The sequence below is a fragment of the uncultured Parvibaculum sp. genome (assembly GCF_963975745.1).
Lineage (GTDB): Bacteria > Pseudomonadota > Alphaproteobacteria > Parvibaculales > Parvibaculaceae > Parvibaculum.
Genome location: NZ_CAXBIB010000001.1, coordinates 230687 through 346029, shown reverse-complemented (window position 1 = coordinate 346029; position 115343 = coordinate 230687). Strand labels below are relative to the sequence as shown.

Sequence of the window (115343 nt, the reverse complement as noted above, 5' to 3'; positions counted from 1 at the left end):
ATGCCGAGTTGGACACAAATACTGCTGGTCGTGGTGCTGATCGTGCTGCTTTTCGGCAGGGGCAAGATTTCCGACATGATGGGTGACTTTGCGAAAGGCATCAAAAGCTTCAAGAAGGGGCTTTCCGACGAGGATGAGGCCGAAGCTGCGCGGCCAGAGCCAAAGACCATCGATTCAACAGTCAGCCGGGAAGATAGCGCCGAGGCCAAGAACAAGGCCACCAACGGCTAACAGGGGCTCAATCGCGTACCCGGTTCGAGGCATTTCAGAACAACATGTTCGATATCGGATGGTCAGAGCTGCTTGTCATCGCGGCGGTCGCCATCATCTTCGTGGGCCCGAAGGACCTGCCGCGGATGATGCGGACGGTCGGTCAGTACGTGGCCAAGGTCCGAGGGATGGCCAGGGAATTTCAGAGTTCCTTCGAGGATCTGGCGCGCGAGACCGAGCTTGAGGAGTTGCGCAAGGAAGTCTCCGGTCTTCGTGATGTCGCCTCGGCGCCGCTGAAAAAACTCCAGCAGGAAATCGACAAACCCATGAAGATCGGTGGGGGCGGCGCAGGCGCGGCTGCCGCTGCGTCGGCATCGGCAGCGCGCGCGGCCGAGATCGCTGCTGGCGAACCGCCGGAAACGGACGATCTGTCGCCAGAGATGCAAGAAGCGCTGAGGGAGGCGGAAGAGGTTCAGCAATTCGCCGTCAGCGACCCGGCGACCAATGGGGAGCGCGACGACAAATGAGCGTCGACGCGGCCACCCCAGAACCCGAAGACGAGGTCGAGGCGTCTCGTGCACCGCTGATCGATCATCTGATCGAGCTGCGCTCGCGGCTGATCCGTTCGGTGATCGCCATCGCAATCGCCTTCGGTGTCTGCTTTGCCTTTGCCGACGATATTTTCAATATCCTGATCCAACCATACGAAGCGGCGGTCGGATCGGGGCCCGAGGCCCGTTTCATTTTCACGGCGCCGCAGGAATTCCTGATCACTCAGCTCAAGCTTGCCTTCTTCGGCGCGATGTTCCTCGCGTTTCCGATCATCGCCTCGCAGATTTACATGTTTGTCGCGCCCGGCCTTTACAAGGACGAGCGCCACGCCTTCTTGCCGTATCTGGTCGCGACGCCGGTTCTCTTCCTGATCGGCGCCGCGCTGGTCTATTTCGGCGTGATGCCACTGGCCCTGCAATTCTTCATGAACATGCAGCAGGAAGGGGGCGAGGGCCGGGCAGCCATCGAATTGATGCCGCGGGTCAGCGAGTATCTGAGCCTGATCATGACGTTGCTCTTTGCCTTCGGCATGTGCTTTCAGTTGCCCGTCATCCTGATGCTGCTGGCGCGGATAGGCGTGGTCAATGCGGCGCAGCTCCGCAAAGGACGACGCTATGCAATCGTCATCGTGTTTGCAGTGGCGGCCTTTCTCACGCCGCCGGACTTTTTCAGTCAGATTGCACTCGGCGTGCCGACGCTGCTGCTTTACGAGTTCTCGATATTCGGTGTGTCATGGACCGAAAGGCGACAGGCAGCGGCCGCCGCAAACGCCGAGGACGCGTCCGAGACCTGATCCTCCGTCATCTGGACGGTCGCCGCCTTTCCGCCTATACAGGGCGCGAAAATGGTTGGGTCGGCGGGATTGATTCGGTCTCGCTGTCGGCCTGCCGAAGCTTTGTTTCCCGCCAGTTTTGAGGTGTCATGTTCGACATCAAAGCCATTCGCGATGATGCCAGCGCCTTCGATGCCGGGCTCGCCAAGCGCGGGCTTGAACCGCAGGCCGCGCGCCTGATCGAGATCGACGAGCGCCGCCGGCGGATCATTACCCGGCTGCAGGAGATGCAGCAACGGCGCAACGACGCCTCGAAACTGATCGGTCAGGCCAAGGCCGGCAAGGACGAGGCGACCGCGCAGAAGCTGATGGACGAGGTCGCAGCGCTGAAGAGCGACATCCAGAAGGGTGAGGACGAAGAACGGCAAGTCAATGCCGAGCTCGAAAGAGCGCTGGCTTCTATCCCGAACATTCCGCTCGACGAGGTGCCGGTCGGCCCGGACGAGAGCGCCAATGTCGAACATCACCGGAACGGCTTCCCACGCGCGATGAACTTCGCGGCGCGCGAGCATTTCGATCTCGGTGAGGCGCTTGGACTGATGGATTTCGAGGCGGCGGCGAAGCTTTCCGGCGCGCGGTTCACGATCCTGAAAGGTCCGCTGGCGCGGCTCGAGCGCGCCATCGGAAATTTCATGGTCGATCTTCATACGAGCGAGTTCGGTTACGAGGAAGTCGCGCCGCCGTTGATGGTGCGGGACGAGGCCATGTTCGGTACAGCTCAGCTGCCGAAGTTTGCCGACGATCAGTTTGCGACCTTCAAGGGTCAGAGCCGCGACGATCAGGAGAAATACTGGCTGATACCGACGGCCGAGGTGCCGCTGACCAACCTGGTGCGCGAGAGCATCCTGTCGGAGGAAGAACTGCCGAAGCGCTTTACGGCCTATACGGCCTGTTTCAGGGCCGAAGCCGGTGCTGCCGGGCGCGATACGCGCGGCATGATCCGGCAGCATCAGTTTTCCAAGGTTGAGCTTGTTTCGATCACCGCACCCGAGAAGTCAATCGAGGAGCACGACCGGATGCTTGCCTGCGCCGAGGAAGTGTTGAAGCGGCTCGGCCTTCACTACCGTGTCATGGTGCTTTCGACCGGCGATATGGGATTTGCCGCGCGCAAGACCTACGATATCGAAGTCTGGCTACCGGGACAGGACGCCTATCGCGAGATTTCGTCCTGTTCCGTATGTGGCGACTTCCAGGCACGACGGATGAATGCACGCTATCGCCCGAAGGGCGAGAAGACTACGCGCTTTGTCCACACGCTCAATGGCTCGGGCCTTGCCGTTGGCCGGACGCTGATTGCCGTGATGGAGAACTACCAGCTGGCAGATGGCTCGATAGAGGTTCCGGACGTGTTACGTCCCTATATGGGCGGGCTGGAGGTCATTGCACCTCATGGCTAAGCGTGCGGAAAAACCCTTTCGTGTTCTGGTGACCAACGATGATGGCATTCATGCGCCGGGTCTCAAGATTCTCGAGAAAATCGCGCACAAGCTGACGCGCGATGTCTGGACCGTGGCACCGGAGGAAGAGCAGAGTGGATCGGCTCACTCGCTGTCGCTGGCCAATCCGCTCCGTATCCGCAAGCTCGGCGCGCGCAAATACGCCGTCAAGGGAACGCCGTCCGATTGTGTACTGATGGCCGTTCGACACGTCATGAAGGACGAAATGCCCGATCTGGTTCTTTCGGGAATCAACCGGGGACAGAATATCGCCGACGATGTGACCTATTCGGGAACGATCGCGGCGGCGATGGAAGGAACGCAGCTCGGTATTCCGTCGATTGCACTCAGTCAGGCCTTCGGGTTCGGCGGCGGATCGAAACTGAAATGGTCGACCGCCGAACAGTTTGCGCCCGACATCGTGAGGAAGCTCGTTGCGGCCGGTTGGCCTGAGGACGTTCTGATCAACATCAACTTTCCGGATGTGCTGCCTCAGTCCGTGACCGGGATAGAAGTGACTCGACAAGGCAAGCGCGATCAGTCGCTTGTGCGCGTGGAGGAGCGGATCGACGCGCGCAACAACCCCTATTACTGGCTGGGATTCGAGCGCATTCTCAGCAATCCGCCGCAGGGGACCGATCTTCGTGCGATCTATGAAGGACGTATCTCGATCACACCTTTGCATATGGACCTGACCCATGCCGGCACGGCAAAAGCCCTCAATGCGGCGCTCGGCACGATGCCGGTGAAGCGGCCGCGCCGGAAATCGTGAGGCTCAGGTGAGCGACGAAACGCCCATGGACGAGATCGAGCAGGGCAAGATCGAGCTGATCATGGGCCTGCGGCGTCAAGGGGTGCGCGACAAGCGGGTTCTGTCGGCGATCGAGCGGGTGCCACGCGAAAAGTTCATCAGCGGCACATTCCGCAAGCAGGCCTATGAGGATCACGCGCTGCCCATCGAATGCGGGCAGACGATCAGCCAGCCCTATATCGTCGCCTACATGACCGAGCAGTTGCAGGTCGGCGAGAGAATGAAGGTGCTGGAGGTCGGCACAGGTTCGGGCTATCAGGCCGCGGTGCTCGCACGGCTCTGCCGCCGCGTCTACACGATCGAACGCTATCGGACGCTTCTCAAGGATGCCTTGAAGCGGTTCGATGAACTCAATATCCACAACATCACGGCCAAGGTCGGTGACGGGGCCCAGGGCTGGCCCGAGCAGGCGCCCTTCGACCGAATCATTGTGACTGCTGCGGCCCCGGCGGTGCCGCAGAAACTGGTCGAGCAGCTCAAGGAAGGCGGGTTGATGATTGTGCCGGTCGCCGTATCCGGCGGTCGGGGCGAGCAGAAACTTGTACGGATCGAGCGGACAGGCGAAGGTGTGAAACGCGAAGAACTTTTGCCGGTGCGGTTTGTGCCGCTGGTCGAGGGTGTCGCGAAAGAGTCCTGAACGCCTGAAAGGAAACGCCCGGAAAGATGCGACGCGGTCACGGGACACGAAATTCGAGACTTGCAGGCGTGCTGGCGTCGCTGCTGCTCCTGACCGCCTGCAGCGGAGGTGGCGAGCGTCCATGGTGGGACGGTCAATCCGTTGGCGGCCAACGATTGCCGATGACCCGTCCGGCCGATCGGCTGGTTTCCGGCGAGGACTATGTGGTCCGGCGCGGCGACACGGTCCACAGTATTGCCCGGGCACATGATGTGCCGTTGCGCTCGATCATCGACACCAACCGGCTGACGCCCCCTTATGCCATTCATGTCGGGCAGCGACTGGCAATTCCGGCCGGACGATTTCATGTCGTTCGCAGCGGCGACACGGTCTACAGTATTTCGCGACATTACAATGTCGACATGGCGTCTCTGACGAGCCTCAATCGCCTGCGGGAGCCCTTTACGATCAGGGTTGGCGAGCGTCTTCAATTGCCGTCGCGCGGCACGGCGCAGTCGATCGTCGACCGCGACGTGGCGGGTGGACCGGTTCCCGTGGCGCGACCGGTCGCCGGCGCCGCTATTTCTGCGGCGCAGCCGTCGACCACCACGACCGTTCGGCCAAAGGATCCGCTGCCAGCAGTGCCGGCTGCGTCCGGCGGGTTCGTGTGGCCGATTGAAGGCAAGATTCTTTCGACATTCGGTCCAAAGGCAAACGGACTGCATAATGACGGGATCAACATTGCCGCGGAGATGGGGGCACCGGTCCGGGCCGCGCAAAGCGGCGTCGTTGCCTATGCGGGCAACGAGTTGAAGGGCTATGGCAACCTGCTGCTCGTCCGGCACGAGGGCGATCTGATCACGGCCTATGCGCACAACAGCAAATTGCTGGTCAAACGCGGAGATACGATCATGCGTGGCCAGACTATCGCCGAAGCCGGAAACTCGGGCAGTGTTGTCACGCCGCAGGTGCATTTCGAAGTGCGGCGCGGCGCCAAGGCGCTCGATCCGCAGACGATTGTCGGCCGCTAGCTGAGTTGCTGGCCGAGGCGTCCGGCCAGATCCTGAATGAATTGCCATGCCACCCGGCCCGAACGAGCGCCGCGCGTGGCGGCCCATTCGACGGCTTCCGCATGCAACTGTTCCGGCGCAATCTTCAGGCGGTAGTGGACGGCATAGGCCTCGACCATGCCGAGAAATTCAGCCTGGCTGCAATTGTGAAATCCGAGCCACAAGCCGAAGCGATCGGACAAGGAGACCTTTTCTTCCACGGCTTCGGACGGGTTGATGGCCGTCGAGCGTTCATTCTCGACCATCTCGCGGGGCATCAGATGACGCCGGTTCGATGTTGCGTAAAATATCACGTTGCGCGGCCGTCCTTCGATACCGCCTTCCAGCACGGCCTTCAGCGACTTGTAGCTTGTGTCGTCGTGATCGAAGGAGAGATCGTCGCAGAATATGATCACGGGGCGGGCGGCACCGCGCAGCAACGTCATCAGTCGCGGCAGGCTTTCGATGTCCTCCCGGTGAATTTCGATCAGAACGAGGCTGCGGGGCGTCTCGGCATTGACGGCTGCGTGGGCCGCTTTGACCAGCGAGCTCTTGCCCATTCCGCGGGCACCCCAAAGCAGGGCATTGTTGGCGGGCAGGCCAAGTGCAAAGCGCCGTGTGTTTTCGAGCAGGATATCGCGGACGCGATCGATCCCTTTCAGGAGCGGCAGATCGACCCGCGAGACGTCGGAGACCGGCTCAAGCGAGGCGCTTTCGGCATTCCAGACGAAGGCATCGGCAGCCCCAAGGTCAGCTTTTGCGACACGCGCGGGCGCGAGGCGCTCGAGCGCGTCGGCGATGCGTTGCAAAAGGGCTTCGGAGGCGGACTTTTCGGTCATTTCGGAGCTTGCCGGAACTGGGGTTAGGAGAGGTTGGGGTGCGGACCCTAGCACCTTGATCGAGGTCCGAAAATCCCTGTCGACGTCGGACCTTAGAGGAGAATTGAAGGGGCTCGGCCACCGGTTTGCAAATGCGCAAGCGGCGGCTATAGTCCGCCGCAATGCAGCGCAGTCCGAGAGGCCTGCGACAGGGCAGGCAGTCGAAACAGGAGAAATCGATGGGTGGCGGCGGCACTTCGGAATTCTTGATCTCGTTATTTCCGTTTATCGCGCTGTTCGCGATCATGTATTTTCTCATTCTGCGGCCGCAGCAGAAGCGAATGAGGCTGCATCGCGAGATGGTCGCCAATGTCCGCCGTGGTGACGTTGTGGTTACGGCTGGCGGGCTGGTCGGCAAGATCGTCAAGGTTGAAGATGCCGAGGTGCAGGTCGAGATTGCCGATGGCGTCCGGGTGCGGGTGGTCAAGACGACCCTGACGGATGTGCGCTCGAAGTCGGAGCCGGTTCCGGCAAACGCCAATACCCCTTCATAACGCCGCTCGCGGGAGCCGCCCGAAGAGGGGGGACATGACGACATGCTTCATTTCGAACGCTGGAAGATTACCCTGATCGTCGCCCTCTGCCTGGCGGGCATTGCCTATTCGGCGCCGAATTTCGTTCCGCGCGCTTCGCTTGAGGGTATGCCGGGTTGGCTGCCCAACCAGCAGATCAATCTCGGTCTCGACCTTCGGGGCGGGTCCTACATGCTGCTCGAGGTCGACACGAGTTCGCTGATCCAGGACCGCCTGCAATCCCTGCTGAACGACGTGCGTGCAGCGCTTCGCAGCGAACGGATTCTGTATACCGGTCTCGGGATAAGAAATTCTGAGGTCACGGTTCGTATCAGCCGGCCGGAAGACGTGGAGAAGGCGCGCACGGCGGTCGACGGGGTGGCGACGACTGTTGCCGGCAATGCATTTTCCGCGATTCCCGAACGGGATATTGCGGTCCGGGTGAGCGACCAGGACATCGCCGTCAACCTGACTGAACCAGCGATCGTTGCACGGACACAATCAGCGGTTCAGCAATCGATCGAGATCGTGCGCCGTCGTATTGACGAGTTGGGCACCACTGAGCCCGTCATCCAGCAACAGGGCAGCAGCCGCATTCTGGTTCAGGTGCCGGGTCTTGACGATCCGCAGCGTCTGAAGGAGTTGCTTGGTCAGACGGCCAAGATGAATTTCCGACTGGTCAGCAATGCCATGTCGGGCGAGCAGGCCGTGGCCACGCGCACGATACCCACGGGCACCGAGGTTATCTACACGGCGGACGAACCCAGTGCTCCCGTACTGGTCGAGCGTCGCATTATGGTCGGTGGCGATCGACTTGTTGACGCGCAACCGGCCTTTGATCAGCAGACGGGCGCGCCGGTCGTCAATTTCCGCTTCGACTCCACCGGGGCACGCCAGTTCGGCGAAGTGACCCGCAACAATGTCGGCCGGCCGTTTGCGATTGTGCTCGACAACAAGGTGATCAGCGCGCCTGTGATACGCGAACCGATCATGGGCGGGTCCGGTCAGATCAGTGGCAATTTCACCGTTCAGGCTGCCAACGACCTGGCTATTCTGCTGCGGGCCGGCGCGTTGCCAGCACCGTTGAACGTCCTTGAAGAACGTACCGTAGGCCCGGGGCTGGGTGCGGACTCGATCCGTGCCGGCGAGGTTGCGGCGCTGATCGGCAGTCTGGCCGTCGTAGTTTTCATGATCGCAAGCTACGGGTTCTTCGGCGTGTTTGCCGTTGTGGCGCTGACACTCAATATGGCGATGATCTTTGCCGTGCTGTCGGTGTTGCAGGCAACCCTGACATTGCCGGGCATTGCCGGAATCGTGCTTACCGTCGGCATGGCCGTTGACGCCAATGTGCTGATCTACGAACGGATACGCGAGGAAATCGCTGCCGGCAAAGGCCCGGTTCAAGCGATCGAAACGGGTTACAACCGCGCATTGTCGTCGATTCTCGATGCCAACATCACGACGCTAATATCGGCTGCCATCCTGTTCCAGATGGGATCGGGGCCGGTACGCGGATTTGCCGTGACGCTCGGCATCGGCATCATTACGTCCGTGTTCACGGCCTATACCGTCAACCGCCTCATGCTTTCGGTCTGGATACGCCGCCGGCGTCCGAAGACCATTTATCTCTAAACGTCGGGACGGAACCAGTCACATGCGACATCTCAAGCTGATCCCGGACGATACTCATATCCCGTTCGTCAGATTCCGTCATATCGCGACGGGTATTTCATTGATCATCATTGCGGCTTCGATCGCCCTGTTTTTCTCGCGCGGCCTGAATTTCGGCATCGATTTCAAGGGCGGGATCATGATCGAGATCGCGACGGACGGCCCGGCGGACATCAACCAGTTACGAACAACAATGAGCGGTCTCGGCCTCGGCGAGGTTCAGATACAGGAATTCGGCCAGGCCGACGATGTGCTTATCCGCATTCCGTCGCCGGCGGAAGGCGGTGAGGCTGCGTCCCAGGAGGCGGTCAACAAGGTACGCGCGGCTCTCGGCGATCAGGTTGTCGAGTACCGTCGTGTCGAGGTTGTGGGGCCGCAGGTCAGCAGTGAGCTGGTCAGAAGCGGGACGATTGCGGTCGTTCTCGCGATGGTGCTGATGCTGGTCTATATCTGGTTTCGTTTCGAGTGGCAGTTCAGTCTTGGTGCCATCACGTCGCTGGTCCATGACGTATTGGCGACCATTGGTATCCTTTGCATCCTGCAGATCGAGTTCAATCTGCAGATGATCGCCGCCATTCTGACCATCGTCGGCTATTCGATGAACGATACCGTGATCGTTTTCGACCGGGTGCGTGAAAATCTCCGAAAATACAAAAAGATGGATCTTGGCGAGTTGATCGACCTGTCGATCAACCAGACGTTGTCGCGTACGGTGATAACATCCGGTACGACGCTTCTGGCGCTTCTGGCACTCTTTGTCTTTGGCGGCGAGGTTCTGCGGGGCTTCACCTTTGCCATGATCTTCGGCATTCTGATCGGCACCTATTCATCGGTGTTTATTGCTGCGCCCATCATTCTGGCGGTTGGCGTTTCGCGTGATTGGTCGGGCAACAGTTCCGGAAAGGTGCCGGAAGGCAAGGCCGGGGCCAAGGCGTGAGCGGTAGCCCATCGGGCATGAAGCCGCGCTTTTCGAGGCAGCCGCCCATCGATGCCTATGGCGACGGCGGTTTTCGCCTCGAGGGACAGCGTTTCGATGGTTCGATTATCGTTACCCCGCGAGGTCTTCACCCTTGGCCCGTCGCTTCGATAGACGGTGTCACAGCGGCGTCGCTTGCCGTGCTGGCCGGCGAAGCGGGCACATTCGACTTCCTGCTGGTCGGTTCCGGTGATGTCTTTGCGCGGTTGCCGGAACAGGCTCAAAGGCATCTCGAATCGCGCGGGCTCTTCCCGGACACGATGGCGACCCCGGCCGCGTGCCGGACCTACAACATGATGCTCGCTGAAAACCGTCGCGTTGCCGCGGCATTGATCGCCGTGCCTTGATTGCCCGGCCTCGCGGGCTTGGCTTTTGCGGCGGAAACTCCTAGTTTTCATGCCAGTATCGCGACATTGAGTCGCGCCGGCATCGGCATTTGATCCGGACGCCTTCCACGAGGCAGAGGCCGGAGGCGGTGCCGGACAATCAGACGGGGAGGACCATCATGGCTGCCATTCTCACATCGCTCCGCAACACGGTAATCGCCGGCTTCGTGCTGGCGGTGATTTTGGTGCTGCTCTATCTCAACTGGGGCGGGTCGCTGGGCGACTATGCCTTCTGGGCGTTCTTCTTCCGCTGGCTGCATGTCATCAGCGGCGTGATGTGGATTGGCCTGCTCTGGTATTTCAACTTCGTGCAGATCCCGTCCATGCCGAAGATCCCGGACGACCAGAAACCGGCAATTGGCAAGGTGATCGCGCCCGAAGCACTATTCTGGTTCCGCTGGGGTGCAATGGCGACCATTGTCACCGGCATTATCGTCGCACACATGAATGGCTACCTGCTCGATGCCTATACGCTTGGTGCGATGACCGGTTTTGCTGTGCCCAAGAATATCGCCATCGGTATCGGCATGTGGCTTGGCACGATCATGTGGTTCAATGTGTGGTTCGTGATCTGGCCCAACCAGAAGATCGCACTGGGGATTGTGGAGGGACCGGCCGAGGCGAAGCCTGCGGCGGCGCGCACCGCGATGCTTTTTTCACGCACAAACACCTTGCTTTCGATCCCGATGCTGTTTGCGATGGTCTCGGCGCAGAACATCTACTGATCGCGTCAGTACATGAAATGGAGCGGGGCTGCCTGATTGGCGGCCCCGTTTGCATTGAGGAGGTCATATGACGCAAACCAAGCCGCGCGAGGCGTTGGGTGCGTGTCTCGATGAAGTGTGGAAGTACGACCATGACCGGTTTCTGACGGTTCTGCTGGCGCCCGCCGGAAAACGTGATGCGTTGCTGGCACTTTACGCGTTCAACGTCGAGATCGCGCGGATTGCCGAACTCGTCAGTGAGCCGATGATGGGGCATATCCGACTGCAATGGTGGCGGGAAACGGTCGAGGGAATTGACCGTGGAGAAACACGCGGTCATCCGGTCGCCGAGGCTATGGCGGCGTCCGGCTTGCCGCGGGACAGGCTTGTCGCGCTCATCGATGCGCGCGAGCAAGACCTGTCGGAGGAACTCTTTGACGATCTGCATGCGCTTGAGGCTTACGCCCAGGCGACGTCAACTACCATCATGGAGATCGCGGCCACGATTATTGACGTTGAGGTGCCGGCGGAAGTCATTCGGCCAGCCAGCATCGCCTATTCTCTGACGGGGCTCCTTCGCGCCTTGCCGATCCACGCTTCGCAGGGGCGGATCATGATGCCGGCCGATCTGTTGCGTGCATATGACGTCGATCCACATTCGGTTCTGACGGGACAAATGACCGGCGGTTTGCGTGCCGTGATTCTGGATGTGGCGACACGGGCGAGGACGCTTCTGGCAGAGGCAAGACAGGAACGAGTGTCGGGCGCGGCATTGCCGGTGCTTCTCCCTGCAACGCTTTGCGATCGTTATCTCGCCATGATGACGGAGCCGGGCTTCGATCCCTTCCGTCAATCAACCGAAGTGCCGGCCTTTCGACGCCAGTTGCGGCTGCTGCGCGCGCGCCTTACCGGACGGATATGACTACTCGGCCGCCTGCGCCGCTGGATGGAGCCAGTGATCGAGATCGGTCAGCGCGCGCGAGGTGTAGGCGCGTTTGCGTGCCGGCGCCTTGGCCTTGCCGCGGGGGCGCTTGCCGCTTTCGTCGAGTGGCACTTCCGGCGGTGGAAAGAGACCGAAATTGACGTTCATCGGCTGGAACGTCGTCGCGTCGGCATCGCCCGTGATATGCGCCAGCAGCGCGCCGAGCGCCGTCGTGCGGGGTGGCGAGTGCGGCGTCCGGCCGAGCCTTTCGGCGGCAGCGAAGCGGCCGGCAAGCAGTCCCATTGCGCCGCTTTCGACATAACCCTCGACTCCGGTGATCTGTCCGGCGAAACGCAGACGTGGTTGCTTTGCGAGGCGCATCGACGGGTCGAGAAGTTTCGGGCTGTTGAGGAAGGTGTTGCGGTGCAGGCCGCCCAGCCGCGCGAACTCGGCACTTTCGAGGCCGGGTATCGTGCGGAAGATGCGTGTCTGCTCGCCATGTTTCAGCTTGGTCTGGAAACCGACCATGTTGTAGAGCGTACCGAGCTTGTTGTCCTGACGCAGCTGGATCACCGCATAGGGTTTTTCATCCGGCTTGTGCGGATTGGTGAGGCCGACCGGCTTCATCGGCCCGAAGCGCAGCGTTTCCGCTCCGCGTTCCGCCATCACCTCGATCGGCAGGCAGCCGTCGAAATAGGGTGTCGTCTTCTCCCATTCCTTGAATTCGGTCTTGCCTCCCGTCAGCAACGCCTCGACGAAGGCGGCATATTGCTCGCGCGTCAGCGGGCAGTTGATGTAGTCCTTCCCCGCGCCGCCTTCACCTTCGCCGCCGGCGCTCACCTTGTCGTAGCGCGACTGGTACCAGCAGACCGACATGTCGATACTGTCGCGATGAACGATCGGCGCGATGGCGTCGAAGAACGCGAGTTCTTCCGCGCCGGTCAGCTCGCCGATAGCCTTGCCGAGCGCGTCCGATGTCAGCGGTCCCGTCGCGACGATCACATTGTCCCACTCCGCGGGCGGGAGACCGGCGATCTCGCCCCGCTCGACCGTCACCAGCGGATGCGCCGTCAGCTTCTCCGTCACACAGGCTGAAAACACCTCACGGTCGACGGCGAGCGCCCCACCTGCGGGCACGCGTGCCACGACGGCTGCCTCCATCAGCAGCGATCCGGCGCGGCGCATCTCCTCATGCAGCAGGCCGACGGCATTCAATTCATGGTCGTCGGAGCGGAACGAATTGGAGCAGACGAGTTCCGCGAAGCCATCGGTGTGATGGGCGTCGGTCTTCACGACCGGCCGCATTTCGTGCAACACGACGGGTACGCCCGCCGACACAAGCTGCCAGGCGGCCTCGGAACCGGCCATGCCGGCGCCGATCACATGGACGGGTTTGATGCTGTCGCTCATGGAGCAGGAGATAGCACCCCGGCGCCCTCAGTTCCACACCTTCGGTTTGCGGGCGGCCCAGGGCAGCTCCTTCTCCAGTTGTCCGGCGAGGCGGAAAAGCGTCGCCTCGTCGGCATAACGGCCGGTGAACATCATGCCGATGGGCAAGCCGTTTTCGGATTCCCAGAGCGGCAGCGACAGCGAGGGCTGGCCGGTGAAGTTGAAGGGCGGGGTGAAGGGGAAGACCTGGCCCTGCCGCCTGTTCAACTCGCGCGCCTCCTGGTCGGGCCCCAGATGGCCGATTTCGGGCTGCAACTGACCCAGCACCGGGCAGAGATAGACGTCGACTTCCTCGAAGACGCCCAGGATCTGGCGGTTCATCAGCCGAAGCTGCTGCCAACCCCACATGGCTTGTGCGCCGGAGAGCTTCTGGCCGTTGCGGAAGCCGGCCCAGGTCAGCGGCTCAAGCTCGTGTTCCTCGGGCTCGCGGCCCATCTTCTCGATCCGGCGCAGCATGCCGGCGGCGAAGTTCGATCCCGACACCGCGCCCTGCGCCCTATAAAGCTGGCGGTAGTCGATGCCGAGACCGCGCGGGCGGACATCATGGCCCAGCTTTGCGAGAGCATCGGCAGTGCGCTCCAGCGCCGCCTGGATTTCCGGGTGGATCGGTTTGCCGTTCGGCGTCTCGCCCGACCAGGCGATCTTCAGCTTGCCGGGGCTCTTGGTGATTTCCTCCATATAGGGCCGGGCCTTCGGCGGCGGGGCATAGGGCGAAGCGGCTTCGGGATAGCCGGTCGCGTCGAGCATCGCGGCGCTGTCCCGCACGGTGCGACTCACCACATGGTCGACGCTGAAGCCGATGGCACGGTCGTAGTCGTCCGGTCCTTGCGGGTTGCGATCGCGCGTTATCTTCATGCCGACAAGGCCGCAACAGGCAGCCGGTATGCGAATCGACCCAAGGCCATCAGAGGCATGTGCGAGCGGTAGGATGCCGGCGCCGACGGCCGACGCTGCGCCACCCGAAGAACCACCGGAAATGCGGGTCGAATCCCAAGGGTTACGGCAGGGACCGAGCAGCCGCGATTCCGTGGTGCCGGTGATGCCATATTCGGGTGTGTTGGTCTTGCCGAAAAGAACCGTTCCCGCCGCGCGGAAACGCCTCACCAGCTCGCTGTCGTGATCGTCGACGACATCGGCGACGAAGCGGCTGCCGCTTGAGCGCCGCCAGCCCTTCACCGGTGAACCGAGGTCCTTGATCAGGAACGGTACGCCCTTGAACGGACCGTCCGGCAGTTTACGCTTGGCGACATCGCGCGCTTCGTCATAGGCCTCGAAGACGATGGCGTTAAGCGTCGGGTTGTGGCGTTCGGCGCGCTCGATCGCAGCGTCGATCAGCTCAAGCGGCGTCACCTTGCCCTTGTCGACCAGCTCCGCAAGCCCCAGCCCGTCATAATTCGCATATTCCGCAAAGCCCATCGTCGATCTCCCTCGGCCTGTGTCAGTTCCAGATTCTCGGATGCTTGTCCTTCCAGGGGCGTGCTTCTTCCAGTTGCGCGGCGAGGCGGATCAGGCCGGCCTCGTCGCCGAAACGTCCGGCGAACATGATGCCAACCGGCAGGCCGTCTGCCGTCCAGTGGAGCGGCAACGAGATTGCCGGCTGGCCCGTCGCATTCTCGATGGCAGTGAAAGGCACGTAGTCGATGATCGGCTCGAAGGCTTTCACCGGGTCGCGCTCATGGATGTCGATGCTGCCGAGCTTCAGCGGCGGGGCGCCGAGCGTCGGCGTCATCCATGCATCGTAACGTTCCATGAAATGCGCGACGGCTCGCGACATGCCCTGCATCTGTGCCATCGCCATCTGGTATTGAACTGCGGTCACCTGCTTGCCGGCCTGATAGAGGCCCCAGGTCAGTCCCTCGATCTCGTTGTCGTTGGGTTGCTTGCCGGTGATCATCGCAAAAGCGTCGATCTGCAGGGCGAGGCCGGATGCCCAGAGCGCCATGAAGGACTGCGAGAGGATTTCGTTGGTCAGCGGCGGTGCCGCCTCCTCGACCTCATGGCCGAGATCGCTCAACAGTTTCGCCGTTTCCTCGATCCCCTTGACACATTCGGGATGCACCGTCTTTCCGGCCGTGTCGGTCACCGAATAGGCGATGCGCAGCTTGCCGGTCTTGCGGCCGACTTCCTCGCCAAAGGGACGCTCGTTGGGCGGCGCAAAATAAGGGTCGCCAAGTTCGGGGCCCGATGTGCAGTCGAGCATGGCCGCCGTGTCGCGCACGCTGCGCGAAACAATGTGTTCGTGGATCAGCCCGCCCATGATGTCGCCCATGTCGGGGCCCAGCGGATTACGCGCCCGCGTCGGCTTCAACCCGACAAGGCCGCAACAGGCCGCCGGAATGCGGATCGAGCCGCCGCCATCATTGGCATGGGCAATCGGGACGATCCCGGCCGCGACTGCCGCAGCCGATCCGCCGGAGGAGCCGCCGGTCGAATGCTCGGTGTTCCAGGGATTGCGCGCAGGGCCGTAAAGCGCCGACTCCGTCGTCGGTAGCAGCCCGCATTCAGGCACATTGGTCTTGCCGAGAATGACAACGCCGGCCTGCTTGAAGCGCGCGGTCAACGTTGCATCATGCGGGGCCGGAATGCCGCTGAGGAACCGCGAGCCATTCTGCGTCGGTACGCCTTCGAGATCGCCGAGAATGTCCTTCAACAGGAAGGGCACGCCCTCGAAGGGCCCACTGGCCGGCTTTTTCGCCGCTTCGCGTCCGCGATCGTAGATTTTGGTAACGACCGCGTTCAGTGTCGGGTTGTGCTTCTCGATGCGGGAAATGGCTTCTTCGGCCAGATCGGCGGCGCTGACCTCTTTCCGGCGCACCAGCTCGGCCAGCCCCAAACCGTCATAGGACGCATATTCGGAAAAACTCATGCCCATTCCCTCCCGACCGCTTCTTGGGAGGGAAGCTTAGCGGCTGGAAGCTGCCCGTCAAACCGTGAGACGGATCAGACGAAGGTCCAGGGGTAGGGCGGCTTGCCTTCGAATTCCGGACCCTCGATGGCCGGGGCCTCGCCGGGACCCCACGGCTTCACGGTGAAGCGCGCACGGCGCAGAACCTCTGCGCCTTCGGGACCGGCGTCCCGGGTTACATCGCCGACATTGACCTGCTCGACCTTCATCGCCTCGTCTGTCAGGGTTACGAGCGTATAGCCGTGCCCGTCCGAGTCCATGTAATCGAGGCCGGGGCTCGCACGTTCGTTCTGCACCATGTCGCGGAGATAGTCCGAGTTCGAGTAGTTGGCGAGGATGCCGGCGCGCAGACCGTTGACCAGCGTGTTGTTCCAGTTCTCGAATTTCTCGCCGTCCCGGTCGAGCACCACCGCGCGATGGAAGAAACCGCTGTCGCGGGTTCGCAGTTCGACCATTTCGTACATCGCGCCGGAGCTGACGGCAGCAGTCATGAATTCGACGGCCACATGCGAAAGCTCGTCCGCGTCCGGATCGACCGGCAGGCGGCCGGCGGCGAAGGCGTGATAATCGCCAGCGACCGAAACGAGATTGCCGATACCCTCATCGCGAACGAAGCTCATCAGTTCCTGCAGTTCACCGGGAAATCCGTTCCAGGCGTCGGTGCCGACATAGCCATCCTGCAATCCGGCAAACGGAATGCGCGAGAAATCGAGGCGCATCTGCAATGCCGGGCCGCCATTCGCCCAGACGCGCCACTTCGCGGCCGAGGCTGTCAGCACCGACTTGAACCACGCTTTTTGCTCAGCGCCCATATGCGTGCCGGGCGGCGCATCGCGCCGCGGGTTGGGCATTTCTTTGTCGCCGTAGCGGATCGTCTTCGGCGGTTCTCCGCCATTGGCCGACGCCCCTGCGTCGAGCAGTTTGACCAGGCCGACGGGCGGCGCCGGCGCTCCCTTGATGAGTTCCTTGATCTCTTCCGTCAGCACCGGCGGGCTCCGATAGCTTCTGAGATCGGTGACGACCAGGTCGAGCATCACACCCCATGTCAGCGCGCGATAGATCGTCAGGCTCGACAGCGCTTTCAGGTTGTCGTCGCCCTGATAAAGAAAATTCTCATCCGGCTCGCCCATCGGCGCGTCGTCGACACGGACGGGCTTGTAATCATGCGCCTTGTTGGCGATGCCGTTGAACGAAGGCATGCGCGTCAGCACGGCGGGAATGTATTCGAACCATGCCCGATTGGCAGCGACCTTGCGGCGCTGTGCAGGTTCGCCATCGCCGAAATAGGTGTCGTGGCTCTGCCACGCGTCGTTGGTGAATTCGTGATCGTCCCAGGTGTGAACGAAAGGAAAGCGCGCGCGGGCCGCTTGCAGATCGGGGTCGGTCAGGTATTTGCGGTAGATCGTACGATAGTCGGCTATCGTTACTGCGGCCTGTCCGCCTTTCCGCCACCAGGGTCGCGTGCCGTCTGGCTCCCACGGCTCGGAGCCGTCGGGCAGCGGGCCTATCAGCCGCGCGGGTCTCAGAGTTTCCGGCACGTCGCCGGTGCGTTCGTAGATGAAGTCGCCGAGGTGCAGAACAAAATCGATCTTGTCTTCTGGCGCCGCGGCGATGTCGTCGTTCACCAGACGGCGCAGCGCCCCGTAGTATCCCTGTTCGTAACTCTGACACGAGATGGCGGCGAAGCGAACGTTGCGGGCGGCGTCCGGACGCGGCGCGGTGCGCGTGCGGCCCGGATAGGGCGAGCGATCGCCGCCGGCATAAAAGCGATAATAGTAAGCGGTGTCTGGCCTCAACCCGTGAATGAAGAGGCGCACCGTATGGTCGGCGGCGGGGTCGGCGCGCACTGCCTGTTCGGCAACCAGATTCTCGAAGGCCTCGTCCTCTGCGACCTGTACATAAAGATCGATCCAGGTCCGCATTTCCGGTGCGGACGGGTCGGTCGTCTCGACGCGGGTCCACAGCATCACGGCGTCGGGTTGCGGGTCGCCGGAGGCAAGTCCTTGCGGGAAATGATAGTGGCCGCCATTGGCCTGGGCCCAGGCGCGCCGCGACGTGAAGGGCAGGGCGCTTGCGGCGAACGCAAAGCATCCGGCTCCGGCCGTGAACAGCTTGAGAAACTCTCGGCGATCTAAGTGAGACATGATCCGCTGACGCCCATCTTCCAGCCCTTAATATACAGATTGGTGCAAGTGGGAAACCGCCGATCCGCCCTCTGGAGGAAAAAATCCGATCTACACATTTTCAGCCGTCAACCTGTCGAGGAAGGACTGCGTCTCGCGGTCGGCCGGAAAGAAGCACTCGATGCGGATCGACTGCATTGTCGCGTCATAGGGCACGCCAAATGTGCTGTAGCTGGAGACGAAGGAAAGGTGCTGGTCGCCGTTCCGGATTTCGAACCGGAAGATCGGCAGATCGGTGCTGGTCGGCTCGACTTCAGGTCCGGCCAGGCGCCTGATCCGGGCAAGGAGGCGGCCGGCGTCGGCGCGGTTCGGGGCAATCAGCGCTTCCTGCTCCAGATGATGAAGCAGCGCCGGTGCCACCTCGCGCCAATTGACGATCGCCGCTCGCGCCGCCGGATCCGAAAAGAACAGCTCGAACAGATTGTCTCCGGTCGCAACCGGTTTGTCGCGGGAGATGCTGAAAAACCGTGATGCGGCGTCGTTCATTTCGAGAATGTTGCCGAGCGAGTCCGATGCCACGGCCGGGATGGCGCCCTGTGCATCGAGCAGCTTCGACACCGCATCGCGCGCGAGCAACCGTTCAGGCTGCGCGAGGTCGGCAGGCGCGAAAGCAGGCGCGAAGCCCGCAAGCCTCAGCATTGCGTTCCGCTCGTTCGCCGACAATTCCAGCGCGTCGCCGAGACGCAACACGACATCGCGGCTCGGACGCGATCGGCCCGTTTCAATGAAGCTCATGTGACGCGCTGAAATGCCCGCACCCTCGGCCAGTTCTTCCTGACTCCGCTTTTGTGCGAGCCGGGCGCGGCGCAGATGAACGCCGAATATGCCTTCGTCCTGGAGGATCGTGTTCATGGCGATTTTCTTACCTTCCGGGTAGTGGTGCTGCTGCGTCGCTCGGCTGACCCTGCGGACCGGCACAAACCGAAAGAACACAAGATGACGAAAACCCTGACCTTCCCCTACGAAGACATCGAACTTGCCTACACCGTTTCCGGCAACGGCCCGGCGCTCATTCTGCTGCATGGCTGGCCCTTTCACAAGGCGAGCTTCCGCAAGCTGCTGCCGCTGCTCGAGCCGCACTACACCTGCTATGCGCTCGATGCCGCTGGCATGGGCGAGAGCGGCTGGAGCCGGCACACCAATTTCTCCTTCCACGGACATGTCGAGCGTGTTCGCGCCTTTGCGGACCGAATGAAGCTTGCGGGCTACTCCGTCGTCGGTCATGACACGGGCGGCACATTTGCGCGGATGCTGGCTGTGGCGGATGCGGCACGCGTTGACAGGATTGTCGCCATCGACACCGAGGTGCCGGGTCATCTGCCTGGCGTCGTGCCGAAGCTGCAATGGGCCTTCCGGCGGCGCGGCGGACGCGCGCTCTTCAAGGCGGCGCTCGGCTCGAAATCGGTCATGCGCCGCTGGCTCGGCCGTGTCGGCTTCTTCGTCGACAAGCGGCTGATCGACGACGAATACATGGAACTGTTCGTGACGAGTTGGTTGCGCTCGGAGCACGCCTATCGCGGGCTGCTCGAATATCTTCTTGGCGTCGATCACAGCCTTGTCGCGCGGCTGGACGATCTGCATGCGAAGATCGACGCGCCGATGCTTTTCATCTGGGGCGAGAAGGACGGTGTGTTCCCGGTGCGGCGGGCCAGGGAAATGGTGGCGCGGATGCCGGATAAGGCCGGCCTTGCGGTGATCGGCGGCGCCGCCTTCCTGCCGCATGAAGAAAAACCGGACGAGGTCGCCAAACACATTCTGGCATTTCTCGACGCGAATGTGCCGGTGCGCCTCACGGCCGAAAAGCGCTAGCGCCGCGTCTTCTTCTTCGTGGCGGCGGGTTTTGCTTTCGGTGCCGCCTTGCGGACGCTGGTCTTGCTCTTTGCGGCGGCACTCGCCTTGCGGGGCTTTGGCGTCGCGGCGCCTTTGCCCGGCCGGCGCCTGAAGAGTTCCTTCAGATATTGCCCGGTGTAGGAGCGGGACTCGGCCGCGACCTCTTCCGGCGTTCCCGCCGCCACGATTTCGCCGCCGCCGTCCCCGCCTTCAGGTCCGAGGTCGAGCAGCCAGTCGGCCGTCTTGATGACTTCGAGATTGTGTTCGATGACGACAACGGTATTGCCACTGTCGACCAGTTCGTGCAGCACTTCGAGCAGCTTGGCGACATCGTGGAAATGCAGGCCTGTCGTCGGTTCGTCGAGAATGTAGATCGTGCGGCCTGTGGCGCGCTTCGACAGTTCCTTGGCGAGCTTGATGCGCTGCGCCTCGCCGCCCGACAGCGTCGTCGCCTGCTGACCGACCTTGATATAGCCGAGACCGACACGTTGCAGCACTTCCATCTTGTCGCGCACCGCCGGCACGGCCTTGAAGAAATTCGCGGCTTCGTCGACCGTCATTTCCAGCACGTCGGCGATCGACTTGTCCTTGAACTTCACCTCCAGTGTTTCGCGATTGTAGCGATGGCCGTGGCAGGCGTCGCATTCGACATAGACATCGGGGAGGAAGTGCATCTCGATCTTGATCACGCCGTCGCCCTGACAGGCCTCGCAACGTCCGCCCTTGACGTTGAAGGAGAAGCGGCCGGGCTTGTAGCCGCGGGCGCGGCTTTCGGGTAACTCGGCGAACCAGTCGCGAATGAAGGTGAAGGCGCCGGTATAGGTCGCCGGATTGGAGCGCGGCGTCCGCCCGATCGGCGACTGGTCGATATCGATGATCTTGTCGAGATGCTCGAGGCCGAAGATCTCGTCGAAAACACCGGGATGCTCGCGCGTGTTGTTGAGGCGCCGCGCCACGGCCTTGTAGATTGTCTCGATCAGCAGGGTCGACTTGCCGCCGCCGGATACGCCGGTGACACAGGTAAAGACACCAAGCGGGATTTCGGCGGTCACGTTCTTGAGATTGTTTTCCTTTGCACCGGTCACCTTCAGCCATTTGCCACTGCCCTTGCGGCGCACGGCAGGGACGTCGATCTGGCGAAACCCGGTGAGATACTGCCCGGTCAGGCTCTCCGATGCGGCCATGATGTCTTCGACCGTTCCCTCGGCCACGACCTTGCCGCCGTGAATGCCCGCCCCGGGTCCCATGTCGACGACATGATCGGCAACGCGGATTGCATCCTCGTCATGCTCGACCACGATTACCGTGTTTCCGAGATCGCGCAGCCGCTTCAGTGTTTCGAGCAAGCGGTCATTGTCGCGCTGATGCAGGCCGATCGAAGGCTCGTCCAGCACGTAGAGAACGCCGGTCAGGCCAGAGCCGATCTGCGAGGCAAGGCGGATGCGCTGACTTTCGCCGCCTGACAACGTGCCGGAGTTGCGCGCCAGGGTCAGATATTCGAGGCCGACATTGTTGAGAAAGTGCAGGCGCTCGCGGATTTCCTTCAGCACGCGGCCGGCAATCTCGTTCTGCTTTGCGGTCAGATGTTGGTCGAGGTCGGCGAACCAGCGGTCGGCCTCGCGGATCGACATTTGCGACACTTCACCTACATGCCGCTTCGCGATCTTGACCGACAGCGCTTCCGGCTTGAGGCGGAAGCCGCCGCAGGCGTCGCAATTCGTAATGCCCTGGAATCGTTCAATCTCCTCACGCGCCCAGGCACTATCCGTCTCGCGCCAGCGCCGTTCCAGATTGGGGATCACACCCTCGAAGGGCTTCCTGGTCTTGTAGGAACGCATACCGTCGTCATAGGCGAACGTCACCACCTCGTCGCCGGACCCATAGAGTATGACGTTCTGCGCTTCTTCCGGGAGCTGTGACCACGGCACCGTCATAGAGAACTTGTATTGCTTGGCAAGCGCCATCAGCGTCTGGGTGTAATAGGGTGAGGTCGAGCGCGACCAGGGTGCGATGGCTCCCTTCTTCAGCGACAACCCGTGATCCGGAACCACGAGATCCGGATCCATGTAGAATTGCGTGCCGAGCCCGTCGCATGCCGGGCAGGCACCGAAGGGGTTGTTGAATGAAAACAACCGGGGTTCGATCTCGTCGATGGTGAAACCGGAAACGGGGCAGGCAAAACGCGAGGAAAAGATGATGCGCTCAGCCGTCTCTCCCTTTTTGACATCGGCCATTTCAACCACGGCAATACCGTCGGCGAGTGCCAGCGCAATCTCGAAACTGTCGGCCAGCCGGTTTCCGAGGTCACCGCGCACCACGATACGGTCGACCACGACATCGATGTCATGCTTGACCTTCTTGTTGAGTTCGGGCACCTCGGCAATCTCGTGGAATGCGCCGTCGACCTTGACGCGCTGGAAGCCCTTCTTCTGGAGTTCGGCGAATTCCTTCCGGTATTCGCCCTTGCGGCCGCGAATGATCGGCGCCAGCAGGAAGAGGCGTGTGCCTTCCGGTAGCGCCATCACGCGATCGACCATCTGACTGACCGTCTGGCTTTCGATGGGAAGACCCGTCGCCGGCGAATAGGGAATGCCGATGCGTGCCCAGAGAAGGCGCATATAGTCGTAGATCTCGGTCACGGTACCGACGGTCGAGCGTGGATTGCGTGAGGTCGTCTTCTGCTCGATGGAGATGGCCGGGGACAGACCGTCGATCTGGTCGACATCCGGCTTCTGCATCATTTCGAGGAACTGGCGTGCGTAGGCCGACAGGCTCTCGACATAGCGTCGCTGTCCCTCGGCATAGATCGTGTCGAAGGCAAGCGATGACTTGCCGGAGCCCGACAGCCCGGTGATGACGATCAGCTTGTCGCGCGGCAGCTCGACGCTGACGTTGCGCAGGTTGTGTTCGCGGGCGCCGATCACCCGGATCATGCGGTTCTGTGTATCGGGTACGGCGCTGGATCTGGAAGCACGAGGCATGGCGCTGAAACTCTGGGGAACGTCGGCCGGGCAACCGGCCCGAAGATTACGGGGTCGGGATCATCTATGTAGGGCGGCCGCCGTCGCTTCAAGGGCCATGTGGGCATGTCGGAAAAGAATCATTTGTGACCGGATTTCAGCTTGCCATGATTGACATCTCGTGGGAACATAAGAAGAACATATTTCCGGGCGGGACTATCGGATGTCCCGGAGCGGTCATTTCAGACTTCCCACTCAAGACGGTTTCTTTCGTTGTTTGATCCACAGATTTTTTGAGGCGGGCGCTGGCCCATAGCGGTCTCTGCCGCTAGGGTCCGGCGCAACGGGACAGTTTCAGCGCGAGGGCAAAAACATGGCAGGCAGCGTCAACAAGGTGATCCTCGTCGGCAATCTGGGGGCGGATCCTGAAATTCGTCGCACACAGGACGGGCGGCCGATTGCCAATCTGCGTATCGCGACGTCCGAAAGCTGGCGCGACAAGAATACCGGCGAACGCAAGGAACGCACCGAATGGCACCGCGTCGTGGTTTTCAATGAAGGTCTCTGCAAGGTCATCGAGCAATATGTCAAGAAGGGCTCGAAGGTCTATCTTGAAGGCGCGTTGCAGACCCGCAAATGGACCGACCAGTCGGGCCAGGAGCGCTACTCGACTGAAGTCGTGCTGCAGGGCTTCAATTCGGTTCTGACCATGCTCGACAGCAAGGGAGGCGGTTCGTCGGGCGGCGGGGACTATGGCGGAAGCTCGGATGATTTCGGCGGCAGTTCCTCGTCGGGCGGTGGCGGACGCGGCAACTTCAATCAGGACCTCGACGACGAAATTCCATTCTAGCCCTTGAGGCGACGCGATGGATCTGTTCCATGTCCTCGAATATCTGCACATTCTCGGCGCAATGGTTCTTTTCGGAACCGGGCTCGGGATTGCCTTCTTCATGTATATGGCCGACCGCAGCGGCGATGTCGCGCTGATCGCCGGCACAGCACGCATCGTCGTCATCGCCGATTTCGTCTTCACGGCAACCGCCGTCGTGGTTCAACCGGTCACCGGTCTTGCGATGGTCATGTTGTCCGGCCATACGCTCGATGAAAGCTGGATCGTGGTCAGCCTCGCGCTCTTTGTGATGATCGGCCTGTTGTGGCTGCCGGTCGTCTGGATGCAGAACGAAATGCGCAAGATGGCCGTCGCCGCGCGCGATTCCGGTACGGTGCTTCCCCCGCGTTACCGGCAGTATATGCGTCTGTGGTTCTGGATGGGCTGGCCGGCATTTTTCGGCGTCCTGGTCATTCTCTATCTGATGATTGAGAAGCCGCTTCTCTGGTAACGGTCCGGCCACAGCATCTCAAGTGGCGTGCGCGCGCCGGCGATGCCGCCAGCCCAATCGGATCATCTTCTCGATTTCGAGGATTGCAAAAAGTACGACGCCGACGGCGACAATCGCAAGACCGTCGGTGAAAGCGACCGGCGCCGTGTCGAATGGCAGCACCATGAATGGCGCATAGGTGAAGGTGAGCTGCAGCACGATGACAGCGGCGATGCCGGCGAGAACAGCTGGCGTTCCGAAAATGCCTTGCAGCGTCAGCGAACCGCCATGCACATAGCGCACACTGAACAGGTAGAAGATTTCCATCACGACAATCGTGTTGACGACCATGGTCCGGGCGACTTCGTTGGACAGACCGCGGTCGATCGCCCAGGCGAACATGCCAAAGGCACCGAACAGGAAAAGGGTCGAGATGAAAACGATCCGCCAGATGACGTCGCCACGCAGGATCGGCTCGTCGGCGGGCCGCGGTTTCTGCCGCATCGTGCCCGGCTCGGTCGGCTCGAAGGCCAGCACCATGGCAAGTGCCACCGAACTCACCATGTTGACCCAGAGAATCTGTACCGGTGTGATAGGCATTTCCAGGCCGGCCAGGATCGCAAAGACGATTGTCATCGATTCGCCCCCATTGATCGGCAGCAGGAAGAGGATGGTCTTCTTGAGATTGTCATAGACCGTCCGGCCTTCGCGCACGGCCGCGACGATCGAGGCAAAATTGTCGTCGGCGAGCACCATTTCGCTCGCTTCCTTTGCGGCCTCGGTGCCTTTCTGGCCCATCGCGACGCCGACATCTGCGCGCTTGAGAGCCGGCGCGTCGTTGACGCCATCGCCGGTCATGGCGACCGTCAGCCCATCGGCTTGCAGGGCTTCCACCAGCCGCAGCTTGTGCTCGGGGGTGGTGCGCGCAAAGACCTGCGTCTCTAGTGCCGCCTTTTTCAGGGCCAGGTCGTCCATTTCCTCGAGGTCGCGGCCGGTCAGCACGTGTGGATCGTCCGCCAGTCCAAGCGCGCGGGCGATAGCCTTGGCCGTCAAGGCATGATCGCCGGTAATCATCACGACGCGGATGCCGGCCTGCTTGCAGGCCTTGACCGCTTCGATCGCTTCCTCGCGTGGCGGATCGATGAAACCTACCAGGCCGATCAGTATAAGACCCTCGTTGACATGACCGGTCTCGACAGTGCCATGCTCGGCGGCGACGGGTTTCAATGCGAAGCCGAGAACGCGTTCGCCACGCGCCGCCAGTTCGTCGACACGCTGATGCCACTGGTCACGGTCGATCGGCGCTTTGCCGTCTGCCGTCAGGACCGCATCTGCCATTTCGATCAGGCGCTCTGGTGCACCCTTGACCAGGATTGCCCGTTCGCTTTCCACACCGTCTTCGGCTTCGTGCAGGGTCGCCATGAACTTGTGGGCGGAATCGAAGGGAATTTCGTCGAGACGGGTGCGCAGGCGGCGCCGTTCGGCAGGATCGATCCCGGCTTTCATCGCCAGTACCAGCAATGCTGCTTCCATGGGATCGCCAGCGGCCTTCCAATTACCATTCTCTTTGTGCACCTCGGCATCGTTGCAGAGCGCTGCCGTTTCGAGAATGGCCGCAAGCGCAGGAAGAGTCGCCGTTTCGGCGTCGTTCCCGTCACGGGTCAATGCGCCTTCCGGTACATAGCCGGTGCCCGAGACCTCGATCAGACCGTCGGCGATGATGACGGAACGCGCCGTCATTTCGTTGCGCGTCAGCGTGCCGGTCTTGTCGGAACAGATAACGGAGACAGCGCCGAGGGTTTCGACGGCCGGCAAACGGCGGATGATCGCCTTGCGCCCGGCCATACGCTGCACGCCGATTGCCAGCGTTATTGTCATGATCGCCGGCAATCCTTCGGGGATTCCGGCAACGAAAAGGCCGACAACGGCCATGAAAGCGTCGGCGAGCGCGAAGTCCGGACGCTGCAGCGCAATCGCGAAAACGATGACGGCCACGCCCATCAGCGCAAAGGTAATGTGACGCGCAAAGCGGTCCATCTGCCGGACGAGTGGCGTCTTCAATTCGACGACATCGGCCAGCATACCGCTGATGCGGCCAAGTTCGGTCTGGGTCGCGGTTGCAACCGCAAGGCCTGTGCCCTGACCCGAAGCGACGAACGTGCCCGAAAAGACCATTGACGTGCGGTCACCGAGCTCGACATCGGCCGGTGCCGGATCGGACGATTTCTCAACCGGTACGGATTCGCCGGTCAGTGCCGCCTCGTCGAGTTTCAGATTCTTGGCCCGCAACAATCGCAAATCTGCCGGCACGCGGTCGCCAGCCTCGATCAGCACCAGATCGCCAGGCACGACCTCGCCGGCCTTGACGATTGTGCGCTGGCCGTCTCGCCGCACTGTTGCCTCGGGGTCGATCAGCCCGCGAATGGCTTCGAGTGCATCTTCGGCCTTGCCCTCCTGAAAGAAACCGATGCCGGCGTTGACGATCACAACGACAAAGATCACCAGCGCATCGATGCTGTGGCCGATCAGCAGGGCAAGGCCTGCCGCGGCGAGCAGCACATAGATCAGCAGATTATTGAACTGACCCGCTAGTCGCTTCAGTGCGCTGCGTCGGGCAGCGGTAGCGAGACGGTTGGGACCGAAGCGTTCGAGACGCTCGGCGGCCTCGGCGGCGCTCAGCCCGTCCGCAGAGCTCGCCAGTTCCGCCGCAACCTCGTCGATCGTCAGGGCGGCCCAGTCCGGGCGACTGGCCGCCTCGGATGATGTGCCGGTGAAGGTGGCATTTGATGCTGATGAGCGTGGACCGGACATGGGAGCGGGGCGCCTCGTGATCGGTTGCGGGTCGTCTTCGGGCATTCCTGAATGCTTCGCTCGACACTACACGATGACGCAAAAGGGGGGCATTTCGTCAGCAGGACATGTTGCCGCGCAAGCGTGTCGACAGGCTTTTGCCGGGTGGCAGGCGAGCACCCTGGACCGCATTTGAGAAACGGCTTTTTTCTCTTTTATTTCAGCGTGTTACAGGATGTCGTTTCGCGTCTTTGAAGTTGCCGTGACAGGGCGCGTCTGGTACTCTGCAAACCAGTAAGTCAGAGGGATTCGGCGCGTGTCGTCGGCCCTCGTTTTTGTTCCTTTCGAGCGTGTCCGCGGCCGGCGAATTCGGCCCCGGCGGCTACGCTCCCAACGTCAGAAAAACACTTGTCCGATACCCAAGACAGCGACATTCCGGGTAACGAGCCGGGCCCGGGCGGCGATACCGATGTGGATAACGGTCTGAACGGCGGCGGTTCGCGGCCGCCGGCCGGCGGCGCCGCGGGCGGTCCGCCGCCGGAGCGCGATGTCTCCCCGATCGCCATCGAAGACGAGATGCGCAGTTCCTATCTCGATTACGCGATGAGCGTGATCGTGAGCCGCGCGCTGCCAGATGCGCGGGACGGGTTGAAGCCGGTCCATCGCCGCATCCTCTTTTCGATGAACGAGAACGGCTACGACTGGAACAAGCCCTATCGCAAGTCGGCCCGCGTCGTCGGCGATGTCATCGGCAAGTATCATCCGCATGGCGACCAGTCGATCTATGACGCGCTGGTGCGCATGGCGCAGGAATTCTCGATGCGCCTGCCGCTGCTCGACGGGCAGGGCAATTTCGGTTCGGTCGATGGCGATCCGCCGGCCGCCATGCGTTACACCGAAGTGCGCATGGCCAAGACCGCGCATGCATTGCTGCGGGACATCGACAAGAACACGATCGACTTCAAGGACAATTACGACGGCTCCGAAAGGGAACCGGTCGTTCTGCCGGCCGAGTTTCCCAATCTGCTGGTCAATGGCGCCGGCGGCATTGCCGTCGGCATGGCGACCAACATCCCGCCGCACAATCTCGGCGAGGTGATCGATGCCTGCATTGCGCAGATCGACAATCCCGAGATCAGCGTCGACGAGCTGATCGAATATGTGCCGGCGCCCGACTTCCCGACGGGCGGCATCATGCTGGGGCGCCAGGGCGCGCGTTCAGCCTATCATCTGGGGCGCGGTTCGGTCGTCGTGCGGGGCCGGGTCGAGGTCGAGGAGGTCCGCAAGGACCGTCACGCCCTGGTCATCACCGAGATCCCCTATCAGGTCAACAAGGCCTCGATGGTCGAGAAGATCGCGGAACTGGTGCGCGAGAAACGAATCGAGGGCATTTCCGATCTGCGCGACGAATCCGATCGCAACGGCATGCGGGTCGTCGTCGAGCTGCGCCGCGACGCGGTCGCGGAAGTGGTGCTGAACCAGCTCTACCGTTTCTCGCCGCTCCAGCAGAGCTTCGGCTGCAACATGCTGGCACTCGATCACGGCCGGCCGGAGCTGATGAACCTCAAGCAGTTCCTCGGCATCTTCATCGCCTTCCGCGAGGAAGTGATCTCGCGCCGGACCAAGTTCGAACTCAACAAGGCGCGCGACCGCGCCCATGTGCTGGTGGGTCTCGCCATCGCGGTTGCCAATATCGACGAGGTGATCCAGTTGATCCGGACCGCGCCCGATCCGGCGACGGCGCGCGAACGCCTGATGGCACGGGACTGGCCGGCGACCGACATCGCGCCGCTGATCGCCCTGATCGACGATCCGCGCCACCGACTGGGCGAGGACGGCACGACGCGGATGTCGGAGGAGCAGGCAAAAGCCATCCTCGATCTGCGCCTGCAGCGCCTCACCGCGCTCGGCCGCGACGAGATCGGCGACGAGCTGATGGGGCTCGGCGAGCGGATTTCCGACTATCTCGACATTCTGCGCTCACGCGAGCGCGTGCTGACCATCATGCGCGACGAGCTGACGGCCATCAAATCGGAGTTCGCAACGCCGCGCCGCACCGAGATCGCCGAATCCGAATCCGATTTCGAGGATGAGGACCTGATCCAGCGCGAGGACATGGTCATCACGGTCAGCCATCACGGCTATATCAAGCGCGTGCCGCTCTCGACCTATCGGGCGCAGCGCCGCGGCGGCCGGGGCCGCGCCGGCATGTCGACGCGCGACGAGGATTTCGTCACCCGCCTTTTCGTCGCCAACACGCATACGCCGGTGCTGTTCTTCTCCTCCACCGGCATGGTCTACAAGCTCAAGGTCTGGCGTCTGCCGCAGTCGACGCCGCAGGCACGTGGCAAGGCGATGATCAACATCCTGCCGCTGAAACAGGGCGAGACCATCACCACCATCATGCCGCTGCCCGAGAACGAGGAGAGTTGGGACAGCCTGCATGTGATGTTCGCCACGAAGAGCGGCGGCGTCCGGCGCAACAAGCTGTCCGACTTCATCCAGATCAACCGCAGCGGCAAGATCGCGATGAAGCTCGAGGACGAGGGCGACAGCATCATCGGCGTGCAGATCTGCAGCGAGGACGACGATGTGCTGCTGACGGCGGCGGGCGGGCGCTCGGCGCGCTTCCCGGTGCCGGAGGTGCGCGTCTTTGCCGGCCGCACCTCGACCGGCGTGCGCGGCATCCGTCTCGACGACGGCGACGACGTGATCGGCATGACGATCCTGCGTCATGTCGACGTGACCTCGGCCGAGCGCGAGGCCTATCTCAAACAAGCCGCCGCCATGCGCCGCGCAACGCTGGGCGACACCGAGGCCGAGGACGGTCCGGCGACCGCCGATGACGAGGAGGCCGAAGAGGTGCCGGCCGAGGAGTTGACGCTTAGCCCCGAACGCTATGCCGAGCTCGGCGCCAAGGAACAGTTCGTGCTGGCCGTCACCGAAAAGGGCTTCGGCCGGCGCTCCTCCTCCTACCGCTATCCGGCCAAGGGCCGCGGCGGTAAGGGCGTCATCGCGATGGATATCGGCACACGCAACGGCCGGCTGGTCGCCTCCTTCCCGGTCGAGGATGATGACCAGATCATGCTGGTCACCGATGCCGGCCAGTTGATCCGTTGCCCGGTGCATGACATTTCGATCCAGGCCCGCGGCACGCAGGGCGTGACCGTCTTCCGCACCGCGGCCGACGAACGCGTGGTTTCGGTCGAACGCGTCGAGGAAAGCGCCGACAGCGAAGCCGGCGAGGAGCAGGAGTAGGGCATGGCGCGGATCGGACTCTATCCCGGCACTTTCGACCCGATGACCAACGGCCATCTCGACGTGATCCGCCGCGCGCTGACGCTGGTCGATCACCTGGTGGTGGCGATCGGCGTCAATGCAACCAAGACGCCGCTGCTGACGCTCGAGGAACGCTTCGCGCTAATCGAGACCGAGGCCGCGCCGCTGGCAAAGGCGGCGGGCGGCAAGGTCAGCACGGCCTCCTTTTCGGGCCTGGTCGTCAATGCCGCCGACGAGGCGGGCGCCGGCGTCATCATCCGCGGCTTGCGGGGCGCCGTCGATTTCGAATACGAGACCCAGATGGTCGGCATGAACCGGGTGATGAACCCGCGCGTCGAAACGGTGTTTCTGGCCGCCTCGCCCGAGACCCAGTTCATCTCCTCGACGCTGGTGCGCCAGATTGCCGGCATGGGCGGCGACATTCTGCCCTTCGTGCCGAAGCGCGTCGCCGAGAAGGTGCTGGCGCGGATTGCCGAAAGGAAATAACCGCCAAATGAAACGGGAGTTCCCACATGCGTAGACTGACGACGGCGCTGATCGCGCTTTTCGCCCTGGCCGGGCTTTCGGGACGGGCGCTGGCGCTCGACCCCGAGAACACGATCTGGCTCGACCTCAAGGACGGCCGTGTCGTCATCGAACTGCTGCCCGAAATCGCGCCGCGTCATGTCGAGCGCATCAAGACGCTGACGCGCGAAGGCTTCTACGACGGCATCGTCTTTCACCGCGTCATCGAGGGCTTCATGGCCCAGACCGGCGATCCGACCGGCACCGGCATGGGCGGCTCCTTTCTCGACGATCTGCGCGCCGAATTCACGCGCAACGAGAGCTTCACCCGCGGCGCACTGGGCATGGCTCGCTCGCAGAGCCCCAACAGCGCCAACAGCCAGTTCTTCATCGTCTTCGACGACGCCTCGTTTCTCGACGGCCAGTACACGCTGTTCGGCCGCGTCGTCGAGGGCATGGAGTATGTCGACAACATCAAGCGCGGCGAGCCGCCTTCCGATCCCGACCGGATCGTGAAGATGCAGGTCGCCGCCGACGCAAAGGAAGATTGAGACCCTCATGACCGACATCAAGGATCCCGAAAACACGCTGATCATGGAAATCCCGCACGGGAAAGTCGTGATCGAACTCCGGCCCGATCTGGCGCCGAAACATGTCGCCCGTATCAAGGAACTGGCGCGCGAAGGCTTCTATGACGGCATCGCCTTTCACCGCGTCATCGACGGTTTCATGGCGCAGGGCGGCGACCCGACCGGCACCGGTTCGGGCGGTTCGGGCAAGAAGCTGCCGGCCGAATTCTCGAAGGAACCTCATGTCCGCGGCACCTGTTCGATGGCCCGCACGCAGGACCCCAACAGTGCCGATTGCCAGTTCTTCATCTGCTTCGGCGACACTTCGTTCCTCGACGGGCAATACACGGTCTGGGGCCAGGTGATTTCGGGCATGGATGCCGTCGACAAGATCAAGCGCGGCGAGCCGGTGCGCGATCCCGACCGCATCGTCTCGATGCGCGTCGCGGCGGATGCGGCGTAATCGGCGCCGGCGCAACGCACTTTCTTCCACCCTCCCCTTGGGGGAGGGTCAAACGGAGCGGCTTTGGCGATTTATTGCCAAAGCCGTTCGGTTTGGGGCGGGGTCGCTGACTTCGTCGCCTGTTTAAACGATAGCGAGTTCACCGTGGCGAGACCGAGCCCCCGCCCCGAAAAATTCGTCGCTACGCTCTCGAATTTTTCGACCCGCCCCCCAGGGGCGGGTGGGATACATCGGATTGATCGAACCCCATGCGCGTTTCCGATTTCGATTTCGAGCTGCCGGAAGCGCTGATCGCGCTCCGGCCGGCCCGTCCGCGCGATGCGGCGCGGATGCTGGTGATTGGCCCCGGGGAAAACGCGCTGGCCGACGAGACGGTCCGCGATCTGCCCGCGCATCTGCGTGCGGGCGACATTCTCGTCTTCAACGACACGAAGGTCATTCCGGCCCGCCTTTTCGGCACGCGGCGGCGCGGCGCGGCCGCGGCCCGCATCGAGGTGATGCTGCATCTGCGCGCCGGGCCTGCGGCATGGCGCGCCTTTCTGCGCCCGGCCAAGAAGCTCAACCTTGGCGAGACGATCGAATTTGCCGGCGGGCTTTCCGCCACCGTCGAGGAAAAAGGCGAGGGCGGCGAGGCGCGCCTGCGCTTTTCTCATGCCGGCCCGGCGCTCGATGCGGCCATCGCGCAAGCCGGCGAAATGCCGCTGCCGCCTTACATCGCCCGCAAGCGCGCGACGGACGCCGAAGACCTCGCCGACTACCAGACGCTCCATGCCGCCGAGCCCGGCGCCGTTGCCGCACCGACGGCCGGTCTCCATTTCACGCCAGACCTGATGGCCGCCATCGCGGCGCGCGGCGTCCATTGCGTCCGCCTGACACTGCATGTCGGCGCCGGCACCTTCCTGCCGGTCACGGCCGAGGACACCGAAGCCCACAGGATGCATGCCGAATGGGGCGAGATATCGCCGGACGAGGCCGAAGCGATCAACGACGCCCGCGCCGAAGGCGGCCGCATCGTCGCGGTCGGCACCACCTCGCTGCGTCTCCTCGAAAGCGCCGCCGATGCCGAGGGCCGCATCCAGCCCTTTCGCGGCGAGACCGACATCTTTATAACGCCGGGCTACCGCTTCCGCGCCGTGGACCTGCTGATGACCAATTTCCATCTCCCACGCTCGACGCTTTTCATGCTGGTCTCGGCGCTGCGCTCGACCGGGGAGATGAAGCGCGCCTATGCCCATGCGGTTGCCGCGCGATATCGATTCTACTCCTATGGCGACGCCTGCCTGATCCACAAGGCATCGCCATGAGCGCCTTCGCCTTCACGCTGGCGGCCACCGACGGCCAGGCCCGCACCGGCGTCATGTCGACGCCGCGCGGGGAAATCCGCACCCCGGCCTTCATGCCGGTCGGCACGGCCGCCACCGTCAAGGCGATGTATCCCGAGCAGGTGCGCCAGACCGGCGCCGACATCGTGCTCGGCAACACCTACCACCTGATGCTGCGCCCCGGCGCCGAGCAGGTCGCGGCGCTGGGCGGCCTGCACAAATTCATGAACTGGCCGCATCCGATCCTGACGGACTCGGGCGGCTTCCAGGTCATGTCGCTCTCGAAGCTCAGGAAGATGAGCGAGGAGGGCGTCGCCTTCCAGTCGCACCTGGACGGTTCGCGCCATATGCTCTCGCCCGAGCGCTCGATCGAAATCCAGTGCCTGCTCGGTTCCGATATCCAGATGCAGCTCGACGAATGCACGCCCTTTCCGGCGACGGAAGCCGAAGCCGGAAAGTCGATGGAACTGTCGCTGCGCTGGGCCGCGCGTTCGAAAGCGGCCTTCGACGCGCAACCCCATCGCAGCGAAGGCATGGCGCTGTTCGGCATCGTCCAGGGCAGCACCTACGAGCCCTTGCGCAAGGCCTCCGCGGCCGGGCTTCAGGAAATCGGCTTCGACGGCTATGCGGTCGGCGGGCTTGCGGTCGGCGAGGGCCAGGCCGAAATGCTGCGCGTCCTCGATTTCACCGCGCCGGAACTGCCCGCCGACAAGCCCCGTTATCTGATGGGCGTCGGCACGCCCGACGATCTGGTGGAGGCGGTCGCGCGCGGCATCGACATGTTCGACTGCGTCATGCCGACCCGCAACGGCCGCCATGGCCTCGCCTTCACAGGCCGCGGCAAGGTCAACCTCAAGAACGCCCGCCATGCCGCCGATCCGCGGCCGCTCGACGCCGGCAGCACATGCCCCGCCGCGCGCGACTATTCCCGCGCCTATCTCCACCATCTGATCAAGTCGGGCGAGATGCTGGGTTCCATGCTGGTCAGCTGGATCAACCTCCACTACTACCAGACGCTGATGGCCGGCATGCGCGCCGCCATCGCCGAAGCCCACTTCGAGGCCTTCCGCGCCGACTTCAAGGCGCGGCAGGCAGCCGGCGACATCGAGGCGGTGTGAGGCGGGTGCGACAGAGGGCGCGCAGCGCCAAAACCCCACACCTCGCAATGCCTTACGCCATCCCCAACCCCAAGGTTGACCCCCCGCGCCGCGCCCCTTAAGTTCCGCCCACCTTTTCGAGAGGCGGCGCAGATTCCGCCCTCCGGCGGGCCCTTAGCTCAGCGGTAGAGCGGCTGACTTTTAATCAGTAGGTCGATGGTTCGATCCCATCAGGGCTCACCACCTTTTGCATTTTCCCGGCGCCAATCCTTGCGCGGTACTTGCGATTCCCGGCCTGCCGGGGGAGCATCCCGCCACCGCGAAATCACGCACTCGAAGGAACCGCCATGGCGCTCTCGCTCTACGACCTCACCGTCCCGAACTACCTGCAGACGCTCGCTGCCGTTTCGGGCTTCCTGAAGAAGGGCGCCGCCTTCTGCGCCGAACAGGGAACCGATCCGAACGAGATCGTTGCCGCCCGCGTCATCGACGACATGCTGCCCTTCAGCTTCCAGATCGCCTCGGTTGCGCATCATTCGCTGGGCGCGGTCGAGGGTGCGCAAGGCGGCGCCTTCTATCCGCCGAAGGACCCGGGCACCTATAGCTATGCCGACCTCCAGAAGCTCGTCGACGATGCCAGGGCCGGGCTCGAAAGGATCGCCCCCGAGGGGCTCAATGCTTGCGAAGGCAAGGACGTGGTCTTCCATCTCGGCAAGATTCAGCTTCCCTTCACGGCGGAGAATTTCCTGCTCTCCTTCTCCATCCCGAATTTCTATTTCCACGCAACAACCGCCTACGACATCCTGCGCGCGCGCGGTGTGAAGCTGGGCAAGGTGGATTATCTCGGCCAGATGCGCATGAAGATGTGACGCGGCGAGGCGCGCGCGGCCGCCGATCTGGCCATCTCGCCGCCGCTACGCGGATTCACGCCTGTTCCAGCGTCTCCTCCATGATCCGCTGATGCGCCAGACGGCGCTGCACGACCTCGTCGCTGGCGCCGAGCCCCGACAGCACGCGGCCGGCCAGTTGCAGGCTGGCCTCGATGGTTTCGGGCACGGCCATGGTCGCGCCGGCCGCATTGAGCCGCGCCGCATGGGCGCCGTCGCGCGCCCGCACATAGACCGGGATGTCGGGCCAGGCCTGACGGATTTCGCGCACGATCTTTTCGGCCGCCGCCGGCGCGTCCATGGTGACGACCACGGCCTGGGCCCGGTCGATATGGGCGCGATTGAGCATTTCGAGCCGCGCGGCGTCGCCGTAGAAGACCGGCAACCCCGCCGCGCGCGCCGCGGCCACATTGGCCGCGTCGGCATCGAGCGCCAGATAAGGCACGGCTTCGGCCTCCAATGTCGTCGCCAGCGTCTGCCCGACCCGGCCGAAGCCGGCCAGGATCACATGGCCGGTCATGTCGCCTTCGCTTTCGAGCTGGCCTTCATGGCGGCGGCTGGTGCTATCGCGCTCCATCCGCATGGCGAGTTTGCCGGCTGCCGAGGCGACCAGCGGCGTTACCAGCATGGTGAGGCCGGCCACGATCAGCATGAACTGGCCGACATCGGGCGGCAGCAGCGCGAGGCTCATCGCCAGGCCGACCACGATGAAGGCGAATTCGCCGCCCTGGCCGAGCAGCAGCCCGGCCTCGAGTGCGGTATGGCGGGGCAGGCCGAAGGCGAGGCAGAGCCCGGCCGTCACCACGGTCTTCAGCACGAAGAGGCCGGCGACCGAAGCGATAATCCAGAACGGCTCGTCGCCCACCACGCGCCAGTCGATGCCCATGCCGACCGACATGAAGAAGAGCCCCAGCATCAGCCCCTTGAAGGGTTCGATATCGACCTCGACCTCGTGGCGGAACTCGGTTTCGGCGAGCAGCAGCCCGGCCAGGAAGGCGCCCAGCGCCATCGACAGGCCGGTCGCGCCGGTGATCGCCGAAATGCCGATGACCGCCAGCAGGATCGCCGCCATGAACATTTCGGGGCTGCGGCTCTGTGCCACCAGGCGCAGCGCCGGGCGCAGGATCAACCGGCCGCCGGCATAGATTGCGACGATCACCACCACGGCCTTGCCCAGCGCGAACAGCAGGTCGAGCCCGACATTGCCGCCGGTCTTGGCCCCCAGCACACCGACCACGAACAGGATCGGCACCACGGCAAGGTCCTGCATCAGCAGGATCGAGAAGCTCGAACGTCCGAGCGGCGTCGCCAGCCGCCGGCTCTGCATCAGCAATTGCATGACGATGGCCGTCGACGACAGCGCCAGGCAGGCGCCGAGCACGATCGAGGCCGGCACCGAATTGCCGAACTCCCAGGCAACCAGCCCGATGATCGTGCCGGTGATGACGATCTGCAGGCTGCCCAGGCCGAAGACGAGGCGGCGCATCGCCCAGAGCCGGTCGAGCGACAATTCGAGACCGATGGTGAACAACAGGAAGATGATGCCGAGTTCGGCCAGCGCCTGCACGCCTTCGAGATCCGATATCACCGCATAGGAAAGCACCGGCAGCCTGTCGGCCCAGAGCGCCAGCCCGAAGGGGCCGATCAGCCCGCCGACAATCAGATAACCCAGCACCGGGCTGATGCGCAGGCGGTGGAACAGCGGCACCACCACCCCGGCGGCGATCAGGAAGATGACGACCTCGCGCAGATAGGGGATCGTGGAATGGTCTTCCATGCATGGCCTTTCGGAACGTCGGGCAGGGCGGCAGAGTGATCAGAGTGCCACGGCGGGCGCCCGTTGCCTATCGCCGGTAGACGGCGGAGAGCGGCCCATAACCGTAGGATCTGAAATCTGCGATGCGCTGACTTCCCACCCTCCCCTCGGGAAGCGTCCAAATTCGCAAGCGAAGCCGAACGAATTTAGGGGCGGGTGGGAATGTCGCCGCCACCCGACCCCTCACTCCCGCCCAATCACCTTCACCACCTTGAGCCAGCGCATGTCGCCATGGCGCGAGCTCCAGGAGATGGTCTGTCCCTCGCGCATCCCGAGCAGCGCCACGCCGACCGGCGAGGCGATCGAGACCACGCCGTCATCCGACGAGCGTGCCGTCGGATAGACGAGCTTCAATCGCTCGACGCGGCCCTTCATGCCGAAGATGAAGTCGACCGTCGCGTTGACGGTCACGACATCAGCCGGCAATTGTGCCAGCGGCATCACTTCGGCGCGGGCCAGTTCCTGATCGAGAAAATGCGCGACTTCCGGCAGCACATTTTCAAGACCGCCGGCCACCGCCGACAGCTGGTCATATTGCTCGGCCGCCACCATGATCGGTGGCAGCGCGGTATGGATCGCTTCTGCATGTACATTCATCTCAGACCGCCTCCGGTCCGTTGTTGTCCGGCCCATCTCCGTCGGGTGCCGTCCGCGCCATGCGGCGGCGGATATCGGCTTCCGGCTGGAAGTCGATACCGGTCAGCTCGAGCTTCAGCCGCGCGCCGTCGAACAACTCGGCCTCGACGATGTCTCCGGCCGACTGGCCGAACAGCGCCAGGCCGATCGGCGTCAGCACGCTCAGATACTGGCCGTTGGGTGCGGGGCCGCGCTGCAACTGCATCATCCGCCGTTCGGCCATGCGGCCTTCGATGCGATAGCGGACGATGCTGCCCAGCGTCGCCACGGTGTCGGCAACGGCCGCGCCCGGCACCACCTTTGCTTCCACGAGTTTCGCGCGGACGCGCGTGCGCATCGGGTTCGTGAGATCGAGGTCCTCGAAGCTCGCGGCCTCGAGCCGCGCATAATCCGAAGAGGTCAGCACGGGCCGCGATGCCGTTTGCGGATTGGGAACGATATTCAATTGTGGGCGGCTGCTGCCGCCATGGGTGGTGGACATGACGAAACCTCATCGCACGGCCGGGCTCATGGCCCGCCGTGCCGATTGAATTGAAACGATGTGGTGAGGTCGGTCCCCGGGTCTGGCCTTGCGCAAAGGCGCAACGGCGCCGGCCCGGGGCTAATGTCCCGCGAGCAGCGTACCCGGCGTCAGGAAAAGACGTGCGTTGAGCTTGCGCATAATGGCGTCAGGCTAGCCCTTGTGTGGAAAAAGTCAAAGCAGGGCGGGGCGGCCGAACGCCGCAGCGGCGGTCAATCCGTTGCGGCCTGCTGCTCCACAGGCGCGCGCCACCATCGCGCCGCCGGCGGCACGGTCTCGGCCAGCGAAAAACCCGGCGCGCCGATGTCGATGGCGTTTGCCGCATAGCTGTCGATTTCCTGCTGCAGCTGCTCCGGCGTCCAGCTGTAGTGAAAGCCCCATTTGTTGGCCAGGTCGAGCGCGCGCAGTCCGGTCTGCTGTGCGCGATGACGCGCGATGGTGCGCTCGAAACCGACATACTTGTAGTGCAGCAGCATCAGCCGGTCCTGTTCGGGATAGCGGACGGTCCCGTCGGGGAAGGCCTGGTGGCGCCCGACCGTGTAATTCGGTTCGACCGCGCGCGGATTGAAGATGCTGAGCTTGTTCATCATGTCATAGGGCGCGCCGATCGTCCGGCTGTCGCAAAGCCGGTTTTCCGGGGACGGCAGATCGTCGGCCAGCATCTGGAAGCCGATTGCCGGAATCAGCGTCGTGCCGTCGGCCATGCGCGCCTCCAGATAGTCGCGCATGCTGGCCTGCGGCAGGTGGAGATGTTCGTCGAGTGCGGTGATGATCATCCAGTCGGCATCGTGCCGGCTTTCCTTCCAGGTCTCGTTCTGGAAGGCCTGGTGCGAGAGCACGAAGGATTCAGGATAGCACCGCTCGAAGCGCCGCACCTCGACCTTGGGATGCGCATGCAGGATGTCCAGCGAGCCGTCGGTCGAACCGTCGTCGTGAATATAGTAGCGGTCGACCCAGGTATCGTAATGATTGAAGAAGAACGGCAGCATGTCCGCTTCGTTCCAGCACGGCGTGTAGAGTACCGTTCGCATGGCGTCCCTCAGTTCACCGCTTTTCCGCCATGACCGCGAATGGCCGGATCCTTCACCCGGGCCGGATTGCCGGCCACCATGCAGTTGCTCTCGACATCCCGGGTCACGACGGCGCCGGCGCCGATCACGGCATTGTCGCCGATCCGGATGGTCGGCAGCACGACCGCACCTGCGCCGATGAAGCTGCCGCGTCCGATGCTGACCTGGCCGCAGATCACGGCGCCCGGACCGACCGAAACGAAGTCGTCGAATGCCGCGTGATGGCCCACGGTCGCGCCGCGATTGATGGCGACGAATTTTCCGAAGCGGCTGGCCGCGCCCAGCGTGCATCCCGCATTGACGTAGAAACCACCCTCGAAGGAAATCGCCTGCGGCAGCGGCACGGTCGGGTCGATCAGCGAGAAGGGCCTGGAGAATCCGCGGGCCATGGCTTCGTTGGCCGCTTCCTGCCGGTGCGCAGGCGTGAACATCGGCACCAGAAAGGGCAGGCCACAGATTTCCGCGGTCAGTTCCTCCGGCGACACTGCGCGGTCGCCAGGATCGAGATGGCAGGCGCCGGGTCGGTTGCGCACGCCGCAGGCAACCACCAGGCCCGCGCGCCGGATGCTTTCCAGCATGTCGACCAGCAAGGGCGAGCCGGTGCCGTAGATGACGAGTTGGTTCAAGGCGAGAGCCCCCTCACAACAAGGCCGGCGATATGGTCGGTCTGCCCGGCCGCGATCTCGGGCTGAACCGGCAGGCTGACCAGAGTTTTCGACAGCCCTTCGGTAACGGGAAGCGCCCCCGCCCTGGTCCCCGTGAAAGCCGGCTGGAGATGAAGCGGCGGATCGTAATGGATCGCCGTGCCGATGCCGTTCGCGGCGAGAAAGGCCCGCAGATCGTCCCGGCGATCATAGGTGATCGCGAACTGGTGGTATATGGCGCCGGCGGCATCGGCCGGAAGGCCGAGGCCCGGCTGCTGGAGGCGGTTCCGGTACTGCGCGGCGATGGCGCGGCGCTCCGCATTGCCTTCGTCCAGATGCGGCAGAAGCGCCAGCAGGATCGCGGCCTGTATCTCGTCGAGCCGGGCGTTGCCGGCGGCAAAATGGCTGACCCGGTTTTCGTCCCAGCCGAGATTGCGCAGCCGCCGCAGCTTTTCGGCCAGTGCGGGATCGTTGCAGACCGCCGCGCCGGCATCACCTGCCGCGCCCAGATTCTTGGTCGGATAGAAGGAGAAGGCGGCCGCCTGGCCGAAACTGCCGGCGCGCCGTCCCGCGATCTCGGTTCCATGCGCCTGGGCGCAATCCTCGACAAGCGCGAGGCCGTTCTTCGACGCGATCTCGGAAAGCCGCATCATGTCGGCCGGGAATCCGTAAAGGTGAACCGGCAGGATGGCGGCCGTGCGCGGATTGACGGCGGCCTCGACCGCCCCGGGATCGAGGCATCGCGAAACCGGATCGACATCGGCGAAGCGCGGCGTGGCGCCGCAGAGCAGGATCGCCTGTGCCGTCCCCGCGGCGGTCAGGGCGGTGGTGATGACCTCGTCGCCCGGTCCGATATCGAGTGCCCTGAGGATCAGCAGCAGCGCTTCGGTGCCCGAACTGACACCGACACCGTGGCGGACACCGATGTAGCGGGCAAAGCTGCTTTCGAACGCCTCGACGGCCGGCCCCAGAATGTAGCTCGGGCCTTCCAGCATGGCCGCGATGGCGGCGTCCACCTCGGCGCGGTAGCGCGCAATGCGCAATGCGGGCGCGGCCTGGGGAATGAAGGGACGCTCTACCATCAGCAATCGGCGGGAAACGTGAAAAACGGCGACGGTTCGCTCCGCGTTTCGCGGAAGCTGCGGCTGGAGGCCACCAGCAGAATTGTCGGCGGCGCGAAATCTCGCAACCGGCGCCAGACGCCGCCTTCGATCACCAGGCCTGTGCCGTGGCCCGGGAGCGTCAGGGTCTGGGTTTCCCGCCCGTTGTCGAGGTCGACGGTCACCGAACCTGACAGCAGCAGCAGGGCCTGCGCTGCCGACACTGCATGTTCGGCCCGGACCACGTCCGCGTCCTCGACCCTGATGTAGAAGATTCGCTGGGCAACGAAACCGAAATCCCGCTGGAGTTCCACGACACCCAGTGTTCCGCGCGCATCCGGAAACTCATCCCAGGAGCAGAAGGCCACGCCACTGATGCAGGATGTTCCCTGGCGGTCCTGGATATTCTTGTTGGCCAAGGAAATTCTCGTTGTGAGATGTCGCTGAATACGAAAACCGGCATACCGGAAAAGCAGCGTATACTGCCGCCCGGCGGCCAACTATACTTGTTTCTAGATGGAGTTCGGGTGGTAATCAAGCGACGTATACTGATCTTGGGGAGCGGATACGGCCTGCTTCTGGCGGCAAAGCTGGTCCTTGCCGGTCATGCGGTCGTGCTGGTCGGGCATCCGGCCGAGGTGGCGCGGCTGAACGCGGAAGGGGCCCGTATCCGGCTGCGGCGCAAGGGTGGCGCAGGCTTGATCGAGGTCTCGACCCGGACGGCCGTCGGCACCTTGAGCGCGGTCGGGGCCGCCGATGTCGATCTCGACGGTTTCGACCTCGTGGTCTTCGCGATGCAGGAGCCGGCCTTTGCCGCGCCCGATATCGGCCGGCTGGTGCGCGCCATATCGGGCGCTGGATTGCCCTGTCTCTCGGTCATGAACATGCCGTTGCCGCCCTATCTGGCGCGCGTGCTGGGCCGTGTCCCGCCGGAACTCGCCGCCTGCTACAGCGCCGCCGCGCTCTGGGACGGCTTCCCGCCGGAACTGATGAGCGCATGCAGCCCGGACCCTCAGGCCTATCGTCCGGAAGATGGACCGTCAAACCTGTTGCATGTCGCGCTGCCCACCAATTTCAAGGCTGCGGCCTTTCCGTCGCCCGCACACACCCGGCTGCTGCGGCAGTTCGAAGACGATATCGAGGCGATCCGGCTGGAACATGAAGGCGCGCGCATCGAACTGCCGGTGAAGCTGAAACTTTTCGACGATCCGCTGATCCCGCTGGCCAAATGGCCGATGCTGATTGCGGGCAATTACCGGTGCATGACGGACGATGGCATCCGCAGCATCCGGGATGCCGTTCACCGCGATCCGGACGCTGCCCGTTCGATCTACGAATGGGTCGCCGGTCTGTGCCGGCACATCGGAATTGCCGGCGAGAATCTGGTGCCGTTCGGGAAATACGCTACCGCTGCCCTGGACCTCGAACGTCCGTCATCGGCCGCGCGCGCCCTGGTGGCCGGCGCCACGGCCATCGAGCGCGTCGACATGCTGGTAAGGGCGATTGCGGCGCAGCACGGCATAGCAAATCCGGCGCTGGACGGCCAGATCGCGCTGGTCGACCGCCTGCTGGCGCGGAACGCCGAAGCCGGCTGAAGGCGGCGCGGAAGCGCCCCATTTTCCCCACTTGCCTGCGATCCGTCTGCTGATCATCATTACCGGGATCGAATCGCGCGGCGGGCATGGGGTGGCAGCCGGCTTCCGCTTTGGTGGTTCGACCGTCCGCATAAAAGGGGGGAACCATGAAGATCGACCGTCTTTTTCTGGTCATTGCCGCCATCTACATCCTTGTGGGCATGGGCCTCGGCATGAAGATGGGCATGACCCAGGACTTTTCACACCGCACCACGCACACCCATATCAATCTGCTGGGCTTTGTCAGCATGACGCTGTTCGCCCTGGTCTATCGCGTCTGGCCGGCGATGCAGCAAAGCGTGCTGGCCAAGATCCATTTCTTCGCCTACCAGCTCGGCGCCCTCGTCATGGTGTCGGCGATCTTCCTCAAATATGGCGGCCATGCGGAGGAGGCCGTTTACGGGCCGATGTTCGGCGCCTCCGAGGCCGTGCTGGTTCTCGCCATGATCTGCTTCCTGATCGGCGTCCTGCGATCCGCCCGGGATTGAGCGGACTTCATTGAGAGATCTGTCCGGCGGTCCCGTGCGCGGCCGATTCAAAAATTGTCGTTTCATGTAGAAATTTGGTAACCCTGTCTCGCTAATCTCCCTGCGGAACGGCGAACACGGGGTCCGGATGACCGGCTACAGGGACGAGATCGGGCAGACATTGTGCGCGGCGCGGCAAGCGGCCGGCCTGACGCTGGGCGATGTCGCGGCAAAAATCCGCATCAAGCCGATCTATCTCGAGGCGATCGAGGCGGGCCATTTCGAGCGCCTGCCAGCGCTGCCTCAGACGCTCGGCTTCACCCGCGCCTATGCCCGCCATCTCAAGGTCGATGTCGAGGCGCCGCTGGCGCGGCTCGGCGAAGACGTCCATCGTCATATCGACAGCGCCGATTTCTCGGCGCCGGAACTGGCCTGGTCCGAGGTGCCGTTGCGGCGCGTCGGCTGGGTTGCGGCCGGCGCGGTTCTCGGTGTCGGGCTGCTGGCCGTGATGCTGTTCGATTTCGGTCCGGCGCCGGTTGCCGACACGCCGCCGCCCGTAGCGGCGCGTCCGGCCGTTGCCCAGGCACCGGCGCGTATCGTCCTCACCGCCCCGCAAATCCCCTCGGCGCCCGCCGCCATGCCCGTTCGATCCGTCGACGGATCGTCGCCGGTCTCGGCCGCGCTTGCCGCCACGCTGTTCGATATCGAGACCGCCGCCGCACCGCAGATGCCCGCCGCCGTCGAAACGCCGGTCGAGGCTCAATCTCCGGCTCAGGCGCAGGCACCGGTCGCCGATCTCTTCGTCCGCAACAATGTCTATCTGCGCGCGACGCCGGCCAATGCGGGCAGGGTGCTGGGTGTGCTCGCGGCCTGCGAGCCGCTGACGGCGCTGGGCAGCGGCCCTTACGGGCAATGGCGCGAAGTCGCGCGCGCCGACGGCGTCACGGGCTTCGTCTATCACCGTTTCGTCGGCGCCGAGCCGGCGGCTGCCTGCCGCTGACGGGGCCGCGCCGGTTTCCGTTCAGGATGCGGGCAGGGCGGCCGGCACGAAGATGAAGTTCTTCACATAGTCCGGACCGCGATGCTTCTGGTGACGTTCGACATCGAACAGCGAAATGTCGGTCAGGCCATGGCGCCCGAGGAAGAAGCCGCGATAGCCGAGATCGGCGCAGAAGCGGAAGACGTCGAACACCTTTTCGCCGACATGCAGATATTCGGTCTCCAGGAAGATCGCCGGGCGGTCGCGCCGGATCGTCTCGCGCGCGCCTTCCAGCACCGCCAGTTCATGTCCCTCGACATCGATCTTGATGAAACCGACCGGGTCGAGCTTCAGTGCGTCGATGCGATGGCACATCACCTCGACCGGATGGCTGGTTGCGCCGGCGGCCTTGTCGATACCGGCGCCGTTGCTCATCCAGCCCTTGCGGCTGCGCGGGATCGACAGCGTCACCGGTCCGTCGCTGTTGCCGATCGCCATCGGAAACACCTCGACATTGCGGTCGGCGACCTGCAGCAGCGTGCGCAGCGGATAGGGATTGGGTTCGAAGGCCAATACCTTCGGCGACAGGCGCGACAGGAAGTAACTGAACAGGCCGAGATTGGCGCCGACATCGAGACTGATGCGCGCCGGGTCGACCAGGAATTTCAGCAGGCCCATCTCGGGGTCGCGGTACAGCATGTATTTGTACGCACGCAGACGATAATAGGCACGGAAGGGCGGCCAGCGGAATTTCAGGTCCTGGCGGAAGTCGTTGATCCAGTCGCGCAGTTCCATGCGCGGCAGTCGCGGCGCGACCAGGCGCTCGGATAACGGGTCGTCCATTCTGCTTGTTCCCCTTGCCGGTGCGGCGTCCGGCACCCTCGATTTTGCGGGTGCGAACGGCGCTGTGCGGGCCGGAGATTAGCTCCCGGCACGGACATGGCCAATAGTTCGTTTGCACCGGATGGGAGGGTCCCTCAGAAAGCGGGGACAAGTTTTATTTATCCCCGGGGGCTCGCGCGCCTTGTCCCCGTTGCGGGACGCGCGCGGCGATGATTTGTGACAGTTACGTGACAGAGGGGGGGTCAGCCTGATCCGCAACGTCTGTGAAGCTGTCGGTTTCGACATCGTAGATCGAGAGTTTGCCGCTGCCGATGCCGTAGAACCAGCCATGCAGGCGCAATCTGCCGGCCTGTTCGCGCTCGGCAATGAACGGAAAAGTCCGAAGCATTTCAAGCGATTGCACGACGGCCTTCTGTTCCATCAGGCGCAGCAGGGCCGGCTTGTCGAGATCGCCATGAGCCTCGCGCACTGCGATCTCGACACCGGTCGCCAGCGACATCCAGTTGGAGATGAACTCGCCGTCCGGCGGATGGCCGCAGCCGGCATCGTAAAGCGCCTCGATGCCGCCGCAGCTGGCATGGCCCATCACGATTATGTCAGCAATTTCAAGGCCTTTGACGCCGAATTCCAGGGCGGCGCTGGTGCCGTGATAATTGCCGTCGGGCTGGTAGGGCGGGACCAGATTGGCAACGTTGCGGACCACGAAGAGCTCGCCGGGGTCGGAGGAAAAGATCATTGCCGGGTCGGCGCGGCTGTCGCAGCAGGCGACGATCATCGCCTTCGGCCGCTGGCGGCGGGCTGCAAGTGCTTGATATTTCGCCTCATTCTGCTTGTAGGCACCGGCGCGGAAGGCGCGGTATCCGGCGATCAGGCTGTCGATCGTGTCCATGCGGTCGGCACTCCTCGCGGCTCTCGGGCCGGTCTTCATACACAAGCCGCGGCGTTGATGAAAGATGCCGTAACGGCAGGGCCTTGCGGTTCCGGTGATGGCAAATCCGGCAGAATGCCTGCGGATTGAGCAAATATCGACCCTACCGTGTCCGGCGCGGCGCCGGAACGCCCGAAGGCCGGCAAAGGCCCGGATTCTGCATGGGCCTGCGCCAAAAACAGGGCGTGCCCCGGGCCGCCGCTCCAGGTGATGAGGAAAGACATGTCGTTTGTCGAAATGCTGGATAATCTGTCGCTTGAAAGTCAGGTTTCCATAGGCGGTCTGCTGCTTTTGCTGGTAATCCTGACAACGCTGCATGTGCGCAGCCTGCTGGCGCTCAAGGCCGAAAGGGCGGAGCGCAGCGCCCGTGAGATGAGCGCCCGCATCGACGCGCTGATGCGCAAGCTCGAGGGCAGGGGCGGCCGTAGCGGCCGTCAGGAGCCCGCTGTCGTCCGTCTGCGGCCGTTGCGGCGCCGGGCGGACAAATCGGTCCCGGCGGCCCGCTGTCCATCCAATGCGCTGCTGCCGCAGCGCCGGATCCGCTCTCGATCTGCCTGATCGGCGCGTTCTGCGGCGTTTTGATGCTTGCAAAGACGGAGGCGGCGCATTAAATCACAGAGACAAACGGGGTTTGATCGATAAACCCCGTTTTCTTGTGTATTATAGCCGTATCGCAGGAATTGCCTGCCCAGGAAGGCCGCCATGGATCGTCTTGATCAGCTCGAAAGCCAGAGCATCTTCATCTTCCGCGAAGCGTTCAACAGGATCGAGAATATCGCGATGCTGTGGTCGCTGGGCAAGGACTCCAACGTGATGATCTGGCTGGCGCGCAAGGCCTTTTTCGGTCACGTGCCGTTTCCGGTGGTGCATGTCGACACGGGGAAGAAATTCCCCGAAATGTACGATTTCCGCGATCGCTACGCGGCCGAATGGGGCCTCAATTTCATTCGCGAAGAATGCCCGCCGCTTGAAATGACCGATGAAACGCTGCCGCCCGCTGCACGTTCGGCGGCGCGCAAGACCGAGGGTCTGAAGCTTGCGATCAAGAAGCACGGATTCAATGCGCTCTTTGCCGGCATCCGCCGCGACGAGGAAGCGACGCGCGCCAAGGAACGCGTTTTCAGCCCGCGCGGCCTGACCGGTCAGTGGGACTTCAAGGATCAGCCGCCGGAATTCTGGGACCAGTTCAAGACCGATTTCCCGCCGGGGACGCATATCCGCATTCATCCGCTGCTGCACTGGACCGAAATCGACATCTGGCTCTACACGCTGCGCGAGCAGATTCCGACGATCCCTCTCTACTTTGCCAAGGACGGCAAACGCTACCGGTCGCTCGGCGACAAGGACATCACCTTTCCCGTCGCAAGCACGGCAACGACAATCGAGGAAATCATCGAGGAATTGCGCACCACGAAGATTTCCGAACGTTCGGGACGCGCGATGGATCACGAGTCGGAAGATGCGTTCGAGCGTCTTCGCGCCGACGGCTATCTCTAAGGAAATTCGACCATGTCCGAAGCATCTGAAGCCAAGGTGAGACTGGCCGCCGTGAACCCCAATCCCGCCTCCACGCGCGACCTTCTCCGCATCGTCATTGTCGGCCATGTCGATCATGGCAAGTCGACGCTTGTCGGCCGCATGTTCCACGACACCGGCTCGCTGCCTGACGGCAAATACGAGTCGATCAAGGCCATGTGCGAGCGCCGCGGCGTTCCCTTCGAATGGGCCTTCCTGATGGACGCGCTGCAGGCCGAGCGCGACCAGGGAATCACCATCGACACCAGCCAGATCTGGTTCAAGACGGACTATCGCGACTACACGATCATCGACGCGCCTGGGCACAAGGAATTTCTCAAGAACATGATCACAGGCGCTGCGCAGTCCGATGCGGCGCTGCTGATCATCGACGCGGCCGAGGGCGTGCGCGAACAGTCGCGCCGGCACGGTTACCTGCTGCATCTTCTCGGCATCCGTCAAGTGGCGGTCGCGGTCAACAAGATGGACCTCATTGCCTATGAAAAGGACCAGTTCGATCTCATCGAACACGAATATCGCGACTATCTGACCTCGATCGGCGTGACGCCGACATTCGTGATTCCCGTTTCGGCCCGGCAGGGCGACAACATCGTCGAGCAGTCTGCGCAGATGCCCTGGTACAAGGGCCCGACCATCGTCAAGGCGCTCGACAGTTTCATGCCAACGGCCGCGCCCGTCGAACGGCCGCTGCGCTTTCCGGTGCAGGACGTTTACAAGTTCGACCATCGCCGGATCATCGCCGGCCGCATCGAGGAAGGCCGTCTGCGCGTTGGCGATACGCTGGTCTTCTCGCCGTCGAACAAGTCGGCGCGGGTGCAAAGCATCGAGTCCTGGTCGACCGTTCCAGGCAAGAAGCAGCCGACCGAGGCGTCTGCCGGCGAATCCGTCGGCATCACGCTCGACGAGCAGATATTTGTCGAGCGCGGCGAACTCGTCAGTCATGCCGAACATCCTCCGATCGAAACAGATGTGTTTCGTGCCCGCATTTTCTGGCTCGGGCACGAACCGATGGTCAAAGGCAAGAGCTATCGCATCAAGCTCGGCACGCTTGAGGCGCCGGTTACCGTCCAGTCGATCGAGAGCATCATCGATACCAGCGACCTTTCGAACACCTCGTCGCATCAGGTCGAGCGCAACCAGGTTGCGGAAATCGTGCTGCGCGCCCGTCGGATGCTGGCGCTGGACGAATTCAGCAAAGCCCCCAAAAGCGGCCGATTTGTACTCATCGACAAATACGACATTGCCGGTGGCGGCATCATCTCGATGGAAGGCTATGCCGACCAGCGCGACCTCATCACGGCGCGTTCGACCAACATCACGCGCGTCGAACACGGAATCGATATTGCCGCCCGGGCCTTCCGGAACGGCCACAAGGGCGGCGTCCTCTGGTTCACCGGTCTTTCCGGCGCCGGCAAATCGACGCTCGCCGTTGCCCTCGAGAAAAAGCTCTTCGAGAAGGGTTATAACGTCTACGTGCTGGACGGGGATAACGTTCGCCACGGCCTCAATGCAAACCTCAGTTTTTCGCCGGAAGACCGGGCCGAAAACATCCGGCGGGTCGGCGAGGTCGCGGCCTTGTTCGGCCGCGCCGGCATGATCGCCATCACCTCGTTCATCTCGCCCTATCGCTCGGATCGCGACCGGGCGCGCGAGGCCGCCGAGAATTTCCACGAAATTCACGTCAAGGCCGATGTGGCGACCTGCGAGGCGCGCGACCCCAAGGGTCTCTACAAGAAGGCGCGCGCCGGCGAAATTAAGGATTTCACAGGAATTTCCGCGCCCTATGAGGCGCCCGACAATCCTGAACTCGTCGTCGACACGGCCGAGGCCCAGATCGACGAGTGCGTCGAGCGGCTCGTCAACTATGTGGAGACGAAGTTCAAGGTATAAGGGCTCAACAGGTCTCCAGAGGCGGACAGGACCCTGAATGAGCATTCTCGTGACCGGCGGTGCCGGCTATATCGGCAGCCACGCCGTTATCGACCTCATGAACGCCGGCGAGGATGTCGTCGTCATCGACAATCTGTCGACCGGTTTTGACTGGGCCGTGCAGGCGCCCGAGGCGCTTGTTGTCGGTGACATAGCCGACGAAGCGCTGGTCGATCGGGTCATCGCGGAACGCAATGTCGAGGCCGTCATCCACTTTGCGGGTTCGATCGTCGTGCCTGAGTCCGTGGTCGACCCACTGAAGTATTACCTCAACAATACGGCCAGGTCCCGGACGCTGATCGAGCGGTGCGTCAAGGGGGGCGTCAAGCATTTCATCTTCTCGTCGACCGCCGCGGTCTACGGCATGCCGGAGCGCTCGCCGGTAGGCGAGAACGAACCGCTGGCGCCGATGTCGCCCTATGGCCGCTCCAAGCTGATGACCGAATGGATGCTGCGCGATGTCGCGGACGCCCATGAGATGACCTATGCAGCGTTGCGCTACTTCAACGTGGCAGGGGCGGATCCCGAAGGCCGTGTCGGTCAGTCGACCGCCAATGCGACGCATCTCATCAAGGTCGCCTGCCAGACCGCGCTCGGCCAGCGGCCCTATATCGAGGTTTTCGGCGAAGATTACCCGACGCCGGACGGCACCTGCATTCGAGACTACATCCATGTCAGCGATCTCGCGGCCGCCCATACGGCGGCGCTGAACCATCTCAGGCGGGGCGGCGAGAATCTGGTTGCCAATTGTGGCTATGGACACGGGTTCTCGGTCCACGATGTTCTGCGTGCGGTCGAACGAGGGGCCGGACACACGTTCGAGATACGACAGGCGTCCCGGCGTGCCGGCGACCCAGCATCCATTGTCGCCGATCCGACAAGGATCAAGCAGGCGCTAGGCTGGGAGCCGGCCTATGATGATCTTGATACGATCGTTGCACATGCGCTGGCATGGGAGCAGCGTCTTGCAGCACGAAATCGGGAGTGACGGATGAACTTGTCCCCGGCCGGTCGGTGACAGGGCAACATAGTGAAATATAAATTTATTTCCGGAAGATTCGGGCGATGTGCGAATTTCGACCGCACCCCAAAAGGAGCTAGTCGGAGACCATGACGAGAAGCGACGTCAGCACCGTCATTCTTGCCGCCGGCAAGGGCACGCGCATGAAATCCCGGCTGCCGAAAGTGCTGCACGCGATTGCCGGCCGGCCGATGCTTGGCCATGTGCTTGCAGCCGTCGAAGAGGCCGGTGTCACGCAATCGGTCCTGGTTCTGGCCCCGGATATGGACGTTGTGGCGTCCTTTGCGCGATCCATCATGCCCAAGGTTTCGACCGTCATTCAAGCGGCGCCCAAGGGAACCGGCGATGCGGTACGCGCCGCGGAAGCGACGGTCGGGCAGGAGGCCGGCGTTGTGCTTGTCGTGTTCGGTGACACGCCGCTGGTGCGCAGCGAGACGCTTTCACAGATGATCGAAAACTGCACCCCGGAGATACCGGTCGTCGTGCTCGGTTTTGAGGCGGCGAATCCTGCGCCCTATGGACGGCTCATTCTCGACGAGAAAGGCATGCTGACCCGCATAGTCGAAGCAAAGGATGCGACACCGGTCGAACGCGAAATCCGTCTCTGCAATGGCGGCGCCATGGCGGTCCGGCGCGAACACCTGTTTCGTCTCTTGTCCCTGATCGGCAATGACAATGCCAGCGGCGAATACTACCTGCCGGATGTCGTCGGCCATGCTCGTGCCGACGGACTTCAATGCGCAGTCGTTCATGCTACCGAAGAAGAAATTCAAGGTGTCAATAGCCGCGCCGAACTTGCGGCAGCGGAAGCCGCCATGCAGCGCCGGCTTCGTCAATCCGCTCTCGATGCCGGCGTCACGATGCTCGATCCGGATACGGTCTATCTGAGTTTCGATACCAGGCTGGACCCCGACGTCACCATTGGTCAGAACGTCGTCTTCGGTCCGGGCGTAAAGGTGGCCGAAGGCGCCTCCATCAAGGCCTTCTCGCATATCGAGGGCGCCACGATTTCGGAGGGTGCCGAGATCGGTCCGTTCGCGCGCATCCGGCCGGGCAGCGAAATCGGCCGCAAGGCGAAAGTCGGCAACTTTGTCGAGACGAAAAAGGCAAAGGTCGAGGAAGGTGCCAAGATCAGCCACCTCTCCTATATCGGCGATGCCCGCGTCGGGGCCTATGCCAATATCGGCGCCGGCACGATCACCTGCAACTATGACGGGTACAACAAGTTCTTTACCGATATCGGTGCGGGTGCCTTTGTCGGTTCGAATTCGGCTCTGGTGGCGCCGCTCAGGATAGGTGAAGGTGCCTATATCGGCTCCGGGAGCGTGATCACCAAGGACGTTCCGGCCGATGCTCTGGCTGTTGGCCGCGGCAGGCAGTTCGAAAAGAGTGGCTGGGCGGTAAAGTTCCGCGCCGCACATGGGAATACCAACGAAGTTTCATCGGGCGAATAATCATGTGCGGAATCGTCGGTATTGTCGGAACGGAGCCCGTCGCCCCAGTCATTCTGGAAGCGCTGAAGCGGCTTGAATATCGCGGCTACGACAGCGCCGGCATCGCGACGCTCAATCGCGGCGCGATCGAGAGACGGCGGGCAGAAGGAAAACTGGTCAATCTCGACCGCCTTCTTTCCGACAACCCGCTTGATGGTGTCATCGGTATCGGCCACACCCGATGGGCAACACATGGTGCACCAACGGAGAGAAATGCCCATCCGCATGCAACCGACCGGGTTGCCATCGTTCACAACGGCATCATCGAGAATTTCCGGGAGCTGCGCGAAAGGCTGACGGCCGAGGGTGCCGTTTTCGTCACCGAAACGGATTCGGAGGTCGTCGCCCATCTAGTGACGCATTATCTGGATCAGGGGCTTGCGCCGCGTGAGGCCGCCGCAGCCGCTCTTGGCGAGCTCGAAGGTGCCTTTGCGCTCGGCATCGTCTTCCGCGGCGAGGAAAACCTGATCGTAGGCGCACGGCACGGACCGCCCCTTGCCGTCGGTTACGGCAAGGGCGCGATGTATCTCGGATCGGATGCGTTTGCACTGGCGCCGATGACCAGCCGGGTCAGCTTTCTGGAAGATGGCGACCGCGTCGAACTCACACGCGACGGCGCGGCGATTTTCGATGCGGCCGGCGCACCCGTTCAACGCCAGGTCAAGATTACCGATGTGTCCGCGGCGCTGGTCGACAAGGGCAATCACCGGCATTTCATGGCCAAGGAGATATTCGAGCAGCCGGAGGTTGTCGGCCATACCCTGTCGGAATATGTCAACCCGCTCGACGATACGCTTCGTCTTCCCGATCTGCCGGTCGATCTGGCCGCGGTTCCACGCATTACGATGGTCGCTTGTGGAACGGCCTACTATGCGGCCATGGTCGCGAAATACTGGTTCGAACGCTATGCGCGGATTTCGGTCGAGGTCGATATCGCCTCGGAATTCCGCTACCGCGAAGCGGCAATGCCGGAAGGCGGTCTCGCCATATTCATTTCACAGTCGGGCGAAACGGCCGACACGCTGGCGGCTCTGAACTATTGCCGTGCGCAAGGACAGAAGATCCTGTCGGTCGTCAATGTGACCGAGTCCTCGATTGCGCGAGCGTCGGATGTGATCCTGCCGACCTTCGCGGGTCCGGAGATCGGGATTGCGTCGACAAAGGCCTTTACCTGCCAGTTGACAACGCTGGCCGCACTGGCGATCCGCTGCGGTCTGGCGCGCGGCACGCTTGGCAGGGCCGACGAAGAACGCCTCGTGCGGACCCTCATGGAGGTGCCCCGTCACATCTCGGAAGCACTTGCCAGGGACAGTGAAATTCAGGCCCTCAGTGCCGAAATCGCGAAGGCGCGCGACGTTCTCTATCTCGGGCGCGGGCACAATTACCCGATTGCGCTTGAGGGTGCGTTGAAGCTCAAGGAAATCTCCTACATCCATGCGGAAGGTTATGCGGCAGGCGAACTGAAACACGGGCCGATCGCGCTTATCGACGAGGATGTCCCCGTCATCGTGATCGCACCCTTGGATGCGCTGTTCGACAAGACCATTTCAAACATGCAGGAGGTGATTGCTCGCGGTGCCCGCGTCGTCCTGGTTTCAGACCGTGCGGGGATCAAGCGGGCAGGGCCGGGTGTCTGGGCGACAATCGAGGTTCCGAGCGTCGATGCGCTGATTGCCCCCATCGTCCATGCCATCCCGGTGCAACTCCTCGCCTATCATACGGCCGTCTCAAAGGGCACCGATGTCGACCAGCCGCGCAATCTGGCAAAGTCGGTGACGGTCGAATAGGCGACGATTCGCGACCGGCGCCTCAACGCGACACAGAACGCCTCATTGCAACCAACTGATTTCACTGGAGGTTTTCTCCGGCCGCTGGGGCTTGCTGCCGTCGTGGTAGATTTACGCGGCGATATATATCCTTGGGGAGGGCCGGTGGATGCGGCGTTTGCTATGCCCAGCCTGACACAGACATTGCGGCTGAACGTGCAGGCGGTGCTGCTTGCGGCGGGGTTGGCGATTGTTCCGGCCGCAGCTCAGGCGGAGATGGGGACAACCGAAGCCGCCGCACTCATGAGCGCCGGAGCCGATGCGATCGAGCGCGGCCAGTTCGACAAGGCGGCCACCGATTTCTCGAATGCACTGGACAGCGGCGGTCTCAATGTCGATGGGCGGGCGCTGGCCTACTACCATCGCGCCATCGCGTTCCAGAAGACCGGCCAACAGGATGCCGCGATTGCGGATTACTCCCGCGCGATCACAGCCAATTCACTTCCTGCAGCGGTGCAGGCACGTGCACATTATAATCGTGGTATCGCCCTGGCCAATGCCGGCGATCTCGAACGGGCGGAATCCGACTATCGCACTGCCATTGCACTTGCACCTGACTATGCCGCCGTCTATCACAATCTCGCCAATCTCGAACGGCGCCGGCAAAGCTACGATGCGGCCATCGAGAACTACTCGACAGCGATACGGCTGATGCCGGGCAATGAGCGCAAGCTGCCGCTCTTCGGCCGCGCTCTGGCCTATGAGCAAACCGGAAATCTGAGCGGCGCCGAGGCCGATCTGCGGATTGCACTGGCGATCGATCCCGAGTTCGAGGTCGCCGGCGCCAAACTGGCGGAGCTCTCACCCAACCCATCTGTCCGTGAAAATGCGACTGCGGCCTTGGTCAATCATGGGAACAAGGCGCCCGAGCCACGCGTGCTGCCCGCGATGTTGACACCCTTTCAGAGCACCTCATCGGGCAACGAAGGCGCCGCGGTCATTCGCATCGCGACCACCGGGGGGTGGGAAACGACGGCAGTCCGCTTCGAACCGTCAGAAGAGGTGTCCGGTATCGCGGCGGGTGCATCCGGCCCCCCCGTCAATATCGTCCCTGCCGACCGGCTGACAACAGCCTCGTTGAGGCCGACGGCACCCATTCCACATGAAGCGGCGTCCATGGTTCCGCCGGCTTCGGATTCGGACGCGGCTTCTCCGCGGTACCGGATTCAGCTTGGGGCCTTCCGCGACGAGCAGACCGCCCGCGAGGAGTGGAAGAGGATTGCCGGGTCGGTTGGCGGTATCGTGGGGCAGTACGATCATCTTGTGCAGCGGGCCGACCTCGGCGAGCGCGGTATCTTCTACCGGCTCAGGGCGGGTGCCTTCGACGGCATTGCCGATGCCCGGTCGGCATGCAAGGCGCTGCAAGCCCGGAAGTTCGCCTGCGTGATCGTCGACGGCTGATATGCAGGCCCGGGCGTGTGAGTGACGTAGCGGCAGCTTGGCCCTTGGTCGCCGCCCTTTGGAACGGTTGTCGAGGGCCCGCTTTCATCGATAAACTCCCGGCAACAACAGACAACCGAGCATTCGGAAAGGGAGACGGATGGCCCAGCAAGCGGTGGGACTTACAGCCTATGGCGGGTATATCCCGCGCCTGCGGCTTCAACGAAAAGCCGTAGCCCAGGCCAATGCCTGGATTGCGCCCAATTTCCTCGGCAAGGGGAAGGGCGAGCGATCCATGGCCAACTGGGACGAGGATTCGGTCACAATGGCCGTCGAGGCCGCCCGCGACCTGCTGGGTCCGGATGACGACCGGGGCCATGTCGACGCGCTCTACTTCGGCTCGACGACCATGCCGTTCAAGGATCGGCTCAACAGCGGGATCATTGCTGCGGCCCTGACACTCGACGAGAAGGTCCGCGCGATCGACGTTGCATCGACCCAGCGTGCCGGGACATCCGCATTGACGCAGGCCCTGGCGGCGATCAAGGCCGGCGAGGCAAAGAACGCCCTGGTTCTGGCCGCCGATCATCGAAAGACAAAGGCGGTCACGTCACAGGAACTCGATTTCGGCGATGGTGCGGCAGCAGTAACCGTCGGTGCGGACAATGTCATTGCGACGTATCTCGGCGGTGCCAGCCTGACGATCGATTTTGTCGATCACTTCAGAGGCGACACCGAAGAGTTCGATTACAACTGGGAAGAGCGCTGGATCCGGGACGAAGGCTTTGCCAAAATCGTTCCCCGGGCGGTGAAAGCAGCACTTGAAAACTCTGGTGTAAGCGCAGGAGACATCAAGCATTTTGTTCTTCCCTGCAGTTTCGGTGACAAGTTCGTTCAGCAGCTCGCAAAGCGCTCGGGCATTGCGCCGGAAGCGGCCCGGGACACGCTTGCGGCGAATTGCGGCGAGACTGGTGCCGCCCATTCGCTGGTCATGCTCGTGCATACCCTTCAGAAGGAAGCAAAGCCTGGCGACAAGGTGATGATGCTGCATTTCGGCGGTGGCTGCGATGCGCTGGTCTTCGAAGTGACAGACAAGATAGCGAGCCAGTCCGGGAAACGCGGCATTGTCGGGGCGCTGGCGAACCGTGTCGAAGAGACAAATTATCTCAAGTTCCTTACCTTCAACGGTCTCATCGAGTGGGAAAAGGGTATGCGTGCCGAGCAGGACAAGAAGACCGCGCTCACCACGCTCTACCGCAATGAGGATATGCTGATGGGGCTCGTCGGCGGCCGTTGTACAGAGACGGGCGTGATCCAGTTCCCCCGCTCCCGCATTTCGGTCAATCCCAACAATCACACGGTCGACACGCAGGAGCCGTACAAGTTTGCCGAAAAGAAGGCGAAAATTCTGTCCTGGTCCGCCGATTTCCTCTCCTTCAGCATGAACCCGCCCAATCACTACGGGATGGTGGTTTTTGACGAAGGCGGCCGGATCATGATGGACTTCACCGATGTCGAAACCGGCACAGTCGATTCCGGCATGGAGGTGAAGCTGGTCTTCCGGATCAAGGAATTCGACGACAAGCGCGGTTTCCGTCGGTATTTCTGGAAGGCAGTGCCGATCGCAGCGAACGCCTCAAAAACACAAACGGGCCAGGCGGCCGAATAGGGAGACACGGACATGGCGGCAGGTATCAAGGACAAGGTCGCGATCCTCGGCATGGGGTGCTCGAAGTTCGGCGAAAGATGGGATGCCGGCCCCGAGGAATTGATGGTCGAGGCCTATCTCGAAGCAATGCAGGATGCCGGGATCGAGCCGACACAGCTCGATGCGGCGTGGTTCTCGACCCATATCGACGAAATCGGCACAGGCAAGGGCGGCACGCCACTTTCTGTTGCGCTGCGCCTCCCCAACATTGCTGTGACGCGGGTCGAGAATTTCTGTGCGTCGGGCTCAGAGGCGCTTCGCGGCGCCGTCTATGCGGTCGCCTCGGGTGCCGCCGACATCGCGCTGGCGCTCGGCGTCGAGAAACTGAAGGACACCGGCTATGGCGGCTTGCCGGTCGGCAACATGGGCACGCTCAATCCGCAGTGGTCGCCCTCGGGCTCGGCCCCCGGTAACTTCGCGCAGCTCGCCTCTGCCTACCGCGCCAAACATGGCGTCAACAAGGACGATCTCAAGCGGGCGATCGCACATGTCTCGGTCAAGAGCCATGCGAACGGCGCAAAGAATTCGAAGGCTCATCTGCGCAACGTGGTCACCGAAGAACAGGTGATGGGTGCGCCGATGATTGCCGAACCGCTCGGCCTGTTCGATTGCTGCGGCGTGTCTGATGGTGCGGCGGCGGCCATCGTCACGACACCAGAAATCGCCAGGGCGATGGGCAAGAAGGATATCGTGACGGTCAAGGCGATGCAGCTGTCGGTTTCGAACGGTCTCGAGTCGCAGCACAACAGCTGGGACGGCAGCTATTTCCATACCGCGCGGATTGCTGCCAAGAAAGCCTACAAGGAGGCCGGGATCGACAATCCACGCGAGGAAGTCAGCATGATGGAGGTGCATGACTGCTTCTCCATTACCGAACTCGTGACGATGGAAGATCTCTTCATTTCGCCCGAAGGCGGTGCCGTGAAGGATGTCATGGACGGCTTCTACGATGCCGACGGCAAGGTACCCTGTCAGATCGATGGTGGACTCAAGTGCTTCGGCCATCCGATCGGCGCCTCCGGCCTGCGCATGGCCTATGAGATGTACCTGCAGTTGCAGGGCCGCGCAGGCGAGCGGCAGCTGGCCAATCCCAAGATCGGCCTGACGCACAATCTCGGCGGCGCGCCGTCGCAGAATGTCTGCTCGGTGACCATCATCGGTGCCCACGGCGCCTGACGGCCCGACACTGCCTGCAATATTGAAGGCCGGGAAGCTGTTCCCGGCCTTCATGCATTTCAATGCATTCGGCACAGGCTGGGCGCATGCCCATTACCGGTTGCGGTTGATGTCCTCGTCGCCAGCGACGAACATTTTCATCTGACGGGCGGCGTCAGGATCGGTGGCAACAAGCGCCGCAAAGCGGCCCCGCCCATTGGCCAGTCCCTCCGACAGCGGCAGGTCTGCGGCGGATTTCACAAGGGCCTTGGCATCGGCAAGCCCTCGCGGACTCTTTCCGGCCAGTTCGCGTGCCAGTTCATGAGCCCGTTCGATCGCGCGTCCGCCGACACATTCATGAACGAGGCCCAGCGCGACTGCCTCTGCAGGCCCGACCGTTCGGCCGCGCAGGATCAGTTCGAGCGCACGCGCTTCTCCAATCAGCCGGGGCAGGCGTTCCGTTCCCCCGGCACCTGGGAATATGCCGAGATTCGTTTCCGGCAATCCGATCCGGTAGTCGCCAGCCTCGGCAATGCGCAAGTCGCAGCAAAGCGCAAACTCGAAGCCGCCGCCCTGGCAGAAACCATTGATCGCGGCAATCGTCGGCTTGGACATACGGTCGATCTTGTCGAAGGTTCGCGAGAGCGCTGTTTCGGTCCGGCTTCGCTCGAAGATCTCGTCCCTGCTTGCCGGATTCCTCTGCAGTGCATCGGCAAAACCCAGAATCTCGGCCACATCGTAGTGGCGGATGAAGACGTTCTCGATGCCACCCGTGAAGATGACGACGCGGACCGCATCGTCGGCGCTGAGTTCGTCTGCGATGCGGTCAATTTCCTGCATCTGCACGGCGTTCATGTAACCGCGTGGCGGATTGATGAAGGTAACGGTCGCAACGCCCTTGTCGACTTCCAGCGCGGTCAGGTTCATGGCCGCGTCTCCGCCTTGAAGAACGCGGCAACTCGTGCATCGAGATTGGCGCGCATGTTCATGTAGAAGAGATTGTAGTCGTAGATGTGGTAGTCGCCGCTACGTACTCCCATCGTGAAGCCCGGCTCATTCTCGTCAATCGTAACCAGCAGAACGCCGTCGTCGCAGGCGGCGCCCGTCAGCGCCGGACGCGGCGCCGGGAAGGCCTCATCCGAGTCGACAAATGGCAGACTACCGAGGTTTTCCGACGCATTGGCCGCGCTGCCCACCAGCCAGTTCAGCGGATTGACGCAAGCAAGCGACGCGCCACCAATCATCCGATATGCGCCATTGATCCATGTCGTGCCCTCGTCGACCCAGCCGCGACGAGGCGCCGATGCGTTCATTGAATTCCAGTTGACCGTGCATCCCGTTGCTTCAGGGCCGTTGCAGGGCTTGATTCCGCCAACGCCCAGATCTTCCGGCAGCACCGAACCGATCAGATAGGCAGCGACCATCCGGTCGGCCAAGGGTGTCCCGGCAATTCTTTCCTGCAGCAGACGGGAACCATGGAGCCCACCCTGACTATGGCCGGCAACAATGAAGGGGCGGCCGTCGTTGCGCTCGCCGATGAAATTCTCGAAGGCACGGAGAATGTCTCGATAGGCGAGGTCGAGGGCTGCATGTTCATCGTCGCCCTTGCCGATGAAAGCATAGACTGTTGCCTGTCGATAGCGGGGCGCGAAGATACGACAGCAGCCATTGAACACGCTGGCCTGATAACGCAGGACGCCGCTTTCTAGACGGTCCAGAGAGAATCCGGGTTCGTCGTAGCGTGCATTCCAGCCTGCCTTGCCGTAATAGGTCGTCGGATGAATGAAAAAAACGTCGACATCGGCATTGGCCTGATTGTCGATCAGGCCGGTTCCGGCGGGGACGACATCGGCCTTGTCCGCGCGCTCCGGGAGTGCGGCCCATGCATCAGCCGATGCGTAGTCGGGCTCGTCGGGCGCGTATGCCTCGTCAAATCCACTCCAGGGCTTCAGCAGCACGTAATATTGCGCGGGCTTGTTGAGATACAGAAATATCGCCATCGTCGCGGCGAAGACAGAAATTCCCACCACGCCCCAAAGGGTCTTCTTCAACATCACGATCACCCCGTTTCCTGTCTACCTTTTTCCTCAGCGGCGCGCCGGTATCCGGAATAACTCGGCTGGTCGATCGCCAGCTTTGTCAAGGTCGTAGCCCAGAGATGATCGGCAAGGCCAGGCGTTTCGAGACTGAATGTACCGTTTTCGATACGGTTGCACAGGTCCCGATTCAACTCCTCCAGGGAGCCGTCACGACCGAGAAGAGACGCCAGACGTTTCTGTTCGTCGGCATTGGCCGCCGGCGCAATTTCGAGTTCACGCCGGACGATGTCCAGCGCATTGGCCGCAACACGCGCATGAAACGCCGCATGCCCCTGAAGCTGCGGCATGGCATGATTACGGATGAAGTCTGCAACTGCCTCGACAAGTTCGGCCGCTGTTGGCTGATCCTGCATGTACGGCTCCTCAGTTACGCGGCGCCAGAAGGCGCAGCAGATCGATCTCGGTTTCGGAAGATCGACGCCCAATCGTCGCGCGTTCGACGGAGCGATCGGTTCCGCTCTTGAAGGCCGTGACCATGATGGTGCACATCACCCCCCATTTGAGCGTTCCCAGGACCTCCCAGTACTTGACGCGTGCCGGATCTACCTTTGCACCGCCCGCAGCTTCATAACCCTCAAACATTTCCTCGCGCGAGCCGAACCCGCCGACGGGATTGTCGATGTTACCAAAACGCCAGGAATTGACGCATATCCATCCGAGATCCTCCATCGGATCGCCGATATGTGCCAGTTCCCAATCGAGCACGGCCCGCACACCATCGGCGCCGATCATCAGGTTCCCATTGCGAAAATCGCCATGCACCAGCGTATGTGCGGTGGTTTCCGAGGGTGCATTGTCCTGCAGCCAGCGGAAAGCCAGTTCGAAAACAGGGTGGGGATGACCATGCGCCTTGTAGGTGTCGAGATACTGCCGGATTTCGCTGCGGGCCGGCGAAGTTCGCAAGGGCGGCAGGGCCGCCATGTCGATGCGATGCAGCCTTGCGAGAATCTCACCGCATTGACGCGCCAATTTCGGCCGCGCTTCGGCGAACTCATCGTCACGCAGAATCTTTCGTGCGATCGTCTCACCGGCAATACGATCCATGATGAAGCCGTGGCCAAGACCGTTCTCCGGCGACAGCACGTGCCGTACCGTCGGAACGGGAACATTCGCGCGACCGGCCAGATCGATCAACCGGGCTTCGGTTTCAAGCGGTACGACGGTTGCACGAGCATCTCGGGCCCCTCCCGGGGCGCGACGGAGAATAAGCTGAGCGACGACATCGCCGGCGGTCGCGTCGAAGGACCATGTTTCCTGGCTCGCGCCGCCCGACAGGCGCCTGAGATTGGCAATTGCGGTCGCGCCAGGAATATGGCGGCGCACGACCTCGGTCAGTGGACCGGCAAGTGGGTTTTCACCTGCGCTCATGTCAATGTCCCGCGCCGACCGGACGCCCGTCGACGATCTGGTCGAGATATTCCGACAGGCCGTACCCCGTCACGCCATTGCAATGATATTCGGTCATGCCCTCTGTGATACGGGTGTTCAGTTCAGAACCGTCGGGCGCCTTGCGCCGGTTGCGCAAGGGGATCAACGACAGAACCTTGCCGTCGATATCGTATTCGGCGCCCGATTCCGTCACAACATGTGCGCGCAGCGCCGTTTGATACCAGTTGTCATCCCAGTCGCTTTCAATCGTGCAGGATTCAATTAAGTCGTAGAGACCGTCCTTCAGCACCATCCCGCCCTGACGCTGCTTGCCCTCGTCATTGGTCACGATCGAGATCATCATGCCAAAATCGCGACCGAAGTTCATCGGCAACCAGCGATACCAATGGATCGCCTGCCAGTAGCGAGGGCCCCAACTCTTGTCCCGCAAGCCGAACCCCGAAACCTCAAAGCGTTCATCGCCGACCACAAAGTGTCCGCTGGCCGCCATGTGCTGTTCGTAATGTGCCTTGGCAAAGGATTTCTCCGGATCAAGGTCAAGCGGTGAGCCATCGGCCTTGACGGTTTCTCCGCCAAACATCGGCGACACCCCCTCGTAGTCGAGTACAACCTCACACGGCACCACCGGGTTGCTCCTGAAGGCCCCGGCCGGATCGGCCATTTCGTGAGGATTGCCCAGAACGACGACCTTCCCCGAATACGTGACGCGCAGGCGCTTGAACGGCTCCAGCACCTCAAACTTCATCCCGCCGGCGTCCATGGCTGCGTTGCCGGCTATTTCGGGACGGGCATACATGAAGGCAACCCGGCCATCGGGCAGATAGAGGCAATTGGACATCTCTGCATAGCCCTCATTGGGGCGGTTGCCGAGCCGGAACCAGCCGCCGGTCTTTCGGACCGGATCAAACATGTTGAAATACATGCTTTCGTTATAATTCAGGGCTGCATCGGGCTTGTGCGTGTATTCGTCCTCCGGTGCGAGGCGAAGCATCGTTCCCGGTGGGGTCTTGGCCATGCCGTCTTCTCCCATGAGGTCGTTCGGGGGGATCGATCCGCCCCTTCTGATGTCTATTTTTCAGCATGATGGAACGGGTGAGCCTGACAGGGAAGAGGCGCAGTGATATGAAACAATACTGTTTGCGGGAGGCCAATGCGCCGCGGCGTCAACCTGGAGTCCCAGGTAGCCACGAGACAGCGAAGATATGGCGGATTCATGAACGACCGACAGGACAGTGACACACCAAAAGGCGGGGGCGAACCGACCCTGATTCTGCCGGCCAAACGGTCGAGCTTCATGGCCCGCATCCGGAATTACTTTCTGACGGGCATGGTCGTGGCAGCACCGATCGGCCTGACCATCTGGATCACGCGCTGGTTCATCGATCTCATCGATACCTGGTTCACGCCGCTCCTGCCGCAGCAGTATCAACCGGACAAGTATCTGCCGTTCGATATTCCCGGCCTCGGTCTTCTCATCGCGTTCGTGCTGCTGACACTGCTTGGCGCGCTGACAGCCAATATTTTCGGACGCACCGTGCTCAATTTCGGCGAACGGATCGTCGCCCGGATGCCGGTTGTTCGCAGCATCTACGGTGCCCTGAAGCAGATCTTCGAGACTGTCATCTCGCAGTCGAGCGCTTCGTTCCGGGAAGTGGGTTTGATCGAATACCCCCGAAAGGGCATCTACTGCATCGTTTTCATTACTACCCAGACGAATGGCGAGATCGTTCATCGCGCCGGTTGTGAACTGGTCAGCGTGTTTCTTCCCACAACGCCGAACCCCACATCGGGGTTCCTTCTCTTTGTTCCCAGGGAAGACGTGCAGGTTCTCGACATGACGATCGAAGAAGGAGCCAAGCTGATCATTTCGGCCGGCCTGGTCGAACCCAAGCACCGCATGGGCGACGGTGAGCCGGTTACAGTAAGCAATCCGGCAGGGCTCTAGCCGCCGTCATCCGGATCTCAGATAGCGTATCGCCTCGTCGCGCTCGAAGAGATAGAGCAATGTGCGCAATGCGGAACCACGCTTTCCTTCCAGTTCCGGGTCGCCGCTCAATACGAGACGTGCGTCGTCATATGCTGCGGTCAGAAGATCCCGTTGCTCGTCGATCCGGGCAATACGAAAAGAGGGAAGGCCGCTTTGCCTTGTGCCGAGAAGTTCCCCCGCGCCGCGCAAACGCAGATCCTCCTCGGCAATACGAAAACCGTCTTCCGTCTCCCGCATGATCCGGATGCGTGCCTCGGCTGTCTCGCCAAGCGGTGCCTGATACAAAAGCAGACAGGAGGACTTGCCGTCGCCTCGGCCGACGCGCCCACGCAACTGATGCAGCTGGGCCAGACCGAAACGCTCGGCATGTTCGATGACCATGACCGTTGCGGAGGGAACATTGACGCCAACCTCGATAACCGTGGTTGCAACCAGAATACGTATGTCGCCAGCCTCAAAACGCGACATGACGCTGTCTTTTTCCGATGCCTTCATCCGCCCATGCACCAGACCGACAATGTCGCCGAATACGGCCTGAAGATGCAGGTGGCGATCGACAGCCGCTGCGGCATCGATTTCGTCGGATTCCTCGACCAAGGGGCAGACCCAATAGATTTGGGCGCCTCTATCGAGCGCACGCCGGAGACTGCCGACGACGCCGTCAAGACGCTCGAGCGGCAGCGCGCGGGTATCGACCGGCATCCTGCCCGGCGGCTTCTCGTCAAGCCGCGAGACATCCATGTCGCCATAGGCGGTGAGTGTCAGCGTGCGCGGAATTGGGGTCGCGGTCATCACCAGAACATCGGTCCCGACCCCGCCCTTTGCCGTCAGCATCAGCCGCTGATGAACGCCGAAACGATGCTGTTCGTCGACAACCGCGAAGGCCAGCGCATGAAAGCCCACATCCTCCTGAAAAAGCGCGTGCGTGCCGACCAGTATGTCGATCTCTCCATTGGCGACTGCGGCGAGTATATCGACTCGCCGCGCGCCCTTTTCCCGGCCGGTCAGCAATTCCAGTCGGATTCCGGCCACCTTGCACAAGGGTGCCAGGGTTGCGTGGTGCTGGCGGGCAAGAATCTCCGTCGGCGCCATCATGGCCGCCTGAAAGCCGGCTTCAACCGCGTTCAACATGGCCAGAAGCGCAACGACCGTCTTGCCGCTTCCGACATCGCCCTGGAGCAACCGAAGCATGCGGTGACCACTCGTCATGTCGTCGAGTATTTCGTCCAATGAGCGGTTCTGGGCGGCGGTGAGTTGGAAGGGAAGGGCGGCAATGACCTTTTTCCGCAAGCGGCCGTCGCCGATGACCGGTCTGCCCGGCAGCTTGCGCATCCGCAGCCTTACGACTCCAAGTGCCAGCTGGTTCGCCAGCAGTTCGTCATAGGCAAGTCGAGCACGCGCAGGCGCGTTGCATTCGAGGTCGGCCAGCGAACGCGGGTTGTGGGCCGCCTGCACGGACTCCCGCCATGAATGCCAGCCCTGCATTCTCATCCATTGCGCGTCCTGCCATTCAGGCAGATCAGGCAGCAGGCTCTGTGCCGCCCGTGCGGCCTTCTGGATCGCCTTCTGCGGCAAACCTGCGGTCAGTGGATAGACCGCCTCGAGCAATGGCAATTTCTCCATGTCCTCCGGTCTGACAATGTGATCCGGGTGGGTCATTTGCGGTTGACCCTGATAGAACTCAACATGGCCAGAAAGAATGCGCCTCGCGCCCTCCGGCAGCGTCTTGAGCAGATGATCCGCACGCGCGTTAAAGAAAACGATCTGCATTTCGGCGGTTTCGTCAAAGACATGTACCCGGTAGGGCAGCCGTGCGTTGCGTGGCGGGACATGCAAGCCAACGGTCACGTCAATGGTTGCGATCTCGCCGTCTCTGACCTCGCTGATTTTCGGGCGGCTGCGACGATCGATGAGGCCGGAAGGCAGATGCCAGAGCAGGTCCACGACCTTGCTACCTGCCAGTTTTTCCACAAGTTTTTCGAGCCGGGGACCGATTCCAGGCAAGCTGCGCGCGGGCGCGAAGAGCGGAAAAAGGATCTCAGGCCGCATCGCCGTCCCCATGGACACAAGCAGGAATCATGGCTCCATTCTAATGACATAGAGGCCGGAGCGGTCTATATCCCGGGCTCAAAAGGGACAAGGTTATGGCTGAGACAGACGATCAGGAATATCGCGCAAGACTGCGACGGATCGGGTTCAGATCGTGGCACCGCGGCATCCGGGAAATGGACCTTATCCTTGGGCACTTTGCCGACAGCACGCTGGAATCGTTGAGTTTTCACGAGCTCGACCAGTATGAGAGCCTGCTCGAGGCAGAGGATACTTCGCTTTACAACTGGATCACCGGGCGTGAGGCGGTGCCATCGGAACATGACACGCCGCTTCTCGCCCGCATTCGTACATTCAATCACCTGAAGGGAACGCTTTGGGCCGACCGAAGCGAGAGCTAATTCCTTGAACAGACTGCATGAATTGGTGGCGACACCGGGCCGGCTGACGCTAGGAGAAACGCCGGAGGGCTTCGACGCATTGGTGCTGGCCGATATGGCACGGGCCTGCCGAACGGCAAACAACGGCATAGTCGGCCATGTCGCCCGTGATGACGCACGTATGGCCTCTCTCGCAGAGGCACTCGCTTTCTTTGCGCCCGATGTCGAAGTCGAGCTTTTCCCCGCTTGGGACTGCCTGCCCTATGACCGGGTTTCTCCGAACGGCGATGTCACCGCCAGACGCATGGCGACGTTGTCGCGGCTGGCTGCACGGACAAGGAAGGGTAGCGATCGGCCACTTGTGCTGCTTCTCACCGTCAACGCGGCACTGCAGCGCGTGCCTGCGCGCGACATGGTCGACACCGCAGCTTGGTCAGCCCATGTCGGAAATCAGGTCGATCTCAATGCACTGACGGCCTATCTGGCCGCCAATGGCTACAATCGGACAGGTACGGTGCGCGAACGCGGTGAATTCGCGATCAGGGGTGGGATCGTCGATATATTCCCGCCGGGCTTCGACATGCCGGTACGCCTCGACATGTTCGGCGACACGCTGGACGCGGTTCGGAGTTTCGACGCCGAGAGCCAGCGAACGGTCGGACAGCTTGCGGGGCTCGAACTCGTGCCTGCCAGCGAAATCCATCTCGATGCCGGCACCATCCGTCGATTCCGCGCCGGCTACGTGGCTGCACTTGGTGCCGTCAATGACGGCGATCCTCTTTATGCGGCCGTCAGCGAAGGTCGAAAACACGCCGGAATGGAACATTGGCTGCCGTTGTTCCACGAGAAACTCGAAACGATCTTCGACTACATGCCAGAGGCGACGGTGACCCTCGACGCCCAGGTCGACGAGGCGCGGACGTCGCGGCTCGAGTTGATCCGCGACTACTATGAGGCCCGCGTCGCTGCCCGTGAAACCAGATCCTCCGTCGACGCGCCCAGCTACAAGCCACTGAGACCCGAGGCGCTGTATCTCGATGCCGCAGAATGGGATGCAGTTCTCGAGACACGGCCCATCCGGTTGTTTACGCCGTTCCGGATCCCGGAAGGTACCGGTATCAATCTCGGTGGGAAGCAGGGCCGGAGTTTTGCGCCAGAACGCGCGCAGGATGGCGTCAACATATTCGAGGTTCTTGGCGGTCACATTGCCGGGTTGCGGAAGGCGGGGAAACGTATCGCCATCGCGAGCTGGACAGAGGGTGCACGGGACCGGCTCTCTCATGTCCTAAGCGATCACGGTATCGGGAATGTTCTCATTGTCGATACATGGGAGGAAGTTAACACTGTTAGCCGAAATACAGTTTCACTGATTGTTCTTGGTGTCGAGGCTGGATTCGAGACCGATGATCTCGCCGTCATTGGCGAACAGGACGTGCTGGGCGACCGACTGGTGCGTCAACGGCGGAAGAAGCGTGCAGATAACTTCCTGACCGAAGCATCGAGTCTCTCTCCCGGCGATCTCGTCGTGCATGTCGATCATGGAATCGGGCGCTTCGAGCGCCTGCAGACCATTGATGTCATGGGTGCGCCGCATGACTGTCTGCTGCTTGTCTATCAGGGCAACGACAAGCTCTATCTGCCGGTCGAGAATATCGAACTGCTGTCGCGCTACGGGTCGGACGATACAGAAGCGCAGCTCGATCGTCTGGGCGGCTCTGGCTGGCAGGCGCGCAAGGCACGTCTCAAGGAGCGCATCCGCGAAATGGCCGGCGAGCTCATCAAGATCGCCGCCGCACGCGAGTTGAAGAAGGCGCCTATCATGGAACCGCAACCGGGTGCCTATGACGAGTTTTGCGCCCGCTTTCCTTTCACGGAAACTGACGACCAGGAACAGGCCATCGCAGCCGTGCTGGAAGACCTCGCTCGGGGCCGTCCAATGGACCGCCTGGTTTGCGGCGATGTCGGATTCGGCAAGACGGAGGTCGCATTGCGCGCTGCCTTTGTGGCAGCCCTCAATGGCTATCAAGTTGCCGTTGTCGTGCCGACAACGCTGCTGGCACGCCAGCATTTCAAGACCTTCAACGAGCGCTTTCAAGGCCTGCCCGTGAAGCTTCGGCAGATGTCCCGGCTGGTCAATACCAAGGATATGGCCGAAGCAAAATCGGGCTTATCCGACGGCACGATCGATATCGTCATCGGCACCCATGCCGTGCTGGGAAAGCAAGTCAAGTTCCGCAATCTCGGATTGGTCATCGTCGATGAAGAGCAGCACTTCGGCGTTGCGCACAAGGAACAGTTGAAGGCTCTGCGCGCCGAGGTCCATGTCCTGACGTTGACCGCGACACCGATTCCGAGAACGCTGCAGATGGCGCTATCGGGCGTGCGCGAGCTGTCCATCATCGCGACGCCCCCGGTCGATCGCCTGGTCGTCCGCACTTATGTGTCTCCGTTCGATCCGGTCGTCATCCGTGAAGCCCTGATGCGCGAGCATTTTCGCGGCGGTCAGAGCTTCTATGTCGTGCCACGCATTGCGGACCTTTCCGAAGCCGGTGAATTTTTGCAGCAACATGCGCCGGAGGTGAAATTCACCATCGCGCATGGACAGATGGCCCCGGGCGAGATCGAAGACAAGATGACGGCATTCTACGACGGCAAATACGACGTTCTGGTCTCGACGACCATCGTCGAATCCGGCCTCGATATTCCGACTGCCAATACGTTGATCGTCCATCGGGCCGATATGTTCGGTCTGGCGCAGCTCTATCAGCTTCGCGGCCGTGTCGGACGCTCCAAGTCACGTGCCTATGCCTATCTGACGGTGCCGGCCAACAGAACATTGACGCCGGGCGCCGAGCGCCGGCTCAAAGTCCTTCAGTCGCTCGACTCGCTCGGTGCCGGCTTTTCGCTGGCCAGCCATGATCTCGACATTCGTGGCGCCGGCAACCTGCTTGGCGACGAACAATCCGGCCATATTCGCGAGGTCGGATACGAACTCTATCAGTCGATGCTCGAGGAAGCCGTTGCCGCGATGCGCGGCGGCGGATCGGAAGAAGATGAAGAGGGCCGCTGGTCGCCTCAGATTAATATCGGCACACCGGTTCTGATACCTGAAAACTATGTGCCCGATCTCGATGCCCGCATGGCACTTTACAGACGTCTCTCTGATGTCGAATCGCGTGCGGAGATAGACGGCTTTGGTGCAGAGTTGATCGATCGCTTCGGCAGGCTGCCGGAAGAGGTCGAGTTTCTGCTCAAGATCGTCGAGATCAAGGGGATGTGCCGAACCGCCAATGTCGAAAAGATCGAAGCCGGGCCAAAAGGGATTGTCCTGGCATTTCGCGACAACACCTTCGGCAATCCGGCCGCCCTGGTCGAAATCATCAATGACGAGCGTGGAAAGGCGAAACTGAGGCCTGACCATAAGCTGGTTTTCAAGCGCGACTGGGATACGCCCGAAGAGCGACTTTCCGGTACCTACGCATTGATGCGGAAACTCGCAGACCTCGCCAGCGCGGCAAAGGCGGCGTGACTGTCTACTGATGACGTCCGCGCCACAATCCCCATATCGCCATGATCACGCCAACGACCATCGCCACAGACAGACTGATCAACAAGAAGGCGATGATCGCTTCCTGCGTTCCGGACCCGGCCATCCCCTGTGCGGCGATCGGCATCATGCCGGCGCCGGCGCCCCAGATGCCGGCCAGCAACACGCCCAGCCAATTGGCAAAAGCGGCATAGATCACAAGCCAGAACGCACTCGAAAGCGCCACTGGACCAAGCACAAGGCGCGGCCACAGCAGACCGAGAAGTGCCAGGAACATACCGTTCATCAAACCTTCGAGATGCGCCGAGAGACCCATGCGCGGATTTGCCATGCCCCCGGAAATCAATCCTGTAAGCAAGCCGATCAGGAAGAGAACGAGCCCGAGAAGAAGCAGCCCATGCGCTTGCCGTTCCTGTCGCTGCGACAATGAAGACATGAAATCCCCCGATTCTTTCTATTGCGCGGCGCTGGCTGCTTCTTCAGCCTCCTTGGCCAGCAGCTTGTCGAACATGCGAACAAGCGTCTCCGGCTCCTGCGCGCCAACCATGATCCATTTCGAATTGATGACGAAACTCGGCACCCCCTGAATACCGAGTTCGCGCGCGGTCATGTCCTCGCGACGGATCAGTTCCTTGTCGGCATCCTTGATCAGGAGATCGCGGACGATATCGGCATCCATGCCTGCTTCATTGGCCGAATCGACAAGGACGTCACGGGCACCGATATCCTCGCCGTCTTCGAAATAGCGGCGGAACAGAATATCGACCACCTCGTTCTGACAGCCGGCAGTGCCCGCCCAACGGATCAGGCGATGGCTGTCGAGCGTATTGGGGGAGCGTTCGATCCGGTCGAAACGGAATTCGATGCCGACGGCCGCGCCGAATTCGCGGATCGTATTGCCGACCTCCTTGGCGCGCTCGGATCCGAATTTCTTCTCCATGTAGCGCTTGCGGTCGACGCCTCCCTCGGGGATCGAGGCATCGAGCTGAAATGGACGCCATGCCAGCGTGATATCTGCGCCGCCATGCATCGCCAGCGCCTGATCGAGCCGCTTCTTGCCGATATAACACCACGGGCAGACCGTATCCGAGACGACATCGAGCTGCATAGCAGGCCCCTTCGTGCATTTTCGATGAGCGATTATGTGACGAGGAACGCAGGGGCCGCAAGGTGGTGATGGCACCAGCTTGACGGAACGCGTGACGCTTGCGAAGAGTCCTGCGAAATCAACCGGCTGGAGAGATGAGCGACATGGGCGATGCAAACGACGTCAGGCTTCCAGACTATGATCTCACCGGCAAAATGGCACTGGTGACAGGCGCGACCAGTGGTCTCGGCCGGCGTTTTGCCCTGGTGCTGGCCAGGGCCGGTGCCCGGGTCGCCATTACCGGCCGCCGCACGGAGCGGCTCGCCTCGCTCAAATCCGAAATCGAGAGCATGGGCGGACAGGCGGCCGCCGTGGCGCTCGACGTCACTGACCCGGCCAGCATTACCGCCTGCATGGCTGAAGCGGAGCGGGTACTCGGCCCCATCGACATCCTCGTCAACAATGCCGGCATGAATGTGCAGGCGCTCCCGGCTGACGTAACGCCTGAGGGGTTCGATACGATGTTCGATACCAATGTGCGCGGCGCCTTCTTCATGGCGCAGGCGGCGGGGTGTTCGATGATGGCGCGCGGCGCGGCCGGACGCATCATCAACATCGCCTCCATCGGCGCGCATACGGTGCTGCCGGGGCTCACGATCTATTGCATGACCAAGGCGGCCATCGGCATGATGACCAGATCGCTTGCCAAGGAATGGGCGCGGCATCAGATCAACGTCAATGCCATGTGTCCGGGGTTCATCGAAACCGAGCTCAATGCCGACTGGTTCGCGTCCGAAGGCGGTCAGAAGCAGATTCGTACATGGCCGCGGCGGCGGCTGGGGCTCGAGGAGGACCTCGACGGCACCTTGCTTCTGCTTGCGTCCGACCATGGACGGTTCATCACCGGCTCGCTTTTCACGGTCGATGACGGCCAATCGCTATGAGGCGCCGGTCGGACGCGGCCGAAATAAACGTTTTGTTAAGTATATAAGCCCAGTATTTTCCGGAATGTTGCTTGGAGAGCAACGAAGGGAAATGCCGTGGGAAAACTCGTTACCGGATTTGTCCTGGGCTTCCTTGCCTGCGTCTGGACCTATGGACTCAATCCGACCGAGGCCGCGTTCAACTTCGGCCACAAGGTGAACGCCGCCCATGATCATCTGCAAGCAGAGTACCATGTCGCACCGGCACGCGGACACAAGGGAAACTATCCGGGCCTCTACCGTGACCGTGGCCTCCAGTCCGCCTCCGACAATGTCGTCATCCCGATTCCGCCTCTTGCACATCCCAACACCAACTGGCTAAGTCAGCCGGGCGGGCTGCCCCCGATGTAACCGGCGCCTTGCAGAAGGGTGGTGCCATGCTCGGCGGAGTTTCGATTGAAAGCTGGCTGGTGCTTGCGTTGCCTGCGCTTGCCATACTTCTGTCGGCCGTCACCTGGTATCGCGCCCGATGAGTGCGGTTCTTCCCCTGACGATTGCGGTCTATCTTGTGGCGATGCTGGCGCTCGGCGTCGCGGCCTATCGCTTCACCGACAATTTCAAGGACTACATTCTCGGCGGACGGCAACTCGGTCGCTGGGTGACGGCCCTTTCGGCCGGCGCTTCGGACATGAGCGGCTGGCTGATGCTCGGTCTGCCGGGTGCGGTCTATCTCTACGGCCTCAACCAGATCTGGATCGCGATCGGCCTTGTCGCCGGCGCGCTGTTCAACTGGCGTTTCATCGCGCGGCGCCTCCGGCGCTACACCGAAGCGGCCGGCGACGCGCTGACGCTGCCCGACTATTTCGAGAACCGTTTTGACGACCGAAGCCGCGTGCTGCGCGTGGCGAGCGCCTTTGTCATCCTGATCTTCTTCACGATCTATACCTCGGCCGGGCTGGTCTCTGGTGCGATCCTGTTCGAGCAGGTGTTCGGACTTGACTACCACTGGGCACTGGCCATTGGCGCCGTCAGCATTCTCGGCTACACGGCGATCGGCGGCTTTCTCGGCGTCTGCTGGACCGACACGGTGCAGGGCGTGATGATGTTCTTCGCGCTGCTGATCGTGCCGGCCGTGGCGATGTCGGCGATGGGCGGTCTTGCCCTCGCAACCGGCAGCGCGGTGGATGCGGGACCGGCCGGCGTCCTCGATGCCTTTCACGACGTCAGCCTGGTCGGCGCGATCTCGCTGATGGCCTGGGGGCTCGGCTATTTCGGGCAACCGCATATTCTGGCCCGCTTCATGGCGATCCGCGACGAGCGGTCGATCCCCGGCGCGCAGTTGATCGGCATGACCTGGATGGTGCTGGCGCTTTACGGTGCCGTGGCGACCGGCCTTGCCGGGATCGGCTATTTCGCCGCCGCACCGCTCTCCAATCCCGAAACGGTGTTCCTTGCCCTGTCACAGGCCCTGTTCAGCCCGGCGGTTGCAGGCGTGCTGCTGGCCGCCGTGCTGGCCGCCGTCATGAGCACGGTCTCTTCGCAGCTGCTGGTCTCGTCGAGCGTCATTGCCGAGGACTTCTGGAAGCGCCTGTTCAGGCCGCGGGCCGAGGCGCCTGAACTGCTGAAGGTCGGGCGCGGTTCCGTGGTCCTGATCTCCGCCGCCGCCATTCTGCTGGCGCTCGATCGCGACAGCACGGTGCTGTCATTGGTCGCCTATGCCTGGGCGGGGTTCGGGGCCGCCTTCGGGCCGGTCGTCATCCTGTCGCTGTTCTGGGGCCGCATGACGCGCAACGGCGCGCTGGCGGGCATGATTGCCGGCGCGGTCACCGTCATCGTCTGGAAGCAGCTCTCGGGCGGCATTTTCGATCTCTACGAAATCCTGCCCGGCTTCGTGGCCGGCATGGCCGCGATCGTCGCCGTCAGTCTGGCGGGGCGGCAGCCGCCCGCCGTCGTTCGGGCCGCGCATGACTTTGTCGCGCATTAACCATTTCACTGTATCTTTTTGAAACAACCCATTGATTCTGCTTGTTTTTCTCTTCTCGCCGCGCGAGTCTTTAACCTTGTTGCGTCGACGGGCGAGGAGGCTTGGTCCCCATGTCCAATTTCCTGATGGGTATCGTTGCCGGATTCATGCTTTGCGTCTGGGCGCTCGACGCAAACCCTGTGACGGCAACGGCATCCCTGTTCGACAGGCTTCGTCAGATTGAGGTCTCGTTCGCGGGCGAACCTCAGCCGCTGCCGCGGGAACGGCCCGGCACGTCGTACTAGCTGCGCTGAAGCGCGCGCCGCATCACCTTGCCGTTGGTCGTGCGCGGCAGGCTATCGACGAAAATGATTTCACGCGGACGCTTGTAGGCGGCCAGGCGTCTCCCTGCCCAGGCGAGGACCGAGGCCGCATCGGGTTCGGCGGCTTCCTTCGGCACCACGAATGCGGCAATCACCGACAGATCCTCGCGCACATGCAGTTCGGTCACGGCAACCTCCTGCACATCGGGATGACCGGCCAGCGCGGCCTCGACCTCCTGCGGCGAGACGCGATATCCCATCGCGTTCATCAGGTCGTCGGCCCGGCCGTGATAATGCATGTAGCCGTCGGCGTCGAAGCTCGCCAGATCGCCGCCGATGAACCATTCGCCGCGATAGACCTCGGCTTCTTCCTCGGGGCGGCGCCAATAGCCCAGCATCAGCCCCGGGTCGGAGCGGTGAACCGCCAGCAATCCCGTTTCGTCCGGCGGCAGCGGCTCGGTGCCGCCTTCGACCGGCAATGCCGCCACGCAACGTCCGGGTTGCGGCCGGCCCGGGCTGCCGGGCCGGATTTCCATGCCGGGCGCGGTCGAGACATAGGTCGAGCATTCCGACATGCCGAGCGCCTCGTAGAGCTCCCTGCCGGTCGCGCCGCGCCAGTGATCGAGCAGCGCCGGCGAGAGCGCTTCGCCGGCGGTCAGTCCATGGCGCAGGCAGGAAATGTCATGCGCGGCGAGGTCGCAATATTTCAGGATCTGGCGATAGAGCGTCGGCACGGCGGCAAATAGCGTCGCGCCCGTTTTCTCCATCAGCTTCGGCCAGACCTGCACATCCTTTTCGCCATTGTAGAGAACGGTGGTCGCGCCATTGGCCCAGGGATCGGTCAGGCCGACGCCCAGCGTATAGGTCCAGTTGAAGGCCCCGGCATGAAGCATCGTGTCGCTGGGTTCGATCCCGTACCAGCCCCGATACATCGGACGGCGGCCCCAGGCGCTGCGATGGGCATGCAGCACACCCTTCGGGCGGCCGCTGGTGCCCGAAGTGTAGACAAGGAAGGCCGGATCGTTGGCGGCGGTGTCGGCACAGGCTTCAAGCGGCACATGCGTCTTCAGCCGCGCGATCATGGCCGAGTCGATCACCCGCGCAGCGCCCGTTTGCATCGTCATGCCGGGTGCCAGTGCGACTGCGGCGGCGGCTGAATCTGCCAGCAGGAAATCCGCCTCCTCGGCGGTCAGTTGCGAGGAAGATGGAAGCGGCACCAGACCCGCGGCCAGCGCACCAAAAAACAGCAGCGCATAGTCCGATGTGTTGGGCATGCGGATCATCAGGCGCTCGCCGCGGGTGAAGCCATCGGCGAGGAGACCCGCCGCCACGCGGCGAACCGCCTCGTCAAGCGCGCCATAGGTCCAGCGCTCGGCCGCTTCGAGCGGCGCATCGGCGTCGCTGACGACAATCAGCGCGATCTTGTCGGGCGTCGCCTTCGCCGCATGCGCCAGACAATAGCGGGCGATGTTGAAGGCGGCGGGGCAGGGCTCGCCGGTGTATCCGCGAGCGATCGAGGGGGCGGGCAGGGGCATGACAGGGCGTTTGTAGAGGTGGAACCGAAAGCCGGCAAGCGAGGCGTGCCAACCCGCCCTTGCGTCAATCCGGTGAACGTTTACGGGCTCCGTTGCAGCCTGTACAAATCACTCCCAACAAAGGGCAAACAGCTGAATTCAAGGGAGCACGTCATGGGTAGCGGACCGCTGAACGGCATCAAGGTCGTCGAATTCGCAGGTATCGGGCCGGGCCCGTTCTGCGCCATGCTGCTGTCCGACATGGGCGCGGATATCGTCCGCATCGACCGCAAGGGCGGACGCGGCGGCTCCAAGTTCGACATCGGCTCGCGCGGGCGCAAATCGGTGGCGCTTGACCTCAAGAAGCCGGAATCGGTCGAGGCCTGCCTGAAGCTGATCGAGAGCGCCGACATCCTGCAGGAAGGCTTTCGCCCCGGCGTGATGGAACGTCTCGGCCTCGGGCCGGATGTCTGCCTCAAGCGCAACCCGAAGCTCGTCTACGGCCGCATGACCGGCTGGGGCCAGACCGGCCCGCTGGCCAATGCCGCCGGCCACGACATCAACTACATCTCGCTGACCGGCGCGCTGCATGCGATCGGCCGGCCGGGCGAAAAGCCGGTGCCGCCGCTCAACCTCGTCGGCGATTTCGGCGGCGGGGCGCTTTACCTCGCCATGGGCATGCTGGCCGCGCTGGTCGAAGCACAGCGCAGCGGCAAGGGACAGGTGGTCGACGCGGCGATGACCGACGGCGCCTCCTCGCTGATGGCCATGTTCTACGGCTTCACGGCATCCGGCATGTGGCAGGAACCGCACGGCACCAACATGCTCGATGGCGGCGCGCATTTCTACGACACCTACGAAACCAAGGACGGCAAGTGGATCTCGATCGGTTCAATCGAGCCGCAATTCTATGCGATCCTGCGCGAGAAGGCCGGTCTCACCGACAGCCTCTGGGATGCGCAGATGGACCGCACGCAATGGCCCGCGATGAAGAAGAAGATCGAGGACGTCTTCAAGACGAAGACGCGCGACGAATGGTGCGCGATCATGGAAGGCACCGACATCTGCTTTGCACCGGTGCTCTCGATCAAGGAAGCGATCGACCATCCGCACAACAAGGCGCGCCAGACCATCGTCGAGATCGACGGCGTCGCGCAGCCCAATGTCGCGCCGCGTTTCTCGCGCACCGAGTCGAAAATCCAGGGCCCCGCGCCCCAGGTCGGCGAACACACCGAGAGCGCGCTCAAGGACTGGGGCTTCTCGGCCGCCGATGTCGAGGCGCTGAAGAAGGCGGAGGCGATTTGAGCACACTTCCGGGCACGACAGGCCGCCGGCGCCTCTATCTGATGCGGCATGGCCATGTCGACTATTTCGGGCCGGAGATCGTGGCAGCCGGCGGAGACACGAAAGTGGTGCCGCTGACGCCACTCGGTCAGGAACAGGCAACCGCCGCCGGCAAGGCGCTTGCCCATGTGCGCTTCGACCGCGCGGTTTGTTCGGGCGTACCGCGCACGCGGCAGACGGCCGAGCGTGTGCTGGCGGAGCAGACGGCAGAGCGCCCCTTTCTCGAAGAAGAACCCGAACTCGTCGAAATTCACGGCGGCAGTTTCGGCAAGGTGAGCAGCCGCACCGAACTTGCCGCCAAGATGGCCTATTACTTCGAGACGGCGGCGGAGCCCGGCGCGACGATGCTCGAGGGCGGCGAGGTCTTTGCCGATGCGCAGCGCCGCACCGTCGGCGCGGTCCAGCGGCTGCTGGCCGAGCCCGGCTGGCACACAATGCTGGTGGCGGCGCATGAGGGCACCAATCGCTTGATCCTTGGCTGGGCGGCCACGGGCTGCTCGCTGAATGAGGGGCTGAAAGCCGTGCGGGCCTTCGAGCAGGACCCCGCCTGCATCAACGTCATCGATTTCGATATGGTACCGGCGGCCGATGGCGGCATCGGCACCGAAATCCAGCGCAGCCTGATCAAGTCGGTCAATGTAACGCCCTATAACTACGTCAAGCACGGCATGAACATGACCAGCCTCGAAGCTATTTTTGCCCGCGAGCCGCTCTAGACAGGCTGGTTTCCACAAGCGGGCAGGGGTAGCCTTGAGCGAATGTCATCGCCTTTCGGGGAGGATCGGATGAGCAACGCGTTTCTGGGCAAGGTCGATCATATCGGCGACGCAACGACGCCGGCACCCATGATCACCGGCTTTCATCACATTGCCTATCGCTGCCGCGATGCCGAGGAGACGCGCAAGTTCTATTGCGATCTGCTGGGCCTCAAGCCTGCCGCGGCGCTCGCCTTCGACAAGGACCCGGCCGGCAAGGACCGGCCCTACATGCATCTCTTCTTCGAAATGGGTGACGGACGCTTCATTGCCTTCTTCGATGAGCCGTCAACGGCCAGCGACGATGTCTTCCGGATGAAGGACGGGATCGAGGACTATCACTTTGCCTTTGAGGTCGGCTCGATGGACGAGCTCAATGCCTTCATCGCACGCCTCAAGGAGGCAAAGGTGCCGGTGTTCGGGCCCATCGACCATCACTTCTGTCATTCGATCTATTTCTTCGATCCGAGCGGCCTGGCCTGCGAGATCACCGTGCGCGACACCAGGCATGACGAGATCATGAAAGCGGAAGGCGATCGCGCGGCACAGGCCATCCGCGAATGGACCGAGAAGACGCGCTCGATCAAGATGGCGCGGCTGAAGCTGCTCAACCAGGCCGCCGATTAGGCCCCGATCATCTCCCTGAGTTGACGCCGCAAGACCTTGCCAAGCGGATTGCGGGGCAGGGCCTCGGCAATTTCGAGCCGCTCGGGAATCTTGTAGGCGGCGATATCGGCCTTTGCGAGATGCGCCCGGATATCCTCCAGCGTCACGCTTTCGCCTTCGGCCGGGACGGCAACGGCACAGATCTTTTCCCCCATCACCGGGTCGGCATAGCCGACAACGGCTGCTTCCTTGATCTTCGGCAGGCCCGCCAGCAGCCCGTCGATCTCGCCGGGCGAGATGTTCATGCCGCCGCGGATGATGATGTCCTTGGCGCGTTCGACGAAGCGGTAATAGCGGTTGCCGGCGCCGGCAATCTCGAAGACATCACCGGTGTGGAAGAAGCCGTCCTTGTCGATCGCATCTGTGGGGCCGCCGCCGTCGCCGGCGCGGAAATAGCCCGCAAAGACCGTGGCACCCTTGATCAGCAATTCGCCGGCCTTGCCGGGTTCGTTCACTTCCTCGCCGGTCTGGATGTCGACCAGCTTCGTCTCGATGGCACCGGCAATCTTTGCCGGCCATTCGAGCCCCTTGACGCCGAAGCGCGGGAAGAACTGGGCGCGTTCTTCCGGGTCAGGCACATCGCCCGCGCCCGAAATCAGGCAGGTGCCTTCGTTGGAGCCGAAGATGTTGACGATCGGCAGACCATATTGCTCCTGCCAGGTCTTGACCATCCAGGGTGCAAGCGGTGCTGACCCCGAACCGATGCTGCGCACAGCCGAGAGATCGAGCGAAGCCATCAGCTTTTCTTCCTTCAGCAGCAGCGACAGCACGGCTGGCGGCGCAACCGTGTAGGCGATCTTCTCGCCGACCAGTTGTTTCAGGAATACCGGCAAATCGAAGGGATGGTGTTGCACCAGCGTGCCGCCGGTCAGCAGCCATGGCATGAAGCAGCCGCCGATGGCAGCCATGTTGACCAGCGGAAAAGGGTTCAGCACTGTGTCGCCGGGCTGTAATTGCGCGGCATCGGCGCAGGCAAGACCGGCGATCATCCAGTGATTGTGACTGCGGGGCACGCCTTTGGGCCGCGCCTCGGTGCCGGACGTCCAGCAGATCGTTGCGGCCTCGTTCGCGTCCACCTTCGGTGCGGCGTCGAGCCGGGCGGCATCGGCCGCAGGCCATTGCGTTTCGCCGATCACGAAGATGTCGGCGAGCGCCGGCAGCTTCGGTTTCAGACTTTCGAACATCGTCGCGTGGTCGTGGCCGCGAATGCTGCGTGCGGTCACCGCCGCCTTCGCGCCGACAAACTCAAGCACGTCGCCAAGTTCATGGGCGCGCCACTGCACCGGCGCCGGGGTGACGACGAGGCCGATGCGCCAGGCGGCCAGATAGACCGCCACAAGCTCCACAACGTTCGGAAGCTGCACGGCCAGCACGTCGTCCTTTTTCATGCCCGCAGCCAGGAAGGCGGTCGCAATGCGGTCGGCCGCGTCGGCCAGTTCGGCATAGGTCAGACGGCGGGGTGCGCGTCCGTCGATATCGGCGCGATTGGGCGGGTCGACAACGGCCAGGCGATCGGGCGTCGCAGCGGCGTTGGCACGAAAGCGCGTGTCGATGGTGTCCGCACCCCACCAGCCCGCACGCGTATGGGTCTCAATCTCCGTTTTCGACGCCAGGATCATTGCCGCGCTCCTCCCAAAGCACTTTGCGGGACCTTCATCCCTTATCGTTGTTTCGCCCGCGCGTATTCCTCCCTGAGGCGCGCCACCAGGGCGGCTACCGGCTCCACCCGGTCGATTGTGCCAACACCATGTCCCGCAGACCAGACCTGCGCCCAGCGTTTTGCGCCCGATTGCGGATCGGTGAAGTCGATATCGGGGTTTTTCTCCATCGCGTCGAGATCGTATCCCGCACGTTCAATGCTCGGTTTGAGCCAGTTCGCGGCAACCCCGGTGATGGCGCGGGTCAGAATCAGATCGTCGACGGTCGAGGCGATCAGCATATCGCGGTACTCGGGTGCGGCGAGGCTTTCGGCGCAGGCGATGAAGCGCGTTCCCATATAGGCCAGATCGGCGCCCAGCACTTCCGCGGCGCGAATGCCGGCGCCGTCGGTGATGCCGCCGCCCAGAATGACCGGCCCGTCGAAAAATTCCCGCACGGCCGGCACGAAGGAGAAGCCTGTCATGGGCCCGGTATGTCCGCCGGCGCCGGCTGCCACCAGAACCAGCCCGTCGACACCCGCCGCCACGGCCTTGCGGGCGAAGGCAACCGAGTTCACATCGGCGAAGACCAGGCCGCCATATTCGTGCACGCGCTCGACGATCGCACGGGGGCTACCGAGCGCGGTAATCACCAGCGGCGCCTTGTAGCGCATCACGAGATCGAGGTCCTCGTCGAGCCGGGCGTTCGAACGATGCACCACCACATTGGCAGCCCAAGGTGCATCATGCGCATCGAGACTGGTCGTGATCCGGTCCAGCCATTCATCGAGCACAGCCACGCTGCGCGCATTGGGCGTCGGAAAGGTCCCGATTACGCCTTCACGGCAGGCGGCCAGAACAAGCTCCGGACCCGAGATCAGAAACATCGGTGCAGCGACCAACGGCAACGACATCCGTTCGCGCCATTCGGCCGGCAATCTCGATGAAAATTTCGGCATTTCTACTCCTCGATCCACCAGGTGGCACTGCGATAGCCGTAGAGAGACGCTTTCTTGGGCATTTTTACCTTGTCCCAAAGCGCGAGCCACTGATCTGGCTGATGAAACAACGGAATCATGTAGGCACCCGAAAGCAATACGCGGTCCAGGGCGCGAACGGCCGCAACGAAATCGTCATGCGCGCGGGCGGCAAGCATCGCCTCGATCATCGCATCGATGGCCGGCTCTTTCGCGCCCATGTAGTTGCGCGTACCCGGCGCGTCGGCTGCGGCCGAACCCCAATAGAAGTTCTGTTCGTTACCCGGCGAGAGAGACGAGAACCAACTGTTGAAGATCATCTCGAAATCGTAATTGCTGCGCCGTTCCTGATACTGACTCGAATCGACATTGCGCACGGCGATGTCGATACCGACCCGGCGCGTCATGCTGACATAGGTCAGGGCAAGGCGCTCATCGTCCGGCGTCGCTACGAGAATTTCGAATTTCAGCGGACGGCCTGTCGCAACTTCGGTCATCACACCGTTGCGCAGTTCGAAACCGGCCTCCCTCAAAACCGCGATGGCTGCGGCCCGGTTGCGCCGGTCCTGGCCTGTCGGGTCGCCCTCCGGCGCATGCCAACCGCGCTCCATGATGTCGGGTGCCACCGCGCCCGGGAACGGCGCCAGCAATGCACGCTCGCGCGCGTCCGCCGCGCGGCTGTGCGAGCCCAACTCTGAATTGTCGAAGAAACTCTGGGTGCGGACATAAAGCCCGTGATAGAGGTTACGATTGACCCAGTCGAAATTGAAAAGCTGGATCAGGGCCCGGCGAACCTGCTTGTCGGCAAGCACGGGGTTCCGGGTATTGAACACCAGAGCCCGCATACCGGAGGGCATGCCGCTCCGGAGGACATCCTTCCGTACCTTGCCTTGGCGAATGGCTGGAAAATTGTAGCTGTTGGTCCATCGGCCCGGATCGTCTTCCACCCTCGCATGATAGACCCCAGCCTTGAAAGCCTCGAACGAGGCGTTGGCATCGCGGAAATATTCGTAGGTGATGCGATCGATATTGTTGTGTCCGGCATTCACCGGCAGGTCAGTGCCCCAATAGGTTTTGTCCCGCCGGTAGATGATGCGGGCACCTGGCGTGAACCCGTCGACGACATAGGGGCCGCTGCCGATGGCGATATCGAAACCCGATTGCTCGAAATTGCGCTTCTCGTAAACATGCTTCGGGATGACGGGCATGAGGCCGAGAATAAGCGGAATCTCTCGATCGCTGTCGGGCGCAAAAATGAACTTGACCGTTCGAATATCGGGACGCTCGATGCGCTCGACCTTTGAATAGTAGGTCTTGTAGTTCGGCCGGCCCTTGTCGCGCAATGTTTCCAGCGAATAGATGACGTCGTCGACGGACACGGGGACGCCGTCCGAAAATCGTGCCTCGGGGTTCAGGGTGAATGCGATCCAGCTCCGGTCGTCCGGCATCTCGACCTTTTCGGCGAGGAGCCCGTAGAGCGAAAATGCCTCATCATAGCCCCGTGCCAGCAGGCTCTCGAATACATGCTCGCGCAGGCCGATCGCCGATGTGCCGCGCACGATGAACGGATTGAGGCTGTCGAAGGATCCCGTCGCACCGTAGGTAATGGCTCCGCCCTTGGGCGCTTCGGGATCGGCATAGGCGAAATGCGTGAAGCCTTCCGCGTAGAGCGGTTCGCCATGCATTGCGATCGCTTGGGCAGCATGGACGGGCCCTGCGAGAGCCGTCGCAAAAAAAGACGTGAAGACCAGCAGAAAAAGTACGGACCGGAGCCGGAGCAATCGGGACGCAAACAAGGCATCTTCCTTCAGATTTGCCGGCTGGCGGCAGGACGGAAAATCGGCGGCATGCTCAGCGTTAAGCAACTTTCGAGATTTTTCAAAGATTTCCAGTGCCTTGATTATGCCGAAATGCGAGTCTAACAGAACATCGGGTCGGCGGCGTCAATGTCGGCCATAATCGATTCGAAAGGGTCTCTACCATGTTTCCTCGGCGCCTGATCTCCGGCATGGCCGTTGCGGCACTTCTGTCCTCGGCTGGTGTTTTTTCTGCGAATGCCCAATCGGCGACGGCGGCGCCGGAGCCGCAAATCCAGAATTTTGGAACCTGGAGCACGCGATGCGACGAGAGCCAGACGGGTGCCAAACGATGCCATGCGTTCGTCAATGTGGCGACTGGTGAACAGAAGAAAAGCCTTCTCTATCTCGCGATCGGATATGGCCCCCAGGACAGCGACGGCGATGGCGACAATGAACTGTACCTCTTTGCCATGACGCCGCTTGGCACGTTTCTGCCCTCTGGCATCGGTTGGTCGGTGGATGGCAAGGAAGGCTTCAGCCAGCAATTCATGTTCTGCATTGCCGGCGGTTGTCAGACCGAAATCCTGCTCTCGGAAGAGCGTTTGAAGTCGATGAAAACCGGCAATCAAATGGATGTCGTGTTCCGCCTCGTCGGGCAGGGTGACGTGAAAGTGCCAGTGAAGCTCGACGGCATCACCAAGGCGATTGCCGCCATTCCGGTTCCCAAGAAATCCTGACCGTCAGTCGGAGCGCGTCGGGGCAAGGACGCTCCGCAGCCACCCGAAGAAAGTATTATCCCGCGCGAGATAGCGGGTCAGGTTGTCCATGTCGCGCTCGAGTTTCTCGGGTTCGGCAAAAAGACTCCCGCGCTTCCTGAAGGGACCTGCCGGATCGAGTTCGCGCACGACGCGTGCAGGGTTTCCGGCAGCAATGCAATTGGCAGGGATATCCCTTGTAACCACGGCACCGGCGCCGATGATGCTGTTGTCCCCGATCGTCACGCCTTTGCAGACGATTGCACGCACGCCGAGCCAGACATTGTCGCCAATGTGAACCGGACGATGCTTGTCTCGTTCCGCCGTGCGATCATAGGTGTCGTGCCAGTCGGAATCGGAGATGTAGCAGCCGCTTGCCATCATGGTGTTGCTGCCGATCCGGATTTCCTCCGATGCGACGATATGCGTGCCGGGGCTGATCAGCACATGATCGCCGATGATGATGCGGCCCTCGCGGTCGCCCGTTCGCCATGTGGCCAGACGTACGAAATTTCCGTTGGACGCATGCAGATGCAGGTTTGAGCCGGCCGAGATTCCCGCGCCCCAGAGTTCAATGTTCCATGGACTTGTCACGTCGAGACCGGGACCGATCGCGTCGAACCCCGGCACAAGGAAACGGCGCGCATAGAAACGCACCCATCCAATGAGTATCCGGCGCACGAAGTAGGGCCTGTTGTCGCGGCGCAAGGTTCGAACCTTTCCTGGAAGCAACCGGGATTCAGCCGCCGGACAAGGCGGTGTCTGCGCATCTGATTAGCATGGAGGCCCGCGTCAATGCGCGGATTTTGCGCGGATGGCATAGATGCCGTCCTGCAGCGTGTCGAAAAGTTCGCGCACCTGGGGGTGCCGGACCGGCTCGCCCGACTCATCCGGCAACAGATTCTGCTCCGACACATAGGCGACATATTCGGTGTCGGCACTTTCGGCCAGTAGATGGTAATAGGGCTGGTCCTTGCGGGGGCGTACCTCCTCCGGAATCGACAACCACCATTCCTCGGTGTTGTTGAATGTCGGGTCGACGTCAAAAATCACACCGCGAAAGGGATAGAATCTGTGCCGGACAACCTGTCCGATGCGAAATTTGGCCTGCCGGTTGACTTCCATGACTACGTTGCGCTCCCACGTGCATTGCACAAGTCTAACAGGTGAAACGAGTCAGCGAAAACCCTGTCCGCCCTGTTCCTCCAATCCACAAGCGGGATTGCCATTCGGCCGCAAACGCCCAATATGGCGTACATCGACATCCCCCGCATTCAGGAGACCTTCATGAGCCGTTCCGTCGCGCCGCTGTTCGAGCCTTTCACGTTCAAGGGGCTCACGCTGCCCAATCGGGTCGTCATGGCGCCCATGACCCGCTCCCAGTCGCCTGGCGGCATTCCGGGCCCTGAGGTCGCCGCCTACTACCGGCGCCGCGCCGAGGCCGAATGCGGCCTTATCATCACAGAAGGAACGACAGTCAACACGCCGGTTGCAACCGGTGACCCCAATGTGCCGCAGTTCTGGGGCGACGAAGCCCTGAAAGGCTGGAAACGTGTGGTGGAGGAAGTCCATGACGCTGGCGGCAAGATCATGCCGCAGCTCTGGCATGTCGGCATGATGCGCAACCCCGCCAAGGCCACCAACACGGAAATGCCGAGCCATGGTCCGTCGGGCCTTGCCAAGCCCGGCAAGCAGCTTTCCGAGCCGATGACGAAGGCCGAGATCAAGGCGACGGTGGATGCCTTTGCCCGCGCCGCCGCGGATGCCCGCGCCCTCGGATTTGACGGCGTCGAGGTTCACGGCGCCCATGGCTATCTCATCGACCAGTTCTTCTGGGACGGAACCAATCAGCGCGAGGACGAGTATGGCGGCGATCTGGTCGGCCGCACCCGCTTTGCCGTCGAGATCATCGAGGCAATCCGGCGCGAGGCGGGCAAGGACTTCCCGCTGATCCTGCGTTTCTCCCAGTGGAAGCAGCAGGACTATGCGGTCAAGCTCGCCCAGACACCCGCGGAACTGGGCGCCTTCCTGAAGCCACTGTCGGATGCCGGCGTCGACGTCTTCCACTGCTCGCAGCGGCGCTTCTGGGAGCCGGAGTTCGAGGGTTCCGACCTCAACCTGGCCGGCTGGACCAAGAAGCTCACCGGCAAGCCTTCCATCACGGTCGGCAGCGTCAGCCTGTCCGGCGAATTCATCGGCTCCTTCATGGGCGAAGCGTCCGAGGCGACCGGCATCGACGATCTGCTGGAGCGTCTTGAGCGGGGCGAGTTCGACCTCGTGGCCGTCGGCCGCGCACTGCTGGTCGACCCTGCCTGGACCCACAAGGTCCATCAGGGCGCCTTCGATCAGCTCCTGCCGTTCAAACCCGAGGCGCTGGCAACGCTTTCCTGACGCCCCTTGGATGGCTCCCAGGCCTTTCCCGAAATTGACCTCTCCCTGAAAAGGGAGAGGTTTCTTTTTTTGTACCGCCGCTTGCTGGAAATCGCGGTTTTCTGCCGTCCGGTATTCCGGCCATGCGGCTTGAACGCTGCGTCAATGACACGTAGCCTTTTCAGATTGGTGGCGCCTGCCGAACGTTTTTCGAGAAGAGCGGGATATCCCCAGAAGAGTTCAACAAACGAGGGCTTTTCGGGCCTTGAGGGGAAAGCGGTATGGTAGCGGCAGTGGATGCAGGTGCGATGGGAACCGGTTCCCGGACAAAAAAGCGGCTCCGGCCTCCGTCGCGGTTACTGACACTCGCGGAGCCTCGAGCCCTTCTTGAACTCGGCCTCGGCATCGCCTCGGTTCCTCTGCTTCTGCAGGCACCGCGCGGCGACGGGCATCCTGTCGTGGCTTTGCCGGGATTCCTTGCCGCCGACGGTTCCACACATATGCTGCGCCGCTACCTCGGCCGGATGGGTTACGAGACGCATGGCTGGGGCCTTGGTCGCAATATCGGCAGCATGATGACACGCCGGCACCGGCTTTATGAAGAAGTTGCGGCGCTTTACAAGAAAACTGGCCGCAAGGTCAGTCTTGTCGGCTGGAGTCTCGGCGGCATCTATGCGCGCGACGTCGCGCTCCAAATGCCGGAGGCCGTGCGCTATGTGATCTCACTGGGCAGTCCCTTCGCCAATGACGTACGCGCGACACATGCCGGCAAGCTCTACGAAAAACTTGGTGGCGAGTCCGTGGACGATATCGCAGAAAGCGATCTCATTCGTATACAGAGCGACCTTCCCATGCCGGCAACTGCCATATTCACCCGTACCGACGGCGTGGTGAACTGGAAGACCTGCGTTCTGCGCGAAAGCGACAAGGCGGAGAACATCGAGGTGCTCGGCAGTCATTGCGGCCTCGGCGTCAATCCTGCCGTGCTCTGGGCGGTTGCGGACCGTCTGGCGCAGCAGGAAGGCGCGTTCAAGGCCTTCGACCGCAAGGGACCGTTCAGGCTCGGCTACCCGCGGCGCTGAACGAACGACGACCGGCCGCTTTCCCTCGGGGGAGGAGGAGGCACCGGTTCGAAACGATCAATGAAGGCACAACCGGAGAGGCGATGCCGCTTCCCGAGATACGCCGCTGGGAGGACAGAACCATGGAACAACTCAGCCCGATGGATGCGTCGTTTCTCTATTTCGAGACGGCCAATGCACCCATGCACATCGGCGGCCTGACGATTTACGACCAGTCGACGGTCGAAGGGGGCGTGCTCGGCTTCAAGCGCATCCTCGAAAACTACGAAACACGCCTTCATCTCGCGCGCTCGTTCCGGCAGCGCGTCGTTCGCGTGCCGATGAGCCTCGACCATCCCTACTGGATCGAAGACCCGAACTTCGACATCGAGTTTCATGTCCGTCATATCGCACTTCCCAAGCCCGGTAACTGGCGTCAACTCTGCATTCAGGTCGCGCGGCTTCACGCCCGCGCGCTCGACACGTCGCGGCCGCTGTGGGAATTCACGGTGATCGAAGGGCTCGATCAAGTCGAGGGCCTGCCGGCCGGCAGTTTCGGCATCATGTCGAAGATCCATCATGCCGCCATTGACGGTGTATCCGGCGCAGAGATTGTCGCCGCCATTCACGACATCGCACCCGACGCGAGACCGGCGCCACCTGAGAAGCCCTGGGTGCCGGAGCGCGACCCCAACGTGCTGGAACTTCTGTCGCGCACCTATGTCAACAACCTGCGTCAGCCCTTCAAGCTGGCGGGCGTCGTCGCCTCTTCGGTCCCCGCGTTGGCCAAGGTTGGCATAGGGCTCACAGCGGGAAAACTGAAGACGGCCGGGCCCGTCCCGCGGACGCGCTTCAATTCGCATATCTCTCCGCACCGGGTCTTTGATGGGCGTTCATTTCCGCTTGCCGATATTCGGGCAATGAAGAGTGCGGTCGAGGGCGCAACGGTAAACGATGTCATCGTTACCATTGTCGGTGGCGCGATGCGGAAATATCTCGAATCCAAGAGCGAGCTGCCGAAGGATTCACTGATTGCGATGGCGCCGATCTCCGTTCGTTCCGACGACAAGAGGAAAGCGGCAGGCAATCTTGTCAGCGGCATGATGCTCGCCATCCGCACCGACATCGCGGACCCCTCTGAACGGCTCACCGCCGTCTTCCAGGCGACGAAGAGTTCCAAGGAACTCACGAATGCGATCGGCGCGAAGACGCTGAGCGACTACTCGCAGTTCATCCCCTCGACCATGTCCGGGCTTGCGGCACGGCTCTATTCCAATCTGGGTATCGCGAACCGCATCAAGCCATTCTTCAACACGGTCATCACCAATGTGCCGGGTCCGCAAATCCCGCTCTACATGACCGGCGCGCGCATGGTCACTCATTTCGGCCTCGCGCCGATCCTGGACGGTATGGGGATCATCCACCCGATCTTCAGCTATTGCGGTCAGATCACGGTCTCATTCACCGCCTGCCGCGAAATGATGCCGGATCCGGATTTCTATGCCGAGTGCATCCAGTCGTCGTTCGACGAGCTGAAAGCCGCCGCGACAGCCGCCGCCGCACCGGCGGTGCTGAAACCCGCCACCGGTCCGCGCATGAAGGCCGGCGCTCGAAAGGCGGCAGGCGCGGCGAAGGCTCCCAAGCGCGCGGCGAAGCTGACGGCTTAGGTCAGGGCAGGGCGGCAAATCAGAGCTCGTAGGCCCTGGCGAGTTCAGGGTCTCGAGCCGCCACCTTCTTCGCCAGGTCGACGATGACCGTGGCCTGTTTCCAGGTCGCATCATCCTGCATCTTGCCGTCGATCATGGCGACGCCGGTGCCGCCGGGCATCGACTCGAGAATACGCTTGGCGAAAAGCACTTCGGCCGGATCGGGGCTGAAGACTCGCTTGGCGATGGCGATCTGGTTCGGGTGTAGCGACCAGGCGCCCACGCAGCCCATCAGGAAAGCATTGCGGAACTGCTGCTCGCAGGCCTCCGCGTCCTGAATGTCGCCGAAGGGGCCATAGAAGGGCCGGATATCGTTGGCAACACAGGCATCGACCATTTTGGCGAAAGTGTAGTGCCAGAGGTCCTGCTGCGCGGCCACCCGCGGGCTGCCGTCTTCCTTCGGATCCTCGAGCACCCGGTAGAACGGATGGCCGCCGCCGACCCGCGTCGTTTTCATCCGGCGCGAGGCGGCAAGGTCTGCCGGGCCGAGGCTCATGCCATGCATGCGCGGGCTGGCACAGGCGATTTCCTCAACGTTCTTGACGCCTTGTGCCGTTTCGAGGATCGCGTGGATGAGGAGCGGCTTCTTCAACCCGTGCTTCGCTTCGAGCTGTGCCAGCAACTGGTCGAGATAATGGATATCCCATGCCCCTTCGACCTTGGGCAGCATGATCACATCGAGCTTGTCGCCGATCTCGGCGACGAGTTCGGTGATGTCGTCGAGCATCCAGGGGCTGTTCAGCGGGTTGATGCGGGTCCAGAAGCCCGTTGCGCCGAAATCATGGGTCCTGCCGACCTCGATGACACCCCTGCGTGCCGCTTCCTTGGCATCGGCCGGGATTGCATCTTCCAGATTGCCGAGCAGCACGTCGACTTGCGGAATGATCTCGCCGATCCGTGCACGGAGCTTCTCGTTGTGCCCCGGGAAGAAATGGATCATGCGTTCGAGCACCACCGGCAGCTCGCGGTAGGGGGCCGGGGCGCCGATAGCGAGGGGCTTGTAGAAGTTTGATGACAGTTTCATGACAGTTCCGTGACAGAAGGGGGGTGACGCATCAGCCTAACTGCAGGTGACGGTCGAATCCATCAATGCTTTCAAGATGGTATCGGCTTCTTCTCAGCCTCGATCAAAGCCCGCACCGGTCCTGCGGCCAAAAGGCAGGCAAAACCGAGCAGCGGCGACAGCGTGATTGCCAGATAGGCAGTCTGGTAACCGCCTGCCGCAACATAGAGAAAACCCAGCAAGGCCGGGCCGGCCGCGTTGGCGCAAGTCGTGATCATCTGCGAAACGGAGAGAATACGTGCATAGGCTTTCAATCCGAATGCCTCGGCCATGATCAGCGGTTGCATCATCTGCATGTTGCCAACCGTTGCACCGAAGGTGACAGAAGCAACGAGAAGCGCCACGGCCGTCTCGGCAAATGCAAAGGCGGCGAAGGCAATGGCCTGCAGGACAAAGATCGCAAAGAGATAGCTGCGCGAGGAGACGCGCCCGAGAACCCATCCGCCAATGAGACGGCCCGCAATGCTGGCCGCCGCCATGATCGAGACCGCAAGCGCTGCCGTCGATGTGTCGCCGGTGCGCGTAAGCACGAGACGAAACTGATGCGCGAGGCTGCCGACCTGGGCCATCATCGCGAAGACAAAGGCAGCCGTACTGAGAATGAAAAAGCGGCTCCGGAGCGCTTCGGCGAAGCCGATGCCGTCGGGCGGCAGCAGGCTGCCGTCGGCGGCGCGGCGGGGCGGATCGCCGTCGGGGGCAAGACCGATCGCTTCCGGGCTGCGCCGCAACAGCGCCAGCGTGACCGGAATGACGCCCAGGATCATCATCAGGGCCAGCCAGTAGGCGGCCTCGCCAAGCCCCAGGGTGCCGACGAGGCTGGCCGAAATCGGCGTGAAGATGATGCCCCCCATCGAAAGACCGGTCGACGCATAGGCGATCGCCTTCGAACGCTGGCGGGTGAACCAGCGTGCAACGATGGTCATGCCCGGGATGACGGCAACCGCAGCATTGCCGATGCCGAAAAGAATGTAGAAGCCGTAGAGTTGCCAGAGCTCCGTGACATGACCGGCTCCCGCAAGCACCAGCGCCGAAAGGAGTGCGCCGCTTGTGATGACCCAGCGCGGGTCATATCGGTCGAGCAACCAGCCGACGCCGAGGCCGGCAATCCCCGACGAAATGAAGAAAATCGCTGTCGCGTTGGATGTTGCGGAGACCGAAAATCCGGCGCTGGTGACGAACGCCTCCAGAAAGATCGACAGATTGTAGAAGATCAGCCCACAGGACACCGTGTGAACGACGAAAACGGCGCCAACGATATACCAGCCGTAAAAGAGCCCGGCGCGCGGAGGAGCGCGCGGCGCTTCTGGCACAGGGCCAGTATTCATGCTGTCGAACTCCGGCAAGATCGATGGTGGAATGACGTGATCTGACCTAGATAGAGCTTCCGGTCAGTTACCCCAAGCAGAATCTCATTTGCCCGCCAGCGAGCGCATCTCCTCTGCCATCGCCTGGCGAAAAGTCTCCCGTTCGGTCACCCGATGGTCGCCCTGCGCGTATGCCTTGGCATTCTCGTAGTAGAAGCGCGCATTCATGATGTTTGCCGCGCCGTTGTCCCGGCTTTTGATGACCTTTGCCGGGGACCCGGCGACGATCGAATTCTCCGGAATGACACTGCCCTCGGTGACGATCGAATGTCCGGCGACAATCGAGTTCCGACCAATCCTGGCCCCATCCATGATCGTGGCGTTGATCCCGATCAGGCAATTGTCGCCAATCTCGGCCCCGTGAACCGTGCAGTGATGAGTAATCGAACAGTTTTCGCCGATGATCGTCGGCGTTTCATTGCCAACATGGATCATGACGAAGTCCTGAATGTTTGTGTGCCGACCGATCCGCACGTCGTGCATCTCGCTGCGAATGACGACGTAGGGCCAGAGCGATGCACCTTCACCAATATAGACCTTCCCATAAACAAGTGCGGTCTCATGAATGAACGCCGGATTGTCGAGGGTGATGCCCGGACCAAATTCACGCATGCGGTTTTCCTTCAATATGCGCTCGGACCGGGCCGGCGGCGAAAATCAACAGAAAGGCAAGGAGAGAGGCCGACGCCATCGCAAGGAAAGCCACTTCATATCCGCCAAGCCCTTCATAGAGAAACCCGATGGCTGCAGGCCCTGTGGCGACGCCCGCCGTCATGAACAGTTGCGTCAGAGAATAGATGCGGCCATAGGCCTTGAGACCGAATGCCTCGGCAACCATCAGCGGCTGCATCATCAACAGATTTCCGACGGTCAGCCCGAACATGATCGTTGTTGCAAGCAGGGCAGAAGGCGTTTCGGCAAAGGCATAGAAGGCGAGGGCGGCGCCTTGCGCCATGGTCAGCCCCAGTACGAACCCGCGTGAGGGAATCCACCGAAGCGCCTGTCCGCCGATCAGCCGGCCGATGATGCTTGCCGCGGCCATGGTAGCGACCGCGAGACGTGCTGTGCTGCTGTTATCGGTGCGCGAGAAGACGAGACTGTATTGATGCGCAATGACACCGACTTGCGCCATCATCGCGAAAACGTAAGCGGTCGTCATCAGGATGAAGAACCGGCTGCGAACGGCCTCGTCGAAGGCAATGCCGTCGGCCGGCAAGGGCACACCGCTGGCATCGCGCGCGATCGGATCGCCATCGGGTCCGAGGCCGATCGATTGTGGCGAAGGGCGGATCAGCAACCACGCAACGGGGACGACGCCGAGGATGAAAGCCAAAGCCAGCCAGGGCGCTGCGCCTCCCAACCCCAGACTTTCGATCAGCCAGGCCGAAAGCGGCGTCAGCAGAATGCCGCCGAGCGACAATCCCGTCGACGCATAGGAGAGCGCGACGGAACGTTGCCGCGCAAACCAGCGTGCGACCAGAGTTGTCCCCGGAATCAGGGCAGCGCCCGCATAGCCAATGCCGAACAACACGTAGAAGGCATAGAGCTGCCAGAGTTCGGTAACGTGACCTGCACCCAGCGTCGCAAATGCCGCTACCAATGCGCCGCCCGTAATGACCCAGCGCGGGTCGTAGCGCTCGATCAGGGCTGCGACGCCAAGCCCTGCGAGACCCGATGCCACAAAAAAACAGGCTGTCGCCGCTGACGTTGCGGAAACCGAAAATCCACCCTGAAGAACGAAGGCCTTGAGGTAGATGGAAAGATTGTAAAAGCCGAGGCCGGCCGTCGTCGTCATGATGACGAGGACCGCGGCGACCACGTACCAGCCGTAAAAAAGGCCCGGTTTCGGGCCCGATGGGATGGCGCTTTGCGCGCTCATGTTTTGCCTCCCGCCCCGGATCTGCAGAACGCTCACCGGACGTCCTACATAATCGCCCGATCAGGCCGCGCCAAGCCTCAATACCGCGCGGTGGCGCAGACGGCATCATTCGGCTAATCATGGCCCATACCGGCAATTCAGGAACCGGAGCCACAGGGAGCTATCCATGAAATTCTACAATTCGATTGGGCCAAATCCTCGCGTCGTCAAGATGTTCATGCAGGAGAAGGGGGTCACGCTGCCGTTCGTCGAAGTCGATCTGATGGCCGGCGAGAATCGTCAGGAGCCTTACCTTGCAAAGAACCCGGCGGGGCAATCGCCGGCGCTCGAACTTGACGACGGCACGGTGCTCGCCGAGATCACGGCCATTTGCGAATATCTGGATGAAAAGTTCCCGGGTGGATCGCTGATCGGTACCACGCCAGAGGAGCGCGCCGAGACACGGATGTGGACGCGCCGGGTCGATCTCAACATCTGCGAGCCGATGGCGAACGGTTTTCGCTTCGCCGAAGGTCTGCCGCTATTCCAGAATCGTATGCGTTGCCTGCCCGAAGCCGCGGCCGGCCTGAAGGCGATTGCCCAGGACAAGCTCGCATGGCTCGACAAGTTGATGAACGGCCGGGACTTCCTGGCCGGCAAGCGCCTGACAATGGCCGATATTCTGCTGTTCGGCTTTCTCGATTTCGGCGCTAGCGTCGGCCAGCCCATCAATCCGGAACTCAAGAACGTCAGCGCCTGGTTTGAACGCATGAAGGCGCGTCCCTCGGCCGCCGCAAGCGCCTGAACCCGGCCATCTGGTCGTGGAGCCGGCCATTCTGCGGAAGGCCGGCTTCATTACCGGAATTCAACTTGCGGCCGATGCGGAATCTGCCAAGCTAGTAAACCAAGATTACTAGTCGATGGCATTCTGGGAGGATGCGCCGTGAAATATCTCGTTCAATTCTGCCTGACGCTCGGGCTTGCGGTGATGTTGAGCATGCTCGTCGCACCCGAGACGGCACATGCCCAGCCCGTACCGGACTGTATTGATGCCCCGGGCGGAAAACCCCAGGCCTCGGCCGCCTGGTGGGGTCGGCGCACGGCAGAAGAAAAACGCTACATCAGCGAACTGGAGTGCAATGAGCGGTTCATCCCGATGGTCTGCATTTTTCTGTGGGAGCCGGACCTCCGTGCCTGCACCAACAAGGGTGTCGCCGAGTATCGAGCGGACAAGGCATGCACGGCCAAGGGTCATGCTCTTCTGTCCGAAGCGCATGTCGCCTGCAAGGAGGAGTTCAAGCGGAATTTCTCGCCCCCATTTGCGGGTTCGACATCCTGAGGCAGTATGCCCGGCACCTACAGCCGGGAGTCAAAGCGCTTGAACAGTAAAGACAAGGATTTGCCGCCGCTTGACGACGATTGGGAATCGCCAGCCGCCATCACGCTCGGCAAAAAGGTACTGAAGACCGATCGGGCGCGGGGCTATATCTGTGCCTCATTCCTCGCCGGCGATGGTTTCGTCAATCGCGGCGGTCGCATATTTGGCGGTTTTCTTTCAGCCATGCTTGATGGTCTATGCGGCCATGCCGTTCGCCTGACACACGAAAAACCCGGCACGCCTCAAGTGACGCTCGAACTCAAGACCAGTTTTGTCGGGCGCGCCGACAAGGGCGTTCTGATCGGCGAGGGTTGGGTTCGTCACAGGGGAAAATCAATTGCTTTTGCCGAGGCCGAGTTGCGTAATGAGGCGGGCGAGCTGGTTGCGAAGGGCAGCGCCACATTCAAGATCGGCAAGTGAAACGATGCCTTCTCGGGTACCCTCGCATCCCGGTCTCCCGGCGGCGCTGGCTTGATCGAGGCATGAAGGGCGCGTAGCGTTCAAAATGCGGATTGACCGTCTGGGGGGAGTGCACCGCATGTCGTCGCTACAGTCGGGTCAAGGTTCAGGGCAGAGGTCGGCCATGCCCGCGATTGCCGATGTGCAAGTGACAGATCTCACGGCCGCGCTGAAGCATGGCATATCCGACTTCATGCGAGCGCCGTCCTTCGGACTGGTCATCGGCGGGCTCTTCGCACTTATCGGTTCGATGATCGTGCTCGCGCTCACGATCTGGAATATCCCATGGATGATCTATCCCTTTGCCATCGGCTTTCCGCTCGTTGGACCTTTTGCGGCGGTCGGGCTGTATGAGGTCAGCCGGCAGCTGGCCAAGGGGAAAAAGCCGCAATGGCACGATGTCTTCTCGGTGATCTGGGCTCAACGTCGTCGCGAAGTTTCCTGGATGGCTTTCGTGATGCTCTTTGTCTTCTGGGTCTGGATGTATCAGGTCCGGCTGCTCATCGCGCTTTTTCTGGGCCTCGTTTCATTTGCGTCGTTTGAGGAATTTGTCAGGGTCATATTCACAACCGATCAGGGGTTGATCTTCCTGGCGGCCGGCCATGTTGTCGGCGCCATTCTGGCCCTCATTCTTTTCTCGATCACGGTATTCTCCATTCCGCTGTTGCTCGAACGTGAAATCGACATTGTTACGGCGATGATCGTCAGCGTGAAGGCGGTCCTGCAAAGCCCGGTTGCAATGCTCGGATGGGGCGTGTTTGTGACGCTCTCGATCATCCTCGCGTCCCTTCCGCTGTTTGCCGGACTGTTCCTTGTCCTGCCTGTCCTGGGCCATGCGACGTGGCATCTTTACGACAGGACGATATCCCGGAAGCCTGCCTGAGCCAGGGAAACAGGCGGCATCGCCCGGAACCGGCCGCAGCGCAGAGGCCAGCTTTGCTTGATGAGCATTGTCATTACATTGTCAAGGCGCCGGTTCAGCCGCTGCATCCGAAGCTTGTCTGAGTTCCGATCTCAACTCGCGTATCGAGATCGCAACAAACGCTCAGCAGACTCCAATTCCGATGTAGTAATGCGACTGACCATGCTGTCTGGCTTTGTCAGATACGTTCCCATGACCTCGCCGTCGAATACCACCTTGCAGCCTCGAACGGCGAGTTCGAGCCAGAGAACGTAGTCCTCCCATCCACCGATGGTCCGCAGCAGATCCACGTCGTATCCTCCGATCTCCTCCAGAAGGTCGCGGCGAAACATCGCCATGGCATCTATATAATTTCCCTGATTTCTAAGGAATGCAGGATCAAAGGGACGATCTGACAACCAGCCTGCATTCTCACCATCGGTCGTTACGCAGCGAATTGGACCGTAGGCGGCGGCGGCATCCTCGGTTTGAGCAAGCGCATGGAGCCGGGCAAGGGCTGAGGGGGCGACAGCATTGTCCGCGTCAAGTATGAATACGAAAGTCCCTCTTGCGTTGCGCAACGCCAGATTTCGGGCCCGGCTCAATCCGACATTCCACCACGGCCGTACGATACGAAACGGCAAAGGTGACTCGGCTAGCAGCCGAAGCAGCAGCGCGAGTGATCCATCCGAAGAGGCGTCGTCCACAACGACGATTTCGACCCGGACGGGATCAGCGGCGGACGGGAATACACTCCGCACAGCAATCTCAACATACTGCTCATAATTGAAACATGTCACCAACACCGAGACATCCACGTGAGACACATCGTGGGCCAATTGGTTCGACCATTTCCTGACGCCGTATTCCGGAAGCAAGGCAGCGCGATGGAATTGGGTGCCAAGCTGTGCGCGCCGGTCGCCACGACGCGCAGATCGCGCAAGCCATATCAATCCAGCGGCATGACCGAGGAGAGACAGGACCTTGTTTGCGACCTCCGGCTTCCGGAACACTTGAGTCCCAACCTTTCAATCTCATACCGGCAAAATTGCTCCGGGAATTGGCGATCGGCCGGATGCGCGCGTTGCCCCTGTCAGTTTAATGATGGCACAGGACTGGAATTTACAGGGGCCAGTTCGCCTCCCTGCGGCTGGCGGATGGGGTGGGATTCGAACCCACGGTGGGCTTGCACCCACGCCGGTTTTCAAGACCGGTGCCTTAAACCACTCGGCCACCCATCCAATGGCACTGGTTAGCTGTAGTCACGGTTTGACTCAACCGGGAATATCCACGGAGAAACTGTCGGTCCAGTCGCCGGGAATCTGACTTTTTCCGCTCCACAAGCCTGAAATTGGGTCGATTTCGTCTGACCGAGGCTTTCGATCCAAGGCTTCCTTTATGGTTAACGTCAATTCCCTTTTGCAAGTCCCGGCAAGGCTTGCCAAAATGGCACAAAAGCGGCCAAGAATGCCGCAGGTTGGATTTCGGGGGGAGTATCGTTGTGCCGGTTGATTTGACGTCGCCGTGGATTCCGCTGAGCATAATCATGTTGCTCGGCGTTTTTATGTACCGGCAGTTTCTTCAGGAGCGGCGCGAGTCGCGTGAGCTTGAGTTGGCTGAAGCAGCTGCAGAGGCCGCCCCGAAGACGGATGTGGCGCCGCCTGCGCCGCTTGGCGCGGATGAAAAACCCGCAAAGAAGAAGCGCAAGCTTCGCTGGCGGACGGCATGGATCTGGATGCCATTTCTGATCGGCTTTTTTAGCCAGGCTTATCTCAGCTTCATCAAACCAATGGTCGACAACGCAGCCGGCTGATTTCAGATCAGCGCCAGATCGGGCAGGGCATCGCGTGTGGCGAGGTCCAGAATAGCTTCGATCAGAGGCATCGGTTTGTCGACACCGCCATGTCTCAACAACATGGCGGCCTTGTCGATCATTTCTTCGCGCCGGAGCGGCGCCTCGGGATCACCCTTGGCATCGGTTCGTACGGCAACCAGTTCACGCCCATCCATCATGCGCAGGATGACGCGCCCGCCCCAGTTCAACGGATAGGCGGACGCCCATGGCTCTGCTGCTTCGACACGAACACGCGCTGCGAGTGGCGCACAGTATTGCCGCGCCGACGCTCCGAAGGCTTCGAAATCGACAACAGGAAAGAGCAGGGCGGCAGCCACCGCATGCTGCAGTGAAAATTTCGCTTCGTAATCGCTCTCGACCACAGGCCGATTGCAGACATCGATCGCGGCCGCGTATGTCGAGACGTCGATCGCCACAATCGCCTCGGGCGCAAGATCCGCATCAGCCAGACGCGCCCGCAGCTCGGAAGCAGCGTCAATAGTCGGATGGGTATGGCGGCAGGAGGGCCATGGCTTGATCGAGGTCCTGGCAAGCTGCCATGGCATATTCGGCGCGCGCAGAACGGCCTCTGGATCCGCATCGGGACAGGCTGCACGAAAGAAGCCCTTCTCGCCCTCCAGTATCCGCGGCGGCCCTGTGAAGCCAAAGGCAGCGAGTTCGGCGGCGTTGACACCGGCCTCCGCGGCATGTCCGGCATGCAGATGTTTGGTCATGGCCCCTGTTTCGAGAAACTGCCAGAGACCCGATGACTGGCTGCCTGCATTGCCCAGCGCATCAACCGCGGCTGCATCCGAAAGTCCGAGCAGCGCCGCTGCCGCCATGGCCGAACCAAAAGGCCCGCAGGTTGCCGTGTTGTGCCAGATGCGATAATGCGCCGGACCGACGGCCATGCCGATCCGTGTCGCCGCCTCGAAGCCATGCAATACCGCTTCGAGGAATGCCTTGCCCGTCGAGCCACGCGCTGCCGCCAGCGTCCAGGCGGCAGGTATGACAACGCAGCCGGGATGCACGACCGACTCGCGATGCAGATCATCTGTTTCCAGAATGTGACAGAGCGCGCCCATCAGGAACGCCAATCGCGCCGGATCCGGCGTCACATTCGAGGGGCCCCGCGATTGCCACCAGTTCGCCAGAATGTGCCCCGGCTCGGAATTGCGGCCCGCCAGACTGTTGGCGACGGCATCGAGCGTAAAAAGCGCGGCCGCTTCCAGGTCGGCCGGTGCAATCGGCTTGCTGCGGATCAGATCGACAAGTCCGGCGGTCAGGGAGTCGGGTGTCGCATTGGAGGAAAGTTCGTTCACAAGTTTGGTCCAACTGGGCAGGCACGGATGGCGCGCATGATGTAACCTAATGAAGCCGGTAGCAAATTCCGGATGGGGGCGCGCTCCTGCTTGCCGCCGAAAGCGCGGCTGACTATAAGAAAAAATGAATACGTTCGAGGTATGATTCGTTTCCAATGACGAGCGATGGTCACCTCGGAGAGAGGTTCTCAATGCCTGTTCGAGCTCCCGCGAGGGTTCAATGTGTCGCCCGCGCTCTGCTGGCGTCACTGGCGCTTGCCCTGTTGCTGGCCGGCTGCGGAACCGCGGACAAGCCCACGAGCGCGGCGCCACTCAAGACAGGCGGCGGCTACTACAAGGTCGGAAACCCCTACCAGATCGGCGGTATCTGGTACTATCCGCGCGAAGACGAGAAATACAACGCAACGGGCATCGCCTCATGGTACGGCCCGCAGTTTCACGGCAAGCAGACCGCCAATGGCGAGATTTTCGATCAGAACGCCATGACGGCCGCACACCCGACGCTGCCAATGCCGACGATCGCGCGCGTCACCAATCTTGAAAACGGCCGTTCGGTCATCGTCCGCATCAATGACCGCGGCCCCTTCGCCGCCGGGCGCGAAATCGACATGTCGAAACGTGCCGCCGAGGAACTCGGCTTCATGATGAAAGGCACCGCAAAGGTTCGTGTGGAATATATCGGCCGGGCGCCGCTCGATGGCGGCATTGGCGACGGCCGCGCGGTTGCAGAAACCTTCATTGCGCCGAAGGTCGAGACACCGCCGGACGAGCGCCGTGCCACCGCCGCACCTTTAACGTCGGTTGCTGCGGTCTCGACCACCGAACTCGCCGCACCCGCAGGCGCGGCAAGTGCGGCACCGCAGAGCATTGCACCGGCTAGAACGGTGCAATCGGCCTTGTCCGATGCGGCCATGGAACCCGTTCGAGACGATCCGACTGTGACACAGTACCGACCCGTCACCGGAACGGGTGGCATATATGTCCAGGCCGGTTCGTTTCAAAATCTGCAGAACGCCCAGGCAGTGCGCCAGCAATTGGCCGGACTTGGCCCTGTCGAGATTCAGACAACAACGGTGGAAGGCACGCCGTTCTACCGCGTTCGCCTGGGCCCGCTTTCCGATGTTCCGGCGGCCGACAGTTCGCTGCAGTCCGTCGTGCAGCGCGGGCATAGCGGTGCGCGCATCGTCATCGACTAGGCTGCATTTTCCGGCAAAGCGTCTCGTCCCGTCGCCGAAGAGGACCGTTAGAGAACATGAAAAGCATTACCTCCATTGTCATTCTCTGTATCGCACTTGTCGGGACGACGCTGGCCGCGCCGCGCGCAGCCCTTGCTTTCGATACATCATCCAGCTTCGCCATCCTGATGGACTACGAGACCGGCGCCGTGCTCTGGGGCAAGAACGAAGACGAGACAATGTATCCGGCCAGCATGAGCAAGCTGATGACGCTCGACGTGCTCTTCGGCGCGCTTCGCGACGGCAGCGTCAAGCTCGATGACGAGTTCATCATCAGCGAGCATGCCTGGCGCACCGGTGGCGCTGCGTCGGGCTCGTCGACCATGTTTGCCGATCTTAACTCGTCGGTTCCCGTCGAGGCGCTGCTCAAGAGCATCATCATCCAGTCGGGTAACGATGCCTGCATCGCCGTCGCCGAGGCACTGAGCGGTTCCGAGGAGGCCTTTGCAATACGCATGACCGAGCGCGGCAAGGAAATCGGTCTCACCGGCTCGGTCTTCAAGAACTCCACCGGCTGGCCGCATGATGAGCATGTCATGACGCCGCGCGATCTTGCGTTGCTGGCGCGGCACATCATCATGGAGTTTCCGGAATATTATCCGATCTTCAAGGAGCGTGACTTCACCTGGAACGGAATTCGTCAAGCGAACCGCAACCCCGGCCTGTACCTCGATCCGTCCGTGGACGGACTGAAGACCGGGCACACCGAGGCGGCCGGCTATGGACTGACGGCATCGGCACAACGCGGCGACCGTCGACTGATCCTTGTTCTGAACGGGCTGGAAAGCGAAAGGGCGCGTGCGGACGAAACGGTGCGGATTCTCGACTGGGGTTTCCGATCGTTCAAGAATTACAAGCTTTTCGCGGCGGGTACGCCTGTCGAGAATGTGCCCGTGTGGCAGGGCACCTATGCCGAAGTGCCGCTGGTCAGCACGTCCGACATCGACGTGATCCTGTCGGTCGACCAGCGCCGCGACATGAAAGTGTCGGTGGCGTATCAAACGCCGCTGATGGCGCCGGTCGAAGCGGGGCAGCACATTGCGACGCTGAAAATCGAGACGCCGGGCGCGCCGACGCGGGAATATCCGCTGGTGGCCGGCGGAAGCGTTGAAAGACAAGGGATTCTGGCGCGGGCGGGCGGTGCGCTGATGCATATGCTGTTTGGAAGCTGAGCCTTGGCGGAGGGGCGGTTCATCACGCTGGAAGGCGGCGAGGGCGCCGGAAAATCGACGCAGATTCAAAGACTTGCGGAGAGACTGCGGGAGCGGGGCGCGACGGTTTGCGTGACCCGCGAGCCCGGCGGCGCGCCGGGTGCGGAGGCGATAAGACAGCTGCTGGTGACCGGCGAAACGACGCGATGGAGCCCAAAAAGCGAGGCTTTGCTTCACTTTGCGGCACGGGCGGAGCATCTGGAACGGACCATCAGACCGGCGCTGGCACGCGGCGAATGGGTGATTTCGGACCGCTTCACCGACTCGACGATCGCCTATCAGGGGCAGGGGGTTGGGCTCGAATTCATCAATCAACTCAAGGCGTTGGTCGTCGGCGATACAATGCCGGCGCTGACGCTGATCCTCGATCTACCGGTCGAAACCGGGCTCGCGCGTGCACGGCAGCGTCACAGCGGAGAGGATTCGGCCGAGGACCGCTACGAGCGCATGGGCACCGAGTTCCACGAACGGTTGCGCCAAGCCTTTCTGAACATTGCCAAAAACGAGCCCGAGCGCTGCGCCGTGATCGATGCCAGCGGTGACCCGGCGGCGGTCGCCACAGCGATCTGGCAGACAGTCGAACAACGCCTTACCCCCCCTCTGTCACGGAACTGTCACTGAACTGTCATAATCGGCAAACGGGGTTAATCCGGTTTGCCCTTATCCCCGCCTTCGCCTATAGCACTGGCAGCATTTTTCAGACGGATGGATTCCCGGCGACCGCGCCGGCCACGCGAAGAGGATCGCCGGTGACACGACGACAGCAAAAACAGGTCGACCGACCCATTTTTTCGGCGGCCATAATCCTCCTCGCCGCTCTGATGATCCTCCTTCCGCATTCCTCCGCCGACGCCCGCAGCAGCGATCTCGCCCTGGCGCTCGATCCGGCCGCGCGCGATCACGTCGTGCCGCTCGAGCGGCCCGCACCCGTGCAGCCGAGCCTGCCAAGCCGCGGCCTTCATCTCGGCGATCCGATCGACACCTCGCAGGTGCGCATGACCTCCGGGTACGGATGGCGCATCCATCCGGTGCTGAAGGACAAGCGGCTGCATCGCGGCGTCGACTGGGCGGCGCCGAAGGGGACGCCGGTCTATGCGGCGGAAGACGGCATTGTCGGCATGGCCGGCTGGCGCGGCAATTACGGCAAGCTGGTCACGATCCGTCACGCCGAGAATGTCGAGACCTTCTATGCGCATCTGTCGGGCTTCGCGCCCGGCATCAAGGCCGGCGCCGGCGTCCGGAAGGGCGATGTCATCGGCTATGTCGGCCGGACCGGACTCGCGACCGGCAACCACCTCTATTACGAGGTCGCGATCAACAACGAGCGCATCGATCCGCTGGCGGACGATCTCAACGAACAGATCAACGTGCTGGCCATACGCGTCATCCGGCCCGACGGCCAGATCGCCGAAACGCGCGGGCTGATCGAGGCACGCTGAGGCCGCCCCCGTTCACAGCAGGCATGACGCCCGGCGCCCGCCCGTGCTAACACAGCACCATGGCCGATAAAGAGATTCCCGAAAGCGACCGGCTCGACGCCTTTCCGCATCCGCGCGAGGTGGCGGCGCTGTTCGGCCATCAGGAGGCCGAGCGGGCGCTGTTCGAAGCCTTCATGGGCGGGCGGATGCATCATGCCTGGCTGATGACCGGCCCGAAGGGGATCGGCAAGGCGACGCTGGCCTATCGCTTTGCGCGTTTCATCCTGCATCACGGGACGCCCGAGGCGGCGCGGGCGGCGGGCGCGCGCGATCTCGCCGTGCCGACGGAAAGCCCGGCCGCGCATCAGGTGGCGGCCGGCAGCCATCCGAACCTGCTGACCGTGCGGCGGCCCTGGGACGAGAAGACCAAGAAGTTCAAGAGCGTGCTGCCGGTCGACGAGGTGCGCCGGATCGGCCATTTCTTCGGCATGACGGCGGGCGGCGCCGGGGGCTGGCGGATCGTCGTCATCGATGCCGCCGACGACATGAATCCGAATGCCGCCAATGCGCTGCTGAAGGCGCTCGAAGAGCCGCCGCCGCAGGGGCTGTTCCTGGTGCTGTCGCATCAGCCCGGGCGGCTGCTGCCGACCATCCGCTCGCGCTGCCGGGCGCTGGCCATGAAGCCGCTGGGCGTGGCCGAGATCGTGGCTGCGATGACGGCCAGCGAGGCGGCGGCGCTGGCCGAGGCCGAACGCGCCAAGAGCAAATATGCCGGGTTGAAGCTCAAACCCGGCGAGGCCGAGACGATCGCGCAGCTGGCCGATGGCAGCGCCGGCCGGGCGCTGTCGATCGCGGCGGGCGGCGGCCTCGCCCTCTACAAGGAACTGGCCGGCCTGCTCGCATCGCTGCCGCGGCTCGACATCGCCGCCGTTCATGCGCTGGCCGACAAGGCGGCGCGGCGCGGCGCGGACGATGCCTTCGAAACGCTGGGCGAATTGCTGACCTTGTGGCTGCAGCGCCTGATCCGCGCCGGCGCCGGGCTCGATCCCGGACCCGATATCGCGGCGGGCGAGGGCGCGGCGATGGCGCGGCTTTCGGACCCGGCGCGGGGCGGGGCCAGCCTTGATCGCTGGGTCGAGGTATGGGAAAAGATCGGCCAATCCATTGCCCGGGGCGAGGCGCTCAACACGGACCGGAAACTGACGGTTCTGAACGTCTTTTCGATGCTGGAAGCCGCCGCAAGCGAACGCGCGGGGGTTTGAGAGACGACGGCGACGCAGAACCCCCGCCCCGAAAAATTCTCGCGTACGCTCGAATTTTTCGACCCTCCCCCAGGGGAGGGTGGAAGACGAGAACGACGCCAAGCAAAACGATTTGAAAGCAGCATGAGCGCGCCCAAGGCCTTCTACATCACGACGCCGATCTATTACGTCAATGACGTGCCGCATATCGGGCATGCCTATACGACGCTGGCCTGCGACGTGCTGGCGCGGTTCAAGCGGCTGGACGGTTTCGACGTCAAGTTCCTGACCGGCACCGACGAGCATGGGCAGAAGGTCGAGAAAGCGGCGGCGCTGGCGGGCGTGACGCCGCAAGCCTTCACCGACCGGGTGTCGCAGAATTTCCGCGACCTCTGCGGCACGCTGAATTTTTCCAACGACGATTTCATCCGCACCACCGAACCGCGCCACATCGCGGCCTGCCAAGCGCTGTGGCAGCGGCTCGAAGAGGCCGGCGATATCTATCTCGGCTCCTATTCGGGCTGGTATGCGGTGCGCGACGAGGCGTTCTACGGCGAGGACGAGCTGAGCGAGGGCCCGAACGGCAAGAAGATCGCGCCGTCGGGCGCCGAATGCGAATGGGTGGAGGAGCCATCCTATTTCTTCCGCCTGTCAGCCTGGGCCGAACCGCTGCTGGCCTTCTACGAGGCCCATCCCGACTTCATCGCGCCGGCGGGACGGCGCAACGAGGTGATGAGCTTCGTCAAGTCGGGCCTGCGCGACCTCTCGATCAGCCGCACGACCTTCGACTGGGGCGTGCCGGTGCCCGGCGACGAGAAGCACATCATGTATGTCTGGCTCGACGCGCTGACCAACTACATCACCGCCGTCGGCTATCCCGATGTCGAGAACGAACAGTACAAGCGCTACTGGCCGGCCGATGTGCATGTCATCGGCAAGGACATATTGCGCTTCCACACGGTCTACTGGCCGGCCTTCCTGCTGGCAGCCGGCCTGCCGACGCCCAAGCGCATCTTCGCGCATGGCTGGTGGACCATCGAGGGCCAGAAGATGTCGAAGTCGCTCGGCAATGTGGTGGCGCCCGACGATCTGGTTTCGACCTACGGGCTCGATGCCTCGCGCTATTTCCTGCTGCGCGAAGTGCCGTTCGGCAATGACGGCGATTTCTCGCACAAGTCGATCGTGCACCGGACCAATGGCGACCTTGCCAACGATCTCGGCAATCTGGTGCAGCGGGTGCTCAGCATGATCGCCAAGAATTGCGGCGGCGCCGTGCCGAGGCCCGGGCCCTTCAGCGAGGCCGACGACGCGCTGCTTGCGACCGCGCACGGGCTGATCGACCGGGTGCGGGCCGAATTCGACGTGCAGGCTTTCCATCGCGGGCTCGAAGCCATCTGGGGGCTGTGCGGCGACGCCAACCGCTATGTCGACGAGCAGGCGCCCTGGACCCTGCGCAAGACCGATCCGGCACGGATGGCGACGGTTCTCTATGTGCTGGCCGAGGCGATCCGGCATGTCGGTATCCTGGTGCAGCCGGTGATGCCGGATGCGGCGGCCAAGATCCTCGACCAGCTGGCGCTGGGGCCCGAGACGCGCGGCTTCGGCACGCTGGGACCGCAAGGGGCGCTCAAGCCCGGGACGGCGCTGCCGGCGCCCTCGGGCGTGTTTCCGCGCTATGTGGAGCCGGAGGCGGCGTCGTGAAGTGGATGTGCGGTCAGTCATCACAGTGTCATCCCGGCGAAAGCCGGGATCCATTGGTTCCCTCAGCAAGAACGCTTGCACACGGCGCCGGCGTCGCTACGCAACGTCAAGCACTGCGGCAAGAGGCGCTGCGAGTGGGCCCCGGCTTTCGCCGGGGTGACATCCTTGTTTTGTCTTCGGTCACCGGGAAACGCCCATGAGCCTTCCGGTGCTTATCGACAGTCATTGCCATCTCGACTTTCCGGATTTCGGGCCGGAGGTCGAGGATGTGGTGGCGCGGGCGCATGCAGCCGGCGTCGGGCTGATGGTGACGATCTCGACCAAGGTCAGCGAATTCGAGCGGGTGAGGGCGGTCGCCGAACGATTTCCGCATGTGTTCTGCACGGTCGGCATCCATCCGCATGAGGCGGCCTCGGAGCCCGAGACCGACACGGCGACGCTGATCGAGATGGCCCGGCACCCCAAGGTCGTCGGCATCGGCGAGACCGGGCTCGATTATTATTACGAGCATTCCCCGCGCGCGGCGCAGCAGCGCAGTTTCCGCGCGCATATTGCGGCGGCACGCGAGACCGGGCTGCCGCTTGTCGTGCATACGCGCGATGCCGATGACGACATGGCCGAGATTCTGGTCGAAGAAACCGGGAAGGGCGCCTTCCCAGGGCTTCTGCATTGCTTCAGCTCCGGACCGCAACTGGCTGAAAAAGCTATCGAATTGGGTCTCTATATTTCACTTTCCGGAATCCTGACCTTCAAGACAGCCGACGAACTGCGTGCCACCGCCGCCAAGGTGCCGATGGAGCGGCTGCTGGTCGAGACCGACGCGCCTTACCTGGCGCCGGTGCCCAAGCGCGGCAAACGCAACGAGCCGGCTTTCGTGGTGCATACGGCGGCCAAGCTCGCCGAGGTCAAGGGCGTGACAGCGGCCGAACTGGCCGAAGCGACGACCGCCAATTTCCTGCGGCTGTTCTCGCGTGTGCCACCCGATGCGGTGCTGCGCCGATGAAGCTGAGGGCGACCATACTCGGCAGCGGCTCGTCGGGCGGCGTGCCGCGGATCGGGCCCAATGGCGGCTTCTGGGGCGCCTGCGACCCGACCGAACCGAAGAACCGGCGGCGGCGCTGTTCGCTGCTGGTCGAGCAATGGGACCATAACCCGGCCGAAAAGACCGTGGTGCTGGTCGATACCTCGCCCGACATGCGCGAACAACTGATCGATGCCGGGGTGGGGCCGATCCATGGCGTTCTCTTCACGCATGACCATGCCGACCAGAGCCACGGCATCGACGATCTCCGGATGGTGGCCATCAATCAGCGCCGCCGGGTCGATTGCTGGATGGACGGACCGACCAGCGAGACGCTGCTCAACCGCTTCGGATATTGTTTTCGCGAGAAGCCCGGGGCCGGTTACCCGCCGATCCTCAACCATCACCTGATCGAGGCGCCGGGCCGGCCGATCCATGTCGAGGGACCGGGCGGCACGCTGACCGCGCTGCCATTCGACCAGGATCACGGCAATATCCGCTCACTCGGGTTCCGCTTCGGGCCGCTGGCCTATTCGGCCGATGCGGTTGGTATTCCGGATGAGAGTTTCGCGCTACTGAACGGTATTCATTGCTGGATCGTCGATGCGCTGCGCTATACGCCGCACCCGACGCATGCCCATGTCGAGATGGCGCTTGGCTGGCTGAAGCGCGCCGGCGCACCGCATGGCGTGCTGACCAATCTGCATGTCGATCTCGACTACCAGACACTGAAAGGCGAATTGCCCGCGGGCGTCGAGCCGGCCCATGACGGGATGGCACTGGAATTCGAATTCTGAACGCGAAACGGCGCGGAAGCCGGGACTTCCGCGCCGCCAATTTCAGGTCAATGCCGCTCAGTAGGCCGGCTCTTCGCCGATCACCATACCGGTATACATGTCGAGCGTGACATGGACCCGCTCACCATCGAGATTGATGGCGGTGAATGTGCCTTCACCTTCGGACGAGCCTTCGGCCTCCAGCGGCTCGATATCGCTGTAGCCCAGCGCCTGAAGCTGGGCGACCGAATCGACCTCAGGCATTGCCGCCGGGTCTTCTTCCGGCGCGGCCTCGCGCGGCGCGTCAATCATCGTGTCGGCCTGGGCGCGGGCTGCACCAGCCGCGGTTGTGGCGCCGGGGATCTGCGCGGCGCTGTTCGCCGAAGCGTCGATATCGGCCGATGCGGCCGAACCGGCGGCATTGCCGGACGCCGAGACGCCAACCGTGCCGTGAAGCGGGCCCGCGGCAAGCGCGGGGCCGGCAACCAACGCGAGGCTGGCGGTGCCGGCGAGAAGAATCCTGCTGAACCGGGTCATATCAATCCTCCAGTCGTTGCGCCCCCAAAGCACCCCGACGGCTCGTATTTGAAGGTTCGGACCCGAGGGGTCAACCCGATCACAAAATGACCTCATATTTGACGACGCATGAGGCGGTAGATCGAGGTGCGAGAGCGCAGCGCATGGTTCGCGCAGAGCCACGCTGTCATGCAGGGTAGCCGGAACAACTCCGGGTTTTCTCGAGCTCCGGCCGGTTTCCGGCCCTTGCCCGAGCTATTATTCCTCATAATATATCTTATCGGCTAAATGGACATGCCGAGCTTGACGGGTGCGCGACGGTGGCGTTTCGCATAGAAAATGAATCTGGACGCGTAGAAAATGAATCTGCACAGAAAACGAATCTGGAAATTCACTTTCCAGATCAATGCGTTGCCTGCCCTTCCTCATGTAACCGAGGTCGAGGACCAAATCTTGTTCCGGCAAATGCCCGCTTAAACCCCATCGTCCTCGCACGCATCTTCGCGCCGGCTCAGCCTAATATGATCTTCCGCTTCGAAGCCACCACATCCCGCGCACCTCGGAGGTTCGTCTCTTGGCACACTCTCGATGCGCCCGTGTTGTTGAAAAGGTTTCCGGGAATTCGCCGCCATGCGACCCAATCTTGCCCTTTGAACTGCCCGTATCCTGGTCCGTCACCGGCACCCCTTATGCGTGTGATTTTTCACCTAAGCCATTGATAACATTGGTTTTGCCCCGAAAATCGTCGAATTTGCCGAGTTGAGGGGCAAATCGTTTTAATTCAACAGGTTAGATACTCCGATCGCCTGTTGGCGCTTTCGAGCCGTAGTCGCGTGACGTAAGTGAGGTCGCCAGACAAAGGCATCATATTTTTACAGTGGTACTATCTACAGATACTTTCATATTGACAATGGAACCCACATTCCTATCTCCTGTGGGCTAAGCTACAGAGGATTTCATTGTGCGTCTTCACGACCTTTGCGAGATTCAGGCTGGCTACACAGCGCGGGCGCGTCTCGAACCCGCCACGACCGCGGGCGTGCCGGCTATTCAGCTGCGCGACATTTCCGCAGCCGGGCGAATTGAGCCGGACAAGCTTATGCGTGTCGATCTGGGGGCGCTTCCGGGGCGGTATTTCGCACGAGCCGGCGATGTGTTGTTTCGCTCGCGAGGAGATCGCAATACGGCATCGGCACTCGATCGGCGATTTGTCGAACCCGCCCTCGCCCTCCAGCCGCTCCTTATCCTCCGACCAAAGCCGGATGTCGTTACCTCCGAGTATCTGGCATGGGCCATCAACCAGGCCGAGGCGCAGCGGCACTTCGATAGCGGTGCGCGAGGAACCAAGATTCGTATGGTACCGAAGTCGTGCCTAGATGAACTGAATATCGACGTTCCAGATGTCGAGACGCAACGCAAGATCATCGCCGTTGACGACCTCGTGGAACGGGAGAACGGGCTGGCTCTGCTTCTGGCCGAAAAGAGGAAAAAACTCAGTCGCCTGATCCTCGACGAACAGGCCAAACTCATTTGCCGGAGCGCTGAGCCGGAGAGGAAGATGAAATGACCGACCAGCTGACACAACAGCAAGTCAATCAAACGGCCTGGGCCGCTTGCGACACTTTCAGGGGCGTCGTCGATGCCGGTCAGTACAAGGATTATATCCTTGTGATGCTCTTCCTGAAATACATCTCCGATCTCTGGAACGATCACGTCGAGACCTATCGCAAGCAATTTGGCGGCGACGACGCCCGCATTCGCCGGCGGCTCGAACGCGAGCGTTTCATCCTGCCGGAAGGCGCCAGTTTTCACGACCTCTATGCCCAGCGCAACGAACCCAATATCGGCGAGCTCATCAACATTGCGCTTGAGAAGATCGAAGATGCGAACCGGGCCAAGCTCGAGGGGGTTTTCCGCAATATCGACTTCAACTCGGAATCGAATCTCGGCCGGGTCAAAGACCGAAATCGCCGCCTGAAAAACATGCTGGAGGATTTCGCCAAGCCCGCGCTCGATCTCCGCCCCTCGCGCGTGACCGAAGACATCATTGGGGAGTGTTATATTTATCTGATCTCGCGCTTTGCCTCCGATGCCGGCAAGAAGGCCGGCGAATTCTATACGCCCGCCGCCGTGTCGCGCCTCCTGGCCAAACTCGCCTCCCCCAAGCCCGGCGACACGATCTGCGACCCGGCCTGCGGTTCAGGCTCGCTGCTGATCCATGTTTCGAAGGAGGTCGGCTCCGACAATTTCGCGCTCTACGGGCAAGAGGTGAACGGCGCCACCTGGGCGCTGGCGCGGATGAACATGTTTCTGCATGCGAAAGACGCCGCACGCATCGAGTGGTGCGACACGCTGAACAGCCCCGCTCTTGTCGAGAGCGATCATCTAATGACATTCGATGTCGTGGTGGCAAACCCGCCCTTCTCTCTCGACAAATGGGGCGCCGAAGATGCGGCGACCGACCAGTACAAGCGCTACTGGCGCGGTATCCCGCCGAAGTCCAAGGGCGACTATGGCTTCATCACGCACATGATCGAGATCGCCAAGCGCCAGAGCGGCCGCGTGGCCATCATCGTTCCTCATGGTGTGTTGTTCCGTGGCGGCGCCGAAGGGCGTATTCGGCAAGCCCTGATCGAAGAGAACCTGCTCGACGCGGTAGTGGGCCTACCCGCAAACCTGTTCACGACCACGGGCATTCCGGTGGCCATTCTGATTTTCGACCGCTCCCGCGAACAGGGCGGCGTCAATGAGGCACGCAAGGACGTGCTCTTCATCGACGCCAGCAAGGAGTTCACGTCGGGCAAGACCCAGAACGTGATGGATGAGGCGCATATCGCGAAGGTGCTGGAAACCTACGCCTCACGGGTGGAGATTGAAAAATACTCCCACCGCGCCAGCCCCGAAGAGATCGTCGAGAACGACTTCAACCTGAATATCCCCCGCTACGTCGACACTTTCGAGCCGGAGGAAGAAATCGACGTCTCCGCCCTCCAGAAGCAGATCAATGCGATTGAGACAGAACTTGCCGACGTTCGCGAGAAGATGGCCGGGCACCTGAAGGAGCTGGGTGTAGATGTCAAATAGGGCGGAAAGATATCATGATGGTAGAACGACGTTCACGAAGTCGCTTTTTGAAAACGAGCTACCCAGTGATTGGATGCTGGTGCCGGTTGGGGAAGTACTTACGAGCGCTGAGTACGGCTTAAGTGAGCCGGGCGATTCTTCTGGCAATACCCCAATTGTCGGAATGCGCGATCTCGTCAGAGGATCGGTGAATCTCAAGGGACTTGCGACCGTTGATGATGGCGGAAACGATTGGTCAGCAATGCGTCTGCGACGCGGTGATATACTTCTAAATCGAACAAACAGTCCGGATTTGGTCGGGAAGGTGGGAATCGTCCGCGAGGATTCGGAGGCGGTCTTTGCGTCCTATTTGGTCAGGCTCCACGCAGACCAATCGAAAGCAGATCCCGATTTCTTGAACTTTTGGTTGAACTCGTCGATCGCTCAGATAGCGCTAAAACGGCTTTCAACCCGCGGCGTAAGTCAGGCCAACATCAACCCGAGCGAGTTTCGCAAGCACTGCCCATTTCCACTTGCCCCGCTCCCCGAACAGCACAAGATCGCCGAAATCCTGCGGACATGGGACGAGGCCATCGAGAAGCTGGAGGGGCTCCGCGCGGCGAAGCTGAGTCGGCAGCGTATGCTGACCCACTCTCTTGTTTTCGGGACGCGGCAACTCGACCGCTTCCATACTTCGGACGAAATGATCCCACACCGCTGGTTTACGCTTCCCGCGTCTTGGGACAACAAGCCCATCGGCAAATTGGCCAGGGAAATCTCCGAGCGGAACGCCGATGCGGAGCAGCATGAAGTCCTATCCTGTTCGAAATATGACGGATTCGTAAGGTCCCTTGAATACTTCAAAAAACAGGTCTTCAGCGCCGATCTGTCAGGCTACAAGAAGATCTGGCGCGGTGACTTTGGCTTTCCCAGCAACCACGTCGAGGAAGGCTCTATCGGCCTCCAGAACCTGACTGACGTAGGCGTGGTGAGCCCAATCTACACCGTATTCAGGTTCGCGCCTGAAAAGGTGGTTGCTGACTACGCTTTCGCCGTGCTCAAGACGGGACTCTACCGGCATATCTTCGAGGTCAGCACCAGCGCCTCGGTAGATCGGCGCGGCAGTCTACGCTGGAGCGAGTTCTCGAAGCTGCCGTTCCCGGTTCCTTCGTTGGCCGAACAGAGAGCCATCTCCGACGTGCTACGTACAGGGCAGGCCGATCTTGACGCTTTGACTTTAGAAATCGAAACCCTCACCCGCCAAAAACGAGGCCTGATGCAGAAGCTGCTGACGGGCGAATGGCGGGTAAAGGTGGGAGGCGGATCATGACCTTCATCGCGGCCGAAAAGCATCAGTCCCAGATCCCTGCCCTTCAGATCCTCGTGGCGCTGGGATTTGTTCCGCTTTCACAAACCGAAGCCGTTTCCATGCGCGGCGGCCGCCTGCGTAACGTCGTGCTCGACGATGTGCTTGCCGAGCAGCTTTTGAAGATCAACAGCTTCAGCTATCGGGGCCGTGACTATCCCTTCGATCTCGAGGACGCGCATGAGGCGATCCGCCGGCTGAAACCGACACCAGACCGGCAGAAAGGCCTGCGCGGTACCAATCAGGACATCTACGACACGCTTGTTTTGGGCACGACCATCACCAAGACGATCCAGGGCGACTCGAAATCCTGGTCATTCCGCTTCATCGACTGGGATACACCGGCCAACAACGTTTTTCACGTCACCGCCGAAGTGGCGGTCGAGCGGACGGCCAGCACACAGACGAAGCGTTGCGACATCGTCGCTTATGTAAACGGCATCCCCTTCCTGGTGATCGAAAACAAGCGCCCGACCGAGAGCCTGAAGAAAGCGGGAAGCCAGCTGATCGGCTATCAGAACGAAGACAACATTCCGCAACTGTTTCACTTCGCGCAGCTTCTGATGGCGATGAACCGCGCCGAGGCGCGATATGCCGCGGTCGGTGCGTCGAAGCAATATTGGCAGAGCTGGCGCGACGACGAAGACAAGGACGACGACATTGCCGCGCTGGCGAACCGGACCCTGAAGCCTGTTGAGGCCGATGCGATCTTCTCTGGCGATTTTGCAGGCGCGCGGAAGCATTTCGAGGCCTTGGCCGCCGAGGGCCCTCGCGCGATCACGGCGCAAGACCGGACGATTTATGCGTTGTGCCGACCGGAACGACTTCTGGATCTAGTTCGCCGATTCACCGTGTTCGATGCCGGCACGCGCAAGGTTGCCCGTCACCAGCAGTTTTTCGGCATTCGCAAGGCGGTGGAACGCGTTCGCCACTTCAATATCGATGGCCGGCGCAAGGGCGGCGTCATCTGGCACACGCAGGGATCCGGCAAGTCGCTGACCATGGTCATGCTCGGCCGGGCGCTGGCGCTCGACAAGGAAATATCCAATCCGCGCATCATGATAGTTACCGACCGCGACGACCTCGACAGGCAGATCAAGGATACCTTCAAGTCCTGCGAGATGGAGCCGATCCGGGCGACCAGCGGCAACCACCTGATTGAACTGGTCCGCAACAGGGCGCCGCTCGTTACCACCATCATCAACAAGTTCGACACTGCGGCAAAAAATGCCGAGGACGTGGACGACGATGCCAACATCTTTGTTCTGGTTGATGAAAGTCACAGGTCGCAGACCGGCCGCCATGGCGGCCATAGCCAGTTCGCGACCAGGATGCGCCGTCTGCTGCCGAAGGCCTGCTATCTCGGCTTTACCGGCACGCCGCTTCTGAAAAAGGAGAAAAACACGCTCTCGACCTTTGGCGGTCTCATCCACAAATATGCGATCGACGAAGCCGTGGCGGACGGCGCCGTCGTTCCCCTGCTCTATGAAGGCCGGCTGGTCGAACAGCAGGTCAATGGCGATGTGATCGACCGGTGGTTCGACAAGATCAGCGAGGGGCTTACCGCGAGCCAAAAGGCCGACCTGAAGCGTAAATTCTCTCGAATGGACGCGCTCTCGAAGACCGGCCAGGCGATCCGCGCAAAAGCCTTCGACATTTCCGAACACTTCCGCCAGCACTGGCAGGGAACCGGCTTCAAGGCGCAACTTGTTGCGCCTTCGAAGGCCGCCGCTGTCCGCTTCAAGGAGGTTCTGGACGAGATCGGTCACGTTACCAGCGAGATCGTCATCTCGGCACCCGACGAGAACGAAGGCAATGAGGAGGTCGACAAGGAATCGAAAGACATCGTGCGCGGCTTCTGGACGCGAATGATGGCCCGCTACAAGAGCGAGGACGAGTACAACCGCCAGGTCATCGACGCATTCAAGGGCTCCGGCGATCCCGAAATTCTGATTGTCGTGTCAAAGCTTCTGACCGGCTTCGATGCACCGCGTAACACCGTCCTCTATGTTTGCAAGTCGCTGCGCGAGCATAATCTCCTGCAGGCTATTGCCCGCGTGAACCGGCTTTACGAAGAAGACGAGACCGAAAAGGAATTCGGCTTCATCATCGATTATGAAGGCCTGCTGGGCGAGCTCGACACAGCGCTGACGGCCTATAGCGCCTTCCAGGGGTTCGACGACGTTGACCTTGCCGGCACCGTTCACGACGTGCGCGAACAAATCCGGAAGCTCCCGCAGCTGCACGATCGGCTCTGGGACCTTTTCAAGCCCGTGAAGAACAAGAAAGACATGGAACAGTTCGAGCAATTCCTGGGCGATGAGGCCATTCGCCATGAATTCTATGAACGGTTGAAGGCTTTCAGCCGCTGCCTTCATATATCGCTGTCCTCCGACAAGCTTTTCGATGTGTTCGATGAGACGAAGGTCGACGTGATGAAACGCGACTGGAAGCAGTTTTCGGAATTGAGGCGCTCTGTTCAGCTCCGATATCAGGAAACCGTCGACGTCAAGGAGTTCGAACCGAAAATCCAGAAACTTCTCGACGATCATGTCGTTGCGCTGCCGGCGGAAACCATCATCGAGATCGTCAATATCAATGACCCCGATGCGCTGAAAGCCGTTGTCGAGGAGAAAGGCGTATCCGAGGCATCGAGGGCCGACCGGATCGCCAGCGCGACGCGACGTGTCATCACCGAGAAAATGGCCGAGGATCCGACCTTCTATCTGAGTTTCTCCGAGCTTTTGGAGGAAGCTATTCGGGATTATCGCGCGAGGCGAATTTCCGAACGAGAGTACCTCAACAGCGTGGTTGAACTTGCCAGCAAAATCGCCCGCAAGGATCGTGGACGCGAGGTACCCGATGCGATCAAGGGGGACGACGACGGGCAGGCCTTTTTCGGTGTCCTCGAAGGCGCCCTCGCCTCTGCCGGCGACCGTCCGGTCGAGGCCGATGAAACGGCCCGTATTGCCCTTGCCATCATCGATATCGTCAAGGCGCATCACATCGTCGATGTATGGTCCAACGACATCGCCCAGAACAAGATGCGCAACGCCATCGACGATTATTTCTTCGATGTTCTTCGGGACAAGAAAGGCATCGATCTTTCGGTCGAGGCGCTGGACGATCTCGAGATCAAGATCATGAACCTCGCAAGGGCGCGGTTTCCGGGATGAAACCGGAAAGGCACAGGATCCAATACGGCGAACGCACGATCGATTTTTCGGTCGTGCGACGAGATCGAACAACTCTCGAAATCGCCGTCGAACCCGATACGTCGGTTATGGTCGCCGCCCCTCTCGATGCAACCATCGAAGTCATCAAGGCCAAGGTACACAAACGGGCCGCCTGGATAAGACGACAGCAGAATTTCTTTATTCAGTACATGCCGCGAACACCGGAGCGCCGGTTTGTGGCCGGCGAAACCCATCTCTATCTCGGCCGTCAATATCGGCTGAAGCTCGTGGCGCATACCCAAGAGCGCGTGA

Annotated in this window: 105 protein-coding genes and 2 tRNA genes (1 of these 107 cut by a window edge); 68 read left to right on the top strand and 39 right to left on the bottom strand. The window is 62.0% G+C overall.

Annotated features, from left to right (window positions below; genetic code table 11):
- From tatA to AAC071_RS01600, 7 genes are all read left to right on the top strand, one after another.
- Window positions 1-231, top strand: coding sequence for a twin-arginine translocase TatA/TatE family subunit (gene tatA, locus AAC071_RS01630; protein WP_339829202.1), 231 nt, complete (start codon window positions 1-3; stop codon window positions 229-231).
- A 44-nt stretch (window positions 232-275) separates the two neighbouring features.
- Window positions 276-737: a Sec-independent protein translocase protein TatB gene (gene tatB / locus AAC071_RS01625; RefSeq protein WP_339829199.1), complete on the top strand. Its 462-nt coding sequence runs from the start codon at window positions 276-278 to the stop codon at window positions 735-737.
- The gene (gene tatC / locus AAC071_RS01620; protein WP_339829197.1) at window positions 734-1555 is read left to right on the top strand and encodes a twin-arginine translocase subunit TatC; all 822 of its coding nucleotides are present in this window, start codon (window positions 734-736) and stop codon (window positions 1553-1555) included. Before tatB ends, tatC begins: the two co-directional genes overlap by 4 nt.
- 128 nt (window positions 1556-1683) lie before the next feature.
- The gene (serS, locus tag AAC071_RS01615; protein WP_339829195.1) at window positions 1684-2991 is read left to right on the top strand and encodes a serine--tRNA ligase; all 1308 of its coding nucleotides are present in this window, start codon (window positions 1684-1686) and stop codon (window positions 2989-2991) included.
- Window positions 2984-3802 (top strand): 5'/3'-nucleotidase SurE, encoded by an 819-nt coding sequence (gene surE, locus AAC071_RS01610; RefSeq protein WP_339829193.1) that lies wholly within the window; start codon window positions 2984-2986, stop codon window positions 3800-3802. The genes serS and surE overlap by 8 nt, the downstream gene beginning before the upstream one ends.
- Window positions 3803-3827: 25 nt before the next feature.
- A complete protein-coding gene (locus tag AAC071_RS01605) occupies window positions 3828-4478 on the top strand; it encodes a protein-L-isoaspartate(D-aspartate) O-methyltransferase (protein ID WP_339829263.1) in 651 nt (216 codons plus the stop codon).
- A 26-nt stretch (window positions 4479-4504) separates the two neighbouring features.
- Window positions 4505-5488 (top strand): M23 family metallopeptidase, encoded by a 984-nt coding sequence (locus tag AAC071_RS01600; protein ID WP_339829191.1) that lies wholly within the window; start codon window positions 4505-4507, stop codon window positions 5486-5488.
- On the opposite strand, the gene AAC071_RS01595 is transcribed toward AAC071_RS01600, so the two are convergent.
- On the bottom strand, window positions 5485-6345 hold the full coding sequence (locus AAC071_RS01595) for an ATP-binding protein (RefSeq protein ID WP_339829188.1): 861 nt from the start codon (window positions 6343-6345) through the stop codon (window positions 5485-5487). The genes AAC071_RS01600 and AAC071_RS01595 overlap by 4 nt on opposite strands.
- 218 nt (window positions 6346-6563) lie before the next feature.
- On the opposite strand from AAC071_RS01595, the gene yajC reads away from it, so the two are divergent.
- From yajC to AAC071_RS01565, 6 genes are all read left to right on the top strand, one after another.
- Window positions 6564-6878, top strand: a complete 315-nt coding sequence (yajC, locus tag AAC071_RS01590) for a preprotein translocase subunit YajC (protein WP_339829186.1) — start codon at window positions 6564-6566, stop codon at window positions 6876-6878.
- 42 nt (window positions 6879-6920) lie between these two features.
- Window positions 6921-8528 (top strand): protein translocase subunit SecD, encoded by a 1608-nt coding sequence (gene secD, locus AAC071_RS01585; RefSeq protein WP_339829184.1) that lies wholly within the window; start codon window positions 6921-6923, stop codon window positions 8526-8528.
- Window positions 8529-8550: 22 nt separating this feature from the next.
- A complete protein-coding gene (gene secF / locus AAC071_RS01580) occupies window positions 8551-9504 on the top strand; it encodes a protein translocase subunit SecF (RefSeq protein ID WP_339829182.1) in 954 nt (317 codons plus the stop codon).
- Window positions 9501-9890 carry an Mth938-like domain-containing protein gene (locus tag AAC071_RS01575; RefSeq protein WP_339829180.1) on the top strand — a complete coding sequence of 130 codons (390 nt, stop codon included), beginning with the start codon at window positions 9501-9503 and terminating at the stop codon, window positions 9888-9890. The genes secF and AAC071_RS01575 overlap by 4 nt, the downstream gene beginning before the upstream one ends.
- Window positions 9891-10048: 158 nt before the next feature.
- Window positions 10049-10654: a urate hydroxylase PuuD gene (locus AAC071_RS01570; RefSeq protein ID WP_339829178.1), complete on the top strand. Its 606-nt coding sequence runs from the start codon at window positions 10049-10051 to the stop codon at window positions 10652-10654.
- A 67-nt stretch (window positions 10655-10721) separates the two neighbouring features.
- Window positions 10722-11555: a phytoene/squalene synthase family protein gene (locus tag AAC071_RS01565; RefSeq protein ID WP_339829175.1), complete on the top strand. Its 834-nt coding sequence runs from the start codon at window positions 10722-10724 to the stop codon at window positions 11553-11555.
- Here the strand turns inward: AAC071_RS01565 and trmFO are convergent, their stop codons facing one another.
- The 5 genes from trmFO to AAC071_RS01540 form a co-directional block, all read right to left on the bottom strand.
- Window positions 11556-12965 (bottom strand): methylenetetrahydrofolate--tRNA-(uracil(54)-C(5))-methyltransferase (FADH(2)-oxidizing) TrmFO, encoded by a 1410-nt coding sequence (gene trmFO, locus AAC071_RS01560; protein WP_339829172.1) that lies wholly within the window; start codon window positions 12963-12965, stop codon window positions 11556-11558.
- A gap of 27 nt (window positions 12966-12992) precedes the next feature.
- The gene (locus AAC071_RS01555) at window positions 12993-14420 is read right to left on the bottom strand and encodes an amidase (RefSeq protein WP_339829169.1); all 1428 of its coding nucleotides are present in this window, start codon (window positions 14418-14420) and stop codon (window positions 12993-12995) included.
- Window positions 14421-14442: 22 nt separating this feature from the next.
- Window positions 14443-15870 (bottom strand): amidase, encoded by a 1428-nt coding sequence (locus tag AAC071_RS01550; protein WP_339829166.1) that lies wholly within the window; start codon window positions 15868-15870, stop codon window positions 14443-14445.
- A gap of 74 nt (window positions 15871-15944) precedes the next feature.
- Window positions 15945-18053: an alkaline phosphatase D family protein gene (locus AAC071_RS01545; protein WP_339829163.1), complete on the bottom strand. Its 2109-nt coding sequence runs from the start codon at window positions 18051-18053 to the stop codon at window positions 15945-15947.
- Between the two features lie 90 nt (window positions 18054-18143).
- Window positions 18144-18944 (bottom strand): helix-turn-helix transcriptional regulator, encoded by an 801-nt coding sequence (locus AAC071_RS01540; protein WP_339829160.1) that lies wholly within the window; start codon window positions 18942-18944, stop codon window positions 18144-18146.
- Window positions 18945-19028: 84 nt separating this feature from the next.
- On the opposite strand from AAC071_RS01540, the gene AAC071_RS01535 reads away from it, so the two are divergent.
- Entirely contained in the window at window positions 19029-19901 is an 873-nt protein-coding gene (locus AAC071_RS01535) for an alpha/beta hydrolase (RefSeq protein ID WP_339829157.1), read from the top strand.
- On the opposite strand, the gene uvrA is transcribed toward AAC071_RS01535, so the two are convergent.
- Window positions 19898-22855 (bottom strand): excinuclease ABC subunit UvrA, encoded by a 2958-nt coding sequence (uvrA, locus tag AAC071_RS01530; RefSeq protein WP_339829260.1) that lies wholly within the window; start codon window positions 22853-22855, stop codon window positions 19898-19900. The two genes, AAC071_RS01535 and uvrA, sit on opposite strands and share 4 nt — an antisense overlap.
- 400 nt (window positions 22856-23255) lie before the next feature.
- Here uvrA and AAC071_RS01525 point away from each other — a divergent pair, with 400 nt between their 5' ends.
- Complete coding sequence (locus tag AAC071_RS01525; protein WP_339829154.1) at window positions 23256-23732, top strand: single-stranded DNA-binding protein; 477 nt, start codon at window positions 23256-23258, stop codon at window positions 23730-23732.
- A gap of 16 nt (window positions 23733-23748) precedes the next feature.
- Window positions 23749-24222, top strand: coding sequence for a DUF2269 domain-containing protein (locus tag AAC071_RS01520; protein ID WP_339829151.1), 474 nt, complete (start codon window positions 23749-23751; stop codon window positions 24220-24222).
- Between the two features lie 18 nt (window positions 24223-24240).
- Here the strand turns inward: AAC071_RS01520 and AAC071_RS01515 are convergent, their stop codons facing one another.
- Complete coding sequence (locus AAC071_RS01515; protein ID WP_339829148.1) at window positions 24241-27012, bottom strand: cation-transporting P-type ATPase; 2772 nt, start codon at window positions 27010-27012, stop codon at window positions 24241-24243.
- A 537-nt stretch (window positions 27013-27549) separates the two neighbouring features.
- Between AAC071_RS01515 and gyrA the strand changes: the two genes are divergently transcribed.
- The 8 genes from gyrA to AAC071_RS01475 all read left to right on the top strand — a co-directional run bounded on the left by gyrA (window position 27550) and on the right by AAC071_RS01475 (window position 35094).
- Entirely contained in the window at window positions 27550-30249 is a 2700-nt protein-coding gene (gene gyrA / locus AAC071_RS01510; protein WP_339829258.1) for a DNA gyrase subunit A, read from the top strand.
- Between the two features lie 3 nt (window positions 30250-30252).
- Complete coding sequence (gene coaD, locus AAC071_RS01505; protein ID WP_339829145.1) at window positions 30253-30756, top strand: pantetheine-phosphate adenylyltransferase; 504 nt, start codon at window positions 30253-30255, stop codon at window positions 30754-30756.
- A 26-nt stretch (window positions 30757-30782) separates the two neighbouring features.
- Window positions 30783-31325 (top strand): peptidylprolyl isomerase, encoded by a 543-nt coding sequence (locus tag AAC071_RS01500; RefSeq protein WP_339829142.1) that lies wholly within the window; start codon window positions 30783-30785, stop codon window positions 31323-31325.
- Between the two features lie 7 nt (window positions 31326-31332).
- Window positions 31333-31806 carry a peptidylprolyl isomerase gene (locus AAC071_RS01495; RefSeq protein ID WP_339829140.1) on the top strand — a complete coding sequence of 158 codons (474 nt, stop codon included), beginning with the start codon at window positions 31333-31335 and terminating at the stop codon, window positions 31804-31806.
- A gap of 248 nt (window positions 31807-32054) precedes the next feature.
- Complete coding sequence (gene queA / locus AAC071_RS01490) at window positions 32055-33110, top strand: tRNA preQ1(34) S-adenosylmethionine ribosyltransferase-isomerase QueA (protein WP_339829138.1); 1056 nt, start codon at window positions 32055-32057, stop codon at window positions 33108-33110.
- The gene (tgt, locus tag AAC071_RS01485) at window positions 33107-34246 is read left to right on the top strand and encodes a tRNA guanosine(34) transglycosylase Tgt (RefSeq protein WP_339829134.1); all 1140 of its coding nucleotides are present in this window, start codon (window positions 33107-33109) and stop codon (window positions 34244-34246) included. Before queA ends, tgt begins: the two co-directional genes overlap by 4 nt.
- A gap of 147 nt (window positions 34247-34393) precedes the next feature.
- Window positions 34394-34468: transfer RNA gene (locus AAC071_RS01480), tRNA-Lys, on the top strand.
- Window positions 34469-34572: 104 nt separating this feature from the next.
- Window positions 34573-35094, top strand: a complete 522-nt coding sequence (locus tag AAC071_RS01475) for a DUF1993 domain-containing protein (RefSeq protein WP_339829131.1) — start codon at window positions 34573-34575, stop codon at window positions 35092-35094.
- Between the two features lie 55 nt (window positions 35095-35149).
- Here AAC071_RS01475 and AAC071_RS01470 read toward each other — a convergent pair whose 3' ends face one another.
- The 7 genes from AAC071_RS01470 to AAC071_RS01440 form a co-directional block, all read right to left on the bottom strand.
- The gene (locus tag AAC071_RS01470; protein WP_339829128.1) at window positions 35150-36889 is read right to left on the bottom strand and encodes a monovalent cation:proton antiporter-2 (CPA2) family protein; all 1740 of its coding nucleotides are present in this window, start codon (window positions 36887-36889) and stop codon (window positions 35150-35152) included.
- Between the two features lie 222 nt (window positions 36890-37111).
- Window positions 37112-37525, bottom strand: a complete 414-nt coding sequence (rnk, locus tag AAC071_RS01465; protein ID WP_339829126.1) for a nucleoside diphosphate kinase regulator — start codon at window positions 37523-37525, stop codon at window positions 37112-37114.
- Between the two features lies 1 nt (window position 37526).
- Window positions 37527-38045 carry a hypothetical protein gene (locus tag AAC071_RS01460; RefSeq protein ID WP_339829124.1) on the bottom strand — a complete coding sequence of 173 codons (519 nt, stop codon included), beginning with the start codon at window positions 38043-38045 and terminating at the stop codon, window positions 37527-37529.
- Window positions 38046-38296: 251 nt separating this feature from the next.
- Window positions 38297-39115: a glycosyltransferase family 2 protein gene (locus tag AAC071_RS01455; protein WP_339829121.1), complete on the bottom strand. Its 819-nt coding sequence runs from the start codon at window positions 39113-39115 to the stop codon at window positions 38297-38299.
- Window positions 39116-39123: 8 nt separating this feature from the next.
- Window positions 39124-39780, bottom strand: coding sequence for a DapH/DapD/GlmU-related protein (locus AAC071_RS01450; protein ID WP_339829119.1), 657 nt, complete (start codon window positions 39778-39780; stop codon window positions 39124-39126).
- On the bottom strand, window positions 39777-40880 hold the full coding sequence (locus tag AAC071_RS01445; protein ID WP_339829117.1) for a DegT/DnrJ/EryC1/StrS family aminotransferase: 1104 nt from the start codon (window positions 40878-40880) through the stop codon (window positions 39777-39779). The genes AAC071_RS01450 and AAC071_RS01445 overlap by 4 nt, the downstream gene beginning before the upstream one ends.
- Window positions 40880-41317, bottom strand: a complete 438-nt coding sequence (locus AAC071_RS01440) for an FdtA/QdtA family cupin domain-containing protein (protein ID WP_339829115.1) — start codon at window positions 41315-41317, stop codon at window positions 40880-40882. Before AAC071_RS01440 ends, AAC071_RS01445 begins: the two co-directional genes overlap by 1 nt.
- 108 nt (window positions 41318-41425) lie before the next feature.
- Here AAC071_RS01440 and AAC071_RS01435 point away from each other — a divergent pair, with 108 nt between their 5' ends.
- The 3 genes from AAC071_RS01435 to AAC071_RS01425 all read left to right on the top strand — a co-directional run bounded on the left by AAC071_RS01435 (window position 41426) and on the right by AAC071_RS01425 (window position 43999).
- Window positions 41426-42493 (top strand): hypothetical protein, encoded by a 1068-nt coding sequence (locus AAC071_RS01435; RefSeq protein ID WP_339829113.1) that lies wholly within the window; start codon window positions 41426-41428, stop codon window positions 42491-42493.
- A gap of 146 nt (window positions 42494-42639) precedes the next feature.
- Entirely contained in the window at window positions 42640-43020 is a 381-nt protein-coding gene (locus tag AAC071_RS01430; protein WP_339829110.1) for a hypothetical protein, read from the top strand.
- A gap of 127 nt (window positions 43021-43147) precedes the next feature.
- Entirely contained in the window at window positions 43148-43999 is an 852-nt protein-coding gene (locus tag AAC071_RS01425; protein ID WP_339829108.1) for a helix-turn-helix domain-containing protein, read from the top strand.
- A gap of 21 nt (window positions 44000-44020) precedes the next feature.
- On the opposite strand, the gene AAC071_RS01420 is transcribed toward AAC071_RS01425, so the two are convergent.
- Together AAC071_RS01420 and AAC071_RS01415 are read right to left on the bottom strand one after the other, a co-directional pair.
- Window positions 44021-44821: an FkbM family methyltransferase gene (locus tag AAC071_RS01420; protein WP_339829105.1), complete on the bottom strand. Its 801-nt coding sequence runs from the start codon at window positions 44819-44821 to the stop codon at window positions 44021-44023.
- A 223-nt stretch (window positions 44822-45044) separates the two neighbouring features.
- Window positions 45045-45710: a carbonic anhydrase gene (locus AAC071_RS01415; protein WP_339829102.1), complete on the bottom strand. Its 666-nt coding sequence runs from the start codon at window positions 45708-45710 to the stop codon at window positions 45045-45047.
- Window positions 45711-45971: 261 nt separating this feature from the next.
- Between AAC071_RS01415 and AAC071_RS01410 the strand changes: the two genes are divergently transcribed.
- The 9 genes from AAC071_RS01410 (at window position 45972) to AAC071_RS01370 (ending at window position 57818) form a co-directional block, all read left to right on the top strand.
- Window positions 45972-46307, top strand: coding sequence for a hypothetical protein (locus AAC071_RS01410; RefSeq protein WP_339829100.1), 336 nt, complete (start codon window positions 45972-45974; stop codon window positions 46305-46307).
- Between the two features lie 144 nt (window positions 46308-46451).
- Window positions 46452-47246 carry a sulfate adenylyltransferase subunit CysD gene (gene cysD / locus AAC071_RS01405; RefSeq protein WP_339829098.1) on the top strand — a complete coding sequence of 265 codons (795 nt, stop codon included), beginning with the start codon at window positions 46452-46454 and terminating at the stop codon, window positions 47244-47246.
- 12 nt (window positions 47247-47258) lie between these two features.
- On the top strand, window positions 47259-49175 hold the full coding sequence (cysC, locus tag AAC071_RS01400) for an adenylyl-sulfate kinase (RefSeq protein ID WP_339829096.1): 1917 nt from the start codon (window positions 47259-47261) through the stop codon (window positions 49173-49175).
- 37 nt (window positions 49176-49212) lie between these two features.
- Window positions 49213-50202: a UDP-glucose 4-epimerase GalE gene (gene galE, locus AAC071_RS01395; RefSeq protein WP_339829094.1), complete on the top strand. Its 990-nt coding sequence runs from the start codon at window positions 49213-49215 to the stop codon at window positions 50200-50202.
- A gap of 122 nt (window positions 50203-50324) precedes the next feature.
- The gene (glmU, locus tag AAC071_RS01390) at window positions 50325-51689 is read left to right on the top strand and encodes a bifunctional UDP-N-acetylglucosamine diphosphorylase/glucosamine-1-phosphate N-acetyltransferase GlmU (RefSeq protein WP_339829092.1); all 1365 of its coding nucleotides are present in this window, start codon (window positions 50325-50327) and stop codon (window positions 51687-51689) included.
- 2 nt (window positions 51690-51691) lie between these two features.
- A complete protein-coding gene (gene glmS, locus AAC071_RS01385; protein ID WP_339829090.1) occupies window positions 51692-53515 on the top strand; it encodes a glutamine--fructose-6-phosphate transaminase (isomerizing) in 1824 nt (607 codons plus the stop codon).
- Between the two features lie 162 nt (window positions 53516-53677).
- Window positions 53678-54955 (top strand): tetratricopeptide repeat protein, encoded by a 1278-nt coding sequence (locus AAC071_RS01380; RefSeq protein WP_339829088.1) that lies wholly within the window; start codon window positions 53678-53680, stop codon window positions 54953-54955.
- 139 nt (window positions 54956-55094) lie between these two features.
- Window positions 55095-56603 carry a 3-oxoacyl-[acyl-carrier-protein] synthase III C-terminal domain-containing protein gene (locus AAC071_RS01375; protein WP_339829086.1) on the top strand — a complete coding sequence of 503 codons (1509 nt, stop codon included), beginning with the start codon at window positions 55095-55097 and terminating at the stop codon, window positions 56601-56603.
- A 12-nt stretch (window positions 56604-56615) separates the two neighbouring features.
- Entirely contained in the window at window positions 56616-57818 is a 1203-nt protein-coding gene (locus AAC071_RS01370; protein WP_339829084.1) for an acetyl-CoA acetyltransferase, read from the top strand.
- Between the two features lie 93 nt (window positions 57819-57911).
- Here AAC071_RS01370 and AAC071_RS01365 read toward each other — a convergent pair whose 3' ends face one another.
- The 5 genes from AAC071_RS01365 to AAC071_RS01345 are packed head-to-tail and all read right to left on the bottom strand — an operon-like array spanning window position 57912 to window position 62300.
- The gene (locus tag AAC071_RS01365) at window positions 57912-58724 is read right to left on the bottom strand and encodes an enoyl-CoA hydratase/isomerase family protein (RefSeq protein ID WP_339829081.1); all 813 of its coding nucleotides are present in this window, start codon (window positions 58722-58724) and stop codon (window positions 57912-57914) included.
- Window positions 58721-59851 carry a DUF3089 domain-containing protein gene (locus tag AAC071_RS01360; protein WP_339829078.1) on the bottom strand — a complete coding sequence of 377 codons (1131 nt, stop codon included), beginning with the start codon at window positions 59849-59851 and terminating at the stop codon, window positions 58721-58723. The genes AAC071_RS01365 and AAC071_RS01360 overlap by 4 nt, the downstream gene beginning before the upstream one ends.
- A gap of 5 nt (window positions 59852-59856) precedes the next feature.
- On the bottom strand, window positions 59857-60249 hold the full coding sequence (locus AAC071_RS01355; protein WP_339829076.1) for a DUF6285 domain-containing protein: 393 nt from the start codon (window positions 60247-60249) through the stop codon (window positions 59857-59859).
- Between the two features lie 10 nt (window positions 60250-60259).
- Window positions 60260-61264, bottom strand: a complete 1005-nt coding sequence (locus tag AAC071_RS01350) for a phosphotransferase family protein (protein WP_339829074.1) — start codon at window positions 61262-61264, stop codon at window positions 60260-60262.
- Window position 61265: 1 nt separating this feature from the next.
- Window positions 61266-62300, bottom strand: coding sequence for a hypothetical protein (locus AAC071_RS01345; RefSeq protein WP_339829072.1), 1035 nt, complete (start codon window positions 62298-62300; stop codon window positions 61266-61268).
- Between the two features lie 135 nt (window positions 62301-62435).
- On the opposite strand from AAC071_RS01345, the gene AAC071_RS01340 reads away from it, so the two are divergent.
- A complete protein-coding gene (locus AAC071_RS01340; RefSeq protein ID WP_339829070.1) occupies window positions 62436-63230 on the top strand; it encodes a DUF502 domain-containing protein in 795 nt (264 codons plus the stop codon).
- A 6-nt stretch (window positions 63231-63236) separates the two neighbouring features.
- On the opposite strand, the gene recG is transcribed toward AAC071_RS01340, so the two are convergent.
- Entirely contained in the window at window positions 63237-65321 is a 2085-nt protein-coding gene (gene recG / locus AAC071_RS01335; RefSeq protein WP_339829068.1) for an ATP-dependent DNA helicase RecG, read from the bottom strand.
- A gap of 95 nt (window positions 65322-65416) precedes the next feature.
- On the opposite strand from recG, the gene AAC071_RS01330 reads away from it, so the two are divergent.
- A complete protein-coding gene (locus AAC071_RS01330; RefSeq protein ID WP_339829066.1) occupies window positions 65417-65722 on the top strand; it encodes a succinate dehydrogenase assembly factor 2 in 306 nt (101 codons plus the stop codon).
- 4 nt (window positions 65723-65726) lie between these two features.
- Window positions 65727-69230, top strand: a complete 3504-nt coding sequence (gene mfd, locus AAC071_RS01325) for a transcription-repair coupling factor (RefSeq protein WP_339829064.1) — start codon at window positions 65727-65729, stop codon at window positions 69228-69230.
- A gap of 4 nt (window positions 69231-69234) precedes the next feature.
- Here the strand turns inward: mfd and AAC071_RS01320 are convergent, their stop codons facing one another.
- Together AAC071_RS01320 and AAC071_RS01315 are read right to left on the bottom strand one after the other, a co-directional pair.
- A complete protein-coding gene (locus tag AAC071_RS01320) occupies window positions 69235-69684 on the bottom strand; it encodes a hydrogenase (protein WP_339829062.1) in 450 nt (149 codons plus the stop codon).
- Window positions 69685-69702: 18 nt separating this feature from the next.
- A complete protein-coding gene (locus AAC071_RS01315) occupies window positions 69703-70356 on the bottom strand; it encodes a DsbA family oxidoreductase (RefSeq protein WP_339829059.1) in 654 nt (217 codons plus the stop codon).
- A gap of 143 nt (window positions 70357-70499) precedes the next feature.
- On the opposite strand from AAC071_RS01315, the gene AAC071_RS01310 reads away from it, so the two are divergent.
- The 4 genes from AAC071_RS01310 to AAC071_RS01295 all read left to right on the top strand — a co-directional run bounded on the left by AAC071_RS01310 (window position 70500) and on the right by AAC071_RS01295 (window position 73526).
- Complete coding sequence (locus AAC071_RS01310) at window positions 70500-71279, top strand: SDR family oxidoreductase (RefSeq protein WP_339829057.1); 780 nt, start codon at window positions 70500-70502, stop codon at window positions 71277-71279.
- 96 nt (window positions 71280-71375) lie between these two features.
- Window positions 71376-71669: a hypothetical protein gene (locus AAC071_RS01305; RefSeq protein ID WP_339829055.1), complete on the top strand. Its 294-nt coding sequence runs from the start codon at window positions 71376-71378 to the stop codon at window positions 71667-71669.
- Window positions 71670-71787: 118 nt separating this feature from the next.
- A complete protein-coding gene (gene putP / locus AAC071_RS01300; protein ID WP_339829053.1) occupies window positions 71788-73242 on the top strand; it encodes a sodium/proline symporter PutP in 1455 nt (484 codons plus the stop codon).
- Between the two features lie 110 nt (window positions 73243-73352).
- On the top strand, window positions 73353-73526 hold the full coding sequence (locus AAC071_RS01295) for a hypothetical protein (RefSeq protein WP_339829050.1): 174 nt from the start codon (window positions 73353-73355) through the stop codon (window positions 73524-73526).
- Here AAC071_RS01295 and AAC071_RS01290 read toward each other — a convergent pair.
- Window positions 73523-75079 carry an acyl-CoA synthetase gene (locus AAC071_RS01290; protein WP_339829047.1) on the bottom strand — a complete coding sequence of 519 codons (1557 nt, stop codon included), beginning with the start codon at window positions 75077-75079 and terminating at the stop codon, window positions 73523-73525. The two genes, AAC071_RS01295 and AAC071_RS01290, sit on opposite strands and share 4 nt — an antisense overlap.
- A gap of 153 nt (window positions 75080-75232) precedes the next feature.
- Here AAC071_RS01290 and AAC071_RS01285 point away from each other — a divergent pair, with 153 nt between their 5' ends.
- From AAC071_RS01285 to AAC071_RS01275, 3 genes are all read left to right on the top strand, one after another.
- Entirely contained in the window at window positions 75233-76363 is a 1131-nt protein-coding gene (locus tag AAC071_RS01285) for a CaiB/BaiF CoA-transferase family protein (RefSeq protein WP_339829044.1), read from the top strand.
- Window positions 76360-77118 carry a histidine phosphatase family protein gene (locus AAC071_RS01280; protein ID WP_339829041.1) on the top strand — a complete coding sequence of 253 codons (759 nt, stop codon included), beginning with the start codon at window positions 76360-76362 and terminating at the stop codon, window positions 77116-77118. Before AAC071_RS01285 ends, AAC071_RS01280 begins: the two co-directional genes overlap by 4 nt.
- Before the next feature lie 69 nt (window positions 77119-77187).
- Complete coding sequence (locus AAC071_RS01275; RefSeq protein ID WP_339829038.1) at window positions 77188-77784, top strand: VOC family protein; 597 nt, start codon at window positions 77188-77190, stop codon at window positions 77782-77784.
- Here AAC071_RS01275 and AAC071_RS01270 read toward each other — a convergent pair.
- The 3 genes from AAC071_RS01270 to AAC071_RS01260 are packed head-to-tail and all read right to left on the bottom strand — an operon-like array spanning window position 77781 to window position 82122.
- Window positions 77781-79442 carry a class I adenylate-forming enzyme family protein gene (locus AAC071_RS01270; RefSeq protein WP_339829035.1) on the bottom strand — a complete coding sequence of 554 codons (1662 nt, stop codon included), beginning with the start codon at window positions 79440-79442 and terminating at the stop codon, window positions 77781-77783. The genes AAC071_RS01275 and AAC071_RS01270 overlap by 4 nt on opposite strands.
- A gap of 41 nt (window positions 79443-79483) precedes the next feature.
- On the bottom strand, window positions 79484-80419 hold the full coding sequence (locus AAC071_RS01265; RefSeq protein WP_339829032.1) for a nitronate monooxygenase: 936 nt from the start codon (window positions 80417-80419) through the stop codon (window positions 79484-79486).
- Between the two features lie 2 nt (window positions 80420-80421).
- A complete protein-coding gene (locus tag AAC071_RS01260) occupies window positions 80422-82122 on the bottom strand; it encodes an extracellular solute-binding protein (protein WP_339829029.1) in 1701 nt (566 codons plus the stop codon).
- 296 nt (window positions 82123-82418) lie between these two features.
- Here AAC071_RS01260 and AAC071_RS01255 point away from each other — a divergent pair, with 296 nt between their 5' ends.
- The gene (locus AAC071_RS01255) at window positions 82419-82973 is read left to right on the top strand and encodes an invasion associated locus B family protein (protein ID WP_339829026.1); all 555 of its coding nucleotides are present in this window, start codon (window positions 82419-82421) and stop codon (window positions 82971-82973) included.
- A gap of 3 nt (window positions 82974-82976) precedes the next feature.
- On the opposite strand, the gene AAC071_RS01250 is transcribed toward AAC071_RS01255, so the two are convergent.
- Window positions 82977-83699 carry an acyltransferase gene (locus tag AAC071_RS01250; RefSeq protein WP_339829023.1) on the bottom strand — a complete coding sequence of 241 codons (723 nt, stop codon included), beginning with the start codon at window positions 83697-83699 and terminating at the stop codon, window positions 82977-82979.
- 84 nt (window positions 83700-83783) lie between these two features.
- Window positions 83784-84116, bottom strand: coding sequence for a heat shock protein HspQ (gene hspQ, locus AAC071_RS01245; protein WP_339829020.1), 333 nt, complete (start codon window positions 84114-84116; stop codon window positions 83784-83786).
- A gap of 162 nt (window positions 84117-84278) precedes the next feature.
- On the opposite strand from hspQ, the gene AAC071_RS01240 reads away from it, so the two are divergent.
- The 3 genes from AAC071_RS01240 to AAC071_RS01230 all read left to right on the top strand — a co-directional run bounded on the left by AAC071_RS01240 (window position 84279) and on the right by AAC071_RS01230 (window position 88089).
- Window positions 84279-85382, top strand: a complete 1104-nt coding sequence (locus AAC071_RS01240; protein WP_339829017.1) for an NADH:flavin oxidoreductase — start codon at window positions 84279-84281, stop codon at window positions 85380-85382.
- Window positions 85383-85669: 287 nt separating this feature from the next.
- Window positions 85670-86443 carry an alpha/beta hydrolase gene (locus AAC071_RS01235; protein WP_339829256.1) on the top strand — a complete coding sequence of 258 codons (774 nt, stop codon included), beginning with the start codon at window positions 85670-85672 and terminating at the stop codon, window positions 86441-86443.
- A gap of 122 nt (window positions 86444-86565) precedes the next feature.
- Entirely contained in the window at window positions 86566-88089 is a 1524-nt protein-coding gene (locus AAC071_RS01230) for a wax ester/triacylglycerol synthase family O-acyltransferase (protein ID WP_339829014.1), read from the top strand.
- A 19-nt stretch (window positions 88090-88108) separates the two neighbouring features.
- On the opposite strand, the gene AAC071_RS01225 is transcribed toward AAC071_RS01230, so the two are convergent.
- The 4 genes from AAC071_RS01225 to AAC071_RS01210 form a co-directional block, all read right to left on the bottom strand.
- Window positions 88109-89152, bottom strand: coding sequence for a CoA ester lyase (locus AAC071_RS01225; RefSeq protein WP_339829011.1), 1044 nt, complete (start codon window positions 89150-89152; stop codon window positions 88109-88111).
- A gap of 71 nt (window positions 89153-89223) precedes the next feature.
- Window positions 89224-90516: an MFS transporter gene (locus tag AAC071_RS01220; protein WP_339829009.1), complete on the bottom strand. Its 1293-nt coding sequence runs from the start codon at window positions 90514-90516 to the stop codon at window positions 89224-89226.
- Window positions 90517-90600: 84 nt separating this feature from the next.
- Window positions 90601-91167, bottom strand: a complete 567-nt coding sequence (locus tag AAC071_RS01215) for a gamma carbonic anhydrase family protein (RefSeq protein ID WP_339829008.1) — start codon at window positions 91165-91167, stop codon at window positions 90601-90603.
- Window positions 91160-92434: an MFS transporter gene (locus AAC071_RS01210; RefSeq protein WP_339829006.1), complete on the bottom strand. Its 1275-nt coding sequence runs from the start codon at window positions 92432-92434 to the stop codon at window positions 91160-91162. The genes AAC071_RS01215 and AAC071_RS01210 overlap by 8 nt, the downstream gene beginning before the upstream one ends.
- 166 nt (window positions 92435-92600) lie before the next feature.
- Between AAC071_RS01210 and AAC071_RS01205 the strand changes: the two genes are divergently transcribed.
- From AAC071_RS01205 to AAC071_RS01190, 4 genes are all read left to right on the top strand, one after another.
- A complete protein-coding gene (locus AAC071_RS01205) occupies window positions 92601-93218 on the top strand; it encodes a glutathione S-transferase family protein (protein ID WP_339829004.1) in 618 nt (205 codons plus the stop codon).
- Window positions 93219-93356: 138 nt separating this feature from the next.
- Entirely contained in the window at window positions 93357-93752 is a 396-nt protein-coding gene (locus AAC071_RS01200; RefSeq protein ID WP_339829002.1) for a hypothetical protein, read from the top strand.
- Between the two features lie 6 nt (window positions 93753-93758).
- Complete coding sequence (locus tag AAC071_RS01195) at window positions 93759-94211, top strand: PaaI family thioesterase (RefSeq protein ID WP_339829000.1); 453 nt, start codon at window positions 93759-93761, stop codon at window positions 94209-94211.
- 85 nt (window positions 94212-94296) lie between these two features.
- Window positions 94297-95133, top strand: a complete 837-nt coding sequence (locus AAC071_RS01190) for a DUF2189 domain-containing protein (RefSeq protein ID WP_339828998.1) — start codon at window positions 94297-94299, stop codon at window positions 95131-95133.
- A gap of 131 nt (window positions 95134-95264) precedes the next feature.
- Here AAC071_RS01190 and AAC071_RS01185 read toward each other — a convergent pair whose 3' ends face one another.
- Window positions 95265-95969, bottom strand: a complete 705-nt coding sequence (locus tag AAC071_RS01185) for a glycosyltransferase family 2 protein (protein WP_339828996.1) — start codon at window positions 95967-95969, stop codon at window positions 95265-95267.
- Between the two features lie 333 nt (window positions 95970-96302).
- Window positions 96303-96392 (bottom strand) — tRNA-Ser (locus AAC071_RS01180).
- 305 nt (window positions 96393-96697) lie between these two features.
- Here AAC071_RS01180 and AAC071_RS01175 point away from each other — a divergent pair.
- A complete protein-coding gene (locus AAC071_RS01175) occupies window positions 96698-96964 on the top strand; it encodes a hypothetical protein (protein WP_339828993.1) in 267 nt (88 codons plus the stop codon).
- Between the two features lie 2 nt (window positions 96965-96966).
- Here AAC071_RS01175 and AAC071_RS01170 read toward each other — a convergent pair whose 3' ends face one another.
- Window positions 96967-98307 (bottom strand): MmgE/PrpD family protein, encoded by a 1341-nt coding sequence (locus AAC071_RS01170; RefSeq protein ID WP_339828991.1) that lies wholly within the window; start codon window positions 98305-98307, stop codon window positions 96967-96969.
- 191 nt (window positions 98308-98498) lie between these two features.
- Between AAC071_RS01170 and AAC071_RS01165 the strand changes: the two genes are divergently transcribed.
- The 8 genes from AAC071_RS01165 (at window position 98499) to AAC071_RS01130 (ending at window position 106931) form a co-directional block, all read left to right on the top strand.
- Window positions 98499-99503 carry a septal ring lytic transglycosylase RlpA family protein gene (locus tag AAC071_RS01165; protein WP_339828988.1) on the top strand — a complete coding sequence of 335 codons (1005 nt, stop codon included), beginning with the start codon at window positions 98499-98501 and terminating at the stop codon, window positions 99501-99503.
- 56 nt (window positions 99504-99559) lie between these two features.
- Entirely contained in the window at window positions 99560-100714 is a 1155-nt protein-coding gene (locus tag AAC071_RS01160; protein ID WP_339828986.1) for a D-alanyl-D-alanine carboxypeptidase family protein, read from the top strand.
- Window positions 100715-100717: 3 nt separating this feature from the next.
- Entirely contained in the window at window positions 100718-101374 is a 657-nt protein-coding gene (gene tmk / locus AAC071_RS01155; protein ID WP_339828983.1) for a dTMP kinase, read from the top strand.
- Between the two features lie 200 nt (window positions 101375-101574).
- The gene (locus AAC071_RS01150) at window positions 101575-102192 is read left to right on the top strand and encodes a M23 family metallopeptidase (protein ID WP_339828981.1); all 618 of its coding nucleotides are present in this window, start codon (window positions 101575-101577) and stop codon (window positions 102190-102192) included.
- A 59-nt stretch (window positions 102193-102251) separates the two neighbouring features.
- The gene (locus AAC071_RS01145; RefSeq protein ID WP_339828979.1) at window positions 102252-103433 is read left to right on the top strand and encodes a DNA polymerase III subunit delta'; all 1182 of its coding nucleotides are present in this window, start codon (window positions 102252-102254) and stop codon (window positions 103431-103433) included.
- 123 nt (window positions 103434-103556) lie between these two features.
- Window positions 103557-105113: a methionine--tRNA ligase gene (gene metG / locus AAC071_RS01140; protein WP_339828977.1), complete on the top strand. Its 1557-nt coding sequence runs from the start codon at window positions 103557-103559 to the stop codon at window positions 105111-105113.
- A 208-nt stretch (window positions 105114-105321) separates the two neighbouring features.
- Window positions 105322-106116, top strand: a complete 795-nt coding sequence (locus AAC071_RS01135; protein ID WP_339829254.1) for a TatD family hydrolase — start codon at window positions 105322-105324, stop codon at window positions 106114-106116.
- Window positions 106113-106931, top strand: coding sequence for an MBL fold metallo-hydrolase (locus AAC071_RS01130; protein ID WP_339828974.1), 819 nt, complete (start codon window positions 106113-106115; stop codon window positions 106929-106931). Before AAC071_RS01135 ends, AAC071_RS01130 begins: the two co-directional genes overlap by 4 nt.
- Window positions 106932-106988: 57 nt before the next feature.
- Here the strand turns inward: AAC071_RS01130 and AAC071_RS01125 are convergent, their stop codons facing one another.
- On the bottom strand, window positions 106989-107447 hold the full coding sequence (locus tag AAC071_RS01125) for a hypothetical protein (RefSeq protein ID WP_339828972.1): 459 nt from the start codon (window positions 107445-107447) through the stop codon (window positions 106989-106991).
- A gap of 940 nt (window positions 107448-108387) precedes the next feature.
- On the opposite strand from AAC071_RS01125, the gene AAC071_RS01120 reads away from it, so the two are divergent.
- The 5 genes from AAC071_RS01120 to AAC071_RS01100 all read left to right on the top strand — a co-directional run.
- The gene (locus AAC071_RS01120; protein ID WP_339828969.1) at window positions 108388-108993 is read left to right on the top strand and encodes a restriction endonuclease subunit S; all 606 of its coding nucleotides are present in this window, start codon (window positions 108388-108390) and stop codon (window positions 108991-108993) included.
- Complete coding sequence (locus AAC071_RS01115) at window positions 108990-110510, top strand: type I restriction-modification system subunit M (RefSeq protein WP_339828967.1); 1521 nt, start codon at window positions 108990-108992, stop codon at window positions 110508-110510. Before AAC071_RS01120 ends, AAC071_RS01115 begins: the two co-directional genes overlap by 4 nt.
- A gap of 73 nt (window positions 110511-110583) precedes the next feature.
- The gene (locus AAC071_RS01110; RefSeq protein WP_339828965.1) at window positions 110584-111819 is read left to right on the top strand and encodes a restriction endonuclease subunit S; all 1236 of its coding nucleotides are present in this window, start codon (window positions 110584-110586) and stop codon (window positions 111817-111819) included.
- Window positions 111816-115031, top strand: coding sequence for an HsdR family type I site-specific deoxyribonuclease (locus tag AAC071_RS01105; RefSeq protein WP_339828963.1), 3216 nt, complete (start codon window positions 111816-111818; stop codon window positions 115029-115031). The genes AAC071_RS01110 and AAC071_RS01105 overlap by 4 nt, the downstream gene beginning before the upstream one ends.
- Window positions 115028-115343 carry the beginning of a SprT family zinc-dependent metalloprotease gene (locus AAC071_RS01100; RefSeq protein WP_339828961.1) on the top strand. The gene runs 401 nt beyond the window's last position, so only the first 316 of its 717 coding nucleotides appear in the window; its start codon is at window positions 115028-115030; its stop codon lies off the right edge, out of view. The genes AAC071_RS01105 and AAC071_RS01100 overlap by 4 nt, the downstream gene beginning before the upstream one ends.

Excerpts from the sequence above, each read along its gene's own strand:
- tatA (WP_339829202.1), top strand. The coding sequence starts at position 1 with ATGCCGAGTTGGACACAAATACTGCTGGTCGTGGTGCTGATCGTGCTG.
- tatB (WP_339829199.1), top strand. The coding sequence starts at position 276 with ATGTTCGATATCGGATGGTCAGAGCTGCTTGTCATCGCGGCGGTCGCC.
- tatC (WP_339829197.1), top strand. The coding sequence starts at position 734 with ATGAGCGTCGACGCGGCCACCCCAGAACCCGAAGACGAGGTCGAGGCG.
- serS (WP_339829195.1), top strand. The coding sequence starts at position 1,684 with ATGTTCGACATCAAAGCCATTCGCGATGATGCCAGCGCCTTCGATGCC.
- surE (WP_339829193.1), top strand. The coding sequence starts at position 2,984 with ATGGCTAAGCGTGCGGAAAAACCCTTTCGTGTTCTGGTGACCAACGAT.
- AAC071_RS01605 (WP_339829263.1), top strand. The coding sequence starts at position 3,828 with ATGGACGAGATCGAGCAGGGCAAGATCGAGCTGATCATGGGCCTGCGG.
- AAC071_RS01600 (WP_339829191.1), top strand. The coding sequence starts at position 4,505 with ATGCGACGCGGTCACGGGACACGAAATTCGAGACTTGCAGGCGTGCTG.
- AAC071_RS01595 (WP_339829188.1), bottom strand. The coding sequence starts at position 6,345 with ATGACCGAAAAGTCCGCCTCCGAAGCCCTTTTGCAACGCATCGCCGAC.
- yajC (WP_339829186.1), top strand. The coding sequence starts at position 6,564 with ATGGGTGGCGGCGGCACTTCGGAATTCTTGATCTCGTTATTTCCGTTT.
- secD (WP_339829184.1), top strand. The coding sequence starts at position 6,921 with ATGCTTCATTTCGAACGCTGGAAGATTACCCTGATCGTCGCCCTCTGC.
- secF (WP_339829182.1), top strand. The coding sequence starts at position 8,551 with ATGCGACATCTCAAGCTGATCCCGGACGATACTCATATCCCGTTCGTC.
- AAC071_RS01570 (WP_339829178.1), top strand. The coding sequence starts at position 10,049 with ATGGCTGCCATTCTCACATCGCTCCGCAACACGGTAATCGCCGGCTTC.
- AAC071_RS01565 (WP_339829175.1), top strand. The coding sequence starts at position 10,722 with ATGACGCAAACCAAGCCGCGCGAGGCGTTGGGTGCGTGTCTCGATGAA.
- trmFO (WP_339829172.1), bottom strand. The coding sequence starts at position 12,965 with ATGAGCGACAGCATCAAACCCGTCCATGTGATCGGCGCCGGCATGGCC.
- AAC071_RS01555 (WP_339829169.1), bottom strand. The coding sequence starts at position 14,420 with ATGGGCTTTGCGGAATATGCGAATTATGACGGGCTGGGGCTTGCGGAG.
- AAC071_RS01550 (WP_339829166.1), bottom strand. The coding sequence starts at position 15,870 with ATGAGTTTTTCCGAATATGCGTCCTATGACGGTTTGGGGCTGGCCGAG.
- AAC071_RS01545 (WP_339829163.1), bottom strand. The coding sequence starts at position 18,053 with ATGTCTCACTTAGATCGCCGAGAGTTTCTCAAGCTGTTCACGGCCGGA.
- AAC071_RS01540 (WP_339829160.1), bottom strand. The coding sequence starts at position 18,944 with ATGAACACGATCCTCCAGGACGAAGGCATATTCGGCGTTCATCTGCGC.
- AAC071_RS01535 (WP_339829157.1), top strand. The coding sequence starts at position 19,029 with ATGACGAAAACCCTGACCTTCCCCTACGAAGACATCGAACTTGCCTAC.
- uvrA (WP_339829260.1), bottom strand. The coding sequence starts at position 22,855 with ATGATCCGGGTGATCGGCGCCCGCGAACACAACCTGCGCAACGTCAGC.
- AAC071_RS01525 (WP_339829154.1), top strand. The coding sequence starts at position 23,256 with ATGGCAGGCAGCGTCAACAAGGTGATCCTCGTCGGCAATCTGGGGGCG.
- AAC071_RS01520 (WP_339829151.1), top strand. The coding sequence starts at position 23,749 with ATGGATCTGTTCCATGTCCTCGAATATCTGCACATTCTCGGCGCAATG.
- AAC071_RS01515 (WP_339829148.1), bottom strand. The coding sequence starts at position 27,012 with ATGTCCGGTCCACGCTCATCAGCATCAAATGCCACCTTCACCGGCACA.
- coaD (WP_339829145.1), top strand. The coding sequence starts at position 30,253 with ATGGCGCGGATCGGACTCTATCCCGGCACTTTCGACCCGATGACCAAC.
- AAC071_RS01500 (WP_339829142.1), top strand. The coding sequence starts at position 30,783 with ATGCGTAGACTGACGACGGCGCTGATCGCGCTTTTCGCCCTGGCCGGG.
- AAC071_RS01495 (WP_339829140.1), top strand. The coding sequence starts at position 31,333 with ATGACCGACATCAAGGATCCCGAAAACACGCTGATCATGGAAATCCCG.
- queA (WP_339829138.1), top strand. The coding sequence starts at position 32,055 with ATGCGCGTTTCCGATTTCGATTTCGAGCTGCCGGAAGCGCTGATCGCG.
- tgt (WP_339829134.1), top strand. The coding sequence starts at position 33,107 with ATGAGCGCCTTCGCCTTCACGCTGGCGGCCACCGACGGCCAGGCCCGC.
- AAC071_RS01475 (WP_339829131.1), top strand. The coding sequence starts at position 34,573 with ATGGCGCTCTCGCTCTACGACCTCACCGTCCCGAACTACCTGCAGACG.
- AAC071_RS01470 (WP_339829128.1), bottom strand. The coding sequence starts at position 36,889 with ATGGAAGACCATTCCACGATCCCCTATCTGCGCGAGGTCGTCATCTTC.
- rnk (WP_339829126.1), bottom strand. The coding sequence starts at position 37,525 with ATGAATGTACATGCAGAAGCGATCCATACCGCGCTGCCACCGATCATG.
- AAC071_RS01460 (WP_339829124.1), bottom strand. The coding sequence starts at position 38,045 with ATGTCCACCACCCATGGCGGCAGCAGCCGCCCACAATTGAATATCGTT.
- AAC071_RS01455 (WP_339829121.1), bottom strand. The coding sequence starts at position 39,115 with ATGCGAACGGTACTCTACACGCCGTGCTGGAACGAAGCGGACATGCTG.
- AAC071_RS01445 (WP_339829117.1), bottom strand. The coding sequence starts at position 40,880 with ATGGTAGAGCGTCCCTTCATTCCCCAGGCCGCGCCCGCATTGCGCATT.
- AAC071_RS01430 (WP_339829110.1), top strand. The coding sequence starts at position 42,640 with ATGAAGATCGACCGTCTTTTTCTGGTCATTGCCGCCATCTACATCCTT.
- AAC071_RS01425 (WP_339829108.1), top strand. The coding sequence starts at position 43,148 with ATGACCGGCTACAGGGACGAGATCGGGCAGACATTGTGCGCGGCGCGG.
- AAC071_RS01420 (WP_339829105.1), bottom strand. The coding sequence starts at position 44,821 with ATGGACGACCCGTTATCCGAGCGCCTGGTCGCGCCGCGACTGCCGCGC.
- AAC071_RS01415 (WP_339829102.1), bottom strand. The coding sequence starts at position 45,710 with ATGGACACGATCGACAGCCTGATCGCCGGATACCGCGCCTTCCGCGCC.
- AAC071_RS01410 (WP_339829100.1), top strand. The coding sequence starts at position 45,972 with ATGTCGTTTGTCGAAATGCTGGATAATCTGTCGCTTGAAAGTCAGGTT.
- cysD (WP_339829098.1), top strand. The coding sequence starts at position 46,452 with ATGGATCGTCTTGATCAGCTCGAAAGCCAGAGCATCTTCATCTTCCGC.
- cysC (WP_339829096.1), top strand. The coding sequence starts at position 47,259 with ATGTCCGAAGCATCTGAAGCCAAGGTGAGACTGGCCGCCGTGAACCCC.
- galE (WP_339829094.1), top strand. The coding sequence starts at position 49,213 with ATGAGCATTCTCGTGACCGGCGGTGCCGGCTATATCGGCAGCCACGCC.
- glmU (WP_339829092.1), top strand. The coding sequence starts at position 50,325 with ATGACGAGAAGCGACGTCAGCACCGTCATTCTTGCCGCCGGCAAGGGC.
- glmS (WP_339829090.1), top strand. The coding sequence starts at position 51,692 with ATGTGCGGAATCGTCGGTATTGTCGGAACGGAGCCCGTCGCCCCAGTC.
- AAC071_RS01380 (WP_339829088.1), top strand. The coding sequence starts at position 53,678 with ATGCCCAGCCTGACACAGACATTGCGGCTGAACGTGCAGGCGGTGCTG.
- AAC071_RS01375 (WP_339829086.1), top strand. The coding sequence starts at position 55,095 with ATGGCCCAGCAAGCGGTGGGACTTACAGCCTATGGCGGGTATATCCCG.
- AAC071_RS01370 (WP_339829084.1), top strand. The coding sequence starts at position 56,616 with ATGGCGGCAGGTATCAAGGACAAGGTCGCGATCCTCGGCATGGGGTGC.
- AAC071_RS01365 (WP_339829081.1), bottom strand. The coding sequence starts at position 58,724 with ATGAACCTGACCGCGCTGGAAGTCGACAAGGGCGTTGCGACCGTTACC.
- AAC071_RS01360 (WP_339829078.1), bottom strand. The coding sequence starts at position 59,851 with ATGTTGAAGAAGACCCTTTGGGGCGTGGTGGGAATTTCTGTCTTCGCC.
- AAC071_RS01355 (WP_339829076.1), bottom strand. The coding sequence starts at position 60,249 with ATGCAGGATCAGCCAACAGCGGCCGAACTTGTCGAGGCAGTTGCAGAC.
- AAC071_RS01350 (WP_339829074.1), bottom strand. The coding sequence starts at position 61,264 with ATGAGCGCAGGTGAAAACCCACTTGCCGGTCCACTGACCGAGGTCGTG.
- AAC071_RS01345 (WP_339829072.1), bottom strand. The coding sequence starts at position 62,300 with ATGGCCAAGACCCCACCGGGAACGATGCTTCGCCTCGCACCGGAGGAC.
- AAC071_RS01340 (WP_339829070.1), top strand. The coding sequence starts at position 62,436 with ATGCGCCGCGGCGTCAACCTGGAGTCCCAGGTAGCCACGAGACAGCGA.
- recG (WP_339829068.1), bottom strand. The coding sequence starts at position 65,321 with ATGCGGCCTGAGATCCTTTTTCCGCTCTTCGCGCCCGCGCGCAGCTTG.
- AAC071_RS01330 (WP_339829066.1), top strand. The coding sequence starts at position 65,417 with ATGGCTGAGACAGACGATCAGGAATATCGCGCAAGACTGCGACGGATC.
- AAC071_RS01320 (WP_339829062.1), bottom strand. The coding sequence starts at position 69,684 with ATGTCTTCATTGTCGCAGCGACAGGAACGGCAAGCGCATGGGCTGCTT.
- AAC071_RS01315 (WP_339829059.1), bottom strand. The coding sequence starts at position 70,356 with ATGCAGCTCGATGTCGTCTCGGATACGGTCTGCCCGTGGTGTTATATC.
- AAC071_RS01310 (WP_339829057.1), top strand. The coding sequence starts at position 70,500 with ATGGGCGATGCAAACGACGTCAGGCTTCCAGACTATGATCTCACCGGC.
- putP (WP_339829053.1), top strand. The coding sequence starts at position 71,788 with ATGAGTGCGGTTCTTCCCCTGACGATTGCGGTCTATCTTGTGGCGATG.
- AAC071_RS01295 (WP_339829050.1), top strand. The coding sequence starts at position 73,353 with ATGTCCAATTTCCTGATGGGTATCGTTGCCGGATTCATGCTTTGCGTC.
- AAC071_RS01290 (WP_339829047.1), bottom strand. The coding sequence starts at position 75,079 with ATGCCCCTGCCCGCCCCCTCGATCGCTCGCGGATACACCGGCGAGCCC.
- AAC071_RS01285 (WP_339829044.1), top strand. The coding sequence starts at position 75,233 with ATGGGTAGCGGACCGCTGAACGGCATCAAGGTCGTCGAATTCGCAGGT.
- AAC071_RS01275 (WP_339829038.1), top strand. The coding sequence starts at position 77,188 with ATGAGCAACGCGTTTCTGGGCAAGGTCGATCATATCGGCGACGCAACG.
- AAC071_RS01270 (WP_339829035.1), bottom strand. The coding sequence starts at position 79,442 with ATGATCCTGGCGTCGAAAACGGAGATTGAGACCCATACGCGTGCGGGC.
- AAC071_RS01265 (WP_339829032.1), bottom strand. The coding sequence starts at position 80,419 with ATGCCGAAATTTTCATCGAGATTGCCGGCCGAATGGCGCGAACGGATG.
- AAC071_RS01260 (WP_339829029.1), bottom strand. The coding sequence starts at position 82,122 with ATGCATGGCGAACCGCTCTACGCGGAAGGCTTCACGCATTTCGCCTAT.
- AAC071_RS01255 (WP_339829026.1), top strand. The coding sequence starts at position 82,419 with ATGTTTCCTCGGCGCCTGATCTCCGGCATGGCCGTTGCGGCACTTCTG.
- hspQ (WP_339829020.1), bottom strand. The coding sequence starts at position 84,116 with ATGGAAGTCAACCGGCAGGCCAAATTTCGCATCGGACAGGTTGTCCGG.
- AAC071_RS01240 (WP_339829017.1), top strand. The coding sequence starts at position 84,279 with ATGAGCCGTTCCGTCGCGCCGCTGTTCGAGCCTTTCACGTTCAAGGGG.
- AAC071_RS01235 (WP_339829256.1), top strand. The coding sequence starts at position 85,670 with ATGGGAACCGGTTCCCGGACAAAAAAGCGGCTCCGGCCTCCGTCGCGG.
- AAC071_RS01230 (WP_339829014.1), top strand. The coding sequence starts at position 86,566 with ATGGAACAACTCAGCCCGATGGATGCGTCGTTTCTCTATTTCGAGACG.
- AAC071_RS01225 (WP_339829011.1), bottom strand. The coding sequence starts at position 89,152 with ATGAAACTGTCATCAAACTTCTACAAGCCCCTCGCTATCGGCGCCCCG.
- AAC071_RS01220 (WP_339829009.1), bottom strand. The coding sequence starts at position 90,516 with ATGAATACTGGCCCTGTGCCAGAAGCGCCGCGCGCTCCTCCGCGCGCC.
- AAC071_RS01215 (WP_339829008.1), bottom strand. The coding sequence starts at position 91,167 with ATGCGTGAATTTGGTCCGGGCATCACCCTCGACAATCCGGCGTTCATT.
- AAC071_RS01210 (WP_339829006.1), bottom strand. The coding sequence starts at position 92,434 with ATGAGCGCGCAAAGCGCCATCCCATCGGGCCCGAAACCGGGCCTTTTT.
- AAC071_RS01205 (WP_339829004.1), top strand. The coding sequence starts at position 92,601 with ATGAAATTCTACAATTCGATTGGGCCAAATCCTCGCGTCGTCAAGATG.
- AAC071_RS01195 (WP_339829000.1), top strand. The coding sequence starts at position 93,759 with ATGCCCGGCACCTACAGCCGGGAGTCAAAGCGCTTGAACAGTAAAGAC.
- AAC071_RS01190 (WP_339828998.1), top strand. The coding sequence starts at position 94,297 with ATGCGGATTGACCGTCTGGGGGGAGTGCACCGCATGTCGTCGCTACAG.
- AAC071_RS01175 (WP_339828993.1), top strand. The coding sequence starts at position 96,698 with ATGTTGCTCGGCGTTTTTATGTACCGGCAGTTTCTTCAGGAGCGGCGC.
- AAC071_RS01165 (WP_339828988.1), top strand. The coding sequence starts at position 98,499 with ATGCCTGTTCGAGCTCCCGCGAGGGTTCAATGTGTCGCCCGCGCTCTG.
- AAC071_RS01160 (WP_339828986.1), top strand. The coding sequence starts at position 99,560 with ATGAAAAGCATTACCTCCATTGTCATTCTCTGTATCGCACTTGTCGGG.
- AAC071_RS01150 (WP_339828981.1), top strand. The coding sequence starts at position 101,575 with ATGATCCTCCTTCCGCATTCCTCCGCCGACGCCCGCAGCAGCGATCTC.
- AAC071_RS01145 (WP_339828979.1), top strand. The coding sequence starts at position 102,252 with ATGGCCGATAAAGAGATTCCCGAAAGCGACCGGCTCGACGCCTTTCCG.
- metG (WP_339828977.1), top strand. The coding sequence starts at position 103,557 with ATGAGCGCGCCCAAGGCCTTCTACATCACGACGCCGATCTATTACGTC.
- AAC071_RS01130 (WP_339828974.1), top strand. The coding sequence starts at position 106,113 with ATGAAGCTGAGGGCGACCATACTCGGCAGCGGCTCGTCGGGCGGCGTG.
- AAC071_RS01125 (WP_339828972.1), bottom strand. The coding sequence starts at position 107,447 with ATGACCCGGTTCAGCAGGATTCTTCTCGCCGGCACCGCCAGCCTCGCG.
- AAC071_RS01115 (WP_339828967.1), top strand. The coding sequence starts at position 108,990 with ATGACCGACCAGCTGACACAACAGCAAGTCAATCAAACGGCCTGGGCC.
- AAC071_RS01110 (WP_339828965.1), top strand. The coding sequence starts at position 110,584 with ATGCTGGTGCCGGTTGGGGAAGTACTTACGAGCGCTGAGTACGGCTTA.
- AAC071_RS01105 (WP_339828963.1), top strand. The coding sequence starts at position 111,816 with ATGACCTTCATCGCGGCCGAAAAGCATCAGTCCCAGATCCCTGCCCTT.